The sequence below is a fragment of the Bacillus cereus group sp. MYBK216-1 genome, from assembly GCF_051916495.1.
GTDB classification, from domain to species: domain Bacteria; phylum Bacillota; class Bacilli; order Bacillales; family Bacillaceae_G; genus Bacillus_A; species Bacillus_A thuringiensis_K.
This window is the reverse complement of the sequence record NZ_JBQAGT010000002.1, coordinates 807,400-922,742: the sequence shown is the minus strand read 5'-3', so window position 1 is coordinate 922,742 and position 115,343 is coordinate 807,400. Positions and strand designations below refer to the sequence as shown.

Here is a 115,343-nt window from a genome sequence, read left to right as displayed (position 1 = left end):
ATGTACAAAGAAAATGGCGTAACAATTCGTAAAGAAGTTGCAGGTTTAATGTTATCTGCAATCATTTCAGATTCTTTACTATTCAAATCTCCAACTTGCACAGAACAAGATGTAGCAGCTGCTCGTGAATTAGCGGAAATCGCTGGTGTAGATGCAGATAACTACGGCTTAGAAATGTTAAAAGCTGGTGCTGACTTAAGCGGAAAAACAATGGAGCAATTAATCTCTCTTGATGCTAAAGAATTCCAAATGGGTAATGCGAAAGTTGAAATTGCACAAGTAAACGCTGTTGATACAAACGACGTTCTTGTACACCAAGCGGAACTTGAAAAAGTAATTTCTGCAGTAGTAGAAGAAAAAGGTTTAGACCTATTCTTATTCGTTGTAACTGATATCTTAACTAACGATTCTGTCGGTCTTGCGATCGGTAAAGCAGCAAACGTTGTTGAGAAAGCATACAACGTATCACTAGAAAACAATACAGCTACTTTAAAAGGTGTTGTATCTCGTAAAAAACAAATCGTACCAGTATTAACAGAAGCATTCCAAGCTTAATCGTATTGCGTACAGATGAACAGTAAGGACAAGTAGTCAGATTGGCTACTTGTCCTTTTTTATTTATAATAAGCAGAAATTTTTAACTTTTAAACAGTCGCATTGTGTATGCTTAATGATATGGAAGTATTGAAAAGTAAATTACAGGGGCTTTTTGAAAAAATATTGCATCTGTTTCAAAATTAGAGAGCTGGATTTCGGAGGAACTGCGTTTAAACGCTGAAATACAGATGTTGCGTTTAACTTTTTAGAAGAAAGGATATAAAGTTTTGATTAACGAATTAAAATAAGGATAGCGTTAGCTATCCTTATAATCGTTTATTCGTAAGATTTTTTCTTGTTTATATAAAATGTGATTATCGTAGTAATGAAGAAAATAGGTATCGCATACACTTGCCCAACAAATAACTTCCAGCCGACATAATTATAGCCTTCAGATGCTGGGATGATAACGGAAATAACGCAAACGATAAAATAGACTAATAGTGCAGGGATAATATTTTTCATTTTTATGAACCTCCCTTATTGTTTTATTAATACATACTTGTATTATAATTTAGCCTCATTATTTTGAAGAAAAAATGAAAAATTTTTTATGGTATTATAATATTTGCAATGAGAGTAATCTATAGTACGCATATGGTAAAATGTGTAATTTTAACTTTCAGAATTATTATATAGTATTTCGAGAAAAAAATGTACAAAATAACGAATTTTATTTACCAAAGTAAAGGGAGTAGAAATATATATGAAAAGGCTATGTATAATTCCATGCGGAAAAAAGAAAATTTGGGATAAACATTCAGACTACGGACCGATGGAAGCAAAAGATGTATATATTAGTCCGTTCGGAAAAGCATGTCAGGCGTACGCAACTATGTTTTTCGAAAACTGGGTTATATTATCAGCGAAACATGGATTTTTAAGACCAAGTGATATTGTATTAGAAAACTATGATCTTGCATTTGATTCAAAAAGCGATGAGGTAATAAGTATAGAGCAATTACAAAAACAGATGGTAGATAAAAGTTTACTACAGTTTGACGAAATCGTCTTACTAGCAGGGAAGAAGCATAAAAAAGTAGTGACAAAGTTATATCCAGAAGAAATGATTACATATCCGCTAGAGGGGTGTAAAGGAATTGGGTATATGTTGCAGAGGTTGAAAGAAGCTGTGAAGGAAGGGGAGGAAATATAGGTGTAGTTTCAGTGATTTTAAACTCTATTTATTTAGGGAGCTGAAAAGTAAAATAGAGTTTTTAGGCATCGTCGAAAGGGTGATGCTTTTTTGTTCGTGTCGTCATTCATGTAAAAGTAATTTAGAGAATAAATCATTCGATTTATGAAGCGATAGCTTTTCTATATCGAAAACAAATTGCGTCACTTTTAGAAAATATAGGACGTATGGGCACAGTTAAGATTGTAAGTGGGAATAGCAATAAGACAAGTTTTGAATAAGATATTAAGAAAGGAGATGTTGATGAATAATGGCTAGATATAGTTTGCACGGAGGACACAATAGTATTGTTCAAGGTGCTAATTTCGGGAATCGGAAAGAACACGTTCTAGATAGGCAAGTTAAAGATGCCGTGGCGGCTAAGTTAAGAGCCCTAGGACACACGGTTTATGACGATACGGACGAGGTAGGGGCAACTCAATCACAAAATTTAAATAATATCATTCGGAATAGCAATTCCCATGCTGTGGATTTAGTTATTTCTTTTCATCTTAATGCAAGTGATGGAAATGGACAGGGTGTTGAGGTTTTATATTATGATCAGAAAGATTTGGCGGCTAAAATCTCAGCTCAACTAGCAAAAGATATTGGATGGCGTGATCGAGGTGCGAAACAACGTACAGATTTAGCAGTATTAAATGGAACGAAGGCACCGGCTATTCTTATTGAATTAGGGTTTATTGATAATGAATCCGACATGGCAAAATGGAATGTTGATAAAATCGCTAATTCTATTGTATTTGCTCTTACAGGACAAACTGGAGGAGGTGCAGCGAATTTGCTCAAAGTAAAAACTGGTGGTGTAGCATTTAGTAATTTACAAGCTTTGGCTCAAGCTATGGTTGATGCGGGTATTGATGGACAAATTGTCGTTCAAAAAGATGGCATTGGTTATGCTATAACGAATGGCTATCCGTCCGGGAATATCGATAAATTTACAGCTTGGTTAGATGCACGTAAATGGTACTATGAGTACGTGAGATAAAACGAAAATTGGTTTGATTAAAAACTAAAAATTGTCTTATTTTTAGTTAACAAGTATATTAAGTAACTATAAAAATATGGACAATTTATATGTAAATTAGTACACAAAACCACCTGTCAGAAAGGTGGTTTTATTTATCAAGCTATTTGTGGGCGGTAAAATTCTCACCTCAAAATTCGGATGAAGCTAAGAAATTAGGTGGGAATTACACTGCTCGTAGCCTCCTACTAATTATCGTTTCACTTTATATAGTTTAGAGTTTTGTAAATCTTTACTTATTAAACCCGTAATAATATTTTGTTTTCTCAATACATAAGCCGAATTTTAAATTATTACCCAATAATATAATACCTCTCATACTATTTATTAGTTGATAATAACAAAAAAACAAGCTTTGAATATAATAATGAAAAAGGAGATGTTAAATAATGGGTTATATTGTAGATATTTCGAAATGGAATGGCGACATTAACTGGGATATCGCAGCACCACAATTAGATTTCGTAATTGTACGTGTGCAAGATGGTTCAAACTATGTAGATCCTTTATATAAAAATTATGTACAAGCAATGAAAGCAAGGAATATTCCGTTTGGTAATTATGCGTTCTGTCGTTTCGTTTCAGTAGAGGATGCACGGATAGAAGCAAGAGACTTTTGGAACCGTGGTGATAAAAATGCAACAGTTTGGGTAGCTGACGTAGAAGTAAGAACAATGAACGATATGAGAGCGGGTGCACAAGCTTTTATTGATGAATTACGCAGATTAGGAGCTAAGAAAGTCGGTTTATATATTGCTCATCATATGTATGCTCCATTTGGAATGGCAAATGTCAATTGTGATTTTGTATGGATTCCTCGTTATGGTGGTAACAAACCGGCGTATCCATGTGATATTTGGCAATACACAGAGACAGGCAATGTGGCTGGTATCGGCAAGTGTGATTTAAATAAGCTGATTGGAAATAAGCCGTTAGCTTGGTTTACAAATCAAATTGTTGAGCCGATAAAAAAACAAGAAGGGGTTGGAATTATAGTGAATAAATATAACAAAGTAGTTACTTATGAATTTGGTGTAAATTTAATTTCTGACATGATTCAAATGATGGATAAGCTTGGATATACTTCTAAAATAATATCTCGTGGAGATAACCAAGGGCTTGTGTATTTCGAAACAGATTATCGTCAAGGGAACGAACTGGACAAAGCAACTGCTTGGTTAGATATGAAAGGAATTAAATATTTTTATACAAAAGAGTAGTTTGCTAAATAAAAATAAGAGCCGTCATGTGACGGTTTTTATTTTTATTTAATCTTTTAACTCTACTTATAATATGGAGAAAATAGACTAATAAACAAACCTTTGTATACTTTCAAACATAGAATATGATGAATTCTATCAAGGAGGAAGCATATTTATGAGAAATACTTGTCATTGTGGACATTTTCAAGATTGTAATAAATTTTGGGATGATTTAATGTTTGGGAGATGTAGATGTAAGCGCAATGATTTTCACGAGTGTTGTTGCAAAGAGAAACCGAAGTGTGAGTGTGAAAAATGTCATTGTAAAACAAAAGCGAAATGCCATTGTAGGCATGAAGAGGAAGGGTATTAATAATAAAAAAGAGTACGATGCGTACTCTTTTTTGGGGTGATTATATTCCATCTTGAACAGATTTCTTTACAATTACCCATGTGTCTTTCTTTTTAACCGTTATAGCTACATTAGTTCCATTAGATTCCTTATAAAAGATATATCCATTGTTTGAGTTTACATATGTAACTGGTTCACCTATGCAATCTCGCGAACAGGATTTGTTGACTAGTTCAATTAAGGATAGTTCACTTGGATCGGTTTTACTGGCTTCTATAACAGCATCAAGGCTTGTTTTTCGATAACCTTGCAAGTTTATATGAAAAAGCTGCTCTATTTCTCCTGTAATGCTAGTGTTCATTACTTCTACTGAATTCTTTTTTTCTTGAAGAAAGCCGTTTTCATAAAGTAATTTTGTATAGCCAATCCATGCTATTAACACTAGCATGAAAAACATACCCGTCATTTTAAGTATTCGAAGTCGTTTGCTTATAATTGTTTCTGAGTATTTCATTCACTCTAATCCTCCAATGTTTTTAATTTAAAATATGCTTGGATACAGACTTTTAGAAGAGTAGGAAAGTTAATGAATTTTCAATAAAAAAGAAAACATCCAGAGTTAGATGCTTTCTTTTTTGTATTTTTGGCTATCTGTTAGTTACTTGTTTCATAAGTGGTCTTATTTCTTTAACTGGTGGTTTCTTATCATAGGCATCAACGTAAGAAAAGTAGTAGTTTAAGTTTCTTAGAAGACCTTTTCCTATTTTTGCACTTAAGAAAGGAAATACTTGTCCAGTATAATCATCGAGAGATTTACAGTAATATTTTTCATCTAAATATATACTGTATTTACATGTTAGTTCTACTAAAGGATTCCCTTCATTATCAAATACTTCTTTAGAATCAATAATATCTATTAGTGCAAATTTTTCATTTAAGTAAACTTTCTTTTTTTTCTCGTGTTTATTTGTAAGTATAAAAACTAGACCAATCGCGTTAATCAAACTATTTCCTCCTATAAAAAACGGATATTAATAAAATATATCGATATAAGCTAAATGTAAAGAGGAGAGGTGAAATATTATGGAGAGAAAACTAAATAAGCCGATTTATGTTGGGAAATCGACTTATTTTTATCAAGTATTACTTAGTAGTAATACCTACTCTGATTAAAGTTTCACTTTATTGAAATACTTGCGGGAATTGTTTTACGATTGCGTTTGTTATCATGTCGGCCATTTCTAATGCTTCTTTTTCAATTTTATCGTAAAGTTCTACTCCTGCTTCATAATCTTTATTTAGGAAGGCAAGTGCTTCTGCTTTCGTTAGTGCTAAATGTTCATAAAACATTCTTCTAAATTCTTCTTTATCTATATATGGGTTGATACTGTTAAGAAATTCAATAATTGCGTCACCATTAGCGTACCATTTTTTCTCTATAGCGGCCGCTGCATTTTGATTACCAGCTTTTGCGGCTTTAACAAGATCCGCTGCAATTACTAAGTGATCTTTAATTAATGCACTATATTTTTTCACTGCATCTTCACCGTAAAATGGTTCAAGTGATAGTCCCATATGTGTTGCGTTTTGTAGAAGTCGCCCAACAGTAACGTTAACATCTGGTAAATTAAATACTATACTTACAATAGCCAATCTCGTCCAAGCGACGTGTTGTTCCCATAAAGAACGCATATACCCTTTTAAAAAATTCTCATTTTTACTAATTCGGTAGTTCCGTACGGATAAATCATAGTTTACATAAGGGTTATGGTAGGGGGAGTAATACGATTGCCAATAAGAATACATAAATAGTAACACTCCTTTGAACATGTATAACTCAAAGTATGATAAACATTTATTTTTAGTTACGTGTCCTAGATTATTTTTAGGGAATTTGAAATGGAGAAATTAGGTGAATGATGTTGTGGTATATATGAATAAAGTGAATATAAAGTAAAATAGGGTCTGCAAGGGAAGTTGCAGACCCTCAAAAGGGTATTGCCGAGATGTCGGACTCGACTACGTAATGTTATCATAAAATTCTTTTGAAAAAACCTGGTAAATGTGTCCAAATGAAATTGGTACCTTAATACAGTCAAAGGGACCTGCTTCCCGCGGCAGGTCCCAATAACTAGATAATGTCGATGAGCAAAAACTCATCTGGAGTACTTTTATAGTAACAAGTAAAATGACTTTTGTGTATTGAGAAAGAAGAATTGCATAATTATATGTGAACAATTTAAATCCCAACAATTTATGATTATCATTAATTGTTGGAATTTAAATATGGTTATAAAATGGAGAAAAGAAGTGGAAGTGAGATTGAGGTGCACAGAAGTATGTAATCATGAAAAAGACCTGCTAATATAAGCAGGTCAACTTAAGGGGTTTATCCAACAGATTATTATATATGTTAACAATTCAATTGTAGTAAGTCTATACGTTTAATATTGAGAAAACTTCTGTGAATAATATATTTTTTGTGCATATATTAACGTCTAAAAAGTTGAGAAAGAAAATTAAAAAGCTTTTTATAAGAGAATAATGCCTGATACTTATAGTATGATTCATATTTCCACGCATCATTATTAGAGAATTGGGGCTTTTGTGTTTTCGTTTTTGCCTTGATGGAACTCATATTACGATGATTCATATAGTAACCTCCTGAATTTATATGTATACGATTAGTAGTATTCAAGAAAGGGAAATAAAATGAACATTTAAATTGAAAATCTTTCTTCTTGTGTACTGGATTTACGTTATAAATGCTGTAAAACATATAAAATAATGATGCTAATTCATATTAAATAAGTGAAGAAACATAGAATAATGAAAAAACAATAAGCATCTAATCATCCCTTTCAAGTCGCATAAGTGATTGATATAATAGAAGTAGATGAAAGATAAAGAAAAGCAGGTGACTCTTTTTTGTTTACTAAAGCACAAGAACTTTTAGCGTCCTACTTTGGTTATTCTTCGTTTCGAAGAGGACAAGATGAAACAATTAAAAATGTACTAGATGGGAAAGATACGGTTTGTATTATGCCAACCGGTGGCGGTAAGTCGATTTGTTATCAAATTCCGGCATTAGTATTTGAAGGAACGACGTTGGTTATATCGCCTCTAATATCACTTATGAAGGATCAAGTAGATACATTGGTACAGAATGGCATTTCAGCTACATATATTAATAGTTCTATATCTATTGCAGAAGCAAATCAGCGAATTCAATTAGCGAAACAAGGACATTACAAGTTACTTTATGTGGCGCCTGAGCGTCTTGATTCGATGGAGTTTGTTGACCAACTTATCGATATGAAAATCCCTATGATTGCGATTGATGAAGCACACTGTATTTCACAGTGGGGACATGATTTCCGTCCAAGTTATTTACATATACATCGCATATTAGATTATCTTCCAGAAAAGCCGCTCGTATTAGCATTAACAGCAACAGCAACACCGCAAGTACGTGATGATATTTGTAATACACTTGAAATTAATCAAGAAAATACAATTATGACAACGTTTGAGCGTGAAAACTTATCGTTTTCTGTTATTAAAGGGCAAGATCGAAATGCATATTTGGCGGATTATATTCGTCAAAATCAAAAGGAATCTGGGATTATATATGCAGCTACTAGAAAAGTAGTCGATCAGTTATATGAAGATTTAATGAAGGCAGGAGTTTCTGTATCAAAATATCACGCTGGTATGAGTGATATTGATCGAAATGAGCAACAAGAACTCTTTTTACGAGATGAAGTAAGTGTAATGGTAGCAACATCTGCATTCGGGATGGGTATTGATAAATCGAATATTCGTTACGTAATTCATTATCAGCTTCCAAAAAATATGGAAAGTTACTATCAAGAAGCAGGACGTGCTGGTCGTGACGGATTAGATAGTACATGTATATTGTTATATTCTTCTCAAGATGTACAAGTACAGCGTTTTTTAATTGATCAATCAACTGGAGAATCACGTTTTTCAAATGAACTTGAAAAATTGCAAAATATGACCGATTACTGTCATACAGAACAATGTTTACAATCATTCATTTTGCAATACTTTGGAGAAGAACCGAAAGAAGATTGTGGACGCTGTGGTAATTGTACAGACAATCGCGAGAGCATCGATGTGACAAGAGAATCACAAATGGTTTTATCATGCATGATTAGAACGAACCAACGCTTTGGAAAGCAAATGATAGCGCAAGTATTAACTGGGTCGAAGAATAAGAAAGTTATTGAATTTAATTTTCATACTTTACCAACGTATGGGCTTTTATCGAACCGTAGTGTAAAAGAGGTCAGTGAGTTTATTGAGTTTTTAATTTCAGACGAGTTAATTGCAGTTGAACATGGCACTTATCCGACGTTAAAAGTAACTGAAAAAGGGAAAGAAGTATTACTTGGTAAAGAGAATGTTTTACGAAAAGAACGAGTAGAGACAAGACAAATTGTTCAAGACCATCCTTTATTTGAAGTGCTTCGTGAAGTACGTAAAGAAATTGCACAAGGAGAAGGTGTACCGCCATTCGTTATTTTCTCTGACCAAACATTAAAAGATATGTGTGTGAAAATGCCGCAAAGTGATTCCGAATTGTTGACGGTAAAAGGTATCGGAGAACACAAACTTGTGAAATATGGCTCGCACTTCTTACAAGCAGTTCAGCATTTTATTAAGGAAAATCCAAATTATGCTGAAACGATTAAGACAGAAGTAGTTTCAGAGCGTAAAAAGTCAGGAAAAGCGTCCGCAAATTCTCATTTAGAAACGTATGAAATGTATAAACAAGGTATTGATTTGAATGAGATTGCAAAAGAACGTAACTTATCAAGACAAACAATCGAAAACCATTTAATTCGCTGCTATGAGGATGGAATGGAAGTAGATTGGCAAAGCTTTGTTCCAGCAGAGTATGAATCTCTTATTGAAACTGCCGTTCAAAATGCAGATGGTGGTCTGAAATCTATTAAAGAACAGCTTCCGAATGAAGTGAGTTACTTTATGATTCGTGCTTATTTACAAATAAGAAAGTAGAGGCATATAAAGGGGATAAGAATTTATGTATCATGTTTTCGTTTATGGAACGTTAAGAAGAGGACAAACGAATGCTCATTATATGCTAGGTGCAACATGCATCGCAGACAGAGCTTGGACATATGGAAAATTATTTGATACGAACGAAGGATATCCGGCCATGACTTATTCGATTGAAGAACAGGTGTATGGAGAAATTTATGTAGTAAATGATGAGATATTGTGTAAGTTAGATGAACTAGAAGAATATAAAGGCAATGCGGAGACTGATTTATATAATCGAATCACGCAAACAGTATATGTTGCTTATAGGGAAATTGAGGCATATGTGTATATCGCTCAGGATAAAAAGATGTTAAAGAAAGTGATAGAATCTGGAGACTGGCTTATGTATCAAAAAATATAATAAGGTAGTTTTAAAAATTGGAAAGCAGATAATGACGAATTCATTATCTGCTTTTTATTGTGTGAATAATTGTCGTTCTCTTTTTATTCTTATAGTTCTTAGTACGATTCCAATTCCGAGAAATAAAACAGTAGCAGCGACCCCGCTAGTAGGATTTAACCAAAAATCACTACTGTTTGTAAGAGTAATAATCCCTGTTATTGTAACTAAAACAGTAGGAACAGCATCCTCGATTGCATGCATGATAACACATGGCTAGACGGATTTTGTAAGTCTATATATTTCAACATACATAATTGACCAACAAACCATAAGGATACAGCCAGATAGAAGCATATTTAATCTTGAGATAGATTCAAAATATTCATTTGAAGAGCCTCCTTTACTTTTATTTATCCTACTATTTGTTGGCAGTAAAACGCCCATTGATTAAAGTCTTTAATTTTTACAATATTTGTTAATAGATAAATTAAATAGGAGACAAATAGAAAGTAGTATCTTTTGTATGCATCACTATACTATATGTGTATTTGTGTGATTTAGATGTTGCATATTCTTTTTAAATTAGAAAGATGAAAAATAAGTTTTTTCGGAAAATTTAAACGGAAACTATTGACTTTATGATTGGGTTTTTAATACAATGATACTTCGACTGAAAAATTAGAACGGACAGGAGGGAATCGTCGAAATGAGCAACATATTTGAAGGTGAGTTACAAAAAATGAAGGATACTTTACATACGATGGATGAGCAATTGGATAAGCTTGAAAAAACCCCGGTTTATTATGGAGAAGATTTTAAAGAGCAAATTCTTGAAAGTATGAGGGAGTCTAATAGACAAAACTTACGTATTGGTGTGCAAGAGCCGTACTTTGGAAGGTTAGATTTTCAGGAAGATGGAAAAGAAGAAGTTATGCCGATTTATATCGGAAAAGTAGGGGTTTCGGATATGGACACGATGAAGCCAATCATTATTGATTGGCGGGCGCCTGTCGCAAGTATGTTTTATTCATTTACCGGTGGAGAAGAATTAGCATTTTATCAATCACCAGATGGGTTAGTAGAAGGTGATGTGTATTTAAAACGAAACATTTCCATTCGAAAAAGAGAACTTGAACGTGTTGTTGATACATATGTAAAAGGAAATGAAGATGTATCGCATGCCGATGATTTTCTTCTATATCGATTAGGTGAGAATAAAGATAATAAGCTAAAGGATATTGTTTCAACGATTCAATCGGAACAAAATGATATTATTCGAGCGGAAAGAAATTTACCATTACTTATTCAAGGGGTTGCAGGAAGCGGAAAGACAACAATTGCTTTACATCGCCTTGCTTTTTTAATTTATGAATATCGTGAACAACTAGAAGCAGAAAGAATGATCGTATTTGCGCCGAATAGTCTGTTTTTAGACTACATTTCGAGTGTACTTCCTGAATTAGGTGTAGGGAATATTAGTCAAACAACGTTTCTGGATTGGGCATTACGTACGTTAGATGATTCAGTGAAACTAAAGCAGACAGAAGAAAAATTGAAAGAAGCATTTTCAATTAATCGTGATCAAAAGAAGGTAATGCTAGGTAAATTAAAGGGTACGTTGGAATTTAAGAAGTTTATTGAAGAGAGAATGATCCAATTTGAAAATGAGTTAGTTCCGACAAAAGATTTTGAGGCGTGGGATAGAGCGATTATTCCAGTAGAAGATATTAAAAAATGGATGCAAGTTGAATATAAACATTATCCTTTACAGAAAAGAAGAGAACGATTAGTAGGACGAATGAAGCGCTGGATTGAAATTGAACTTAAAAAATTCGGGGAAACAAACGAGAAAAAATTACTTAAAAAAGAAGCGACTAAGAGACTGAACGCATATATGAAGTTTTGGCCGAAAATGAGTGCTCTTTCACTGTATAGTTCAATAGTAAAAAGTAAAGAAATACTCGAGGTATTACCTGAAGAACTTGTTAAAGAAACAGAAAAGAGTTGTCGTAAAAAAGAAGTGTATGTAGAAGATTTACCAGCTTTAATATACATACATCATCGTATAACAGGGATTGAAATCGGGCAGAAGTTTCATCACGTTGTTATTGATGAAGCGCAAGATTTTTCGCCTTTCCAAGTTTATGTATTAAAAGAAATTACATTAGGTAATTCTTTCACTATATTAGGTGATTTATCGCAAGCGATTTATGATTACCAAGGAATTGAAGATTGGAATGCTTTTAAGGAAGTATTCCAAGAAACCGGTTATTATGAATTGACAAGAAGTTATCGTTCTACAAAAGAAATTATTGAATTTGCAAATGAAATAATTAAAAATGCAGAAATCCCAGTAGGACTCGCAACACCAGTCTTCCGCAGTGGAGAAGATGTGAAAGTAATTCATACAGAAAATCAATTTACTGAAATTGTGAAGACGGTAAAACATTTGCAAAATGCAGATGTGAAAACAATTGCGGTAATCGGAAGAACAGAAGATGAATGCCGTGATATATATGTGAAATTAACAAATGCAGGATTAACGGTAAACGTAATTGAAGCAAACCAAAGTAAATATGAAGGTGGTATATCAGTAGTACCTGTCTATTTAGCGAAAGGTTTAGAATTTGATGCGGTGCTTTTAATTGATGTGGATGAGGAACATTACAAAAACACAAAGCATGATGCAAAATTACTATATGTCGGATGTACGAGATCACTTCATGACTTATGGATTTTCTATAGTGGAGAAGCGTCACCTTTAATTAAAGGATTAAAATAAAGTGAAACTATAATCAGTGGGGATTTTTACTGCAAGCTAATGTGAGATAAATATAAAAAGAGGATTTCTATTACTGTCTACTTAACAGGGAGATGACTATGAAGATCCTCTTTTTATATTGAAATTAGTGTTCGATTTTAAACGAATAAAGCCATTAATATTAAATTTTGATAGCTATCATCCAATTTTACACCCTTTGCTTTTCTACCCTCTTCAAAGAAGCCTAGATTCTTATATAACTGGATTGCACCTAGATTATCTTCCATTACCTCAAGACAAACTTTTTCAATCTTACTGTTATTTTTAGCCCAATTGATTAACGTTTCTAGAAGAGCTCTTCCAATACCATAATTTCGATATTCAGGTAGTATGGTCATCGCAAAAGCCCCTTGATGACTAATTTTTTCTTTGTTTCCATTCTTAAAATCTATTGCACCGACTAACTTACCATCAACTTCAGCAATAAACTGTACATAATTTGGATTTTCAAGATAAGCTTTTAACGTTTTTTGAATAGCATCGATACGCACCTTTTTTACATCTTCAACCGTACTTAGCATGTATGGAGCGTTTATTAAAGCTTTTGAAGCAGAATCTAGTATTCTTTCTGCATCCTGTTCTTTAGCTTCTCTAATTATTACTGTTTTTCCATCCTTAGATTTATAAGTAAAAACATTAGTTGATAAGATACTACACACACCCTTTCGGAATATAATTAGTTGAATTTTTTAACTATCGTACGATTATTAAGTAAGAAAAAGTCGTATCACCTTTTGCTGCAATCGCTCTGCTTCAACTTAATGACGATTATTTCAAATGTTTTTAATTTTCACAAGGATTTATTCCGTTATATAGCCCGATTGTTGAATAACATGACTGGCGTTTTTTAAACAACTTTATTATCTCTGTACACGATGAATTAACGACTTGAGCTGTTGTGTAAATAATATACAATGACCTTTTCTAATTCCTTAGTTTGTTCTTTTTCCCGTACACGAACGGCATCTACTGGAGTTTGTGTATGTTTTAACCAATCTAGAATAAGGTGTAGTTGTTCTTGTATTTGCCCAATGTTTTGCTCCTTTATGTTCTTATTCTGAATTCTATTAATTAATTGCAGCATATAGGGAAGTTTTTCTATACATTCGCTTAAATCTCCGCAATAACCTGAAGGGAATTCATTTGTACCAAATTCTAAAGTATTGATGTAATTAGAAACTAGGTATATCATGGCTTTTTGTTCGGTATCACCACCTAATTCAATCGCTTTTCGAAGGAATTTTTCTAAATCGTCTTCTTTATTGCTAGAGTCCATATAAATTCCTATCCATCTAAAAGGTCTTGAATCAAATGGGTTGTTTTCTGTCCATCTATATAGAATGTCAATTAGAAAACTATTTAGTGAGAAAGTTAAGATCCCATCTTTTTCGTTTAATGCATCTAAAATAGTAAACAGCGAAATGGCAAACTCTTCTTGATCTTTTGATTCCCATTTCTTTGCATTTGAAATAAATGTCCCTAAATGTTTAAAAGCTAATTTTCGAAGCCCCGCTTCGCGATGCTGACAGTAACAAATAAAATCATGCCAATGCTCATTTTTATTCATATGTATAATAATAGTTTGTAATGCAGTGAGAGGTTTATCCATTATAAGTCCCCAATCTATTAAGCACGTGTTGAAAATTTAGTGTTATTATATCATTACATAAATTAAAATGGGAGAGTCACTATGATTACAAAAGTAATTACGAAAAGTAATTGGGAAATCGCAAAAACAACTGGAGAAATTAATGAAGAATCACTTATAGAAGAGGGATTTATCCATTGTTCATTATTAGATCAAGCTTTAAAAGTTGCAGAAAAATATTTCAAGCATGAAGAAGATGTTTTATTACTTACAATTGATCCAGCTCTATTAAAAGCAGAAGTAAAATATGAACTTGCTTCTAACGGTCAAGAATATCCGCATGTTTACGGAGTAATTAATGTTGAGGCGATTGTAGAGGTTGTTCAATTTTCTAAAGAAAAAGGGGAATTTATATTACTTAAATCAGTTCGACTTTAGTAATAGGTGATGGAGTTCGCTATAATCGCTATATATAGCTAATGAATCCTATTGATAAACGAGGTTTTTTTGTTTATCAGTAGGATTTTGAATTTTATTCGAATGGACTTAAAAAGAGCACATTTGAATTGTGCTCTTTAAGAGAAAAGTGAATTAGGGTTTTTTACTTCTAGATAATGTATGAGTGATTCATCATAATGTGACGATGAATCACAAAAGAGCAGTTAGAGTGGGAAGAATTTAAGATGGTCACGGGATCCAATCGATAGGTAATGCAGCGGTTCTAACAGGACTCATTATAGACTTTGAAGATGAAACGTAAAAAAGTTATTATTTTTATCTGAATATTGAAGGAATACAAGAGTTTTATTTATTTAATTTTTTAGAAAACATAGACTACAACATTGGTAAATGGTATAATTCCCTTGTTATTGGAATTAAAATCAAAATATTTGAAAATAAAGGATAGGGTTGGTTTTAATGGGGGATTCTGATCACAAAGAAACAAAGGCAATATTAAAGTTATGGTTTATTTATATACCACTTGCATTTGGAGAATTTGTCTTTTCGAATATCATAGGTTATTTAAAAAAATAAAGATTTTGTATTTGAAAAACAATTAACCTAATTTAATTGTTTTTTTATTTTTCTCTAATAAACCAAACAAAAATAAAGATTTTGAACAAGATGAAGTTTATGAAGGAAATAACGTTGATTAGGTGCTGAAAACAGTGTGAAATTAACAGTGCCTAAAGAATAAAACAGGAATCATTCAACTATGGTAATTTTCCGTTTTATTAGCTTCCTATAGTGAGGTGTTATGTTCACATCATATGTATACGATATTTGTAGCTTAATATAGTATTACTGGAACTGCAAAATTAGTAGTTAAGGTTGCTACCTTTTAGAGTGATATATATAACTTAGCTAAAAAAGCACAAATCATATAATTTGCGCTTTTCATTATCCGTTTTTTGGTAAAAAATTATAGTGTTTGTCACACTAATACTGTACGATACATAGTATAAAACACATACTGTATGACATATAGTAATGGAAATGAGGTGAGTGAATGGATACTTTATTAAACTCGTTAATTACTGAGTTAAGAAGAGGGACATTAACGTTAGCCGTTTTAAGTCAATTAACAACGCCGCAGTACGGATATTCACTTGTCCAGTTATTGGAGCAATCAGGAATTACAATTGATCAAAGTACTTTATATCCGCTACTTCGCCGATTAGAAAAGCAGGAATTAGTGACGAGTAGTTGGGATAAAACGGAGAGTAGACCTCGTAAGTATTATGTTTTAAGTGAATATGGATTAGAAATATTTTTGCAGTTGAAAAAAGAATGGATAAAGGATTCAAAAGAACTGTATAACTTATTAAAGGAGGAGGACGATAATGAGTCTAATTGATATCTACGTCCATGAAGTTGCAAAAAGATTACCTGAAAAAAATCGTGAAGATATTACACTTGAAATACGGTCAACAATAGAGGATATGTTACCTGATAATTATAATGAAGATGATGTAAAGAGCGTTCTTGAAAAATTGGGAAGTCCAGTTTCATTGGCTAATGGATACATGGATAGACCGATGCATTTAATTGGACCACGTTATTTTGATGTATATATGACATTATTAAAAATGATTATACCAATTGCAGTTGTTATTGCACTTATTTCAATGGCTGCAGAAAGTTTTATTAGTTATAGTGGTGAGCAGGCAGTAGTAAACGTTATTTTAAAATTGATGGGTGAAGGAATTGCAAAAACATTTGAAGTAGGTCTCCAAGTATTTTTTTGGATAACACTTGTTTTCGCTGTTTTAGAAAGAACAGATAAAGAAAAAGACCCACAACCATTGACAACAAGTTTAAAAAAATGGACACCAGATGATTTGAAAAACATCTCGTATATCCCAAAGAAAAAAGCAATCTCGAAGTTTGAAGTTTTTGGAGGTTTAATGTGGACAGCAGTTTGGGCTACACTTTACTTTTATGCGAATTATCTTGTTGGCGTATATAACGGTACGGCAAATGGACTGAAGTTTGTCTCGCCAACTTTTAATCAAGATGTTTTATTGCAGTACTGGCCAATCGTTGTAATTATGATCGTTTTTGAAATATGTATATCCCTTTATAAATTAGTGCAGGGACAATGGACGCAAAGATTGGCGATTGGGAATGCTATTCTTCAAATAGCTGGGACGATAGTATTCATTGTAATTGTAGTAAATCCACATGTATTTAACGCAGGGTTTATTACGTATTTGGCAAATGCATTTACTATTTCCTCAGAGGAGTTTAAAACGTGGCTCATTGGGGGAGGAATTTTCTTCTACATGTTATCTGCTGCAATAAATATATTTGATGGTTTCCGAAAAGCTAGTATTCGTATGTAGATAAAAATCGGAAATTTCGATAAAATAAAACTATTAAAAAGATAGTAAAATAAGGTGAACATGATGAAAGGAAGAAAATAATGATAAGGGAAGCAACGAAAAAAGATTTAGCATACATTTTAGATATTTATAACGATGCGATACTTTATACAACAGCTGTATATGCGTATAAACCTGTAACCCTTGAAAATAGAATAGATTGGTATGAACAAAAAAAGGCTGAAGGGTATCCAATTTTCGTATATGAATTAGATAATAAAGTAGTAGGATTTGCGACATTCGGTCCATTTAGAGCGTGGCCTGCTTATAAATATTCAGTTGAACATTCTGTGTATGTAGATAAGGCATATAGAAAAAGTGGCATTGGGTCTTCATTAATGAAAGAATTAATCAAAATTGCAAAGGAAAGAGAGTATATGACCTTAATTGCTGGAATTGATGCAGAAAATGAGAAAAGTATTGCCTTACATCAAAACTATGGATTTGTTCATGCAGGAACAATAAAAAAAGCTGGTTATAAGTTTAATAAATGGCTAGATTTAGCTTTTTATCAGCTGGAACTTAACGGTCCTGAAAATCCTATAGAAGAATAAATATTTTTTGGTAGCAAGAAAAAATTCATGCTACCTTTTTCTTATTTTAATAGCTCATATGAGCTGCTGAAAAGGTTTTTTATATTCGATATTGAATTTATTGGTATAATAGGAATGTTTAACGAATTTCCACTTCTTTATGTGATTGGGGGAAAAGATTTACCGAATCGCCGTGAAAATAAAGAGGTAGATGAAGCTTTTGCAGTAGTTTTAAAGTACATATACAAAGAATATAGTGAAAGCATGCTAGGAGTGAGCGATTGAAAAGAAACTTAAAGACTTTAACAATCATTATTTTAATTTTAACGATTATTGCTCTTGAAGTTGGAATCGCCCTATATGATCACAATTTGTCATTAGATACAATTTACTTTGCAGCGATCCTTATTTGTATTGTATTGCTTTTTGGCACACGTGTTTCTGAAGAGAAAGAAAGTACATCGAAACGAGGGCGAAGAAAAATAGCTGTTATATTTTGGCCATCTATTTTATTGTCTATCGCTTGTTTTGCAGTTATAAGTTACATAAGGGTAGGCTATGTCTCTGTACCAGGGATAATTGGCTTTTCATGCTTTGTTACATATGGTGGATTCGTTTTGATTAGTATTTTAAAGGGGAAAAATAAAATGTAGCTTACTAAGTTGAAAGGAAGCAATGTATATGAAACATATAGAGAACGGTACACGTATTGAAGGAGAATACATTAAAAATAAAGTCATTCAATATAATATGTCCATCTTAACAGATGAAGTAAAACAGCCGATGGAAGAAGTAAGTCTCGTAGTAAAAAATGAAGAAGGAAAAATATTTGGTGGTGTAACAGGTACGATGTATTTTTATCATCTTCATATCGACTTTTTATGGGTTGATAAATCAGCTCGTCATGACGGTTATGGTAGTCAACTGTTACATAAAATTGAAGAAATTGCGAAGGAAAAAGGGTGCAGATTAATATTGCTAGATTCATTTAGTTTTCAAGCGCCAGAATTTTATAAAAAGCACGGTTACAGGGAGTATGGTATCGTTGAAGATCATCCGAAAGGTCATAGTCAGCACTTTTTTGAAAAGAGATTATAATAATATTATGTATACTGATTGATGGGAGAAAGCATATGTACACGTATAAATTGCAACAAGAACAACCAATCTGTGCAGAAAAAATAAAGAAGCTTTATGATTCTGTCGGTTGGTGGCCAGAAAGAAAAGAAGTCGATATTGAAAAAATGTTTAAGAGGTGCCAATTAAAATGAATGCAACAAGAGCGTACTGTTTATCGAAAAGAAAAGCGACAGAAGATTCTCCAGGTGGCTGGAGTGCAACATGTATGAGGCTTAATAATAAAATATTTGCGATAGTAAATCATGAAGAAGGCGAAAAAGCTGCGATTACATTGAAGTGTGATCCAGAAGTCGCATTAAGAATAAGAGAAGATTATCCAGAAACAATTATTCCAGGGTATCATATGAATAAAAAACATTGGAATACTGTTTATATTCATAAGGATATAGAGCAGGAGCAAATTAATAAAATGATTGATTGGTCGTATGATTTAGTACTACAATCATTTTCAAAGAAAAAGCAGCAGGAGTTAATGGATTAATATGTATTAGGAGTGTGTGTAATGAAAGATTCGATTAAAGATACGTATGATAAATTAGCGAGTACATATAAAGAAAATCTAGATTTCGCAAATCCATATAACAGTTATTATGAAAGACCGGCGATGATGGAGCTTATTCCAAAGGAACTAGAAGGAAAAAAGATATTAGATGCTGGATGTGCAGCTGGATGGTATACTTCTCAATTCATAGGAAGAGGAGCAAATGTTACAGCAATTGATGTAAGTCCTGAAATGGTAAAAGCAGCAAAAGAAAATATAGGAGAAGAAGCGACGTTCCTTTGTCATGATCTGCAAGAAACATTGCCATTTGAAGATAATACGTATGATGTGATTGTAAGTTCATTAACTCTTCATTATATAGAAAATTGGAATCAAGTATTTCAAGAATTTCGTCGTGTATTGAAGCCAGGTGGAGAACTTATTTATTCTATTCATCATCCTTTTATGGATTTCACAAAGTTTCCATGTGAAAATTATTTTGAAAAACAGTTATTAATAGATACTTGGGTTAAACCGAATATTACTATTGAAGTCAAGTTTTTTAGAAGATCATTACAAGACATACTAAATGAAACTACAAATTATTTTGTATTAGAAGAGATAGTGGAACCGAAGGCAATTGAAAAAATGAAAGAAGTAAGCGAAAAATCATATTATTATTTAAATATGAATCCACATTTTCTTATCATAAAAGCAATCAATAAATAGCTAGTAAAATAACTTTGTTTTACTAGCTATTTACAGTTTTACATTACATATTAGGAGACTTTAAAATGAATACGAAACGAAATAGAGTAGTATATGCACTATTTACTATAGTTGTTATTATTTTAGGTCTTAGCTCAAGAAAGTTTGCTTTTGCACTACCACATCTATTAAATGATTATTTAGGTGATGCATTATGGGCATTAATGATTTTCACTGGCTTTGGATTTTTGTTTCCTAAAACAGAGACGAAGAAGTTGGCTTTTATTAGTTTAATGTTTTGCTACGGGATTGAAGCGAGCCAATTGTATCATGCGGAATGGATAGATAGCATTCGTGCAACGACTTTGGGCGGACTCGTGTTGGGATACGGTTTTTTGTGGAGTGATGTAGTGGCTTATACAATTGGTGTTGGAGTGGGAATACTGTGTGAGGTTATTTTTCGGAAGAAATAAGAATTGTAAAAGGGGTATTTGTAAATGGAACAAGCACTGGAAATTGCAAAGCTTTGGTTTCGAAATGAACATGTCACAGCTACTGTAATGCAACCAAAAGTAGCGAAGGTTTTATGCAAGAATAAAGAGTACATTTTAAAGAGAACGGGATCGATAAAGCAACTTCTAGTTGAATTCGATGTTTTGAAGCAACTGTATGAAAAGGGAATTAAAGTACAGAGAGTAGTAAAGACAGAAAATGATGAACAATATGTATTATATAAAGAAAAATGTTATTGCTTATATGAGTATGTTGCCGGAAGTGTTTTAGAAATTAAAGATACGGATAAGCTGGAAAGGCTAGCAAGTACAATTGGAGAAGAAATAGCTAATCTGCACAAAGCATTACATTCGGTGAATAGTGACCATGAGTTAATAAAAAGAGATTTATATAAGATGGTATTTGAATGGGCTATACCGATTTTAGAAAAGAATGAGTATGTTCATCGAGAGGTAATTCAAAAGATGGAGCGAATGCACGCAGCTTTCAAGGAAACGGTCCATTCATTACCGAGACAAATTATTCATCGTGATATGCATCTATCAAATGTCATCTTTAAAGATGATAAACTGGAAGGGTTTATAGATTTTGAGATTTTAGAAAATAATGTAAAAATATTTGATTTATGTTATTGCTGTACAAGTATATTAAGCGAGCTATTTAGTGATGAAAGATTAAGAGGGAAATGGTTACATATCGTTAGCAAAGTCTTTGAAGGTTATTATAAACAAAATGATTTAACGAAAGAAGAACGAAAAGCCATTTGGTATGTTATGCTTTCAATTCAAATTATCTTTATTGCTTATTTTGTCCAGTTACCAGATTTATTAAAGTTAAATGAAGAAATGTTCTTCTGGATTTTTGCTAATAAGGAAGCTATTGAAGAAGTTATAGAAGGTATCGTAAAGGTATGAAAAAAATAATATTAATTGGTTCTGGTGGTTCAGGAAAATCTACATTAGCAAGGCAGTTAGGAAATAAATTAAATATTAAGGTGCATCATCTTGATGCATTATTTTGGAAACCGAATTGGGAAGGTATTCCGAGAGAAGAACAAATAGCAGTTCAAAATAACTTAATTAAAGATGAGAAGTGGATTATTGATGGGAATTATGGCGGGACGATGGATATCAGACTGAATGCAGCTGATACAATTATCTTCCTTGATATTCATAGAACAATTTGTATTTATCGTGCGTTTAAAAGAATTGTAAAATACCGGAATAAAACAAGACCAGATATGGGCGCGGGATGTGAAGAAAGATTTGATTTGCAATTTTTTAAATGGATATAGAAATATCCTAATGCTAAACGACCTACAATTTTAAAAGGGTTAGAGCAATTGTCCGAAGAGAAAAAGGTTATTGTTTTAAAATCTCCAAATGAGGTTCGGAAATTTTTAGAGCACATATAATAATAGAATGTGACACAACAATTCTTTTTGGATCTTACCGATTAGTTTAATTAAACTAATCGTTTTTTATTATGAAAAATTTAACGCTTTTTGAAAATTGTATTTTGTAATGAGTATATGACTATAAATTCATATAAAATGAACGTTTGGAGGAATAGAAAATGACTAATGATTTAATTCAAACAATCGATTCATTAATGGTAAATATTCCAGCTGGAGAGGTAGTATTAAGAGATGATCGAATAAAAAAAGAATGGCTAGTGCAAATTCAACCATTTCTTCTTGCGAAGTATGCTGTAACAATCAAACTATATGATGCTATTACAAATAGTCCATTAAATAATTTTGATAAAAATCATAAACCAGTTGTCAATATTTCATGGAACGATGCCATTGCGTTTTGTAATGTACTTTCAAAAAAAGCGGGATTAAAAGAATATTATTCTATTTTTTACATTTGTAGGTCAGTAATAAATATAAAGTTATACATGAAAAAAGTGTCTATATTAAATGATATAGACACTTTTCTGTTGTAAGAAGAGAAGAATTGTTTAAATGGAAAAAATGAAAATACTAAATGTGAATTTTGAGAACTAAGTCTACAATTTCTGCTGCACACTTTTATTTTATCCCGTATTAACCGACCGTAAAACCCCAACTAATTAAAGTTTTACTTTATGATTTCAGGATGTGGTTTTATATGTTAGTAATAATTTCACTGTTTCTGCACAACTTCTGCACATGCTTAAGCGAGTTCTATGTCATGATATATTCATAAAGTGAAATATTTCACAAGGAAAAAATATATTTTCACTGCGGTGTATGCATAATTAATACATACATCGGTACAAGTTTGTCTCTTGTTATTCTTTTACATCAAAGCCCACATTCCACTACAAAGTATAACAAGAAGGAGACATGAACATGAATAATCGATTTTTAAAACAACTACAAAACATGAAAATGAACAAAAAAAGTTTAGGAGCTGTAGCATTAACAGCTGGAATTATTAGTACGACACTTATTCCTCAAAATGCTTATGCGCACGGTTTTGTTGAAAAGCCCGGTAGCCGATCCGCTTTATGTAGTCCAACTTATGGTGCGCTAAATGTAAACTGCGGAAGTGTTATGTATGAACCACAAAGTTTAGAAGCTCCAAAAGGGTTCCCACAAGGTGGTCCAGTAGATGGACAAATTGCTTCAGCAGGCGGAAAATTTGGTGGTATTTTAGATCAACAAACAGCAAATCGTTGGTTTAAAAATACAATCACTGGTGGGGAAAATACATTTACTTGGAAGTATACTGCGCCTCACTTAACGAGTAAGTGGCATTACTATATTACTAAAAAAGGATGGAATCCAAATAAAGCGCTAACAAGAGCAGATTTTGAACCAATTGGAACTGTGCAACACGATGGTTCTGCAGCTTCAAATAATTTAACTCATAAAATTAATGTACCTACTGATCGTAGTGGATATCATGTGATTTTAGCAGTATGGGATGTAGCTGATACAGCAAATGCATTCTATAATGTAATTGATGTTAATCTTATTAATGATGTGAAACCAGACATAGAAGCGCCAAGTATTCCAAATGGACTTCAGACGAAAAAAGTAACAGCGAATAGTGTAGAACTAACATGGAACTCTTCTACGGATAATGTAGGGGTAAAAGGATATCAAATCTTCCGTAACGGAGAGATGATCGATACAATACTAGGCACTCATTTTATTGATAAGAAGTTACAACCAAGCACAGAATACTCTTATACTGTAAAAGCAATTGACGCAGCTGGAAATGTATCGAAAGAAAGTACAGCGCTTACAGTAAAAACGACAGTTGCGACTCCTGATACAGAAGCACCAACACAACCAAAAGGATTACATAGTATGGGAACGACAGCATCAAGTGTGGATTTAATGTGGAGTCCATCTGACGATAACATTGGTGTAGACCATTATGATATTTATAGAGAAATAGAAGGATTAATGAAAAAGATTGCAACATCCAATACAACTTCTTATATGGATAAAAATCTGCTTGCTAATACTACTTATAAATATGTAGTGAAAGCTGTTGATGTAGCTGGAAATGAATCCGTACAGAGTGATATATTCACAATTACTACAAAAGCTGAAAGCGCTTCATATGAAGCGTGGGATGCAAAAAAAGCATATAAAAAGGGAGATAGAGTTCTACACGAAGGAAAAGTATATGAAGCAGTCCAGAGTTATCAAGGAAATGGTGATCCAAACTGGATTTATGCATTATCATTATGGAAAACAGTGTAAGTTTTACCTAGGTATGAACTAAAAGATGATGGGCTTTGATGCAAAAGGTAATCTTGAGAATTCACTTTTCTATTAATAAAAAAGGGTAGTGTATGAATACATAAGATTCATATACTACCCTTTTTATTATGATAACACTTTCGTCATAAGTATGTGCGGAATGCCATCTTCCATAAATATATCAGAAGAAGTTTGATAGTCTAATTTTTTATAAAATCCTTCAGCTTGTGTTTGACCGTGTAGCTTCACTTTTGTAGCTTGTTCGTTACGAGCAATTTCTTCTAACGTTTGAATGATGACTTTACCTAATCCGTATGTACGATAATCTTTTAAAATACAAATACGTTCTAATTTTCCGACACCATCAACAAATCGTATACGCCCTGTGCCTACAGGAAGATCATGATAATAAACTAAAATATGTTTACATTGCTCTCCGATTTCATCGAATGTATCGAATTCATCTGTAAGAGGAACACCTTGTTCTTTTACAAATACTTCTTTTCGAATATGAAAGGCAGTTTCTAAATCAGTAAGTTCTGTTATAAGTTTGGATTGCAAAATATTCAGTCCTTTCTAATGTAATCAGTTTGCGTTTTCCTAGTATATCATAATAAAGCACTATTAAGAGAAGAAGAACATACTAAAAAGCCAACTTTAAAAAGTTAGCTTTTATTACAATTTCTTTATCCCATTTTTAGTGCCAATAATTGCTGTACTCGTCATACTTATAAACAACCCTGTTTCAACTACACCAGTAATCATTTTTAATTGGGTGTGTAAATGGGCAGGATTAGAAATATGATTAGGGAATATACAATCGATAATCATGTTATTGTTATCGGTTATATAGGTTTCATTATTTTTTAAACGTAACGTTGTTTGACACCCTAAAGACTGAATTTTATTTTCGGTTTGTTTCCATGAAAAAGGGATGATTTCAACAGGTAATGGAAAATTACCTAAATGTGTTACAAGTTTCGATTCATCAGCAATGATAATTAGTTCTTTAGAGGAAGAGGCAACGATTTTTTCACGAAGTAATGCACCGCCACCGCCTTTTATAAGCTGTAAATTTGAATCAATTTCATCCGCTCCATCAATTGTAAGATCAAGACTTTGTACGTCGTTTAACGAAAGTAGGGGGATATTTAGTTGATGTGCTAATGCTTCAGTTTCCTTTGATGTTGGTACAGCTTCAAATGATAATCCTTCTTTTACACGCTCACCTAATTTTTGTATTGTCCAATATACAGTAGAACCTGTACCAAGCCCAATCTTCATGCCATCATTTACAAAGTTAGCGGCATATTCGCCAGCGAGCTGTTTTAAATTCATCTCTTTATTCCGCCGGACGCGGCCCGGCATCAAGACCTGAATTTTCAACTGTAAGTACCGGACGAACGACTATATCTTTATGTACGCGCATTTGACAAGATAATCGTAAATGATCTTCAATCCCTTTTTCCGTCATTGCATGTTTCTCATTCGCACTTGCTTCACAGAAATCACCTGCTAGTATTTCTACTCTACAAGTTGTGCAACGTGCATTCCCGCCGCAACGATGAAGAATGTTGACACCGCTATCTTCAATTGCTAATACTAACTTTGTTCCTTCTTTCACATCAAAAGTTCCCGCACCTTCAATTGTTAATTTTGGCAAATTTGTTCCTCCTCACGTAAAATTGTACATAACATATTTATGACCGCGAATTATTGAACATAAACATTATTTTTTTATATCCCCGTAACTTTTTTTAATGTTGAATCGTTTATTAAGTAAGCGCTGAAAAGGAGTGGTTATTTTGTGCACAAAAGTAACTCATGTTTTAAAGAATCATATCGATATGAATCATTCAAATATAAACTTTTTAATTGAACAATATGGAGAGTTAAAAAGATACTGTACTTTTTTAACGAAAAACAAATGGGATGGGGAAGATCTCGCCCAAGAAACAGTGTGTAAAGTGCTTCAAAAATATAGAAATAAAGATATTTGTATGACACTCGTCTATAAAATAGCAAGAAATCGTTGGTTAGATCAGATGAAGTCTAAGTCTGTTTATGAAAAAATAAGAGAACAAATCACATTTGAAGAACCACATGAGAACATTGCAGATTTGCATGAAATGGTAGGGAAAGTATTGTCTTCATTAAATGTACAGCAATCCGCAATTTTATTATTAAAAGATGTTTTTCAATATAGTATCGCTGATATTGCTAAAGTGTGTTCTGTATCAGAAGGTGCAGTGAAAGCTTCTTTATTTCGGAGTAGAAATAGGCTGAAAACTGTAAGTGAAGAAGGGATTGAGATAGTCGAATTCACAGAGGATATTGAAGTTGTTGTAACATCTATTCGTGAGGAAAGACCGGAATTATTAACGAAGCTTCTTCCGACAATAGATTTTACTAAGTTACCATCTAAACAGCCAGTCTTATTATTTAATGTGAAAAAACCTTCTTCCTACAGTTATATGCTTTACGCAGCATAATAATTATTGGAGGGATATAAAATGAATGCAATTCCATATGTAGTGGAACAAACGAAATTAGGAGAACGTTCTTATGATATATATTCAAGGTTATTGAAAGACCGCATTATTATTATCGGTTCAGAAATAAATGATCAAGTAGCGAGTAGTGTCGTAGCGCAATTATTATTTTTAGAAGCGGAAGATGCCGAGAAAGATATATTTTTATACATCAATAGCCCAGGCGGCTCAACGACAGCAGGTTTTGCCATATTAGATACGATGAATCTCATTAAACCAGATGTGCAAACGTTATGCATGGGATTTGCAGCATCATTTGGTGCATTGTTATTATTATCAGGTGCAAAAGGAAAACGGTTTGCACTCCCTAACAGTGAAATTATGATTCATCAACCGCTTGGTGGTGCACAAGGTCAGGCAACAGAAATTGAAATCACAGCAAAAAGAATATTAAAGTTAAAGCATGATATTAATAAAATGATTGCAGAAAAAACAGGCCAACCGATTGAAAGAGTAGCACATGATACAGAAAGAGATTATTTTATGACTGCAGAAGAAGCGAAGGCATATGGGATTGTAGATGACGTTGTTACGAAAAAATAAGTTAAAAACAGGCTAGAGGATATGCTAACCCTCTAGCCTATTTTTATTAATCTTTTACCCATTCATCAACTAGCGCTTGATTCTTCTTAATCCATTTTCGCGCCGCTTCTTCGGGATCTTTCGTTTTATTTAACTCGACCATTAACGTACCAAGCTGTTCATCGTTCATCTTCCATTTGTCAAAGCATTTTATGATATCCGGATGGTCTTTTTCGAAACCTTTACGAACAGAGTAATAAATGTCATCTTTTTCACCATATACTTTCTTAGGGTCTTTTAAATATTTCAAGTCAAATTCCGAAAAGCCCCAATGTGGATTCCAAAGCGTAACAGCGATTGGTTTCTTTTTCGTATATGCTTTCTTTAATTCACTCATCATCGCAGCCTCAGAAGATTGGACAAGTTTTAGTTTAATATCATATTCCTTCATTGCTTTGTTCGTTAAATTCATAAGACTACTACCGGGTTCGATTCCGACAATTTTGTTATCTAGCTCACCTTTATGTGCATTTAAATCTTCGATACTGTTAATGTTTTTCATATAAGAAGGGACGACTAGGCCAAGACCAGTACCTTCATACCATTTTGATTTTAAAACAATATCATCTTTATAACGATCGTTTAGCGGTTTATCCGTAACGGGTAGCCACACTTCTAAATTAGCATCAACATCACCGCGAGCGACACCAGTCCAAATTGCGGCTTTTTCTAAATACATAAGTTCAACTTTGTAGCCTTTTTCTTCTAATAAAACTTTCCACATGTTTGCGGTTGCAATATTTTCTTTCCAACTTGTTACACCAAGTTTAATTTTTCCTTTCGAATTTGCATTTGTTGCATTACATGAAGTGAAAATCATAGTAATAAATAATGCAAGGCATATAAACCAAATTTTCTTTCGCATCGAAAACCTCCTAAGTAACGTTTGCCTTATAAAATAAATGTATAAGTAAGCATTCTTATTATGAACGGAAACGAGAATTTTAAAGAAATCTTATGAATGTCATTTTTATGTAATATTTCTTTGCAAAATCGCAACACTATGTGAATAGATGGGTAGAAAAGGAGTAGTGACATGGATAATACAAAGGTGCGTGTTGAAAACGTAACAAAAGTATTTGGGAAACACCCGCAAAGAGCGCTTACCTTATTAAAAGAAGGAAAAAGCAAATCGGAAATTTTGAAAGAGACAGGAATGAACGTTGGGGTGAAAAAAGCAACGTTTGAAGTATACTCTGGAGAAATTTTCGTTATTATGGGTTTGTCTGGTAGCGGGAAATCTACGCTAGTTCGTATGTTAAATCAATTGATTAAACCAACTGCAGGTCATATATACATAGATGGTGAAGACATCGCAACGATGGGAAAAGAACAGTTACGGAGAGTAAGAAGAACGAAAATGAGTATGGTATTTCAGAAATTCGCTCTATTTCCGCATCGTACAGTTATACAAAATGTTGCATATGGTTTAGAAATACAAGGAGTTCCAATTGAAGAGCGAGAGAAAAAAGCGTTAGAATCGCTACAGTTAGTAGGACTCGATCATCATAAAGATAATTACCCAAGTCAACTTAGTGGTGGTATGCAGCAGCGTGTCGGCATTGCGAGAGCGCTTACGAATGATCCGGATGTTTTACTTATGGATGAGTCATTTAGTGCATTAGATCCACTGATTCGAAAAGAAATGCAAGATGAATTGTTAGAGTTACAAGATAAAATGGAAAAAACGATTATATTTATTACGCATGATTTAGATGAAGCGCTTCGAATTGGAGATCGTATCGCATTAATGAAAGATGGAGAAATTGTCCAAATTGGAACACCAGAAGAAATTATGATGAGCCCCGCTAATGAATTTGTAGAAAAGTTTGTTGCGGACGTGAATTTAGGAAAAGTAATTACGGCTGAGTCTATTTTAAAACGACCAGAAACTTTATTAATTGATCGTGGACCTCGTGTAGCCCTTCAAATTATGAGGAATGCAGGTGTCTCAACTGTATATGTTGTAAACAAAAAGTATGAGTTTTTAGGTATATTAACTGCGGATGATGCGAGTAAAGCAGTACAAAAACAGTGGCCGATTGCTGATTTATTACTTAATGATATTCCGCATGTGTATTTGGATACTTTACTGGAAGAGACATATGCAAAAATGGCAGAGATGAAATATCCGTTACCAGTAATCGATGAGAAGAAAAGGCTAAGAGGAATTATTAAACGTGAAAGTGTCATTCAAGCTCTTGCAGGAAACATTGAGGAAGAGGTGAAAGACGATGAATAGTATACCGCGGATTCCATTAGGGGAATGGGTCGACTCATTTGTTGCAAGTTTATATGAGCACCTTGAAGGCTTATTCCGAGGATTCTCTTATATTATCGGAGGATTCGTTGATTTACTCACTAATTTTTTAACAATAATACCGGCCATATTGATGATTATCATCCTTTGTTTCCTTATTTGGTACACAACGAGAAAGGTATCTTTAATTATTTTTACACTGATCGGTTTATTATTTATTTTAAATATTAACTACTGGGCACAGACGATGCAAACATTAGCACTCGTACTTACGTCTGTTATTATTTCAATTATTGTCGGAATTCCAATTGGTATATTAGCATCTCAAAATGAACGTTTCTCAAAATTTTTAAAACCAACATTAGATTTTATGCAAACAATGCCTGCATTCGTATACCTTATTCCAGCGATTACATTTTTCGGAGTAGGTGTAGTACCTGGAATTATTGCATCAGTAATCTTTGCAATGCCACCGACAATTCGTTTTACTGACTTAGGAATTAGACAAGTTCCAGAAGATTTAATTGAAGCAGCGAATGCGTTTGGATCCACGGCATCACAAAAACTATTTAAAGTACAATTACCACTTGCAACCGGAACGATTATGGCTGGTGTGAACCAAAGCATTATGCTTTCGTTATCGATGGTTGTAACAGCATCACTTGTAGGAGCTCCAGGACTTGGAGTTGATGTATATCGCTCTGTAACACAAGTTAATATCGGAATGGGATTTGAAGCTGGATTAGCTATCGTAGTAATCGCAATTATATTAGATCGAATTACACAAGGGTTCCATACGAAAAGAAAATAATGAATAAAAAACACACTTTTATAATACAAAGTGTGTTTTTTATTGCATCCAGATCACATACGAACGATAACAGAACCTCCAGCTGGTGCACAAACTTGGTTTTTTTGTTGTTCCATTGATTTAATTAATTGATTATTTTCCTCGATTAATGAGATTAATTTAGTTAATTGATTTTCAAGACTTGCAATACGCTGCATCATATATTGTGAATCATGATGCAATGTATTCCTTGCGGGATGAGGGGAATAAACATACTGTTGATTTATATTTGGATTCCAATGAGGATACATTTGAATCGTTCCTCCTTCAATAAATTACGAAGCTTTCTTATAGTAAATGCCTATGTATAATTAATAGTTACTTGAAAATTTTCCAATATAAAAGGAGTATGTACAGAAAATGGAAAATATTATATGTGAAGTTACAGTACATTTTTGGGAAATATTTAAGCGAGATAGTGCGTATATTAATACATTCAAGTAAATGTATGTTATTTAGGGAGAAATGATGGGAGGAGATGTAATTTTGGCTAAAAATAAAAAAAGAAATGATGCTTTGGCAATAGGTGTCGGTATAGGGGTTGTAATTGGTGTATTTCAAGGGCACTTTACAAATAATTTAGTAATCGGAATTGTGATTGGGATTATAATTGGGATTGCGTTTTTGAAGAAATAATGAGATGTAAATTCATTTCAAAAATTATTGTATAAAAAGAATGAAAATTCGGAATGCGAAACCTGTTTTTCCTTTTTTTGTGATATTATATATGAAAAGGAAGGTGATGGATATGTCAACAAATAATCAAGTAGAACAAAACTGCTTCATTTGCAAAAAACATAAAGGAAATATTATAGTTCCAGGTGGAGCTATTTACGAAGATGAACTCGTTTATGTTGGACATGTCCATTGGGATAATGAAGAAACATACCTTGGTTATGTCATGATAGATATAAAAAGACATGTACTTGGCCTTGCTGAATTAACGGATGAAGAAGCAAAAGCGTTCGGACTTATAACAAGTAGGGTAAGTAAAGCGTTAAAAGAAAGTGAGGGAGCAGAACATATTTATGCTTTTGTTTCAGGGAATGGTGTACCACATATGCATATGCACATCATACCGCGTTATCCAAATACACCCAAAGAGTTTTGGTCACCGACTGAAGTAGCGAAATGGAATGGTGCGCCATATGGTGACGCAGAGAAAATCCAAAAACTATGCGAAAGAATACGAAAGTATATGATGAGTGAATATGCATATAACAAATAATAGACAATATTCATGGGTTGGAAATACAGAAATGTGCTTAGGAGAAATTTCAGTTAAGCAATATGGTGATATTGTACTTGGTAAATACGGCGGGAATATAAGCGCCGGAGCAAAAAAGAACGAAGATGGCGCGTTAGTTTGGTCAAATGGTGATTGGGAATTTGCAGCTATATTAGATGGACATAATAGTGCGGAAAGTGTTGATTTAGTAGTAAATACAATCGAAAAAGAATATGAAAATATAAAAGTAATTTTGAATGAACCAATTAATACAGTGTTTCAATCTGTTGAAAATCATATACTGACAATTTTTCAGGCATCTTCATTTAAGGAAAAGTGCAAAAAAATTAAAGGTGAAACAGCTTGCTTACTATGTGTAAGGAAAGAAAATTATATATGGTGGCTTTCTATCGGTGATTGTTTAGTGTATGTATTTCATGAAGAGTTACATAAGTTAGGACAATATGCATTAAATCAACGTCATTTTTACGAATGGATTGGAAATGTAAACACATTTGATTTACCTGTTCCTTGCTATTCATCAGGTATTCGTGAATTACGTACTGGAAAGAACCGAATTGTAATGGTGACAGATGGAGTATTAGAATGCGGGGAACGCCGATATGAAATACCTGTAAATTTGTATAATACTATTAACAGAAATGATAAAACACTTAAAGAAAATATTCACAATGTTTTAGAACACGTGCATCATCAGTTGGGACGTGATAGTGCGACTATAATTAGTTGGGACGTTGAAAATAAAGAGAATGTTACGTATCCGAGTGATCAGCCGGAGAAAATGAAAGTAAGAAAATAAAAGGATAGGTTTTTTTGTCAATTAGAAAAATAACTCTATTAATTTTATGAGTACTATCTACATTCATTTTGAAAAAATAGCAAGAAAAAGGTTATACATCCCGAAGAAAAGGATGGGAAATAGATTGTTGTTGTACAATACATAAAACATGTCTTGATAAAACTACTACTAAAGAAGTAAGCATAAAGAAAATGAAGATATTATCGAAACATTAAAAAATTATATAGTCCACTTTGTTACGAAAACATAATTAATTTAATAGGAGGGAATGCAATGGGCAACTCTACTATTTGGATTATAGTTATTAGTATGATAATTGGAGGATATTTTTTAGAAAAGTTTTTAAGGAAAAAATTAAATATGACAAAGGGAAATGTTTGGATATATAAACATGTAAATGGTTTACATGTAAAATTAGAAATAGGTCTTTTTATCATATATCTTATAGTAAGTTTTATTTATCTGTTCAAAGTAGAAAATGCTAATATAGGAATTGCTGCACTTACTTATTTTGGAGCAATTTCCTTATTACGCGTATGGATGGAATGGAAGTATAACAGAGAAACAAAGGAATATATTCTTTCTATAATTGGATTCTTTGCATTTGTTTTTATGGTTTCAATGTTACTTTATTTTGATCCTCTTTCTACATATTAATATCGTTTTGTTTTTTTATGATGAATATTTAAAAAGAGTAGCTACCATTATTTATCTTGATAGTTACTCTTTTTATTTATAACTTCCTAAAGCTCCTCAAAACAAGATATTCCCACAATCTCCAAGGAAGAATCTTCTTCGCAAAGATCATAAATTTCACACCTTTACCGATTGGATATCGTAAATTTGTACGCTTAGATTCAACAATTTCTACAATTTTATTAGCAACATCTATCGGATTACCAAATGTATCACTACCGCTATTAATATGTTTTTGTATTTTATCCATATACTCTTTGTAAGGAGATGTTGTATCAGATTGGTTTTCAGCTAGTTGTTTCCCAACCTCCCATATGTTTGTGTTATAAGAACCTGGTTCAATTAAAGCAACATCTATTCCGAAAGGTTTTACTTCTAAGCGAAGCGATTCACTCCAGCCTTCTAATGCATATTTTGAAGATACATAAGGAGATAAACCAGGGAATCCAACTTGGCCGCTAATGCTGCTTATATTAATGATTTTTCCACTTCTTTGTTTTCTCATATACGGTAAGACAAGCTGGGTAATTGATATAGCTCCAAATAGGTTCGTTTCAAATTGTTTACGGTATTCCTCTACTGGAATTTCTTCTACAAAGCCGCCATTTGCATATCCTGCATTATTAACAAGTAGGTCTACTTTTTGTATTTCTTTTAAAAATAATTGGAAGTTATGTATAGAGTTTTGATCGGTTACATCTAATTGTTGAATTTTTATGTTTTGTTGTAAGTTGAGTTGAGTAGCTTGAGATAGTAAGTTCACTTGTTTTTCAAGGTTCCGCATTGTAGCGATAACTAAATAATCTTTTTTTGCGAGTTCGAGTGTAGTTAATAGTCCAAATCCACTTGAGGCTCCTGTAATTATTGCGATTTTTTTATTCATTTTCCGCCAGCTTTCTTTTTCTTTTATCATAACGAGTTATGATAAGAAAATCTATTATTCTTACATTCAGTATGAAATCAATTTGTATGTAAAAAAGGGGATTATAGGGAATGAGCGTATATAGAGTAGTGTATATTAATATGATAATGAAATGAGGGAAGAAAAATGGTCCATGTGAAGGATGTATTAGCAGATCAATTGTTGGCGAATGCAAACGATCCTAGTTGGTATATCCCATTTTCAGATGCAGTGAAAGATCTATCTGAGAGGGAAGCTTTCTGGAAACCGAATGAAGAGAGTAACAGTATAGCTGAAATTGTACAACATTTATTGTATTGGAATTCTACGTGGCAAACTAGATATAAAGAATCGAATGTGAATGCTGTGCCCGCTATTGGTGATAATAACAAAAGTTTTATGCTTTCAAATAATCAAACTTTCGATGAATTACGGGAAAAACTACTAGAAAAACTGTTACAATGGCAAAATCTTATAAATGAAGAAAAGGTTGAAAGTGATGTAGTAGGACTTCCTGTTTCTGCAAAGTGGTGGGAAGTGTTAGCGAATGTAACAACTCATAATGCATATCATATTGGGCAAATTATTTACATCCGAAAATTACAGCAGAGCTTTGATAATGAATAAGATAATAGTTCTCAAATTAGGTGAACAAAAGTGGACAAAACGAGACAAATGTCTCATTTTGTCCACTTTTTTATTATGAAAGAAAAGAGAAAACCTATTAAAGCAAGGATTAGAATTTGGCACGGTACTTGCAATATAAAAGACGAACAAGAAAATAGGAGGGCTGGACATGTTAAAAACAACTGAAAGTAAAGGGAATGAAATTACGAAAGAACAAGCTCGTTGGATGTACGAAAAAATGTTAGAGATTCGTAAGTTTGAAGATAAGGTGCATGAATTGTTCGCGCAAGGCGTTTTGCCAGGTTTCGTTCATTTATACGCAGGTGAAGAAGCGGTAGCAGTTGGTGTATGTGCCCACTTAACGGATAGTGACAGTATTACAAGTACACATAGAGGTCATGGACATTGTATCGCAAAAGGTTGTGATTTAAATGGTATGATGGCTGAACTTTTCGGGAAAGCGACAGGATTATGTAAAGGTAAAGGCGGTTCCATGCATATTGCGGATTTAGATAAAGGAATGCTTGGTGCTAACGGCATTGTAGGCGGGGGTTTCCCACTTGCTTGCGGTTCAGCATTGACAGCTAAATATAAAGGAACGAAAGATGTAAGTGTTTGCTTCTTCGGTGACGGAGCAAATAATGAAGGAACATTCCATGAAGGGGTTAATTTAGCGGCGATTTGGAAGTTACCAGTTATTTTTATTGCAGAAAATAACGGTTACGGTGAAGCAACTACCTTTGAATATGCTTCAAGTTGTGATTCTATTGCGGATCGTGCAAAAGCTTATAATATTCCAGGCGTTCAAGTAGATGGAAAAGATCTTCTAGCTGTATATAAAGCTGCTGCAGAAGCAGTGGAACGTGCGCGTAATGGTGATGGTCCAACAATTATTGAATGTATGACATATCGTAATTACGGTCATTTTGAAGGTGAAGCGCAAACATATAAAACATCAGAAGAAAAAGAAGAACATTTAAATGAAAAAGATGCGATTGTGAATTTCCGTAAGCATTTAATTCATGAGGGTTTATTAACGGAATCTGAACTTGTTGATATGGAAAAAGCAGTAGATGATGCAGTACAAAGATCCATTGAATTTAGTGAAAATAGTCCATACCCAGACGATGAAGAATTATTAAAAGATGTATACGTTTCTTACAAATAAGAGGAGGGTGAAAAAATATGACTAGAACAGTAAGTATGTCAACTGCAATTAATGAAGCAATGAAAATCTCAATGCGTCGTGATGAAAATGTAATTTTAATAGGTGAAGACGTTGCAGGCGGTGCACAAGTTGATCATCTGCAAGATGATGAAGCTTGGGGTGGTGTTCTTGGTGTTACAAAAGGGCTAGTACAAGAATTTGGCCGGAATCGTATTTTAGATACACCAATTTCTGAAGCAGGTTATATGGGAGCTGCGATGGCAGCTGCTGCAACTGGGTTACGTCCGATAGCTGAGTTAATGTTTAATGATTTTATCGGTAGTTGTCTTGACCAAGTATTAAACCAAGGTGCGAAATTCCGTTATATGTTTGGAGGTAAAGCAAAAGTACCCGTTACAGTACGTACGATGCATGGCGCTGGTTTTAGTGCAGCAGCTCAGCATTCACAAAGTTTGTACGCATTATTTACGAGCATACCAGGTATTAAAGTTGTTGTTCCTTCCACGCCGTATGATGCAAAAGGCTTATTATTAGCAGCAATTGAAGATGATGATCCAGTAATCTTCTTTGAGGATAAAACACTTTACAATATGAAAGGTGAAGTGCCAGAAGGATACTATACAATTCCATTAGGAAAAGCAGATATTAAACGGGAAGGTTCTGATGTAACAATTGTCGCAATCGGAAAGCAAGTTCATACAGCGCTTGCAGCTGCAAAGCAATTATCGAAAAAGGGGCTTGAAGTAGAAGTAATCGATCCACGATCTTTATCACCGCTTGATGAAGATACGATTTTATCATCTGTTGAAAAAACAAATCGTCTTATCGTTATTGACGAAGCGAATCCAAGATGTAGTATCGCAACAGATATTGCGGCAATTGTAGCGGATAAAGGTTTTGATTTGTTAGATGCACCCATTAAACGAATTACAGCACCACATACGCCGGTTCCGTTTTCACCACCACTTGAAAAATTGTATTTGCCAACGCCAGAAAAAGTAATTGAAACTGTATCAGAAATGATTGGAGACCAATCTTTATTACATGTGTAATAAAACGATGTGAAGGGAGAGAGAAACATGGCTGTAGAAGTTGTAATGCCGAAGTTAGGTATGGCGATGAAAGAAGGTATTATTACGAGCTGGAATATTAAAGCAGGCGATAATGTAGCAAAAGGAGAACTGATTGCTAGTATTAATTCAGAAAAAATTGAAACGGAAATTGAAGCGCCAGTTGATGGTACGGTACTTGATATAGCTGTAAGTGAAGATGAAGGAGTGCCGCCTGGTACTGTAATTTGCTACATCGGTAAACCGAATGAAAAAGTAGAAATGCAGGAAAGCACACATGTTGTAGAAGAAAAAACATCTAATATAGAAGTACAAAATGTACAAAATCAAGAACCAAATGGGAAAGAAGTATCGAAGCAAAGAATTAAAATTTCACCTGTAGCGAAGAAAATTGCAAAGTCTGAAAATCTGGATTTCAAGGCATTAGTTGGTACAGGCCCCGGCGGAAGAATTACAAAGGTAGATGTATTAAAGGCGCTTGAAGAAAGAGTAGCAATCCCAGAAGTACTTGAACAAGAAGAAAGTAAAGTAATTCCTGTTACTGGTATGCGGAAAGCAATCGCAAACCGTATGCAAGCAAGCTTACAAAATAGTGCGCAATTAACCTTAACGATGAAAGTAGATGTTACAGATTTAGTTGCTTTACATAAAGAAATAGCGGAAGTTGTACAAAAACGATACGATAACAAATTAACCATTACGGATTTCGTTTCTCGAGCTGTTATATTAGCGCTTGGGGATCATAAAGAAATGAACAGCGCTTATATAGATGATGCAATTCATCAATTTGAACATGTTCATTTAGGTATGGCAGTCGCATTAGAAAAAGGATTAGTCGTTCCAGCTATTCGCTTTGCAAATAATTTATCTTTAGTAGAGTTGTCTAAAGAGATTAAGGATATGGCACAAAAGGCGCGAGCAGGTAGCTTAAGTAGTGATGATATGCACGGAACGACATTTACAATTAGTAATTTAGGTAGCTTTGGTATTGAATATTTCACACCTGTATTAAATACACCTGAGACTGGTATTTTAGGTATTGGCGCAATTGAATATGTTCCTGTATATAAAGGGAAAAAATTAAAAAAAGGTAGTATGTTACCTTTAAGTTTAACATTCGATCATCGTGTACTAGACGGTGCACCAGCAGCTGCATTTTTACGCACAATTAAATATTATTTAGAAGAACCTATAACAATTCTTTTATAAAGAGAAGGTGAGAGAATGAGTAAATTAGTTGTAATTGGAGGCGGACCAGCTGGATATGTAGCGGCAATTACCGCGGCTCAAAATGGAAAAGAGGTCACTCTTATTGATGAAGCTGACCTTGGCGGAACGTGTTTGAATGTTGGGTGTATGCCGACGAAATCATTGTTAGAAAGTGCAGAAGTGCATGACATTGTGAGAAAAGCGAATGATTATGGGGTTACGCTTAATACAGGAAGTATATCAATTGATTGGGATCAAATACAGGCAAGGAAATCACAAATCGTAATGCAACTCGTCCAAGGAATACAATATTTAATGAAGAAAAATAAAATTAAAGTTGTAAAAGGAAAAGCGAAATTCGAAACGGATCATCGTGTGCGAGTTACATACGGTGATAAAGAAGATGTAGTAGATGGAGAACAGTTCATTATAGCGGCAGGTTCAGAACCGACTGAATTACCCTTTGCTCCATTTGATGGAAAGTGGGTTTTAAATAGTAGCCATGCAATGTCCATAGATCATATACCGAAATCATTATTAATCGTTGGCGGTGGTGTAATAGGGTGCGAGTTTGCAAGTATTTATAGTCGTCTTGGAACAAAAGTTACAATTATTGAAATGGCACCACAATTATTACCTGGTGAAGATGAAGATATCGCACATATTTTAAGAGGAAAACTAGAAACTGATGGCGTAAAAATATGTACAGGGGCAGCTTTAAAAGGATTAAATAGTTATAAGAAGCAGGCTTTATTTGAATATGAAGGAAGTATCCAAGAAGTTAATCCAGAATTTGTTCTCGTTTCAGTCGGCCGAAAACCACGTATACAACAATTAGATTTAGAAAAAGCAGGCATTCAATATTCAAATAAAGGAATTTCTGTAAATGAACATATGCAAACCAATGTATCACATATTTACGCAGCTGGTGATGTAATTGGTGGCATCCAGCTTGCTCACGTTGCCTTCCATGAAGGAACGACGGCAGCATTACACGCGAGCGGAGAAGATGTAAAAGTTAACTATCATGCTGTACCTCGTTGTATGTATACCGCTCCAGAAATTGCTAGCGTTGGTCTAACAGAAAAAGATGCAAAAGAGCAGTACGGTGACATACAAATTGGAGAATTTCCTTTTACAGCGAACGGAAAAGCGCTTATTATTGGAGAACAAACGGGGAAAATAAAAGTTATTGTGGAACCTAAATATCAAGAAATTGTTGGGATTTCTATTATCGGTCCACGTGCAACCGAACTAATTGGTCAAGGAACTGTAATGATTCATACGGAAGTTACTGCCGATATTATGAGAGATTATATTGCAGCGCATCCGACTTTATCTGAAGCGATTCATGAAGCGCTATCGCAAGCAGTAGGGCATGCTGTACATGCTTAAATGGAATTATAATAAACCACTATTCTCTAAATGAATAAGAGAATAGTGGTTTGAGTTTTTACGGAAGAAATTGAATATCCTATTATTTTTTTACGTCAATAGCTGAAGTTTTATCGTTCCATTCAGGAGCTAAATTAGCAGTTTTACCATACCAATCAGCGTGTTTAAATACAACACCTTTTCCATATCCTTGTGTAGAAGTATGCTCCCAAAGTGTCGTTGAATAACTTGCAGAAGGTGAAGCCGTACTTACAGAAGAAATTCTGTCGTTCCAGCTAGAAGGTAAGTTTTTAAAGCCACTGCTCCAGTAAATGTATTGTCCACCTTTATTTATATGTTCATAAAAATCAGTACTACCAGCGCCGCTACCTAAAGGATTAATTTTATTTTTAAGTGCTTTTTTATCCTTTTCAATATAAGCATCCAATGTTTCTCTACTAGTAAAACCGTAAGCTAACCAATCTCCATTTTCATTTTGCTCTGGTAATACCATAGTAATTTGGATGTCTTTTTTATCTTGATCACTTAATTTTGTAAGTGAATTAACGTTCTGTTCATCCACTTTTAAATAATCAAAAGACTTAATTGTGTTACTTTTTTCTTCAGCACTTGCTACTCCTAGTCCTCCAGTTAATGCAAATCCCGCTACTAATGTACCTGCTACTAATTTCTTCAACATATAACCATCCCTTTTTGTTTGGATTTTTGTACAGGTGAATCTTGTACAGCTAAAATGTATTATAATTTTATACTTTTGTAAATATTCTGAAGTTTTAGAAATAATAGGCGGAATATTTACAGTTTTACATTTTTTCTTTAGAAAAAATAGTTATTGGAATGATATAATAAGTGGATATATTGTTTTTACTGGATGTAAAGATGTTTTAGGAGAGGTGTCATTGAAATATTTTACAAGAGATTGGTATAAAAAAATAAATTTTTAGAATTTTTAAGTTTTATAGAGTCTATAAAAGAATGGTCGGAAATGGATATACAAAGTTTAAAGGAAGAAATAGAGGAAAGGAAAATAGATTTATTAAAATTCCTTCCTGAATCGATATACTCAATTATACAAAACATCACAATTAATTCAGAGTACCCATCAGGTGAATTGAAAAAACGTATGCGAGAGTGGTCAACAGATTATGAGAAAAGAGTGGAATAATTAGATCAATCATACGTAGAATATTTTAATTCCATTGAGAAAAAACTTCCGTCAAATGTTGTTCAGTTACACAAGACATCACTACAAGATAGTGTAATTAAAGTAGTAAAGAGAAAGTCAGAAGATATTTTGTCTATCATATTAGATTGCATTGGTACTTTTAGTGAATTTGATAAACTTGAAATAACTTTTATCCCGCATTAACGGGCAGTAAGACACCCACCTCAAAATGCAGCGAAAGCAAAGAAGTTAGGTGGGAATTAACTGCCCGTAAAAGCCCGATTGGTTAGAGCTAATAATCAGTGGGAAATGAACAAAACCCCCACTGATTAAAGTTTCACTTTATAGGAGTAACAAAGTGTTCTATGCCGGAAAACTTTGAAAATGCTTGGTGGTTATATCATGAAATAGCTCTTACTGAAGATGGTTTTGAACTAGGTGTTTGATTTGACTCTCCATTTAGAGAAGTGACGATTTGCGCGGCAGATGTATTACTTGTGAAGAAATAATGTTGTATGGAGTATTACAAACGTTTGACATAATAAAAAAATAAAGTTATTGTAGATACATGAAGTCTACAATAGGAGCTGTATTATGAAATATTCTAAAGCTACAAATTATGCTCTTCATACAATGCTTTTTCTGGCAAAGGCTACACCAAATAAGTTAGTTAGTGTTCACCAATTAGCAGAAATGCAACATGTGTCACCAACGTACTTGTCTAAAATACTAACTAAGTTGACGAAGGAAGGGATGATACATTCATCATCTGGTCCAAAGGGCGGTTACTCGCTTAGTAAGAATTGGGAAGATATTTCATTTTTAGATATTATACATGCAATTGAAGGTAAAACATCATTGTTTGAATGTTGTTTACATGACAAACCTGGATGTTTAATTAATGAAGTAATGCTTGCAGCAGAAGAGAAAATGGAAGAAGAGTTACGAAATCAAAAAATCGTAGATCTTGCGAAAAAAATAAAAGTGGATTTTTAATCTGCTTTTATTTTTAAATTAATTAAGGATAAAAAGACTCTTTGATATCTTTAATTGTAGTTAGAAAATGATATGAAGAAGGAGAGAAGATGATGACTAAATTTTGGAATGATCGATATAAATCAGATGAATATTTTTACGGGGAAGAACCTAATACATTTATTAAAGAACAAGCATTTCGTTTAGCAAATCACAATAAAGTAATAGCTTTCGCGGAGGGAGAAGGTAGAAATGCTGTATTTCTAGCAAGACAAGGGAACGAAGTAACAGCTATTGATTATTCGGAAGATGGATTAGAGAAGACAAAAAAATTGGCAGAGAAGCATAACGTAAACGTGCATACAAAAAAAGTAGATTTATTAGCTGATAGTTTGCCAGAAAATGAATATGATGCAGCAATTATGGTATTTGGACATTTTCATGATGATTATAAAAAAATGATATTAGGTAAAATGATACAAACGATAAAGCCTGGTGGTTTAATTATGTTTGAAGTTTACTCAAAAAAACAAATAAACTATAGTACTGGTGGACCAAAAGATGTTGATATGCTGTATGATCCAATTGATATCCTTACTTGGTGTGAAGAACATAAGGTAATTCATTTCTTTAATGGCGAACAAGAGCGAATTGAAGGGAAAGGGCACACTGGTTTAGCTGATGTTATTCAAGTTGTTATTAGAAAATTATTATAAGTGTTAATGAAAGTTAAATGTATGAATGTAAAAGACCAGTCATGTAAGACTGGTCTTTCTATTTAGATACTAAATTATCAAGCTTCCAATATGTATCTGTTAACGGCGCTGCTTTGCTATCTATGTATAAATACATATTATTTAAATCTTTTGGTGAAGTTTTCATATTAAATTCAATGTCAGTAGTTAAAGAAAATTCAGATGGAACTTTTTTAGCATTTTCATTTTGTATAACTTTACCTTCGTATTTTTCACCCGTTTTGTCATCTTTTATGAAATATTTTATTTCTGAAAGATCTATCGTTTGTCCGTCAACACGAGCGTTATTTATAGTAACGCGAGCTGTGAGACGCCACTCTTTGTCTATTTTTTCGAATTTAGCATTTTCAACAGTTGCTCTATAGTATTCGTTTTTAAATATTTCCCCATAGTGCATTGCATTCTTTTCGAGAGCGCTCTTTTCTTGTTTTGATGTAGTATTGCTATTACATCCTGTTAATATTCCAGTAAATAATAATGCTGTACATGTCGTTTTGATTAATGGTTTCATAGTAATCCCTTTCTGTATTAAAAAGTAAAACATAGGAATAATTTTACATCAATAGGAAGGTGAATGGAAGTGTTTTTGCGTAATATACAGATATATATTTATTTGGTTGTCAAGTTAACAGGATAGAAAGAGGGAGAAGACTGTATAAAACGGAATAAATAAGAATTGAAAATATTGTAAAATGGAAGAGGCATGCATATAATTAAAATAAAGTTTAAGTTTCTGAATCTTCAATAACGGTGGTGATGACATGTTTACTGAAGAGCGTCGAGAGAAAATTTTAGAGCTACTTAATACAGATGGAAGAGTAATCGCAAAGGATCTTGCGGAAAGATTTGATATGTCTATTGATTCTATAAGAAGAGATTTGTCTATTATGGAAAAGGATGGTTTATTAAAAAGAACGCACGGAGGTGCAATTGAACTTACGCGAGTGAGAAACTTAGCTGCGGAACCAGCTAAACGTTATAGTGATAGCTCAATGTATGAGGACACAATTGCAAGAGTTGCGGTATCTTATATACAAGAAGGTGATTCAATTTTTATTGGTGGGGCTTCCGTTCATAATGCGATGCTGAAATATTTACCAGAAGTATCATTTACGGTTATTACGAATTCTATAGAAATAGCTGGTTATCTACGAGAATATAAGAATATTGATACGTATTTAATTGGCGGAAAAGTAAAACCTTCAGGGAATATTACTGATACACTTGCCTCTGAATTGATAAGTAGATTTTCTATTGATCTTTATTTCTCTACAGGTGGAGGCATTTCATTACAAGGTATTAGTACTGCAACACCTGAAGTTGCTTATTTTAGTAAAAGAGTAAGTGAAATTGCTAGAAGAAATATTTGTTTAGTTCCACATAATAAACTTGGAATAGATTGTTTTATAAGAGGAGAGTCTCTAAAAGAAATTGACATTATTATAACTGACGAAGAGGCTAGTAAAGAAACTGTTCAGGACTTTGAGAAACAAGGTAAACAAGTTGTAATAGCGCCATTATATTCATTTGAAAGGAGTTTGACATGATTGTAAAAGAGCAAGAGTTTTATATAAATGGATTAACTTATACAATTCGTTCTGCAGCTGAGAAAGATGCTGAGCAGTTATCGAAAATTAGAGTTCAGATTGATGGAGAAACTGAAAATATGGATAGAGATGCTGGAGAGGGATTTATAGATAATCTAGGATTTCAAAAAATAATAAAAACAGATAGTGAAGAGACTAAGAATCTCTTTTTAGTTGCAGAAGTGCACAATCGAATCGTTGGATTTTCAAGATGTGAAGGATCAAATTTTAAGAGATTATCTCATAAAGTGGAGTTTGGCGTTTGCATTTTAAAAGAGTTTTGGGGATATAGAATGGGGAAGAGCCTATTACAACAATCTATTAAATGGGCTGACGAAAATGCAGTGAATAAAATATCTTTACAAGTATTAGAGACAAACGAGAAAGCTATTCATCTTTATAAAAAATTAGGTTTTGAAGTAGAAGGCATTTTGAAAAATGACAAAAGACTATCGGATGGAAAGTATTATAATACGGTAGTGATGGGAAGATTTACTAATACTTTTCATGAAAGAGGTGAAGAAGTATGTTTTACAGAAGGAAGTACTATGTAGTGAAAAATGAATTCATAGAAGTATTTAATGATCATTTCAATAATACGAACGTACCTAATCAATTAAAGCATGGTTCTAGGCTAATAGGACGCTGGATGAAAGATAATAAGAATGGTACGTCTGAAGTATTTGCCATATGGGAATATGATAGTTATGAACAGTATAATGAAATAGAATCGAAAATTAGAAGTGATGAGAGGCATATTAAAGGAATACATGAATGGTATGAAAACCATGGCGGGAAAGAATATGTTTTACAGAAGTACATAGTAGAGATGAAAAATGAAGAGTTAGTATGTACTGTAAAGTAACAGAGGGTGAGGGATAATAGAAATTAGAACAAAATTATATTTTAGTTTAGCATCCACTATTTTATTTGCAATAGCCGTGATTGTTTTCTTTATAAATGGTAATCCACAAAAGTGGTTTTGGTTATGTATTTTCTTTGCGTCCATTATACAAAATATAGTGCTACTAAAAAAGAATAAAGAAATGCATTAGGATATTCAAATTATTAACATATTTGTGTCGTCTTTCTAGTTTTATTGAAAACGCTTTTATTCAGTTTTATAATAAAAGTATGTTTTATAAATCTCCAAAACAATTAAAAGGGAGATGATACAATGTTAGCTTCACCGTTTTACTTACATACATGGAAAAAGTTTATTGATGAAGGAGTCCTTGATTCGAACCGTATAAACGAAAGAATTTCAGAATCATGGTACCGATGTAAACAAGCAAATGTGAATCCTCATATGAGTAAAGGTCAGAAAATTTTGTCTTCTGTTTTTTTTCAAGAACAAAAGAAAAAGAGTGAAATTTTCCTTGATATAGCATTACCTCAAATACAAAATATGAGAAAAACCATTGATGAACTACAAATGATGGCATTATTAATCGATCCAGATGGTTATGTTCTATCGTTAAGTGGAAATAAACAAACGTTAAAGCGAGCGAAACATATTAATTTTATTGAAGGTGTAAAATGGACGGAAGCAGCTGTGGGGACAAACGCAATAGGAACAGCGCTAGAAATTGAAGAAGCTATTATGATAAGTGGTACTGAACATTACTCCGTGGTATCTCATAGCTGGAGTTGTGCGGCTGCTCCCATTCATAACGATGACGGGAAATTAATTGGTATTCTAGATTTCTCCTGTCCAATTGAATTTTCACATCCATATATGCTCGGTATGGTAACTTCAATTGCACATGCGATTGAACGTGAATGTAGCATAAGAGTTCATCAAAATGAATTACACTTAATCCATCGTTTTTTAGATGTCATTGATAGTGATGAACAAGTAGTTATTTGTAATCATCGTGATGTTATCGTTTCTGCGAGTAAGAGCGTTCGGGAACGAGTAACTAATTGGTCAAGAATGAAACTTGAAGAGTTAGTGCACCATGGATTGGAAACTAAATTAGAGATACCGGTATATAGTAATGAAAGAATGATCGGGAAATGTATGTATTTAAAGGAAAACAAACAAATGAATACATATTCTACTCTCACATTTATAAAAGGAATTACTTTTCCAGGAGTTACCGGGACAAGTAAAGCATTTCAACACACACTAGAAGAAATTAAGCTTGTTTCACCGACTGATGCTAGTGTGTATGTATGTGGTGAGACAGGAGTAGGAAAGGAATATGTCGCGAGAGCGATTCATGAAAATAGTCCAAGAAAAGACGGGCCCTTTATAGCTGTAAACTGCGGTTCTTTGCCTAAAGAATTAATGGAAAGTGAATTGTTCGGTTATGCTGAAGGTGCATTTACAGGTGCGCGACGTCAAGGATATAAAGGGAAATTTGAACAAGCAAACGGAGGAACATTATTTTTAGATGAAATTGGTGAAGTACCACCAGAGATGCAAGTAGCATTATTGCGTGTTTTACAAGAACGTACAATAACTCCAATAGGAAGTTCAAAAGAGGTACCAGTAAATATTCGTATTATTACTGCCACACATAAAGATTTACTACGGTTAGTAGAAGAAGGGAAATTCCGTCAAGATTTATATTATCGTTTGCACGTTTATCCGTTATATGTTCCATCGTTAATAGAAAGAAAAGAGGATATCCCATATTTTATACAACACTTTTGCGAACGGAAGAATTGGAATGTTGTATTTCCAAAGAGTATATACAATCAATTTTTACAACATACATGGCCCGGAAATATTCGGGAACTAGTAAATGTATTAGAACGTATTTACATTTTGTCGCAAGGACGGGAAATATGCGAAAAGCAAGTCGCTTTTTTGCTGCAAACAATGATGGGAAATCAACAACAACTTGAGTTACAAGTTGAAACTAAAACAGAACAGACATTACATTTTCGCGAAAAAATACAGCGTGATAGCATGATTGAAGCATTACAAAAGACAAATGGAAATGTTTCGTTAGCTGCAAAGCTATTAAATGTACCCCGTAGTACATTTTATAAACGAATGCAAAAATATAAGTTATAAAATAGATTTTTGTAATCTACTTTTTCTTTGTGGGCTCATGTTCTGTCGGAATGTGCGCTTACCGGGGAAATAATAGAATTGTTAGAAATTAATTTCCGGAAGGGGGACTTATGTGAAGTATATTGAAATTGGCATCGGGAATAGGTGGTTTGTTCGAACAGAAACCGAAAATAAAGATGGAACTGAATTTGAAGAACGAGGTATTATAAAACCTATTTATTTTGAGTCTTTATACGTACGTATTTGGTTTCGGAAAACTTGTTTTATTTTTGATACGAAAGAGGGTTTTAAGAAAGATAAGAAGAGAAGGGTTGAATATAAATTTATTGTTGGAATTGTGAGTAGGATGGCTGAAGAAAAAGTGCGCTAATTAAAAACATGTAAAGTAAAAGTGGTACTCAATCTATTGAGTACCACTTTCAGTATTTGAAGATTTTTTAGTGGAAATCTTAATAGCTCTTTCATATATTTCTTTATCAATACAAAATTTTTTTGTTATCCAATAAGTAAGTTCAGAAGGGCTAAGGATATGTTCCATTTTCCCAGTCAATAATTTTAGTTAAAGTCTCCCACTTTATTCTTTCTTGATGAGCTTTAATAAGTTTATTTGAAAAATGTAAGCTAAGCGGTTGTTTTATAGTATTTAAAAATGATAGAAATTTGTTTGCAAGTTTTTCTTGCGACATGTTCTTATCCTTTCTATATAGAAGTTTGTATTAAGAATATTATGCAATAAATATCAGAAAATATAGTTATTAATAGATTAGGAGAGAATTATATGTCGATGTGGCTATATTATAAAAAAATCCGGGAGCAATTAGGACATGAACTAATATTCATGCCAAGTGTAGCTGCAGTTATTAAAAACGAGCAGGGAGAAATCTTATTTCAATATCCTGGCGGAGAATACTGGAGTTTGCCAGCTGGAGCAATTGAACTTGGGGAAACTCCAGAAGAAGCAGTAATTCGGGAAGTTTGGGAAGAAACAGGATTGGAAGTACAAGTAAAAAAACAAAAAGGAGTATTTGGAGGAGAAAAGTACCGCCATATATATCCGAATGGTGATGAAGTAGAATATATTGTTGTTGTGTTTGAGTGTGAAGTTACTAGTGGCGAGTTGAAATCGATAGATGGTGAATCGTTAAAACTAAAATATTTCTCTTTATCTGAAAAGCCCCTTTTAGCATTGCCTTACCCAGATAAAATATTTTTATAGTTGTAAAATAGCACACCGTATTTATTGCAGGTGTGCTATTTATATAACCCCGTCGTATACATCTCCGTCAACGAATACACAATCTCCTCTAAGTTAATCTTTTTGTCGTTTTGCATAATAGTCCAAAGAAACGATTCATTCATCGCGAACCAACCGCGTGCTACAATCTCTTTATTTAAATTAGGTTGTGCCAATCCACTTTCTTGAGAGTATGTAATATCCTGTTTAATGCTTTTTATAAAACGTTCCCGAATCTCATCCCATTTTTGCCGTATTTCTCTTGATAATCCTATCGCTTCCTCTACAACTTGCAAAATAGCGCGTTCTTCATTTGCTAATTGCAGGAATGCTCTAACTTGATTTTGGATCATTATACGTGCTTCTTCTTTTGTTTGTGGAGAAAAAGAGCGTTCAGCGATATTATAAAAACGATTCATAACATCTTCCATTAAACTAATTAGGAAATCATCTTTGTTTTTGAAGTATACATATGCTGTACCATATCCGGTTTCTGCATGTTTAATAATTTGTGTAATTGTCGTTTTTTGAAATCCGTTACGTATAAAAATAGTGTAACCAGAGTGTAATAGTTTCTTCTTCGTTTCTAAGGAGCGGTGTTTTCTTGATGAAAGGGTACTGTTTTTCAAAGAATCACCTCTTTATACTGAAATATCTGAAAATATAACTGTATTGTAAAAGAAATTCATATATAAAGTCAACTGACATAATATCATTGACGTCGTATCAATTGAGGTGATATATTTCAATTAGTTAGAATAAAAAGAAAATTAAGAGAAGGTGACACCATGTATAAAGAACTATTTCAACCGAATTATGAATATGCGCTTGAATGTGATAAACATGATGAACTGAAAGATTTTCAAACTGAATTCTATAAAAAAGAAGGAACGATATATTTAGATGGAAACTCATTAGGACTACTTTCAAAAAGAGCAGAGAAATCGTTACTTATTTTGCTAGATTCATGGAAAGAGTATGGCATTGACGGCTGGACAGAGGGTGAGCATCCGTGGTTTTTTCTCTCGGAGAAATTAGGTGAGTTGACTGCACCTCTTATTGGAGCTTTACCAGAAGAAACCATTGTAACCGGTTCCACGACGACGAATATACACCAAGTGATTGCCACATTTTATGAGCCGAAAGGAATACGTACAAAAATTCTTGCGGATGAATTAACATTCCCATCAGATATATATGCACTTCAAAGTCAAATTCGTTTAAAAGGATTAGATCCAGATGAGCATTTAGTAAGAGTGAAAAGCAGAGATGGTAGAACACTTTCTGAAGAAGATATTATCCATGCGATGGAAGATGATATCGCTTTAATTTTATTACCTTCTGTTTTATATAGAAGTGGTCAAATTCTTGATATGAAACGTTTAACAACGGAAGCTCATAAATGCGGCATTCACATTGGATTTGATTTATGCCATTCAATAGGATCTATTCCGCATCATTTCAAAGATTGGGATGTCGATTTTGCTGTTTGGTGCAATTATAAATATTTAAATGCAGGACCGGGTAGTGTTGCAGGCCTTTATGTAAATAGTAAACATTTTAATAGACTGCCAGGATTGTCTGGATGGTTTAGTTCTAGAAAAGATAAACAGTTTGATATGGAGCATACATTAACAGCTGCTGATCATGCAGGTGCTTATCAAATTGGTACACCGCACGTATTAAGTACAGCACCATTAATTGGTTCACTTGAAATTTTCAAAGATGCTGGTATTGAACGTTTACGTGAGAAATCTTTACATATTACGAGATACATGCTGAATTTAATTGGACATGAATTAAAAGATTTCGAATTTACAATTGGAAATCCATTAGAGGATGAAAAACGAGGCGGGCACATTTATTTAGAGCATGCAGAAGCAGCACGTATATGTAAAGCACTAAAAGCAAATGGAGTAATTCCAGATTTTAGAGCGCCAAATGGGGTGAGACTTGCGCCGGTCGCTTTATATAACACATACGAAGAAGTGTGGAAATCTGTACAAATATTAAAGAAAATTATGAAAAATGAAGAGTATAAGCAGTTTGAAAATAAGCGAGAGATTGTGGCATAAATATGAAAACATCAGAGTGGATTGATATTTCACAACCGCTAAATAATAATATTGCAACGTGGCCAGGAGACACACCGTTCTCGTATGAAGTTTCATGGTCAAAAGAAGAAAGTGGCTCAGTAAATGTCGGAAAGTTAACGATGAGTATTCATACAGGCACTCATATTGATGCACCATTTCATTTTGATAATGATGGAAAGAAAGTATTGGATTTAGATGTTCAAGTTTATGTTGGCCCAGCACGGATTATTGACGTTTCTAATCTTGAAAGCATCGGGAAAAAGGAATTAGAAAGCTTTCATTTAGAAGGTGTAGAACGATTATTATTACGTACATCTTCACATGGAAAAGCTGAAGAATTTCCAGAGGTGATCCCTCATTTACGTGCAGACATAGCGTCGTTTCTTTCAGAGAAAGGTATTCGTTTAATCGGAGTAGATGTACCATCAGTTGATCCGCTAGATGATAAAGAATTAGCAGCGCATCATCAATTATTTAAACATGGAATTCATATTTTAGAAAATGTCGTACTAGATCATGTAGCAGACGGTGATTATGAACTTATTGCATTACCACTTGCATTAACTGATGCAGATGGAAGTCCAGTTCGAGCCGTTATTAGACCAATATAAGTAGAATCATATAAAAGGGGCGTTTGGCTAATATGAAAGAAAATGAAAAAGTAATTATGGAAAAAGGGATTCATACGGATTTTAAAGAGAATATGAAGTATGGGGAGTATTTACAATTAGATAGTTTACTATCTTCTCAAAAAAGATTATCGGACCATCATGATGAAATGTTATTTATCGTTATTCACCAAGCAAGTGAGCTTTGGATGAAGCTCATTTTACATGAGCTAAATGCGGCGGTTGAATCTATTAAACAAGATAAATTACAACCAGCTTTTAAAATGTTAGCACGTGTATCAAAAATTCAGTCTCAAATTATTCAATCTTGGGATATTCTTGCGACATTAACACCATCAGAATATATTGAGTTTCGTGATTCACTCGGTCAAGCTTCAGGTTTTCAATCGTATCAATATCGTATGATTGAGTATGCACTTGGCTATAAAACGCCACACGCATTAAAAATTTATGAAAAGGATCCAGAATTACATGCACGACTTCATAAAGCGCTACATGCACCAAGTCTATATGATGTCGCGATTCAAGCATTAGTAAAAGAAGGATTCCCTATTCATAAAGATGTGTTAAACCGTGATATTACGCAGCCTTATGAAGAAGATGCAACAGTAGAAGCAGCATGGTTGGAAGTGTATGCGGATGTGAAAAAATATTGGAATTTATATCAGCTTGCTGAAAAATTGATTGATATTGAAGACTGGCTACAACAATGGCGTTTCCGTCATATGAAAACAGTAGAAAGAATTATTGGGCATAAAATGGGTACAGGTGGATCCTCCGGTGTTTCTTATTTAAAGCGAGTACTTGATCAACAATTCTTCCCAGAGCTTTGGAATGTTCGTACGAAATTATAAAAATAAACCTGTCAGTTCATTATGGCTGACAGGTTTATTTTTATTTGAGCACAATTATGTTTAAAATGAAGGAACAAGATATAATAAATGGAGTAACTATTTAAATGGAGGTAAAGTTTTTGGATTTCAAGCAACTAGAAAATAAATTCGAAAAGAAAAAAGTGAATACATTTCTTGTTTATCAAAAAGGGGAATTAACAACTGAGTATTATAAAACACCCGAATGTGCAAATAACTTATATAAAATAAATTCGATTACAAAAAGTATCGTATCTTTATTAATTGGTATTGCAATTGATAAGGGCTATATAAATGATATACATACATCAATTACAGAGTGGATTGAAAATGTACCTGGGGAAAAACATGATTTAACGCTATATCACTTATTAACAATGACTACTGGTGAGGACTGGAAAGAGTTTGGGAATGGAGTAGTATTCCCAAATGACTTTGTAGAATCAGAGAACTGGGTACAGTACATATTAGAAAAGCCAATAATTGAAGAACCTGCTACAAAAATGAATTATAATTCAGGTTCTTCTCATTTACTGAGCTATATTATTCAAGAAGCTACTGGAATGTCGACAGAGCGGTTTGCAAAGAAATATTTATTTAATTCATTAGAAATTAACGAATACGAGTGGCAACAAGATCCGCAGGGTATATATGTAGGTGGCTTCGGTATGAAAATGAAATCTACCGATTTATTAAAATTAGGAAAATTATGTTTACAAAATGGATATTGGAATGGGAAAGAAATTGTATCAGCGCAATGGTTAGAAGAGTCAAGCAGGGCGCAATTTGAAACATATGAACATGTCGGCGCATATGGCTATCACTGGTGGGTATTACATAACGAAAGATTTCACATACCGTATTGTATATATTTTGCTATGGGATATGGCGGACAATACATTGTTATCATTCCTCAGTTAGAAGTAGTAGCTATTATAAGTAGTCATATGCCAAAACGTGGGCTCGTTCCATTAAAACTATTTATTGAGCATGTACAGGGAAACTCCAATTATATATAAGAAAAGGAGGGAATGTATGAGGGATGAAAAAACTTTATCTTTATTTAGATTCTGTTTAAGTCTTCTAGTATGTAGCGCCATTATTACGCAATTCATAATTAGGGCACAAGTGAAGCCGTTTAATCCAGTTAACTTTTTTAGTTTCTTCACTATCGAAAGTAACATTTTAGTTGCATGTATTCTCCTTTTAAGTAGTATCGTAACAGCTACATTTGGTCGCTCAGAGCAGTTTGGTATACTTCGTGGTGCAGCAACGGTATACATACTTACGACTGGACTCATTTATTTTTTATTATTAAGAGGGTTAGAAGAATCACTTCAAACGGCAATACCATGGGTAAATACTGTGCTACATTATATCATGCCGATTACAATGCTTTTAGATTGGATTTTAAATCCACCTATTAAGAAAATCACTTGGAAACAATCTGCAAGTTGGCTCTTATTCCCGTTTTTTTATGTGGTATATAGCTTAGTACGTGGTCCAATCGTGAATTGGTATCCATATCCGTTTTTAGATCCAAGAATAGGTGGGTATGGTAAAGTACTTTTATACAGTATAGGGATAGCAGTTGTAATTGGCGCTATTTGTATATTGGTAAGATTTTTAGGGAATCGAAACTTTAGAAAAGAATTTTAGAAATGCAAGAACCCCCACTGTGTCTGTTTTTAACAGTGGGGGTTTCACTTTATCTACTCGTCTTCTGAAACGACATCTTTATAAATTTCTCCGTCTTTGTTTCAAATTCTACATCAACAAAAACACCATATTCTTTTCCATCTTCACGTAACCACAATTTAAATTTTTCAACAGTTATTTGAACTGTTTTGGGTTTTCTACCTATATGAAGATAGTCAATAATTTCTGCTTTTGGGTATTGTTCTTTCGTCTTTTCTACGGCTAGCTTACCCCATTTGGCATACGGCGGCTGCGCATGAACAATTGATGAGCCTGTATATATATTTGAACATGTTGTTAGGAACAGAATGACAAGTGCGACACGCTTTAACAATTTCTTCATGATGAACTCCTTTTATCTTTTTTGTATATTGTTTACATATTTTTTCAACGATATTAGTTTGGATTTTTTTGTCTTCTTTACATAAAAGCGAGGCTTTTACAAAACATAACCAAGAAATCATTTCCGTAATTAAGGAGGAAAAATTATGCGCCAAAAGGCTATTTTTAAAATAGCAGTTTTACTTGCGTTCATAGGGCTGTCTTTAATGGTCAGTAGTATACAACTAAAGAATGTAGAAGCTTTTTCTAATCAAGTCATTCAAAGAGGGGCATCTGGCGAAGATGTCATTGAACTGCAATCTCGTTTGAAATATAACGGATTTTATACGGGAAAAGTGGATGGTGTTTTCGGATGGGGTACATACTGGGCACTTCGGAATTTTCAAGAGAAATTCGGATTACCCGTTGATGGTTTAGCTGGAGCTAAAACGAAGCAAATGCTCGTGAAGGCAACGAAATATGACAAGTCAACTGCTAATAAAGGGACGACAACGAATAAAGGAAATAGTGGTGGCACTGCACAGGAGAATAAACCACCTCAAAATAAAGGGACAAATGTTCCGAACGGTTATTCTCAAAATGATATTCAGCTTATGGCAAACGCAGTATACGGGGAATCACGTGGTGAACCGTATTTAGGACAAGTTGCAGTAGCTGCTGTTATTTTAAATCGTGTTACAAGTGCGTCGTTCCCAAATACTGTTTCAGGTGTAATCTTTGAGCCTAGAGCATTTACAGCGGTAGCCGATGGACAAATATATTTAACGCCAAATGAAACAGCAAAAAAAGCAGTTTTAGATGCGATTAACGGATGGGATCCAACAGGAAATGCTTTATATTATTTCAATCCAGATACTGCGACTAGTAAATGGATTTGGACTCGTCCACAAATTAAAAAAATCGGTAAACATATTTTCTGTAAATAGAGCGGAGGTGGGACAATGTTAAGAGGTATTATCATTGTATTATTAACAGTCGGTGTAGTAGGAACAGGATACTGGGGCTATAAAGAGCACCAAGAGAAAAATGCGGTTTTAATTCGAGCGGAAAATAGTTATCAACGTGCATTCCATGATTTAGCATACGAAGTCGATTTATTGCACGATAAAATTGGTACAACACTTGCGATGAATTCACGATCATCTTTATCACCTGCACTAGCGGATGTATGGCGTTTAACATCTGAAGCTCGCTCAGATGTTGGGCAACTGCCTTTAACATTAATGCCGTTTAATAAAACGGAAGAATTTTTAGCGAATATCGGTGATTTTAGTTACCGTGCAGCCATTCGTGATTTAGAAAAAGAGCCGTTAAATGAGCAAGAATATAAAACGTTGCAAACTTTATATTCAAATGCAGGAAATATACAAGATGAACTAAGAAAAGTACAACATCTTGTTTTGAAAAATAATTTACGCTGGATGGATGTAGAAATGGCACTTGCATCAAATCGCGATCCAGCAGATAACACAATTATTGATGGATTGAAAACTGTAGAGAAAAACGTAACATCATATTCTTCTACAAACTTCGGACCGACCTTTACAAGTGCGCAAAAAAATAAAAAAGGTGGATTTGAAGCGGAAGGAAAGGCAATTTCTAAAGATGAAGCGGCGAAAATTGCCAAATCGTTTTTGAATTTAAAAGGAAATGAAAAAGTAGATGTTGAGAAAAGCGGAAAAGGTGCGAAAGAATCCTTCTATAGTGTGAAAATTAAAGATGAAGCAACGAACAATGAGTTCTATATGGATATTACCGGAAAAGGCGGATATCCAATTTGGGTTATGAATAACCGCGAAATTAAAGAACAGAAAGTTAGTTTAAACGATGCAGGTAGTAAAGGTTTGAAATTTTTAAAGGACCATAAGTTTAATAATATGGAGCTTTATGATAGCTCTCAATATGATAATGTTGGTGTATTTACGTATGTAGTAAATGAAAATGGAGTACGAATTTATCCAGAAGCAATCCAAATGAAAATTGCTTTAGATGATGGTTCTATCGTTGGGTTCTCCGCAAAAGAATACTTAGCGTCACATCAAAAGCGAACAGTTCCATCGGCAAAGCTAACTGCAGCAGAAGCAAGAAAGAAAATCAATCCGGATGTAAAAGTTATGGAAGAACGTAAAGCTTTAGTAGTCAATGATTTGCATAATGAAGTACTTTGCTATGAATTTATAGGTACTTTAGGAAAAGATACGTATCAAATATTCATTAATGCTAATAGCGGGGCCGAGGAAAAGGTAAAGAAAATGCAAGCTGTTGAAAAAATTTATGATTAAACCTTAATAGTGAAGTGGTGAAAATAATGAAAACTCTAATATATATATTGATGCTTTGCTTCGTTATAACTGGATGCAGTATTGGAAAAAAAGACAATCCAAACGAAAAGTCGGAACAAAAAAATGTTTCAATGAAAAATGTTAATTATACGAATAAATCAAATAAGCCAAATGAAAAAGCAGCAGATCATTTAGCATCTTTAGCAGCAAGTTTGCCAGGTGTGAATGATGCAACAGCGGTCGTTTTTGGAAAATATGCTATTGTAGGTATAGACGTAAAAGCAAAACTTGATCGAACTCGTGTTGAATCAATTAAATACTCTGTTGCAGAAAGTTTAAAAAATGACCCTGACGGTGCTAATGCAGTCGTTGTAGCAGATGTTGATACGTATGAACGCCTAAAACAAATTGGAAAGCAAATTAAAAAAGGAAAAACAGGTGAAGGTATACTAGATGAATTAGCGGCTATTGTGGGCCGAGTAATGCCACAAGTTCCAAATGATATGATTGAAAATAGAGAAACGAATCCAATTAAAGATAATGATAAACAATTACCAAAAGATGAAGAACAAGAGTTAAGAAAAGAACAGGATGATCAATCAAATAATCATTTGAATAAATGAAATTAACCTCGTACTTAATTGTACGAGGTTTTTGAATGTAATATTAAATATTCAGTTTATTTTCAAGGGAATATATGGTTTAATTATGATGGGAGGGACAACTGTTATGATGAAAAAAAGCGCATGTATATTGTTTAGTTTATGCTTAGGTTTCAGTATGACAGCGTGTGAACAGAGAAAAGAAGTGAAAAATCAAACAGCAACTTCTTCTACTGTGATGGAAAGGCAACAGAAAGATTCTATTAATATAAATCATTTCTCGAACATAAATGAAGGAATGACTTATACAGAAGTGAAAGATTTAATTGGTTTTGAAGGGGATTTACTTATAGAAGAAGGGGTAGAACATTCTACACAAATTAAACAAATTTTTGCTTGGAAAGGAAACGATCCAAATTCATTTGTTGAAATTACCTTTTTAGATGGAAGAGTGCATTCAAAAGCACAGCAAGGTATAAGTTAATAAGCTAAAAAATGGGAGAGTTTAGCATGAACATACACACAGGGGAAATTCAATTAGTTCCGTATAAGGAGAAATATAAAGAAGTTATACAAACATTTACTTTACCAAGTGAACAAGTCCAGTTTACATCAGATCCAAGCGCATTACTGGAGAAAGCAAAAAGTGATCGTACAAAAAACGTGATTGTTATTTTAGATTACAACGGGTTACCTGTTGGTCTTTTCGCATTGCAAACAGGAGATAGAGTAAAGAAGTTCACTGATAATGAGGATGCTTTACTTTTAACATCATTTTCTATTAATCACAATAGACAAAGAAAAGGATACGCTAAAAATTCATTGTTATTATTAGAAGAGTTTGTAAAACGTTATTTTCCAATAAAAAATGAAGTTGTACTTGCTGTGAATGAAAGAAATATTCCTGCACAAAATTTATATGCAAAAGTCGGCTTCCAAGATAAAGGTTTTAGGAGAATGGGGCCAATTGGCCAACAAATAATAATGCATTTACCTATAATGGAATAACGAGATAGAAAACTTACTCTTGAATATTCATGTAGTAGGTTTTTTTATTTTAACAATATATAATATATGTATATAAAATGAAACAGAAATGAAGGATATAAAAAATGAATCAAGATAGAAAATGGTATATTGTTGGGGGAAGAGTGATTAAAACTGGGATTGCAGTTTTTCTTACAGTGTTAGTTTGTGAATTTTTTAACATCCCAACTATTTTTGCTGTAATAACAGCAATTGTTACAATTGAACCAACTGCAACAGACTCAATAAAAAAAGGACTTATTCGCTTTCCGGCCTCAACAATTGGATCGGCATATGCCATGACTTTCACATTTTTCCTAGACCACCAAGCAATTTCTTATGCATTAGCTGCAATGTTTACGATCGTTACATGTCAAAAACTAAGGTTACACGCGGGAACTTTAGTCGCAACTTTAACTGCTGTAGCTATGATTCCAATTACGGCAGATCATTATTTTACTGCATTTTTAATTCGTTTAGCTACTACATCTACTGGTATTATAGTATCTACTTTAGTGAATTTTTTCATTTTTCCACCCCACTATACGAAAACGATTTTTGGATGCACAGAGGATCTATTTGCTAAAACAGCAAATATTATGGAAGAATGGATTGCTGCATTAGTTGCAGGAAAAGGTATGAAAAATGAGACTGCTCAGGATTTATCTAAATTGACTTTATTATTGCATAAGGCGATACAATTTGTTCAATATGAGCAGAAAGATTGGAAATATCATCAATATACAAAGAAGGAAATGCGAAGCTTTTTAACTATGCAGAAGCAACTTCATATATTACAACAAATCATTTACCATATAGATAATTTAGCTCGAGTGTCAATTGAGACTTGTGACTGGTCACAAAGTGAAAAGGAAATATTACAACGAACAATTCATTCTATAATTGCTATATTGAGAAACCGTTGTAATGAAATTAATGAGGAACATTTTAAACTTATTGCTGAATTAGACAAGCAATTTTGGAGTTATAAAAATGATTTAAAAGATTATAAACCAAATCATTATCATCACCATTTTTCAAGTGAATCTATTATTTTATTTGAGGTATTATCTATTCATGATATGTTAGAAGAATTAAAACAAATATCCGAGAAATATGAGTGGGAAAACCGATTCAATTGATAAGTTCATTTTACTGTGGGGGGGATAATATGACACTTTATATTGCATTACTAAGAGGAATCAATGTCGGTGGCCATAAAGTAATCAAAATGGCTGATTTAAAACGAGTGTTTGAATCAATAGGGTTAAAACAAGTGAAAACATATATACAAAGTGGTAATATTGTGTTCGAATCTGAGGAAGGTATAAACTTTCTAAAGGACCGAATACAATCTGAAATAAAAAAAGAATTTGATTTCGATGTTCCAGTCATGCTAAGAACACATGATGAATTTATAAATATTATTAAACAATGTCCATATGAAGTTCATTCATTGTTAGAAGGAGAAAGTGTTCATATTGCTTTTTTAGCTAATGTACTTTCTGAAGAAGAGAGTAGTCAATTGCTTACATTTAAAAGTGAACTTGAAGATTGCTATATAGATGAGAAGGTCGTTTATTTATTTTTCAAAAATAGCATTCGAAATTCTAAATTAATGAACCAGTTTCAGAAGTTACATACACCAGCTACAGTTAGGAATTGGCGGACTGTGAATAAATTAAAAGCAATTGTAGAGAGTATGTAAATATAAAAAGATGAGGTTTTCTACATGTAGAAAACCTCATCTTTTTACTTATATTGTTTTGCAACTATGAGTTCGACAATAGGATAAATAAAGAATGAAGAGCAAATTGCGATGAACAGAGGGAGGTTTTTTACTCCATCTAAATTAGCTCCCATAGAAAATCCTTCGGAGAAGATTAATAAAAGGAACATTACAACTACAAGCACAAAATATGCGATTTTAAAGCTTTTATATGTAATTTGTTGTCCCATCTCATCTTGACTTTCTTCTGACACACCGCGGGGATCTCCCCATGTAATATGATTAAGGAGGTAGCTAAGTATTAAAGCGCTTGAGAAAATGGTTCCACCTAAAATTACACCTTCATTGATGTATTTATAGGTACCATGTATAAGGACTGCGACTAATGATAAAACGATTGTTATTAAAATGAATTTATTACGATTCATATTAGAACAACACCTCCACTATTGTAAAAAACTATTTACAACTATAGTATAAAATTTGGGAAGTTTTGTGTCAAATGTTTTTTACACGCAATGCGTAATTATGTAATATCTTGTTTTTGTAATGAGTAAAAAATTACAATACATTTGAATGTAAAAGAATGGGCTCGCATATATTTGGAAGGGATGTCAGATTAATTTAGGGGGTAGTTATGTCTATACTTTTAAAGGCTGGTGCAGATGCAGGAAACAACGGTTTGAAGTTAATGGTGAAAGGGCAAGACCCTATTTTTATTCCGAGTATTTATTCTTTATATATAGGTGAGCCTACAGGACTCTTAGATGAGGTAGATGTCTCATTATCTGAATTAGAAAACCACATTGATGTGACTATAAGTTCGCCATCGTTAATGTTAAATAATGTACGATACATCGTTGGCGAAAAAGTCATCCAAGATCAATTAAAAGGTACTGAGGTTGAGAAGAAATCGAATAAGTCGACTGATGAGTTAATGGTTATTACAATTCTATCAGGTTTAGCTGTAAGCGCTATGCGTCAAAGTCCAACTTCTAGTCATATTAATATTCGTTATGATTTATCTGTCGCTCTTCCTATGCAGCTTATTACACAAGAAATAGCTGCTGAAAATGCAAAACGTTATATGGGAAATCATAAGGTTATTTTCCATTATCCGAACGGACGTGATGTGACAATTAATGTTTCAATTGAGTATTGTAAATGCCTGCCTGAGGGTGCTTCTGGGACGTGGGGCATTGTATACGATGAAGAAGGAAATGTTGTGAAACATAAAATAGAATGTGAACAAAATAAAGTGTCAGAAATTGATTTTGTTGATAAAACACTATTATCTTTTGATATTGGCGCAGGGACGACAGAAGAAGTAGTATCACTAGGCGTAAACTTTAGACCACAACTAAGTAAGGGTTTATCGTATGGTGTGAAAGAAACGTTACTACAAATTATTACGAGATGGAACCGGAAGTATCCAACAAAGACAATTGATAGTATTACAGAGTTCAATCAAATTTATTTAAATGATAAACACCCTAGAAATGCATTATTAGTTGAGGAATCACAACCAGCATTATTAGGTTTAGCAGCGCGCGTTGCAACGGATATTATAAACAAAATTGATGATATGAAAGACGATCCATACGTGTTTATTTATGGCGGGGGTGCAGTAATTATTAAAAACAGTTTAAAAATGATTTTAAAGCAAAAAGGACGACTCAAAAATGTAATCTTTGTAGATAATCCGTTATTTACAAATGCACGAGGATTATTAGTATATACTTGTTCACCAAAATATAGAGAGCATAAGCAAAAAGAGTTAGGATTTACAAACTTAACGATAAGTTAGTTGGTGGAAGTATGCGATCTAGGCGATATAAACGTGGTGATCGAGTAAAAATCAATATTCATAAATCGGTATCACCTGAAATGCTTGCGTGGCTGAATAAACAATCAAATCCAACTAATTTCTTCTTTTTTGCTGCACAGCAACTATTTAAACAAGTAGGAGATATTGACGTTTCAAAAGCTTTACCAAGCAGCCATGTTTTCTCATTATATGTGGAGCCTTCATCCTTATTAAAAGTCGAAGTAAACCCTTTTAAAAACATGACACTAGACACAAATACATCCACCGAAAATGCAAAAAAAAAATTATGGGAATCTGTTGATCAATTAGATTGTCCATTTTTTTAAACATAGAAAAGTATAAAAAGTCCCCATCACTATACATACGAATACAGTGATGGGTTTTTGTTTGTAACTAGAAGGAGGCACAATACAATTTGTGCCCCTTCCATTAGTTATTTATCTAAATTTTAGATGTATGTTTAGAAACAGCATTAATTATGCTTTCCCAGTCATCTGGATGGTTTTCATGGCCTGCTCCTTTAAGAGTTAATAGTACTGAGTTTGGAATTTCACCAATTAGTGCGAGGCCATGTTCAAATGGGAGTGCTGTATCGTCTGTTCCGTGAATAACTAATGTAGGTGCTTGTATGGATTGAAGTACACCTTCATATGCATCATCACCTTGAAGTAAAGCGTGATTAAACATACTTAATAAATTGTTTGCGCGTTCTATTTCTTGTTTTACTTGTTTATAAACTCTATTTTCATCAAATATTCGTTCTGATCCACATAATAGACGAGATCCTGAAACTAAATACTCTGCCACATCATTTTTATTTGCCCAATCTATACTTGTGCCATTTACATGATGTGTTAAAATTCTTTCATCCATTGGAGGTAAATCGCGAGTATTGTCATCAGATCCTATTACACTAGTCGCTAGTAAAGTTAGCGTCAAAATTCTTTCGGGATGTTTTACAGCGGCAATTTGAGCAATCATACCACCTAATGACATACCAAATAGGTGAGCTTTATCAATATGATAAGCATCTAGTACTCCAATTGCATCTTCAGCCATATCTGTTACTGTATAATTGGAAGTTCTAGGTTCATAGGCAACAGAGCGTCCAACATCACGGTTATCAAAGCGAATAACAAACTTCCCCGTACTAGCCAACAGCTCACAAAACTCTTCGTCCCAATAAACCATGGAACATGTAGCGCCCATAATTAATAAAATAGCAGGGTTCTTAGGGTTTCCAAAGCTTTCTGTACATATATCAATTCCATTTATTTTAAATATCTTTTCACTCATATAGTTAGCCCCATTTCTTTTGAATTTAATTAATAAAACAGTTTTGGATGATTCTAAGATGTGTGTAAGATTCGTATTGTAATTCATCCCGCTATTTGCCATTTGCCGGGCGGTAAGAGTCTCATCTCAAAATTCAGGGAAAGTAAAGAAGTTGGGAGGGGACCAACTTCCTGAAAAAGACCGATTGACGAGGGTTGATTAAAGTTTCACTTTATAATGCTTCTTACATAATTACCCCCAAAAATAATTATATGTTAATTCAAGACAAAAAATTTTGAGAAATAATTGTATGTTATTAAAATAAACAGCAAGGAGGAGAGGAAAGGAAATGAAAGCAATTGTTATTGATCAATATGGCAGTGTTGAAGAATTAAAAGAAAGACAAGTTTTAAAACCGATTGTTAAGAATAACGAAAAAGCTCAACAATAAATAATATCCCATACTATACATTTTCATTTTCGGGTATTATTTATTGTTGGCTAATGTGAGATTGCTTCTAACAAATACTTTTTCGTATTGTATCATGTAATTTCTCTAATCCAATTTCCATATCTTTCTCGTTTAACATTGAATAGCTAATTCTTAATTGGTTATCATTTGTTTCGTAATTTAATAGACAAGCTGTTCCTGGTAAAAAAGAGACATCTACTTCATTTGCTTTTTGTAATAAGGTAAAGGGATCTATCGAATCAGGCAGTGTCACCCATAAATTAAAACCTCCATTTGGTATTTCAAAGTTTAGTTCTTTTAATGGCGATAATATATTAATTGTTAAATCACGTCTCATTTGTAAAGCTGTACGTAATTTTTCTAAATGGTTTTTCATACGTTCCGCACGTAAAAACGGCAGAAGTGCCTTTTGTGTTAATAAGGGACTACCGATATCCATTGAACCTTTCACTGCATATAGCCATTCAAAAATAGGACCATCGGCAATAAGTGCTGCGATACGCAGTCCTGGTGCTAACGTTTTACTAAATCCTTTTATATATATTACGTGGCCATCTTTATCAAAACTTTTGATTGGAGGCGGGACTATAGCATCCTCAAAATATATTTCCCCGAAAGAATCATCTTCAATGATAAAAAATTGATATAACTCCGCTAGTTCAATAAGTTCCACTCTTCGTTCTTTACTCATTACTGTACCTGTCGGGTTTTGGAAGGTTGGATTCGTATACAATAAAACGGGATTTTTACTTTGACAAATATCATCAATTAAGTCGGCGCGAACTCCATGATTATCAAGAGAAACGGGAATGATTTGAACACTTTTATTGATGAAAACATCAAGCGCAGCACTGTAACACGGACTTTCTACTAATACAATATCTCCAGGTTTTAATAATGTTTGAGCAATTAAATCAATTCCTTGTTGTGCTCCGCTTGTAATTAATAATTGGGATGGGTCTGTCACTAATTTCTGGTGTTCATGTAAGTAATTTGCTATTTCAACTCGCAGTTCATAATCGCCTTGAACTGGCCCGTAAGTTGCTAACAACATTGGATTTTTATCCAGCAATTTATGCATTTCGTCTGCCAAAAATGGATTTGGTAATAGACGAGGATACAGAATTGCTTGTGAAAAATCATAATATTTACGGTGTTTATTCATTGCATATTGAGAACGCATAACATTAATCGTTTTCGTTTGTTGCCATTTATACGGAATTGGTTTGAAATCTTTCTTTACCCGTTTATATATGTAAGCACCTTTTCCTTGTTCGATGCGTATATACCCTTTGGTTTCTAATTGTTTATACGCTTTGCGAACTGTTAATACATTGATTTGTAAATCTGTGGCCATACAACGTAAAGAAGGAAGAGATTCACCATGTGAAAGCATACCACTTTGTATTCTGTCAACAATTTGCATATATATTTGCTTGTAATACGGTATGTTTGTTTCTTTACGCAATACAATTTTCATAGGTTCACCTATTTTTCTTTTTAACTTAATTAAAGCGAAAAATATATAGGGAATCAACTACAACTTGAAGTAACTGTTATATGTACCGATACACTGTTATACACCATACCCTCTATACTCATTTTAAGAGTAAAAAGGAGGAAGCAAAATGGTCATTTTTAATTACATTTTAGTATGTATTATTTTCGGGACAACATTTTTAACGATAAAAATTGGAATTGAAGCAGGGGCGCCACCGTTGTTTTCAGCAGGAATTCGCTTCTTTTTAGCAGGCATAATCCTTATGATTATTTTTAAATTCAAGCGAAAAGAAATTATGCCACATATATTTTCAAAACGCATTATGTATGCTGGATTTTGTTTAACATTCATGACATTCGCAAGTTTATATTGGTCAGAACAGTATATTTCTTCAGGATTAGCTGCTGTTCTTTCTGCTACGGGACCAATGATGATCTTGTTAATACAAGCAAAGAGGAATAGGGAGAAGCTACAAAAGGAACAACTCGTTGCTTTAGTTATTGCACTAATAGGTGTTATATTTGTTTCTTTACCAGGAATGCATCAACAAGTAAGTTTCATATGGAGTATTGCTTGTATTGTTTTAGTTATAGGGGAGTTATTTTACGGAATAGGCTCTATTCGTTCGAAAGAAATACTTTCAGATTTATCAAATGTATCACCATTTCTTATTAACGGTATTCAAATGTTTTATGGAGGGATTTTACTACTAATCGCATCTATTATTGTAGAACAACCCAATGTAACCGTATTAACTTCATGGAGTGTGCAATGGCCTATTTTATATCTCATATTTATCGGATCGATTGGTGGCCACGGATTATATTACTGGCTCTTATCAAAAACAAATCCAGTATTTCCATCGACGTGGTTATATGTATCACCATTGATTGCAATAATTGTGGGATATATCATTTTAGGAGAACCTTTAAATCCTACAATGGGAATGGGGGCTTGTCTTATATTGATTGGTGTATTTTTGGCCAATCGTTCAACACTACGGACTTATTTCAAAAAAGGGCGGTTATTAGAGAAGGAGATGTAGTTTAATAAAGCAACAGCCCTGTATATTAATTACAGAACTGATAAAATAAAAAACACAGTTGGAAAAATAACCAACTGTGTTTTTTATAATTAATTCACTTTTTTAATAAAGCCTTTATAATGACGTTTTACAAGCTGGCTTTCTAACGTCTTCATAGTTTCTAGTGCTACACCGACAATGATAAGTAAGCTTGTACCACCAATTTGAGCAGAAGGTGGTAACGTAGCAATTTTCGTAAATACGAGCGGTAATATAGAAATAGCACCTAAGAAAATTGCACCGATAAATGTTAAACGGTATAGAATTTTAGTTACATATTGTTCAGTTGCTTTACCAGGACGAATACCAGGAACATATCCATTTTGCTTTTTCAAATTCTCAGCCATTTGTTCAGGATTTACTTGAATAAATGCGTAGAAGTATGTGAAAGCAACAATAAGACCGACATAAAGTGTCATTCCAATTGGATGTGCGAAATCAAGATTTGCAACTAACCATTTTGATACGCTTGAATCAGGGAAGAGCTGCGCAATTGTACGCGGCGTCATTAAAAATGCAGAAGCAAAGATAACTGGTATAACACCAGCACTATTTACTTTAAGCGGTAAATGAGTGTTTTTTGCTCCTTGATATTGATTGTTTCCTGAAACAGCTTTTGCATATTGGATCGGTATTTTACGTACAGCTTGTTGAATGTAAATAACACCAACAACTATCGCTAAAATTACGAGTCCAATTAAAACAATTTTTATTATGTGCATAAATAGCTGATCGCCAGCATTTTGGAATTGTTGTAAATAAATTTGATTTGCAACATTTGGAATGGCGGCAACGAGACCTGCGAAGATAATCATCGAAATACCATTACCAACTCCGTTAGCGGTAATTTGTTCGCCTAACCAAAGTAAAAATGCAGTACCTGCAGTTAAAACTGTCGCAATAAATAAGTATGTAGTCCAGCTTTGATCTGTTATTAATTGTCCACCTGCTATATTATTAAAGCCATAAGACATTCCGATGGCCTGTATGAATGCGAGAATGATTGTAAAGTATCGAGTGAATTGAGCTGATTTCTTACGGCCCATTTCTCCTTGCTTTGCCCATTCCGAAAATTTAGGTATAACATCCATTTGTAGTAACTGTACTATGATGGAAGCTGTAATATATGGTGTAATACCTACAGCAAAGATTGAGAAGTGTTGCAATGCTCCTCCGCCAAATACGTTTAACATACCTAGAACGTTAGCTTGATCTTGTACTTTTAATACCTCTGCGTTAGTATGAGGAACTGGAATAAACGTGCCAATTCGAAAAACGATTAACATCGCTAGTGTAAAAAGGATTTTCCTTCTTATCTCAGCTACTCTCATGAAATTTGAAATCGTACGAAACATTATGTCGCCTCCTATATTTTTATCAGTAAAAAACTGATTATTATACCCTATGAAGTAACCACAAACCTCCTTCCGCACTAAATTCATTTGACAAATGGATTTTCATACACTTTGTAGTTTTCACGGATATAAAAATATAAGGTGTTATATAAGCGACCTATACACTTCACGTAATCATTCAATACCCATAATATATCGAATAAATTAACAAATGTACATACATACGCATTAAAAATGAATAAATAGGGTCATTTTTTACATTTATTTAATGATAAATTGATAGGACATTATTATTCAAGATTGTTATACATGTTATAAAAATAAAGGTGAGCCATTATGATTTATAACTAATATTCATTCAAATGTGTCAGCTAATAGTGTCTCCCAATCTTTCAAGGATAATTTATCATTTATATGTTTTAGTGAGTTAGGTACAAAAATATGACAAATAAGTTCTAAGCTATTACCATCTGGATCAATAAAATAAACAGATGCATTACCTTGATGTGGACGGACAAATGGTTCAATAGATTCATTACTCCCAAACGGAACAGCTTTAATTTGAAGTGAGTGTAACCAATGTAATGATTCTTTTAAATCCTCATAGGAAACTCTAAATGCAATATGACGTAAAGAAGGATGATATTTTGTTTCGTATTCAGAGCCCGCCCATAATCCTAGCCAACTTTTCCCATCCTCAATCCAAAAGAATGCTGTTGATTCATCGCTCCAGGCTAACTTCAACCCTAGTTTTTCATAAAATTCGATAGATTGTTGTAAATTACTCACTGGTAAATGCGCTTCGTATATTCCTTTAATCAATTAAAATCCTCCACCTTTTTATTTTCTTACAATTAATATATCGATTTAAAAAGAATGTAAAATCAAATAAAAGTATGAAAGTACATACTACTTTAGTAGTAATAGTAATCAATTATATTTCAATTCAAATTCATCTCCCGCTGATTAAAGTTTCACTTTATATGATTAGAGAATTCTTTTTATTTAAGAAGGAATAAATGTTAAAGAAAGCTAATTAAACAGTGTACATATTTATAGGGGAGAAGATATAAATGAAAGTTGTTATAAAAAAATTACCACCATTAGAAGTAGCGTATATAAGACGAACTGGTAGCTACTTTGAACCGCAAGATCACTGGGGAAAGTTACTGAATTGGTCAATTGAAAATAAACTGTATCCACCAGAGCAATCATTTATCGGAATATCATTGGATAATCCTGAACTTGTTGCAAGTCATAAGTGCCGGCATGATGCATGTGTTACGATTCCTGAAAACTTCGATAAAGAAAAGCATCATGATGTGCAATTTAAAAGATTAGATGGAGGTACATATGGTCTATACCAGTTCTATGATGAACCTCATAAATTAAGTGAAGCGTATCAATACATGTATGCAGAGTGGCTACCAAATAGTGAGTATGATGCAGATTATGATAGAGATAATTTAGAGTTTTGCTTAAATAATGTTGCTGAAGATCTAGACGGAAAGTTAAAGGTTAATTTATTTGTGCCAATTAAAAAGATATAAAAAACAAATAATTTCATTTGTAGCTTTAAAATGAAATTGGAATAGTAGTGAAAGAAAAACTTTTTTTGAAGATAATATTTCTAGCGTAGGAATTTAAGTATGTAGGTTGCAATGAAGGAGAATCCACATGGATACATTTGTAAATGACAAGTTTTATGAAACGAGAGATCAATTAGTTGAGGAAATTAATTTGTTAAGTGATGCTCAATTTAATAGGAAACCAGATAAGGATAAATGGAGTATTGCACAAGTTTGTCATCATTTAGTTTTATTAGATGAGAGAGTTATAACAGTTATTTCATCAGGATTAAAAAAGTTAGATAGTACCCAAAATGAGCGTAAAGAAATTCACACTATTTTATTAGATAGAACGAAAAAGTTTATAGCTCCAGAAATGATTGAACCAAGTATAGAACCATTTGAAGTGGAGCAAATGCTCAATATGCTAAACGAATCGAGAAAAGAATTGATGCGTTTCCTGAGTACAATAGAAGATGAGTCTATATTAGCAAAAAAAGCAGTGATGCATCCAGCTCTTGGAGAATTATCCCTTGATCAGTGGATAGAACTGATTTATTTACATGAACAGCGTCATATTTCACAAATAAAAGAGATAAAATTGCTTTGTGAAATTGAAAAGTAAAAATCATTCCCTATTTATTGATGCGTATTATAAACAGGGAAAACGGTTGATTCATATTGATTCAGAAGAAAACAAAAATAGAATGAAATTAGTTGAAAGTAACCAATAAGCTTAAGAAAATATGAAACTATCCGATTTTCTGTATAAGTGTAACCCTGTCTTAAATGAAGAGCGGGGTTATTTTTTTGGAAGTATTTTCATTGAGAAGGAAATACTTCGACAATGAAATTCAAAAAATAATCATCATAACATATTTTATATGCGAATTTTAGTAAATTGAAATAATGATTTTATGATGATGAATGATATGTCCTTATTTTGAAAGTACTCTTCACACGCTTAAGGAAGGGGTATTCTGTCAGGGGATGTATGCAATTTATTCTCTTTATTTTTGCAACAGAACCCCCTTCAAAATTATCTTTTGTAGTTGAAGTTTCCTGAATAATAAGTTACATTTTTAAAGTTCAAGCAACTTTATGAAAGTACAAAAAGGGGAGAAATATTATTATTATGCAAAAAATGAAATGGAAGAACTATGTATGTTACTTTGTAATTCTATTACTGCTTGGAACAGCAGTAATAGTCAAACCACCTATCTCTAAGGCTGAGGAATCTGAAGTTAATATTACATTGTTAGGTACTGCAGATATTCATGGTAGATTTATGCCTTGGGATTATGCGCTTGATGGAGCAAATATGAGTGGAAGTTTGACGCAGCTTTATACGGTTATAAAGAAGGTCCGTCAAGAAAATCCAAATACCATATTAGTAGATGCTGGGGATACAATTCAAGGAAACTCAGTAGAATTATTCAACGATAAACCACAATCGCCAATGATGGTAGCGATGAATACAATGGGATATGACGCCTGGGCATTTGGAAATCATGAATTCAATTTTGGATTAGATACATTGAAAAAAGTTAGTGAGCAATATAAGGGAAAAACGTTAGCGGGAAATATTTATAAGGAAAATGGAGAGCGCTTTCTTCCTGCATATACAATTGTAGAAAAAGGTGGAATTAAAGTTGGGATTATTGGTATGAATACACCAATGATTAGTGATTTTGAAAAAGGGACAGATCACTTAGATGGTTTAGTGGTGAAAAATCCGGTAGAAGAGACGAAAAAGGCAATTAAGGAATTAGAAGGTAAAGTAGATGTAATGGTAGGAGTTATGCATATGGGATTAGAAAATGAGAATGGTATCCCTGGTACTGGTGTTCAAGATATTGCAAATGCTTGTCCGGAATTAAGCGCTATTTTTGCAGCTCATATGCATAAACTTGTAAAAAAAGAAGTTGTAAATGGCGTAATTATTACGGAACCAGATAAATATGGAACACATATTTCACGTATTGACCTTACTTTTACAAAGCAAGATGGGAAATTGGTTTTAAAAGATAAAACCGCTACCGCTATACCTGTAAAAAATGCTGATGGAACAACGATATTATCTGATCCTACACTTGAAGAAACATTAACACCTTTTCACGAATATGCGAGAGGAGATGCAAATGTTGTAGTCGCTCAATTAAAGGGTAGAAATCTTGTTCCTGAAAATGAAATAAAGGGTATTCCAAGTGTTCAGATTCAAGAAACACCTTTATCAGATTTCTTTCATGAAGTCATGCTCTACTACAGTAAAGCAGATGTAGTAGCCCATCAAATTGATAATGATTATGCCCGTTTAGATACAGGTCCTATTAAGAAAAAGGATATTGCGTACAATTACCAATATGCCTTGGGAGAAATTACAGTATATAAGATTTCTGGAAAAGATTTAAAAGACTATATGGAATGGGCAGCAGGATATTTTAACTCATCTCGTGTCGGAGATGTAACCGTTAGTTTTGATAAAACCCGCCGTGCATCTAAATACAGTACGAACGATTTCTTTGGAGGAGTAAAATACGAAATTGACTTAACAAAACCATACGGAAGCAGAATTACAAATTTACGCTCTATTCGTACAAACAAACCAATCAAAATGAGCGATGTTATGACGCTGGGAATGAATGCATATAGAATGGAGGCTCTTCAGGCAAAAGGAGGAGCTTTAGAGGGGCGTAAGTTTGAACAAATTTGGTCATCTAAACAAGAGAATGCATTTGGAGAAACAGGTGGAACCATTCGTAACCTTGCTATTACATATTTAAAAGAGGTAAAGAATGGTGTATACACGCCAGAAGTTATGCGTAATTGGAAAATTACTGGTGTAGATTTACATTCTTCAGAGCATAAGGCTGTAGTTGATCTCGTGAATAAAGGGATTTTAGAAATTCCAAAAACAGAAGACGGAAAATACACAAATATAGCATCTATAAATACGAAAGACTCAATTTCAAAAGAAGAGATTGTAGCACTCTCACAAAAAGTAAATATTAGTCCAAATGAGTTTATTCATGCAAAGACAAAAGGTGAATTTTACAAAAAACTTAGTAGGATTACTAAAAAAATATAAATTAAAAGGTTTCTTATAGTAATTGTTATTTTAATAGCATGAAACCCACTCTTACAGTAGTAAAGAGTGGGTTTTTATGTTGTTATTTAGATTTAAGTATACTTTTATTAGAATGAATATAGATAATTAATAACTAACCAATTGGATGAGCGCCTATAAGGACTCTCTTTTATTCAAATTAATGTTCATATGTGTTCCATTCATTATTTATAATATTGACCACAATTTATGTAATTTTGCATAATGTTACATAAATTGTGTATTTTCTCTTTTTTCCGACAGAAATAGACAGTATACTTTGTACAAGCTTTCTATTTCAAAAATTATACGAGGTGAAATAATGAAAAACAAAAAGACATTAACTAAGGTAGCATTAACAACAGGATTGGCTTTAACAGCTGTGGCACCATATGGGGTAGGTCATGCAGAGGAAACAGATCAACTACAAGTTCAAATTCAGGAGGAATCGTTCCGTTCGGGTGAACTTACACAGCCGTCACAAAAGGCACCAGAAAATGTAGTAAAGGATGCACTTAAGGAGAAAACAGAACAAGCTCTGTCCCAAAAACAAGTCAATGGAGAAACTGGAGTAGATTATAAAGTCCTTCAAAAACGTGGTTCGTATGATGGAACTACACTTGTGCGTATGCAGCAAACATACGAAGGAAAAGAAGTATATGGCCATCAATTAACTGCGCACGTAGATAATAAGGGTGTTATTAAAAGTGTTTCAGGTGATAGCGCGCAAAATCTAAAACAAGAAGAATTGAAAAAACCTATTAATCTATCAAAAGATGAAGCAAAACAATTTATTTATACGAAGTACGGGAACGATATCAAGTTTATTTCTGAGCCAGAAGTTAAAGAGGTTATTTTTGTTGATGAAAATAATGGACAAGCTAAAAATGCATACCAAGTTACGTTTGAAGCTGCAACACCAAACTATATTTCTGGTACTTATTTAGTAAATGCACAAAATGGTGATATGTTAAAAAATATGGTACAAGAATCTAACTTAAAAGCCAGTGATAAACTAGTTGGCGCTTTAAAGAAAAGTAAACAAAGCAGTCTTACATCATTAACTGGAACAGGAAAAGATGATTTAGGTATTTCTCGTTCATTTGGTATCTCTAAACAAAGTAATGGCAAATATGCTCTTGCTGATTATACAAGAGGGCAAGGCATTGAAACATATGATGTGAATTACAGAGATATTACTAAAGAAGAAAGCTATTATCCTGGTACATTAGCGACTAGTACTTCGGCAACATTTAACGATCCAAAAGCAGTAAGTGCTCATTACTTAGCAACAAAAGTATTTGATTTTTATAAAGATAAATACAAGCGTAATAGCTTTGATAATAAAGGACAAAAAGTAGTTTCAGTTGTACACGCTTGGGATTCTGAAGAGACGAATGATCCGAAAAATTGGCAGAATGCATTAAGTGCTAATAATGGAAGTATGCTTGTATATGGCGATCCTATTGTTAAAGCATATGACGTAGCTGGACATGAATTTACACATGCTGTTACTTCTAGCGAATCTAATCTTGAATATTTCGGGGAATCTGGTGCGATTAATGAGGCGCTATCTGATATTATGGGAACATCTATTGAGAAATACGTAAATAATGGAAACTTTAACTGGACAATGGGAGAACAAACGGGATCTATTTTCCGTGATATGGAAAACCCAGCTTCTGTTCCATCTTCACTAGGAGTACCTTATCCAGATGATTACAGTGAATTTAACGATTTTAATGGATGGGATCAAGGCGGTGTTCATTTTAATTCAAGTATTATTAATAAAGTTGCGTATCTCATTGCAAAAGGCGGAACTCATAACGGAGTAACTGTTAAAGGAATTGGTGAAGATAAAATGTTTGATATTTTCTATTATGCAAATACAGATGAGTTAAACATGACTTCTAATTTCAAAGAATTGAGATCAGCATGTATTCGAGTGGCAACTAATAAATATGGTGCAAATACAGCTGAAGTTCAAGCAGTTCAAAAAGCATTTGATGCAGCAAAAATTAAGTAATTTAGAAATATAGTTCTTATTCGCATATTAAAACATTATGAAAAACAGCTAATATCATTTTAAGGATATTAGCTGTTTTTTACGTAGCAATGTATTGTTGAAAATAAACTGACTAAGCAATAATGAGGCGCTTTCCCTTTAAGAAGTAGCGACATATAAATAAGGTTTAAAGTGTATAAAAACAGAAAATTAATAATATATTGACCTCTTGATAGAAAGTCTATAAAATGAAAGCAATAACAAACGATTGCTTTAAAATGATTTCCCTGATCTTTTAGTATTTACAAATATATGAAGGTATAAACAAATCTATTTTTTTAACCATTAATGCAAACGCTTTCGTATTAAAAGGTCATTGAAATACATACGTGAAAATAGCCAATATGGAGGTGAAGTAAAAGAGATTTCTAGATTAATTTAAGCAGTGTTATGTAGTGTAAACATATTAAATCGAGAGTAATATTTGAAGAAAGGGTGTATGTGGTGCAAATTATAAAAAGATTAATTAATAAAACAGTTTTATTAATTACTTTAATCGTTATGTTATCATCTGTTTTCTCCTTTCAGAGTGTGAAGGCAATTTCAAATTCAAAAACAACTGAAATTATCATTCATTACAAAGAAAAGCTTGGAAATACAAAAGACTGGAATCTTTGGTTATGGGGAGAAAATGCGAATGGTACATCTTATGAATTTACTGGTGAAGATGAATTTGGAAAATACGCTAAGATAAAAATAGAAGGTGACTATAATCGTGTAGGATTTATAGTTCGAACAAATGAATGGGAAAAAGATGGTGGAGATCGTTGGATTGAAAATATAAAGGACGGTCGTGCTGAAGTATGGATTCTTTCGGGTGATGAAAAAGTATATAACTCTAAGCCTTCATCGGATCTCTCAATTCAAAAAGCAACTATTGATAGTTTCCATGAAATTACTGTAACGACTAATGTCCCGTTTAATATTAAGGAAAAGAAAATTGAAATTGAAGGCATTAAAATTAAGAATATTACTCCTTATGATATAAACAGTGGAGATGTTACTAATAAGGTTAAAATAATTACGGAACAGAAAATTGATTTAAAACAAACATACAAAGTTAAAATTGAAAACTTAGATGATACAAATACTGAAATCGGTAAAGTCATTCGTAGCGAGGAATTCGACAATTTATTTTATTATGGTGGTAATGATTTGGGAAATATATATACTCCGCAATATACAAAGTTCCGTGTATGGGCTCCTACTGCAAGTGAAGCGAAGTTGGTTACATATAAAAAATGGAGTGATAAAATAGGTACTGAAATAAACATGCAAAAAGGTGAAAAAGGAACTTGGACTGCAGAACTAAAGGGGAATCAAAAAGGGCTCTTTTATACGTATAAAGTCAAAATTGGTGATAAGTGGACTGAAGCAGTTGATCCATATGCACGTGCTGCTTCTGTAAATGGAGATAAAGGTGCAGTTGTTGATTTAGAAGAAACAAATCCGAAAAAATGGAAAGCAAACAAAAAGCCAAAATTTAAAAATCCGGAAGATGCTATTATTTATGAGTTACATGTACGCGATCTTTCCATTCAACCTGAAAGTGGTATTAAACAGAAAGGGAAGTATTTAGGTGTAACAGAAAAAGGAACAAAAGGGCCAGAAGGTGTAAAAACAGGACTTGATCATATAAAGGATCTTGGTGTTACTCACGTTCAGTTTTTACCGATATTTGATTATGCTTCTGTAAATGAAGAGACTTTAAATGAACCGCAATATAACTGGGGATATGATCCTAAAAATTTCAACGTTCCAGAAGGCTCCTATTCTACAAATCCTTATGAGCCAATTGTTCGAATAACTGAATTAAAGCAAATGGTTCAAACACTACATGATAATAATCTTCGAGTAGTGATGGATGTCGTATATAACCATATGTATAACGCTGCTGAATCTAATTTTCATAAGTTAGTTCCAGGTTATTATTATCGTTACAATGAAGATGGAACATTTGCAAATGGAACTGGAGTAGGAAATGATACTGCTTCAGAAAGAAAAATGATGAGGAAATTTATGATAGATTCCGTCACATATTGGGCAAAAGAATACAATTTAGATGGATTCCGTTTTGATTTAATGGGTATTCATGATTATGAAACGATGAATGAAATACGTAAAGCTGTTAATCAAATTGACCCTTCTATTATACTACATGGAGAAGGATGGGATTTAAATACACCTCTTGCTGCTGAGCTGAAAGCAAATCAAAAAAATGCAGGGAAAATGAAAGGGATTGCTCATTTTAATGATAATATACGTGATGGATTGAAGGGTAGTGTATTTGAGGAGAAGGAAAATGGTTTTATAAATGGGAAGGAAAACATGGAAGATCGTATTAAAAAAGGGATTACGGCAGGTATTGACTACGATAAAAATTCATCTACCTATCAAGATTCGGAACAGGTATTAACTTATGTGGAAGCACATGACAATCATACATTATGGGATAAACTTGAGTTAACTAATTCAGATGATAGCGATGAAGTGCGAAAACAAATGCACAAATTGTCTTCTTCGATTTTATTAACATCACAAGGAATTCCATTCTTACATGCAGGGCAAGAGTTTATGCGGACGAAATACGGTGATCATAATAGTTACAAATCTCCAGATTCAATTAACCAGATGGATTGGTTGCGCCGTGCAACGTTTAATAATGAAGTAGATTATATGAAGGGTTTAATAGAATTACGCAAAAAGTACTCAGCTTTTCGAATGACATCTGCAGATCAAATAAAAACACACGTATCATTTATTGATGCTCCGAAAAATACTGTAACTTATACAATAGAGGGGAATAAACATGAATACTTTACAGTGGCTCACAATGCAAATAGAGAAGCTGTTGAAATAACACTTCCATTTAAAGGTCCTTGGAAAGTACTAGTAGACGGGAAGCAGGCGGGAAGTAAACCACTTTATGTTGTACATGACAATAAAATTAAAATTCCTGCACTAAGTTCCATTGTTTTAAAATCAGAAAAACCGATTAAATAAAAGCGAAGAGTGTGGAAATAAATACTGAATTGAGCAAATTTAATAAGGATTGCAAACTTTAAAAGCGAAGTGAAGATTATTCTCACTTCGCTTTTAAAGTTAATGTAATATAATTTCACATACTGTAATTATATTACAATTTAATAAAAAATAAGCAATAGGTTATTGCTATTGTAACCGTAGGAGTAGAATATATCTTTGCGTTTATCGATAAAATTATCTGAAATCCATTCGTAATTTATATAATTTTTATTACATACTCGAACATATAACGAGCTAGATGTTCGAATTGTATTAATTCCTATAAACCGTTTAAAAATAACGAAGGCGCCAAAAGTATATGGAATCAAAATAGAGAAAAGACACCCTTCAAGGTGTCTTTTCTCTATTTTGAAGATGATATGTAAGTAACTTCTTTGTATGTAATAATATGTTGTATTTTTACACTAACTTTTTAAGAAAAATTTAAAGCTCTTTTCTTAATCTATTTGTAATAAAATGAATCATAAAATTTTATCGATATAATAAATAAAACTTTCTCAACATTATTTGATTTAATAACTATATTCAACTGCTCTCCAATCCATTACAATAATTTCACATTGAAAATAAATGAATATTCTCAATGTTATAAATGGTTTATACCTTATTGGATTACTATGGGAAAGGATGTGAAATGTCTAATAAAAAATCATTTTTTGTGATGAAATAAAAAAAATAATGAGAAAAATGTTATTTTATTATCCCAAAATTCTCTTGAATTACGTGTTATAACCTTCATGAGAGAAATGATGATTTTTTGTAGCTTGGAAAAGTGCATTGTAAAAATAAGTTAAACATTTATGGAGGGTTATATGAGCGAGAAAATTTATTACTGGTCTCCGATTAAGCATTGGGAGAAGTTGCATAATGAAGTTTTGATAGGGGAAATGAGATTTACAGGTATTCTGTCTGAGTGGTTTCCTGATTTTTATTTTATGGCTCAAAAAGGTGTGAAAATTAGTGAACTAGTAGAGCGCTTTTCGTTAGGAAATGTAGAAGAGACACAAAAAAACATAGAACTCATGATAAAAAATCGTGTGTTAGTAAGTAACATATTACACCCAAGAGAAGTATTTTCTTCACAAGAAAAGATTTTTCCAAATCCATATAGCAACCAGATTCGCTTTTCTAAAGAAGAGTTAGATAAGTATATGAGTGAACAATTAAATCGCACGCACGTTGCTGCACGGTCAACCGAAATTCAACTTGAAACAACAGATGAGCTACCCACTATAATCAAGGAACGTAGGTCTTGTCGTCAATTTGAAATGGAAAAACACATTGGTTTTTCGGAATTTTCCCAATTCTTATCAACTCTAAAACAGGTTAAGGAAGAAAAAATATACTATCATTACGCAAGTGCAGGCGGGCTCTATCCCATTGATATCTTTGTTTATATAAAACCAAAACGTATAGAGGGTATGAAAGCTGGATTTTATTATTATAACCCATCAAAAAATAGTCTTGTGATTGTAAACAACATTGATCAAGTGATCAAAATTGATCATGAGTTAATTAATCAAGATTTATTTACTCAATCTGCATTCTCAGTTTATTTGGCTTATAATGCGAACGCTTCCATTCCGAAATACGGTTCAGATGGATATTTATTTGCTTGTATTGAGTCAGGCATTATCACTGCTACCTTAAATATGGTTGCTGAGACATTAAATTTAGGGGTTTGTTCAGTTGGTCATATGAAATTTGAAGAGATTCAGCAATTTTTATGTTTGGATAACCATCAAGTGTTTCTCCATGGGCTTGAAGTTGGCTTGAAAATTAACGAGTAGAAGAAATGAATATTAGGGGGATAAAGATAAAAATGCACATTAAAGATCGAAGTTCGATTCATGAAAATAAAGAAGTAGAAGCGTTTTGGAAGGAGCAATTATCTTCCGAGATTCTCGATTTTTCTGTATTTAATAGCGATTACCAACTAAATAAAGAAACACCTTGTGAGTACGTTCAAGTCATAGTGAATGTAGAAATTAGTAAAAATATACAAAAAATAAGTAAGTCTCAAGATTTATTATTATTTAGCTGGTTTCAAGCCGCTTTAAGAGTTTGTTTGGCACATTATACAGATCAAGAAAGAATTACTATTGGTATTCCTATAATTGAAAAGAATCTTGAACAAAGTGAGAATCTTAATAAGTTGATTCCTTTAGGAAGTGAAATCCATCCGCATCACACCTTTAAACAGTTAGTAAATGAGATTGAACAAACGACTTTATTCGGGTATGAAAATCAGGAGTATCCGCTCTCTGAATTATTAGTTAAACACAATTTAACTCCTTTTCAAATTGTAATCGGGATGGAAGGATTACATAATGAAAATTCACTAGAAGAATACGCAGAGAATAATTTAGTCCTATGGATACGAAGAAAATGGAATGAAATACATAATGAATTTGAATTTCAAATTTCTTGCAAGTCCCGTTCATTCTCTTCTTTGCAACAGTTTGCCAATTCGTATTGTTATGTTTTAAAGCAAGTTTCACAAAATCCGAATTTGGCATTGAAAGATATTTGTATTATTGCAGAAGGAGAAAAAGAGTTGTTAGAAGGATTGAATACTTTTCAAACAGGCATAGACTTGTTTCAATCATTTCAAGATTTGTTTGAAGCGCAAGTATTAAAAACTCCAGATCAAATTGCTGTTGTTTGTAATGATCAATCTTTGACATATAGAGAATTGAATAAGAAAGCGAATCAATTGGCTTCTATTCTTCAAAGTAAAGGTGTTTCAAAAGAAAGTATTATTGGCGTTATGGTAGATCGGTCATTAGAAATGATTATTGGTATGATGGGGATTTTAAAAGCAGGAGCAGCGTATTTACCAATCGACCCTAACTACCCAACTGAACGAATTGAATATATGTTACAAGATAGTCAAGCAAAATATTTACTTAGTAAGCGAACAGAGGAAGTATTGCCACAATTTGCAGGTGAAGTACTGTATCTTGATAAAGAATATCTTTTTCAAGGTGAAGAAAGTAATTTAGTACGAGAACATAATCCTAATGATTTAGCTTATGTTATTTACACATCAGGATCGACAGGAAATCCAAAAGGGGTAATGATAGAACAAAAATCGCTAGTTCATTTTTTAAATGTAATGAGAGAAAAAGTAAAAGCTAATCAATCATTCTTGTTTCTTGCTAGTGTATCTTTTGATATTTCCTTGTTAGAAATATGTCTTCCTTTAACGCAAGGTTCAAAAGTAGTAATTGCTACAGAGGACCAGTTTGCAACAAAAGAATTGGCTCATTTGGTCAAAAAACATAAAGTGGATTTATGGGAATCAACGCCATCGCGAATGGAAGTGATTTTGAGTGATCCAGAAGGGGCAAATTTTCTAAAAGATTTAAAATCTATTTTATTAGCAGGAGAATCATTTTCCATTGATTTGGTTGAAAAAATTCGTTGTATCAGTGAAGCAACAATTTTAAATATCTATGGTCCCACAGAAACAACCATTTGCGCAACAGTAAAAGACTTGAGCACTTCCAAAGAAGTTACGATTGGCAAACCAAATCCGAATTATCATTCCTATATATTGAATAAGTATGGCCAATTAAAACCATTTGGAATTCCTGGTGAACTCTGCATTGCTGGCGTAGCGGTAGCACGAGGGTATCTTGGTAAAAATAAACTGACAGATGAAAAATTTGTACCGAGTCCTTTTGCGGCAGGGGAAATGATGTATCATACAGGTGATCTCGTTCGTTGGTTGCCTAATGGAGAACTTGAATATTTAGGTAGAATGGATCATCAAGTGAAAATTCGGGGGTATCGGATTGAATTAAGAGAAATCGAAACTCAATTAAGGGAATATCCAGAAATAAATCAGGCTATCGTTGTTGATCAAGTGTATGGAAATAGGAAATTATTAGCTGCCTACTATGTATCGGATAACAAGGTGTCTTTTGGTGAAATCAGAAAATATTTAAGTGATAAATTACCTGAGTTTATGATTCCTGAAAAAATGATTCAGGTAGAAGAGATTCCATTGAATCCAAATGGAAAAGTGGATAGAAAAAGATTGTTGGATATAACACAAACGGATTATGTATCAATTCCATACGTTGCTCCGCGCAATGAAATTGAACAAAAATTAGTGCGTGCATGGGAAAAAGTTATGGAGATCGAGCGAATCGGTATTCATGATAATTTTTTTGCATTAAAAGGAGAATCTATTAAAGCACTTCAGGTAATTAATTTATTAAGAAAAGACGGTTTAAAAATAAGTACAACAGATTTTTTTAAACACCCTACAATCGCTCAACTGAGTTGTTGTGTAAAGTTAGAGCATAAAGAGGAAAACTTTGAAAGTAGACCAACTCATGTTAAAGATTTATCTAATCCATTTTCCTTAACAGAAGTTCAGACAGCGTATATGTTAGGAAGGAATTCACAGTTTGAATTAAGTGGTATTTCACCTCAAACATATTTTGAATATGAAACAGCATTGGATATCAATCGTCTTTCAAAAAGTTTTCAAAAGGTAATTCATCGTCATCCAATGTTGCGAGCTGTAATTTTACCAGAGGGAAAACAGCAAATATTACAAAGCGTTCCTGATTACGAGATTGAAATAGTGAGTCTCATAGATTTAGATGATAGGAATCAAAATGCTCGCTTGCAAGAAGAGCGTTCTCGAATGACTAACCATGTATTCCCTTTGGGAAAATGGCCTTTGTTTGAATTGAAAGCTTTTCTTTTAAAAGAAGACACGTATTTATTATGTTTTCGATACGATGCTTTATTAATGGACGGAGCAAGCATGAACATTGTTGGACAGGATTTGTTGCATTATTATTATAAACCAAATCAAAAATTAGAATCTTTATCTTTTGATTTTCAAGATTATATGTTTATCTATGATGAAATGGAACAAAGCGAAGAATATAAAACAGCAAAAGATTATTGGACAAGTAAGCTGCCTGACTTTCCGTTTGCACCTTCTTTGCTGTTAAAAAAGGATCCAGCAGAGATTGCTACTCCTAAATTCCAATCACTTACAAAAATCCTGGACAATGAAAAATGGACAAAGCTACGAAAGTTAGCACAAGAGAAAGAGGTAACGCCTTCCGCTCTACTTTGTACAATATATGGTGATGTGTTGGCATATTGGAGTAATCAACGTCGATTAGCAATTAATTTGACTGTATTTAACCGTTATCCTGTTCATGATGAAGTAGAACAGATTGTAGGAGATTTCACATCGCTTATTTTGTTGGATGTTGATGTAAAACCAGAGCAAACTTTCTTTACTAGAGTAAAAGAAACGCAAGCTACTTTATTAGATGGCCTTGAACATCGTCATTACGATGGAGTTAACTTTATTCGAGATTTTACTCGATATCATCAAATGACGCCAAAAGCAGTTATGCCAATCGTTTTCACCTCGATGTTAGCAGGTGCAGGTGCTTTCTCTTGGGAACAACTTGGTTCTCTTCGCTATATTCATGCTCGGACTCCACAAGTGTATTTGGATAATGTAGTAATTGAAAAAAATGGAGAGTTATTAATTAGCTGGAATTATGTTGAAGAGTTGTTTGATATTGATGTGATAGAAGCAATGTTTTCCCAATTTGTTAACTTATTGGAACAATTGGTGAAACAAAGCGATATAACATCTTTGCAGATGAAAGAATCGGATCAAACTTTAATTGAACAATACAATGAAACAACAGAAAAAATACCTTCAACTACTCTGTATCAATTATTTACAGACCAAGTAAAACGTACACCGAATGAAGTAGCGGTGGTATTTGAGCAAAAATGGTTAACATACTCGGAACTTCATAAACGCTCCAATCAAATTGCCCACTTCTTAAAAGAGCAGGGCATTGGTCTTGGTGACAAAGTGGGTCTTTTAGCCAAAAGACGAGTTGACACAATTGTTAATATGCTAGGTATTTTAAAAGCAGGTGCTGCTTATGTTCCGATTGATCCCGATCATCCTTTAGATCGCCAAACATATATTTTAAAAAATAGCTCATGCAAGCTTTTATTAGAACCTAGTCTTTATGAAGAAAATGATTTGTCATTTTATACAACAGAAGATATGCCCTCTATTGCTGGTCCAGAAGATATTGCCTATATTATATACACTTCAGGAAGTACAGGAAAACCAAAAGGAGTAATTATTACTCACCAAGCGGTTACAAATACTATTCAAGACATAAATCAAAAATATGAGGTAAATGAAGATGATCGTATTATTGGTATCTCTTCCATGTGTTTTGACCTATCTGTATACGATATTTTCGGAGCTTTAAGCACAGGTGCAATGTTAGTAATGATTCGTGATCCGAGAGACATGCAAGAATTAATCCGCACTGTCGAACGTAGAGGGATTACAATTTGGAATACAGTGCCTGCAATCATGGATTTGGCATTGGATCAAGTAGGTTCTCATTTTGAACATTCTTCTTTACGTTTAGTTTTACATAGTGGAGATTGGATTCCGCTTTCTTTACCAGAAAAAATAAAACGACATTTTCCGATTGCAGAAGTAGTTTCACTAGGAGGGGCAACAGAAGCATCGATTTGGTCAATTTATTATCCGGTCAAACAGGTGGAATCACATTGGAATAGTATTCCATACGGGATGCCCTTGGCAAACCAAACGTATTTTGTGTTGAACTATGAAAAGAAAATGTGCCCTGTTGGTGTAATTGGAGATTTATATATCGGGGGAGTGGGCCTTGCTAAAGGATATTTAAATGATGAAAAGAAAACAAATGAAGCGTTTGTGTCACATCCTGATTTTGGTCTTATATACAAAACAGGAGATTGTGGAAAAATGCATTCTGAGGGATATATTGAATTTTTAGGCCGCCAAGATTACCAAGTAAAAATTCAAGGGTATCGAGTAGAGTTAGAAGAAATCGCTCATTGTCTTCTAACTTATAAACAAGTCGAACATGCTGTCGTAATTGATCAAACAGATGAGAACGGAATAAAATTTTTAGTTGCATATGTGGTAACTGAGCAAAATATTAGTACAACAGAACTACGAAAGCATTTGCGAGATCACTTGCCAGATTACATGATTCCTTCTTATTTTGTTTATTTGGACCAATTACCCTTGACTCCAAACGGTAAATTAGATAGGAAAGCGCTCCCTGCTCCCGAGAAACAAACAAATGAAGTATTTATTGCTCCAAAAACTGAAATGGAAAAAATATTAACTAGTATTTGGCAAGAAGTACTCAAAATAGATCAAGTTGGAGTAAATGATCATTTCTTCGCCTTAGGTGGAGATTCGATAAAAGCGATTCAAGTGTCCGTCAGACTGTATCGACAAGGATTTGAGCTTGAACCAAAAAATCTATTTTCATTTCCTATATTAAGGGACATGGTTCAATTTGTTAAAAAGCTAGACCATTTTTCAAGTTCACAAACAAATGATGTAAACATAATGAACGATAATAAAGCTACATTACTAAATATTAAAGATAAACAACTTAATCAACAAACACTTACCAAAATACAAGAAAAAATGCCGGATATAAAAATAGAACGTATTTACCCGTTAGCACCTTTCCAAGAAGTTATTTATGAACATGCTACGAATGAACCTGATACAAATGCATATTTTGAACAAACAATTTGGGCACTTGAGGGGGAGTTGGATATTAAACTCTTTATTCAGTGTTTCAAACAATTAGTTGATCGTCATGATTCTTTAAGAACAATAATTGTGCAAGATGAACAAGCAAAACCTTGGCAAGCTGTTCTATATGATGTTCAAATAAATTCAGAAATAAAAAACTTGATTGAGATGACGAAACAAGAACAGCAAGAATTCCTAAAACAGTGGATGAATGAAAATTTAAGTCGAGGATTCAAAAATGATGAACCTATGACACGTCTCTGTATATTCCAACTAGGTAATAATGAGCATAAGGTAATTTGGAGTTCCCATCATCTATTATGTGATGGGTGGAGCGTCAGCATTTTGATAGACGAATTATTCCAGCTCTACGAAACTACAAATGCGGGAACTATGGCGGAGTTACCTATGGTAAAACCTTTTGAAACATTCATAGACTGGACTTTGGCACAAGATCATGAGAAAGCACGTCATTTTTGGCAAGATTATTTATCAGGATACAATCAGAAAATTAGTATTCCTAAAAAGAAAGTCCCATCTAAAAGTGAAGGGTTAAACTTCACTTTTATGGATTTAACATTAGACAAGGATTTGACTGATCAGTTACAGACATTTGTAACTAAAAATAATATAACTATGAATACGGCATTACTAGCTGTATGGGGAATATTGCTTGGCAAATTCAACGGAACGAGAGAAGTAGTATTGCCTAATCTAGTATCAGTCAGACCTCCCGAAGTAGAAGGAATTGAAAATATGTTCGGTCTGTTCACAAATGTTTTGCCTATCCGATTAGCATGGACAGAAACGCAATCTTTTGTGGACTTCCTGCAAAAGGTACAACTAGAGACATTGAAATGTAATGAGTATGCATACTATTCATTTGTTGATATACAAAAGCAAAGTGAATTAAAAACTGAGTTGACTGACCATCTTTGGGTTTTTGAAAACTATCCAACTAATCCAGCAATCTTTTCTTCAAATGAAAACAGAAATTTTGCTATCACGGATTACGAAGTTGTTGATGAGCCACATGTAAAGTATGGAATTATGTGCTTCCCTGAAGAAAAGCTTACAATAAAGTTTGGATTTGATCAAACCGTATATGAAGCAGAGAAAATACAGGGAATATTAAATCACATCCATGGATTAATCAACATGATTCTTCAAAATCCAATACAAGCAATTGGTGATTACAAATTATAAAAAATGAAAAGGCGAGCAAGAACTCGCCTTTTTAAATAGAATAGGAGTAAACCAAATGACAAAAAACTTGCAGTTATCAGCCGAAGAGATGCGTCAGTTAGGATATCAAGCGGTTGACTTGATTGTTGATCATATGAATCATTTAAAAAGTAAACCAGTTTCAGAAACGATTGATAGTAATATTTTTAGAGACAAGCTAATTGAAACGATTCCGGAAAACGGATCTAATCCAAAAGAATTACTTCATTTTCTTAATAACAATGTGTTTAATCAAATTACTCATGTGGATCATCCTCATTTTATGGCTTTTGTGCCAGGTCCTAATAATTATGTTGGTGTATTAGCAGATTTTTTAGCAAGTGGGTTTAATGTATTTCCTACAGCTTGGATAGTAGGTGCAGGTGCCGAACAAATTGAATTAACGACAATTAACTGGTTAAAATCAATGCTAGGATTCCCTGATTCAGCTGAAGGACTATTTGTCAGTGGCGGTTCCATGGCTAATTTGACTGCACTTACTGTAGCGAGACAGGTCAAGCTGAATAATGACATAGAAAATGCGATTGTTTATTTTTCTAACCAAACTCATTTTTCTGTAGATCGAGCACTTAAAGTATTAGGTTTTAAACAGCACCAAATTTGCCGAATTGAGACAGATGAAGATTTAAAAATTTCAGTTAGTACTTTAAGAAAACAAATAAAAGAAGATCGATTAAAAGGGAAAAAACCATTCTGTGTTATTGCTAATGCAGGGACAACGAATTGCGGAGCGGTGGACTCCCTCGATGAATTGGCTGATCTATGTGGTGATGAAGATATATGGCTACACGTGGATGGGGCTTATGGGGCTGCAGCAATTCTCAGTGAAAAAGGAAGGGAGTTATTAAGTGGAATTCATCGTGCTGATTCTTTAACGTTAGACCCGCACAAATGGCTTTTTCAGCCTTATGATGTTGGTTGTGTACTCATTCGAAATAGTCAATATTTAAGCGAAACGTTTCGTATGATCCCAGAGTATATTAGGGATACGGAAACTAATATAGAAGAAAAAGTGAATTTTGGAGAGCGTGGAATTGAACTTTCCCGTAGATTTAGAGCATTAAAGGTATGGCTTTCTTTTAAAGCATTCGGAGTTACAGCTTTTCGTGAGGCAATTGATCATGGCATTATGCTAGCTGAACAAGTTGAAGAGTTTTTAAGGAAAGAAAAAGATTGGGAAGTAGTAACACCTGCCCAATTAGGAATTGTTACTTTTCGTTATATTCCATGTGAGCTAACATCTACAGATACAATTCATGAAATAAACAAAAAATTGGTGGAAGAAATTAATCAAAGAGGATTTGCTATGCTAAGTACGACTAAATTAAAAGAAAAAGTAGTAATTCGACTTTGCTCTATCAACCCAAGGACAACAAAAGAAGAAATACTTCAAATCATGATGAACATAAAAGCATTAGCAGAGGAAATAAACACATCGCCTAAACATCTTATATCTGTTTCTCAACCTTGATATATTAGGCGGATTTTAAATATAATAGCCGATTCTTATTTAGAATCGGCTATTATATTTAAATGATAAATACATATATACTATTTATAAGTGTTTCTCTTGTAATGGGATTAAGCCTCAACCTTGGATACTCGTTTGAAACCAGTTTTTATTGCTTGTACTATTTCGTTCACAGCATAAATAGATACATCGGCATTTGGATTTAACCCTTCAAACCAGTGATAGGCATTTGGATATAAATGAAACTCCACATCAACACCAGCTTGTGCTAGTTTGCTTACATAGGTTAATGTTTCGCTGCGGAATGGATCTAATTGACCAACAAATGTGTAAGTATACGGTAAGTCACTATAATCCTCAGCTCGAGAAGGTGCTGCATAGGCAGGGATTTGATCCGTTCCATACATTTCTCCTAAATACATTTTCCAGCCAGCTTCATTTGCCTTTTGGTTCCAAACAAATCCCTCTTTAATTTCATTCGCTGAAGGTGTATCATTTCTGTCATCAATCATTGGATATAGTGGCATTTGTAAACAAATTGAAGGATATTTTCGATCTCGGGCTAATAATGATAATGCTGCTGTTAGTCCACCGCCAGCGCTTACTCCTGCAACCCCAATTCGATTCGAATCAATGTTTAATGACTTTGCATTATCAGCAATCCATTTTAAAGCTGAATAACAATCCTCAATTGGTGCTGGGTAAGGGTATTCAGGCGCTAAGCGGTAGTCTACAGACACGACCACACAGCTAGCTTCTTTTGCAAACCTCATACAAGTATCATCGTTATCATCTATAGACCCTAAGATATAACCTCCACCATGTATCCATAATAAGACAGGTAAAGATTCATGATTTGATTTTGGACGATAAATTCGTAATGGTAACGGATTATCATCAGGCCCAACAATGACTTTATCTGTTAAAGAAAGAGAGTCATCAACAACGGTAGGTGGTCTCATTTGAGCTATTCCTTCTCTGATTGATTGCAAATTTTCTGGGCGTAAATCGAGATCCGGAAACATCTCTAACCCTTGTAATAATTCTGGATTTACTCTAGTTTTCATTTTAGCACCTCTATTTGTAATTGTTTTCAAATAAATGAAGTGTATTCTAAGTAGTTTAATTGTGAAAGAACACCACAATTAAATTGTAAATTGGATATGTTATAACAGTCAACAGAACATTCAGAAATTAAAACCTTTCTCAAGAAGGAGTTTCATGCAATCAGTAATACAAGTAGTGGATTTAAGAGCAAAGTGTTTTAATGTCGTTGTAATTATGTACATTAGAAAAATTTTATAGATAGTTATCTTAAAAATAAACAAAGAGAGAAGAACTAACCAATGTTTCTTCTCTCTTTTCATATGTAATTAGGGTATCCATAACTGTAAACACGGAGGGTATAGATTAATGGATGAATAATTTATTTTTAAATTAATAACGTAACAAATAAAGATTTTTGTATGTAATATTGCATATACAGCGATCACTGGTGAAAATGCTGAGCATTGTTTTTCTATATGGTAAATTAGTTCCTTAGTTATTTATTTTATTTCATTTTCAATCGTGTAAGGCTAGGGGACGAAGATTTACAAAGGTGACTAGTAAAAAATATAACAATATAAGTATAAGATTTTGTACTTAGTAATCTCGCGATTTAAGGCATGACATTGGATAAGGGCGGGGAGTTCAATCGATTTTGAATAAAATCAATAGTATCAGTTGCAATTTTTTTACGTTTAAGAACGATCCCGGCATGCCCACATTTATAAATATATCGTGGAGGTCTTTCCCAAGATTCCCACAAGTAGTCTGTATCCTCAGAATGCACATATAGATCATGCTTACCTGAAATTAATAAAATATTTTCTTTTTTTACTTTTGGCAATGCTTGACTCGGTTCAGTGATTTTCCAATAATCTATTAAATCATCATACGTAACACCATGATGTTCCAAGTCTTCTCTAATAAATTTACCTGGAGTTGTATTCCAAATAGAATAAGAAAGTCGATTTGCATAGAAAATGGATGCTAACATATCAATTTCTTCTTCAACAAGAGAGGTTAAGTTAGTAATAAATCCGCCTAAACTAATTCCTATTAGAATCAGGGGCCCCTTTTTATTTGCTTTAATCCATTTAATCAAAGCTCGTAAATCAGCTACCGCTTGTCTAGTTGCTTGTACTGTTCGTTCAATATTTGCACTTACCATATACTCTCCACTGAATAAGGATTGATCGGGTTTTCTTTCAAAATGATAGGGTAGAGTGAAATAATACATATTCCACTTCAGGCTGGTCATATGATCGTGGAATATGTTTTTCACACGTTCGTTAGAATCCATTCTCCAACCGTGAACAAAGATAACATGAGGTGCATTTTCATTTTTATGTAAGAATAATTCCCCAGTTACAGAGTCGTTGCGTGAATCACCGGATTGAACCGAACTTTTATAGTTGAATTGCCCAACCATGTATTCATTTTCCTGCTTTGAATGCTTAATGTCAAAATGAAAATGTGATGGTTTTACTTTATAAAAAGATTCTATGTTCTTTATATTTAATGAAGTGTTAGAAAGGGAAGTAAACTGAAATGCTACACTTCTTTTTTTGTGTAAATCATATAAGGCGTACCGATCAATGAGTTTTGAAAAAATCAAATTAACCTCCTCCAAAATACATATTGTTTAAAACATAAACAAAATTTATGTTTTAAATTAAGTAGGAAATATTTTCTTTTCCTACTAGTAGGTGCTTGAATTATAAAAATAGGTGATGAATTTGTATATTATATTATAAAGCTTACAATAGATAGTTTATACTAAAATGTAAGAAGCAAGTTAATATTCTTATCCATATAAAAGAATGTTTACTTGCTTCTTTTCTTATTAAAAGATGTAATTTCTATGAGGAACCTTACAATTCCCATATAGATATTCACAATCAGCTTCTATATATTTATTGTATAGAAATTATATAATAAATATATCTTTCATGTTACATACATTAAATCAAGCCTTAGCCTCTTTTTCTATAATTCTCTTAAATTGACTACTTCTTACCAATGTTCAACAACGACTGCGTTTTTGAATTTGTGTTCTAGTTTTTCTTGAACAGGTAAATGAATAACTACACATAAACTCCTTATATCTCTCGTTAAACTACCGATTAGCTCCATATAAACTCTAGATAACCTATGTAGAATACAAGATATCAAGGAGGTAAGAAAAAATGAATTTTATGAAACGAGCAATTCTCAGTATGAAAAAAAGGATAGGAACATCATTAATTTTGATGGCAGTTTTTCTAATTGTTACAAATTTGGTTCTTTCAGGTTTCACAATTCAAAATGCATCAAAAAAAGCAGCGGATGCTGCAAGAAAAAAACTTGGTGTAGATGTTACTTTAGGTCTTGATTTCGACAAATTAGGTCAAAAAGCTAAGGAAACTGGAGAAATGCCAAATCCGCCGCAGCTCGATGCAAAAGAAACAGATCAATTAGCGAAGTCCAAGTATGTAAAAGATTATAATTACATAGCTAACACTTTCGGTATTTCTGATGGGCTTAAACTAGTAGGAGCTTCAGAAGGAGAAGAAGAAGGAAAAGGTAAAGTGGGAATGGCGGCTGCGCGAGGCGGTTCAAGCTCTGGTACAGAAATAGATATGAATGCTTCTTTTATGATTGAGGGAGTTCGCAAGACTGCATTACAAGAAAGCTTTAAAAACGGAAAAAGTAAAATCATTGATGGAAAACCAATTACAGAGCAAATGAAGGATCAGAATGTAGCTTTAATGGAAAAACGATTAGCGGAATTAAACAATTTGAAAGCAGGAGACAAAGTTAAAGTGCAATCAGGGGATAAGAAGGAAACCCTTGAGGTTGAAATTATCGGTATTTACGAAACAAATGAGCAAGCAATGGGGCAACAGGCTCCTCCTATTATGGATCCAGCTAATAAACTATATATGCCGCATTCAACTATGAAAAAATTAGAAGTAGACCCAGGTATAAGTAGTGTTCAAGTCGTGTATTTCTTGAATGATCCACAATATATTGATGCATTTAAAAAAGAAGCAAAAAAATCTAATATTGATTTTAATTATTATAAATTAGATGCGCATGATTCATTGTACAAGCAAATGATTGGTCCTATCGAAAATATCTCTTCGACTTCTCAAATGATTATTTATATTGTATCGATTGCAGGTGCAATTATTTTAGGATTAATCATTATGCTATCAATTAAAGGACGTCGTAAAGAAATGGGAATTCTATTGTCTATTGGAGAGAAAAAGTGGAAACTAATGGCGCAATTCGTAGTAGAAGTAGTGTGTGTCGCTATTTTAGCATTTGGATTATCCATAACAACAGGAGCTAAAGTTTCTCAATATATCGGGGATAATTTACTGTCGAATGAAATTGCTACTGCAGGCGAAGAAACAAATACCTCGCAAAATGGTACTGTAATGATGGCTGGACCTGGTGGTACTCTACAAAATCAAAAAGAAGATCCAATTGATAAAATTGATGTAAGTGTAACAGGAGAAGATGTAGGGAAAATGGGTGGAATTGGACTAGCTATTGCTATAATAGCAACACTTCTTCCAGCATTATCTATTCTACGTTTAAACCCAAAACAAATTCTTTTAAAAGATGAATGAGGAGGCTCGATATGGAGACGATTTTACAGTTTAAAAATTTGGATTATTATTATGAAAGTAATGGAAAAAATGTAGCGATACTAGATAATGTTAACTTTTCTTTTCAAAAAGGTCATTTCTACACGATTTTAGGACCATCCGGATCTGGCAAAACCACAACCCTGAGCTTAGGTTGTGGACTGGATGTCCCTAAAAATGGTTATGTACTGTATAATGGCAAAGATATTAGAAAAATTGGTTTGGATCGATACCGTAATCAAAATGTATCTGTAATTTTCCAATCTTATAATTTGATAACCTATATGACAGCTCTTCAAAATGTCTTAACAGCAATGGAAATTACAGGTGTTAAAGTGCAAAATAAAACAGCAAGAGCATTACAATTATTAGAGAGGGTAGGACTCACAGAAGTTGAAGCGAAACGAAACGTCCTGCAACTAAGTGGTGGTCAACAACAGCGTGTAGCAATTGCTCGAGCACTATCTTGTAATGTTGATTTACTGATTGCAGATGAGCCGACAGGAAACCTCGACGAGGAAACCGCAATGGATATAATAGAACTATTTCAAGAACTTGCACATAAAGAGAATAAATGCATTATTGTTGTGACGCACTCACAGGAGGTTGCTAAAAAATCAGATCGTGCAGTGTATTTAAGGAAGAAGAAGTTGGTCGTAAATGAAATCTAATATAAACATCGTAGCTTTTTAATTGACATAATTTTCAAGATTCAGACCTTTCAAAAGCTTATATTTGATTTATAATAAAATCAAGCCATAATCAAAATGGTCTCCCTGTACTGAATGTTAAAATAGTTTGTTGTTCCCGTTTTAATAATATTGCCATGGTTCTAAGCGCTAATCCGTTATAAATACTGAAAAAGAGCCCTACATAAATAGGACTCTTTTTCTTGAAATATATTAAGTTGCTGGATATAAATTAGAACCAAGGTAACGTTCTTTTATAATTTGAAGATGATGAAGCTCATGACCAGCAATGATGTATGCTAATGCACGAACTGTAACTTCAGAATTATTCGCATTTCCTCTTTGTGACCAAGCTTCTTTATCTAAGCTTCTAAGTAAATGCAGGGTAGATTGGCGAACAACTATTAAATTCTCAAGAAGATCTTGCATAGATTGCTTATCAAAAGCAGCTCTAAGAACATACATATCATCATTATAGCCTGGAAGTTCTGCTGTCTCGCCTCGAGCGATTGATAGTAATCGATACGCCATAATCCGTTCTGTATCTGCTATATGACCCATTACTTCTTTTATACTCCATTTAGTAGGAGCATACCGGAAAAGTCCCTCACTATCAGAAATTCCCTTTAATAAAAGATTCGTTTCCTTCATTTGTTGTTCTAGAATATGTATGATATTTCCGTCTGATACCAAGTTGGTATACGTTGCATAATAGGAGTTATATTCACTTACTTGTGGTCTTATTTGCATACGAATCATCCTTTATGTTTTATATTTAATCTTTACATATAGCTTACCATAAAAGAATTCCAAATTAATCTGAAAAATGGAGGCAAATATACATTTTTCATCTTCCTTTTCAGTTTCATAGATGAAATGCATCTCAAATAAGAGAATCTAATTTGCTGCTAAGCGGAATGTCGTTTTTTTGCTGCTATAGTAGAAGATAAATATGTAAATTGAATACGGTTTGTCACTACTTATGATAATCGCCATTTAAGAAGCAGCATTTGTCCATTACATGAAAAACCTGTTAATAAATTTATACTTACTACAAAAACAAACAAACTCGTCCTATTTAAAGGAGAGTTTGTTTGTTTTTATGTTTAGATAATGGAATACTCATGCAAAATTGTACACTATGTTCCATATTTTTTATTGAATACTTTATATCTAGCGTTTCAAGAATTTGTTTAACAATATATAGCCCTAAACCATTTCCTCCAGTATTTCGATTCCTTGATTTTTCAATTCGATAAAATGGTTTGAAAATTTGTTGTATCTCTTCATCTTTAATATTGACACCTGTATTTATAATTTTCATTTCGATTTGACCTTGTTTAGAATCCTCAATTAACTTTATATAGACTTTTTCATTATGTGGTGAATACATAACCGCATTGTGAATAATATTTTTACATGCTTTTTCTAAAAGAGCACAATCGGTATAAATAGAAAGGTCAGAATCAATTTCTTTTATTATTTCGATGCTTTTTTGAGAAGCAAAAAATTCGAGATCTTTTGTGATTGTACCTATTAACTTTGAAGGATTAACTTCCTCTACTTTTAGTTTGAAGGTGTGTTGTTCTAATTTCGATACGCTTAAAATTTCACGAACTAATTGTTCCATACTTTCAATAATTTGATGATTTTTCTTTAAATATTGATTGCGATTTTGATAAGGGCCAATATTGTATATCATTCCTTCTAAGTATCCTTTCATTACAGTAAGAGGAGACTTTAATTCATGTGCTACAATCGCAAAAAACTCTCTTCGTTTTGTTTCTATTTCTCTTTCTTTTTCAATATCATTTTTTAATTGTTCATTTGCTTTTTTTAAATCAAACATAGCTTGTTGCAAGTTAATAGACATGTCATTCAAACTATTAGATAATTCTCCTAACTCATCTGTAGAGCGAACCTCAATTTTTTCGGAGAAATCTAAATTTGCCATCTTTTGTGCACCTTCATTAATATAAATAAGTGGCTTTGTAATAAACCTGGAATAAAAATAAGCACTTCCTATACCAATAACGAGCACAATGATACTAATATAGGGGAGAAAGCGTACTAAAACTTGTGAAGCTTCATCAATCGGTTGAAATGTAGCAAAGACTATAAGCGTTAAACTACCATCTTGGAATTGAATTGGTTTCGTAACGTTATATGAATTGCTAAGGGTACTTGTATTCTCGAATCGTGTTGCTTTAGTAACTACTGTTTTTTGCGTACCACTTTGAATAAAAGAAAATGAAGGAGAGTAAATAATTACTCCTTCTTTATTTTGAAGATAAAGCATCGCATTATTTTTTTTGGCGTATTCATCAAAAAGTGGTATCGCATCTTGAAACGTAAGATTTTTAGACTTATCAATGATTTCGTTTATCCCTGTTTGAAGTTGATCTGTTTTATATTGCTCATAAAATGTAGGGAGAAAGAAGTATAAAGTTAAATAAATCAATACTGCAAAGGATAATAAAATGAGAGATGTAGTCATAAAGAGTTTATAAGTAATTTGCTTCATTTTCATGAGTTTCACAATACTATTCATCAATTTTATATCCAATACCCTTTATTGTTTTAATATAAGGGATAGCTAATTTTTTGCGTAGGTTTTTAATATGTGTATCAATTATTCGTGTTTCTCCAAAATAATCGTAACCCCAAACCTTTTCAACGATATTTTCTCTTGTGAGTACTTTTCTCTCATTTTGAAATAGTAGTTGTAGAATTTCAAACTCTTTTGTCGTTAATATAATTTCAACGTCATTTACATATACTCTATATGCATCCACATCAATACGCACTTCTTTAAATATCAAATGATTATTTACATTTTTATCATAACTTCTTCTAAGTACCGCTTCGACTCGTCTAATCAAAACATGAAATGAAAAGGGCTTTGTTATATAATCATCGATTCCAAGGTCGAATCCTTTCATTTGATCTTCCTCTTCTTCCAACGCAGTTAGCATAATAATTGGTACATTTGACTGACTTCGAATCATTTTAGAAACTTCAAACCCATTAAGATTGGGCATCATGACATCTAGAAGAATTAAATCAAACGATTGCTTATTAAATTGTGTCATACCCTCTAGTCCATCTGAAGCGACTACCACTGTATAATGCTGTGTCATTAAAAATTGTTTAATTAATTCCTGAATTTCTTGATCGTCCTCTACCACGAGAATATGATAGTTTTTCATAATATCACCTCTGGTAGTCATTATAGCCGCACTATCTGGAGTTTATGTGGAGATACAATAGGAACTTCATAGGACGTTTAACGTATTAGCTTCATTTTCAAGAATGTGTATTCTCCAAAAAAATATTATTAGCCATATTCCTTTTTATGAAAAAATAATTGTATGCTTGAAAAAACTTATCGTATGAAAAGCTGAACGATTTATATTTCTAAAAAACTAATGTATAATATTGGGAACTGTATGTGATTTCTTAAACTGTGTGAACATATACTTTCGCTACTTACTAGAAGGGGAAACGGAAATGAATTTCAATATAAAAAAAGTTAGCGAAATTATAGAGTGTACGTCACAAACTTTAGAGTTTTTTTGCTAATTTAGTAAACGCTTAAGGTGTGAACTAAGGATTATTTAAATCATGCGAGAAAGGTTGTGAAATTATTTGATGGGTTATAAAGCGATGCTGTTTGATTTAGATGATACATTACTTGATAGGGATAAAGCAGTAGAGGCATTATTTTTAATTGTTTTAGAAAAGTGTTATGAAAATGTAGATGGTGCGGCTAAAAGCAACATGTTACAGAATTTCAAAGAATACGATAAAAGGGAATACGGCATGTGTGATAAAACAATAGTTTTAGAATCGTTGTTTGATGAATTCCCGCCGAAGTATAGATTGCCACGCAATTACATCCAAGATTTTTGGAATAATAATTTCCCTAGATGTTTTTCAATAGACCAAAATACTGTTCATTTCTTAAATCAAATAAAGAAGCACTTTAAAGTTGGAATTATAACAAATGGCTCAACTCAGAGGCAAAAAGCTAAAATATTTAACACGAATTTAAATAGGTATTTTGAAACAATCATTATTTCTGAAGAAGTGGGATTTAGTAAACCTGATAAACGTATATTCGAACTAGCATTAAATAAGCTAAATTTACAACCGGAAAATACTTTATTTGTTGGAGATGACTTAGAAAAGGATATTGCTGGTCCTCAAAATGCAAATATAAAAGGTGTGTGGTTTAACCCTCAGAAAATCAAGAATACTACCAAAATACAACCATATGCCGAGATTAACACTTTGGATAGTTTGTTAAGTTATGTTACTCCACAATATTTTTATAACAAGTAAAAGTAATTCCATATATATATTCAAAAATATAAAAAAAGAGGAACTATCATTAATTTCATTGACCGTATTAGTAATAAAAAAATATATATTTACAACAAAAAATAGAGGCCATTTTAATAGCTGAGGCTAATTTAATCTATGATTAATACGAAGTTTTGTAAAACAATTTTACTCATACTGTGTAAATTATAAAGGGGTGAGACTATGGAAATAAAGAAAGTAGTAATCGATGGAATCAATATTGCGGCTATTGGTATTAATATCGAATGTTCAGTCTGCATTAGATACTATGGCAACAGTTCAATATGAGGTAGATGCGAAACATATTATTATCCATAAATCTTTAATAAGTGAAGATTTCTTTGATCTAAAAACACGGCTTGCGGGCGATATCCTTCAACAGTTTATAAACTACAAGGTAAAGATTGCTATTGTTGGAGATTTCTCTATATATACTAGTAAAAGCTTAAAGGATTTTATTTATGAATGTAATAAAGGGAATGACATTTTTTACTTAGCAACTGAACAACAAGCAATTGAAAAACTAAGTACATTAAAGTAATAATTATATCCTGCTAAATTCCCCCATTTCACTTAGTTAATGATTATATACGATATAGAAGAACTGATGTTTGTGGTAAACTAAGAGATGAATAAAGGGGGAGTTTTTTTGAACAATTTTAATGATACGATCCGAAATTTAAACAATATAGTTTACAAACCTAACAATTTAATGATTACGAATCTAAAAGAAGAAAAGCAAAACGCAGAATATGCAGGATGTTTATTCCACTTAAATAACAAAACCATTCGTTTTAGAAAATCAAAATTGACTCCTAATAAAATTGGGCAATTTGTTTCTTTTTGGGAGAAAGATGAAAATATGCGAAATAGAGCTTTCTCTTATGAAGCTGCTCCTGATTTATTAGTAATCACTTGTATTGCTGATAATAAACTAGGACAATTTATTTTTCCTAAAGAGATTCTTCTTAAAGAAAAAATATTGAGAACACAAAATCAAACAGGGAAAATGGCAATGAGAATTTATCCTGTTTGGGATACCACCGTTAGCAATCAAGCTAAAAAGAGCCAAACGTGGCAACGTCAATATTTTGTTGATTTAAGTGATAGTAATAATTTGCCTATAGATAAACTATTAAATTTATATTCGTAGCTTTTGGTTTGCCCCGAAAAGAAGTAATTACAGAAAAGATATTTGTAATGACGCCTTCTATTAATTTAACTCGTGAATCGTAATTTTTGTACCGGTACAGTTAAATGAAATGTACATTGTTACAGTGCCCCTTAAAATTTACAATCAGCATATATTATTTAAACTTATAAATTTTTAAGGGGTGCTAATTATGACAAGTTTACAAGATCAGCTTTTCACAAGATTAAATCTAAAAAAACGTAATGAAGTAAAGTTTGAAGAATTACCTACTATACTCTTTTCGTTTGCGCACACTATACCATTTGAGAATTTAGATGTTATAGCACGAAATACGAATCAAATCTCTCTGGAAAACTTACGGGAGAAAATTTTAACTAGTTCCCGTGGTGGACTTTGCTACGAATTAAATACTCTTTTTTACTATTTCTTAAAAGACTGTGGCTATGATGTACAACTGGCATTGGGTACGGTTTATAAAAATGATATAAGTGCATGGGCACTTGAGGATGGCCATATAACAATTATTTTAACTTATGAAAATGTACAGTATTTAATTGATGTAGGTATAGCTTCGTTAGTACCTCTAGTTCCTGTACCTTTTACTGGCGAGTCTGTTTCTTCAAAAAATGGTTCGTACCGGGTGAGACGGAAAGATACGAGTAAAGGAAATTATGTTTTAGAAAGAATAGATACTGATGGAGAATGGAAAGTTTGTCATGCTTTTTATAAACATATTATTGATGAGATAGTAGTAAACGATGTTCAAAGAAGAGTGATAGAAGATGAGAAGTCTATTTTTAATAAAGGACCAATTGCAGTTAAGTTGACGAACTCCGGCCATATTTCATTAACGAATACAAGTTTAACTGAAATGATTCATGGGGAAAAAACTAAGCGTGAAATTACAGAAGATCAATATAGAGAGTTTTTATATACTTTATTTGCTATTAAGTTATGAATAATAAAGATAGCCGGTACTTATTCAGAAGTGGCTATCTTTATTATTTTTGGTGTAAATGGTTTTCGTCTAATATGTTTCGGAAACTGCGGTATAGTTAATGTTTTTAATATTTCCGTAGCTTCTTCATATGTATGAAAAACCGGCTTTTTTGCAGCAGGATAATATGATTTAAAGTTTGATTTTCTTAATACATATAATACACTAGAACAGTACGAAAAAGTATGTACAATGAATTTTGAATGTAAAGGAAGATTAATATGTCAGTTATTGATAAATTGAAACTTAATAAGTATACAAATATGGTCGTTATTAACGAACCAAGTAATTATGACATTTTTACAGGTAAAGAAACTGCATTCTCAAAAAAACACGATGCTATCTTTATATTTGTAGAAACGCTTGATGAAATGGTGAAACAAACGAATTTTATTATTAGTAATGAAGAATTACTAATTGAAAAAGGTTACGTGTTCTTCGCATATCCGAAAAAAGGTAATGCTCGTTATAGTACGTTTATTCACCGTGATGAGATGTTTCCGGCATTAAACGTTGGAGAAGATGGTTATGTGGGAGAAAGCGATATTAAATTTGCACGAATGGTAAGTATGGATGAAGTCTTTACTGTTGTAGGTTTAAAACGCGAGAAGAAAAAAACAACGAAAACATCTGCTATGAGTCAATGTGTTGCCGATTATGCAGATCGAATTAAAGATGTTGAAGCATTATTAGCTAATCATCCGAATGAACTTAAGTTTTATCAAAGTTTAACGCCTGGATACCAAAAAGATTGGGCACGTAATCTTTTTTCTGTGAAACAAGAAAAAACACGTGAAAAACGTCTAGAGAAAATGATAGAAATCCTTTCACAAGGCTATAAAACAATTGAATTATTCCGTAAAAAGAAAAAATAATGACTAAGAAAGTCACAATGCTGCAACAATTAATTGTGATGAGTACATTGAAAAAAGTATTCCTTCCATTATACTAAGGAATGTTCTTATATTTATATAATTAGCAAAAAGAGAAAAGGTGTTTGAAATGAAATCGTATATTGTAGTTGGATCTGGAATTTTAGGAGCGTCTACTGCTTATCATCTTGCTAAGGCAGGTGCGAATGTTACTATCGTGGATCGCCAACAATTAGGGCAAGCAACTGATGCAGGAGCAGGTATTGTATGTCCATGGCTATCACAGCGTCGTAATAAAGCATGGTATAAAATTGTTAAAGGCGGTGCACGTTACTATTCTTCGTTAATTCAGCAATTAGAAGAAGACGGTGAAACTGACACAGGATATAATCGTGTAGGTGCAATTAGTTTACATACTGACGAGAAAAAGTTAGATCAAATGGAAGTGCGAGCTTATAAACGACGTGAAGATGCCCCAGAGATTGGTGAAATCACTCGCTTATCAGCTGAAGAAACAAAAAAATTATTCCCAGCATTATCAGACGAATATAGTTCTGTTCATATTAGTGGTGCTGCACGAGTAAATGGAAGATTATTACGCAATGCATTAATAAGTGCTGCGAAAAAACATGGTGCAACTTTCATAAAAGGCGATGCTATATTAGTCCGTGAAGGAAATCATATTACGGGAGTTACAGTAAACGATGAAACAATTTTAGCGGAAAAGGTTATTGTAACTGCAGGCGCATGGGCGAACGAAATCTTGAATCCATTAGGAATTAATTTCTTAGTTACATTCCAAAAAGGACAAATTGTTCATCTGCAAATCGAGAATACAGCAACAGAAAATATGCCAGTTGTTATGCCACCGAACGATCAATATATTTTAACGTTTGACAATGGGCATGTCGTAATTGGTGCAACACATGAGAATAATACTGGTTTCGATCATCGTGTAACAGCAGGTGGTTTACATGAAGTATTCCATAAGGCATTAGCAGTTGCACCTGGATTAGAAAATGCTACAGTGCTTGAAACGAGAGTTGGATTCAGACCATTCACACCAGGATTCTTACCTGTTATCGGACCAATACCTAACTTTGAAGGAATTCTCGTTGCGAATGGATTAGGAGCTTCGGGTTTAACAGCTGGTCCATACTTAGGAGCGGAACTTGCTAAATTAGCGCTGGGACAACCGATTGAGTTAGATTTAAATGATTATGATGTTGCTGGCGCAATTGAATAATATAGGGTACTGCTAACATTTAGGAAAAACCATGCTAAACACATTCGACAGGGAATAAGCAGTTTTTCCTCTGTTAAGAGTAAACCTGTTTATGAAAAATAAAATTCTTTAAAAATAGAAGGCCGACATTATAAACCTGCATTAATAATGTAGAATTGTGATGTCGGCTCTTTGTTTATATTTATTTAAAACTTATTTTCGAGAGGAGCTTAAGCAATGAGAGCGCCAGATCAAGTATTGATATTTCCTTATATAAAAACTGCTAATTCCATTCAATATGCTATTTTCAAACGAAGTGATTATAGTTATTGGCAAGGAATAGCTGGTGGCGGAGAAGACGGTGAGATTCCTATTGAATCAGCAAAACGGGAAGCGTTTGAAGAGGCTGGTATTACAAGAGAATGTCCATATATACAATTAGATTCTGTGTCTTCACTACCAGTAGAGGATGTAGTTAGAGGATTCCTTTGGGGAGAAGAGGTTTATGTAATAAAAGAATTTTCTTTTGGAGTTAAAGTTCCTACAAAAAACATATCATTATCTAAAGAACACTTTAATTATAAATGGTTATGCTTTGAGGAAGCAGTAACGTTTTTGAAATGGGATAGCAACAAAACAGCATTGTGGGAATTAAACAAAAGATTATTAAAACAATAAAAGTGTTAGCTAACAAAAATAGTAGTGAAAGAAGAATTGAACCATTAACAAACCCTTGCTACATTTCTAAACAATGTTTTAGATTATAAAATAGAGTAATATAGATTTGGCATGTTATGCTAAAATTCGCTTAGTGTATATTTTCGTTAAAATGTGGGTGGGCCCCCTTTTAGCAAAACCGGAGTGGGAATGATGAGTATAAATAGTTTTGTGGGATTGATAAATGACGAATTATTAAAAGAGGTAAGTATAAGAAGTGATGATGAATTCGAGCCTGTAGTAGTTAAAGATATTCCTAGACTTTGGAAGTGTTTAGGAACAGGTAATTATGCCGCAGTATTCATGCACAGAGAATACAAAGATTGGGTAGTGAAAGTTTACGTGCGAGAAGGAGAAGGAATTGAAAAAGAGTCAGAAGTATACCGAAGAATTGGAGATCATCCTTCTTATTCAAAGCTTATATATATAGGGGAAAATTTCATAGTATTGAAACGTTTAAAAGAAATTACCTTATACGATGCCCTTCATAAGGGGATTAAAATTCCTAAGCAGGTGATCCTTGATATAAATAAAGCTTTAGAGTATGCGAGGGAACAAGGATTAACTCCTTGTGATGTTCACGGGAAAAATGTGATGATGGAAAAAGGAAGGGGATATGTAGTCGATGTATCTGATTTCTTAAAAACAAAAGAAGATAGTAAGTGGAGGGATCTAGAAAAGGCATATTTCACCTTTTATTTTCCTTTCATTTATAAATTGCCTTTCTCTGTTAAAATACCGTATTTTATGTTAAACATTGTTAGACGTTCGTATAGAAAATATAAGAAGCTTAAAAAGAACTTCAAATTATAAAAGGACCACATATGTTCCTGAAAACGAGTTGAATTCACATAAATTACTGTAGAAAAATTTAAATTTTTGTTTAGGGGTTATTTCAAGACCTTAGCTTGCTGGGTATGTGGTGCTATCCCATTACTATCAACTTAAGAATTGATAGTAATGGGGTATTTAATTTCTTATCTTGATGAGTATGGGATACTGCCAGCATTTCTTCTATCTTCTATATTCTTGTTGTAGGGTGTTATAAAATTCTTAAGTTAATAGGCCTTGAGTGCCATACATAGCAGAATTAACGAGTAAATGTAATAATCTCATCAACAGCTTTGATATAACCACCTGCCTCACGGAATGATTGACTAATTTTTTTGGCATTCTCTTTGTAAATCGAATGCTGCAACACTTCATTAACGGCATGTTTTAAATCCTCGGCCGATAATTGCTGGATATTTAACATAAATCCTGCGCCAAGTTCGTATACTCGCTCAGCAATCGTATGCTGATCATTTATAAATGGGAGCATAACTAGAGGTACTTCAAAATAAAGTGATTCACTTGTGCTATTCATTCCACAATGACTAATAAATACATCCGCTTGACGCAGTATATCTAATTGTGGAAGATAGTTACCAACAATAAAATTATCAGGTATATCTCCTAGCTGCTCCACTGTTAATTGTTTACCTATACTAAGTACTACTTTCGCATTAAGATCTTTTAAACCGACGAAACATTTTTGATAGAATTCAGGCTGATTATTAATTATGGTTCCCATAGAAATATAAATCACACGTTCTCCTTTTAATTCATCAACCGAAAAATCATTTAGAGTTTCATTTTCAGCAATGGAAGGACCGATAAAAATATAGCCATCCTTAAAATCCTTGCTGTTTCTTTGGAAATAGCGAGAAGTAAAGACAATATTCAAATCGCCTGAACCCGGACAAAGCAAAAAATTATCAGATAGGGATACTTCATATTTTCCTTCTAAATATTGTTTCCTTTTTGCTATTTCTTCTAATTGCAAAAATACTTGTAGCATGGCTAAACGTTCCTGTCAGGTTCATATTTTCTTTTAGTTCTTGTGAAAAAGCAAACGTGGTCCAAGTTGCAATAGATGCTAAACCTCTATGGTGAGCAACCCATTTTCCAGGTAAAGACTGTGCATCATAGAGGATGTAATCGTATGTTTCTTTGGAGATTTCTTCAAAAATGGAATCAGTAATTCTTTCCATAGCATGAAGGAAGTGTAATAAGTACTCTTGAGGATGGGAAGTCATAAGATTCATAGTTTCCGAAAGCTCTCTTTGTGCCTCTTGATTGATGGGACGGAATTGCGCACCTGCTTTTTTGATTTTTTCTTCAAAATCATTTGATGAATAATAGACAATGTTGTCTCCACGTTGTACTAAATCTTGTACTAATCCTAATGTTGGATTTAAGTGTCCTTCTCCACCTATATTGATGTAAAGTGCTTTTTTCATCTTTATCCCCTCCAGTAAATTTGATATCGTTAAATGTAAAATGTAAACGATTTTTTATTTTGTTTGAATTATAACAAACGAAGTGAATAAATGTCTATTTTTAATTTTGAATATTCTTAATTTTTAGAGGGTATTTTATTTAGATAACTTGATGGATGTGGCGAGACCCCACATCCATCAAGTTAAGAAAAAGAAACACCCCAAAAACAAAAAAATGAGATGACTTCTCAAAGTAACTAACTGTAGAGAAAGAAAAATTTCATTTAGTGGGTACTTCAAAACCTTAGCTTAATGGCGATGGGTTCACCATATCAAAACAAGAAAATTGTGCGTATAGACATATTTTTCAACCGCTTCCTGTACGTTAAGGGAATCGTTATTTTTTTACAGTTTTTTTATTATGAAATTCAAAATAACTAATTATAATAGGTGAAAAAACAATCAATAGTTGGGTTACGGAAAGGATTCGAATTTACATTCTTTCTCAATACATATTATGGATAAATAAAGTAAAATATGGGTTAGGGTTATGTCTCATGTTGTGTTAATACTAACAATAACTAAGGGTACATAATATGCTTTCATACCTTTGAATAATTTTGTTATAGGAGGGATGGAGATTTAAATGGCTCAAATTGTTGGTATTGATAGATACCTTTGTACTGGGGCTTTAATCTATATGCGTGAGGGTCTTTCCCTAGGTCTTGTCAGGAAGAAGTAAGGAACAGTAAGCAAACACTTATACAATATGAATAGAGGAGAAGAATGCCATATGAAAATACGTAGTCAAATTACATGTGCAAGTCTGGCCCTTTTAATAGCTGGAAGTTCCCTGTTATATACAACACCAACCTCAATTGTAAAAGCAGAGCCCACTCAAAATGTATCTAGTTCGTTACAAACAAATACGCAACGAGATCGTACTTCCGTCAAGCAAGCAATGCGGGATACATTGCAACTTGGATACCCGGGGATACTTGCTAAAACTTCTGAGGGTGGAAAAACGTGGGGGTATGCCGCTGGAATAGCGGATCTGAGAACCAAGAAACCAATGAAAACAGATTTTCGCTTTCGCATTGGGAGTGTGACGAAGACGTTCACCGCAACAGTTGTACTTCAATTAGTTGGAGAGAATCGCCTGAAGCTAGACGACTACATCGAAGACTGGTTGCCTGGTGTCATTCAAGGAAATGGATATGATGGTAACAAGATTACTATCCGGGAGATATTGAACCATACAAGTGGTATCGCTGAATACTCAAGGTCAAAAGACGTTGATTTTACGGATACAAAAAAATCGTATACGGCTGAAGAGTTAGTGAAGATTGGGATCTCTCTTCCCCCAGACTTTGCTCCAGGAAAGGGCTGGTCTTATTCAAACACAGGATACGTATTACTGGGTATCCTTATTGAAAAAGTAACTGGAAACAGCTATGCGGAAGAGGTTGAAAATCGAATTATTGAACCACTTGAATTGTCGAATACATTCCTACCAGGCAACTCAAGTGTTATTCCAGGCACTAACCATGCCCGTGGGTATGTCCAACCAGACGGAGCAAGTGAGCTAAAAGACGTTACTTATTATAACCCAAGTGCAGCTAGCTCTGCTGGAGATATGATTTCTACGGCTGAAGACTTAAACAAATTCTTCTCTTACTTGCTCGGCGGCAAATTACTGAAAGAACAGCAACTAAAACAAATGCTTACTACAGTTCCTACAGGAAAAGAAGGAATCGATGGATATGGTCTTGGAATCTATGAAACTAAGCTTCCAAGCGGTGTCTCGATATGGGGACACACAGGTGGCATTCTAGGGTTTACTACTCTTGTTGGAGGTAAACTTGGAGGCAAGCATACGTTGGTCGTCAATTGGAATAGTTTGGGTAGAATTGGCAGTCCTAATCCTTTTAAAAAAATTTTACTTGCTGAATTTAGCAAGTAGGAAAAAGGAGAAATTTATCGTAGTTTTCATAGTTAAAAATATACTTTTCTGGTTCAAAAGCCCCAACTTATTTTCAAGAAAAATTTGGGGCTTTTTTTGTTTTGGTGGTGTTTATTCTTAAGTTGATGGATGTGTGGTGCTACCTCAAAATATAAAAAGATTAGGAGTAAATCCTAATCTTTTTATTTATACATATTTTGTTAGTTATATATATCACTATCAATTCCAAAACGGGATATTTTGAATAAATGAAACCGTCAAAATAAGTGTTGATGCGGAACCAGCAGTTACTAAATTTGCTATTTTTCGTACATTCTGTTCTTTTGAAGGTTTTATAAGTTCTGTAATTAACACAATCCATATTATGATAGAAACTATTGAAATAATATTTATAGACATATGTAACACATCCCTTCTTGTTTTCACATAAATATTGCTTCTTTTATAAAATAAAAGCAATTTAACAAGAAAATATGTAACGCATTAAAAATCAATATTTTCCTGTTAAACCACCTTTTTTAAATAGAAATACGACTGATAAAACGATAACAACAGCCTTCAAACTGCCCCAATATGGATAAATAGCATGATCAGTTAGACTAGCATGCTGAAAAATATTCTCTAAACTGAAAATTCCTATCATGACTGCTAAAAGGAATGAAGCTGATCCATACGTCCTTTTACGATAGAGGGTAAATAAATAGACTGCGAAAATTAGTGGTAAGATGATTTGTAGTACGATTATCATAGTTCGTCCCCCAGATTATTTATAATTATATTATATACAAAATTGTAATAAAAAGGAATAAAACTTATTTGATACTAACAGAACTACTCTAATCATATTCTTCTATAAAAAAGAAGAAAAAGGGGTGTACAGTTAATTGACAAAAGTTAAAGTTAGTTTACGACCCATTGTTCATAACGTAAATTTACCAACTGTATTGAAAACAACGATACTTCCAGGTGAATCGACCGAAAGACTATTTATCGCAACTCAATTAGGAGAGATTTTTTACATAGGGGACGGAGTTATAAAGACATTTTTAGATATTCGTCACCTAATTATTAAATTAGGTACATTTGAAGAAGGTGTTTCTAGTAGCGGTTATGATGAACGCGGATTGCTAGGACTTGCGTTCCATCCACAATTTTATCAAAATGGGTTATTTTATCTTCATTATTCAGTAGCCGGAACTCAAGGACCAGGTGCACTTTCTGAACAATTTAAACCGAATCCTTGTGACCCTAAAACGTTAAATTTAAAGTGGGTTAATAGAAATACGCAATATGATCACATTGATACAGTGGAAGAATGGACTTTACAATCTAATGGTCAAGCTCAAAAGCGACGAACATTACTGAATGTAAGAAGACCATTTTTTAATCATAACGGAGTCAATAGTTTAAACTTTTCACCTGAGACTGGAAAACTTGTTTTTACAAATGGAGATGGTGGATCAGGTTATGATCCATTTAATTTAAGCCAAGATGATTTAGAAATAGCAGGAAAAATAATTGAAATCGATGTAAGTAAAAATACATTTATAAATAACCCTCCTGTAGTTACACGCTTTAATGAACTTCCTTTATCTATACAAGAAACACTTACAGTAATTGCAAAAGGAGTACGTAATATAACCGGCATTTCATTTCAAAGGTTTTATAATCAATATATCAAATACGCCGGAAATGTCGGACAAGATATTGTAGAGTCTATTTTTTCATTTGTTCAATATAAACCTATACCGGTAACAGAACTTGTTCAAATGCATTTTATGAGGTTAACTCCCAATCAAGATGGGTTTATCAATTTTGGGTGGCGAGGATGGGAAGGGGATTTACCTACTTCTTTTATACGACATTGTTCTGAGAATCAGACTTTGGATGAGAGAACGACGGTTTATTATGATGAAACAATACAAACCTCAGTGAAGCGTATTCTGCCTCTACTTAGTTATTTTCATAAAGATTCTAGAACAGATAAGTTTGGAGGAACTTCACTTACAGGAGTTCAGCCATATATGGGAAATGCAATTCCAAATTTAACAGGTAGCGTTGTTTTTACTGACCTTGCGAAGAAAGGAGAATCCCAGTCTCCAATTAAGGGTGTTTTAGCCTATACTAGAGCAGGTACAGACGGTAAACATGCTGACTTTTATGCTATTGAAACCAATTATGATTTTGGTACGCAAGCAGCTTATTATATGAGTTTAGGAACAAATTCGAATCAAACTAAATTATATTTAGGAGTTTACAGTTCTATGAAAGTAACTGATTTTAACAAAGGTACCATTTTTGAAATTATTCCTTGATACGATATAAATTCTCAGTTTAAAAACATAAAGAGTTTATTCTGCTTCCAAAACGCACAACTTGACTTGTCCCCCTAAAAATCTTCAATCTATAAGTATCTATTTTATATAGTGATTTATAACTAGTAGAAAGCAACTCATAAACCATAAGTGTATGAATAATATAGAAAGTAATGAATGTGGTATCTTTAGGGGGGATTTTAATGAATTGGTTTGTACGTTATTGGTATCAACTGATGATAGAACATGATACGAGCTTTGTTCATAAAAGAAAATTGTCCCTTGCGAATAAGTTAGTACTTACAGCTTTGATGAGTGCATTAGCCACCATGTTTCAAGCAGCTGGGAACTTAGTTCCTGGTATAGGTTTGCTCATTAGTCCGTTTTCGACATTACCGATTTTTTTTGCTATTTTCTATTCTATTCGTGAGGGAATACTTTCTTATATTCTTACTATTTTTCTATTATTTATTATTGAGCCCAGTGAACTAATTGTCTTTCCTTTTACTACAGGCTTATTAGGTCTAGCCTTAGGAGTATCCTTTTTAAAATTAAAGAGGAGAATATGGATTGTTTCTTTTTCAGCAACTTGTCTACTTATAGGTATTATGATCGTTCTCGATGTTTTCCACTTTCCGGTACTTGGTCCTGCTGTTCATACAACTATGGATATAAAAATTATTTTATCAATATTTATAATGAGCTTTCTATACTGTTGGATTTATGCAGGTTTTTGCAGAATAATGATGAATAGATTATATAAAGTGTTGTATTAACAATGGCATAATGAGGATTGGAGATTGAATTCATGACTAACGTTGCAGTTAGACGACCGAATTTGAATGATGTAGATGAACTATATTTATTTTTCCGTATAGTTATTACGAATACATACAAAAATGAAGGATTGTCACAATTATTGGATGACATAGAAAATGAAATTAACTCAAAAAAGCAGTATTTGAAAAGTGATTTTGATAGTAACGGAGAAAGTCGTTACTTTTTATTAGCAATTGATACAAGTAACAATAAAATCATTGGAACAATCGAAATCGGTCCAGCAAGTACATTGATTAATAGTTGTACAGGTGGTGTACTTAAAAATTTGTATGAAATAGGAACTGTATTCATACTTCCGGAGTATCAAAGAAAGGGAATAGGGAGTTTATTACTACATACAATGTTTCTTACATTACTTAGCAGAGGGATAACAGAATATTGTTTAGATAGTGGATATAAAAATGCGCAAAGTATATGGACGAAAAAGTTTGGAAAACCTAACTATGTATTGAAAGATTACTGGGGAGAATCCAGTGATCATATGATTTGGAAGAAAAGTTTACATGATACACCTATAATATTTGAATTATAAAATGAAATATGCCTCTGAACATAGCTTTTCTTACTTATGTATGCTATTATTTATCTTTATAATAAAAGAGGACGTGAATGAACTTGATTAAAATTAATATTCCTGAAGCTGATGTTTCAATTACTGAACGTAAACAAGTTATTAAAGGAGACGAGCCAATCGTTACTCCAATTAATGGATTTATCGATTTCCACTTGTTCCCTAGAGATAAAGGCGGCATTTTTATGTTTTACAATATTAATGACGAACTTCTTTTCGTAGGTAAAGCTCGTAAAATTAGACAACGTATTAAGAAGCATTTTGAAGATAATGTTTCACCAATTAAAAATCACCGTGATGAAGTATACCGCATTGATGCATGTATCGTAGAAGATCCAACAGAAAGAGAAATTTACGAAACATATATCATTAATGAATACAAAGCGAAATATAACGTTGATAAAGTATTCTACAAATAATCAACATTAATAAAAAACAATCCTAGCTAATATGCAAGGATTGTTTTTTATTTAGATTTATTCTTCATATCTTTCTCCTTTTTTCAAATGATTAGCAGCAACAAAACAGATTACACCTATAAATATAAGTACAATACCAACCGTTTTATGTTTTCCCTCAAAGAAAGGAATATTTGAAATAACATTTGTCATACATAGTCCTAAAAATACAAAGATAGGGCCCACCCAAAGTAATACATTACCGAATTTTGTGTGCTTCCACATAATAACCCTCCTTAACCCTCTTTACATATATATCCATAAATAAAAAGTAAATTCATAGAGAAATATAGTTTTTTTCATATCGAAAATTTAACCCTCATATATTGGTACAAGCAAAAGAGAAAGGAGACCATCATGAATTGGTTAGAAGCTTTCATACTAGGTATAATTCAAGGTTTAACAGAATTTTTACCAATCAGTAGTACCGGACATCTTTATTTAGGAAGGCATTTGTTCCGATTAGATGAGGCTGGCTTATTTTTAGATACGATGCTGCATATTGGGACTTTACTTGCGGTTTTTATTTATTACAAAAAAGAATTTATATATTTAATTAAAAACCCATTTTCAAAGCTCATGTTATTACTTATCGTTGGGACAATACCCGCAGTTGTAATTGGTTTATTGTTTAAAGACTTCTTTGAAGATATTTCAAAAACAGGAATCACGATCGGTTGGGAGTTTTTAGTGACCGGATTCTTTCTCTACATGGCAGATAAACAAAAGAATGGTCGTAAAAAAATGGATGACATAACATATAAAGACGCATTAATTATCGGTTCATTTCAAGCTGCTGCTATTTTTCCAGCCATTTCCCGTTCTGGAATGACAATTGTCGCTGCATTATGGAGAAAATTAGACCGTGAAACTGCTGCTTACTTTTCTTTTTTACTATCGACACCAGCCATCGTTGGAGCTATCATTTTGCAATTTGTAGACGTTTTTCAAGGGAAAGCAGAATCTATTTCTAGTACATCTTTAATTGTCGGAACGTTATCAGCAGCGTTTTTTGGATACATAGCCGTTTCATGGATGATTCAATATTTAAAACGTCACTCCTTAAAAGTATTCGCGTATTACGTATGGGGATTAGGTATTTTAATTTTAATGTTGCAATTTACTGATGTATTTTAAGTATAATGATAAAGAAGTTAATTAGTTTAAGATCCTGTTTCATTCATACAAGGCAGGATCTCTTTTTATTAAGGGGGAAAATATGTTTAATAAGGCTATCGTTATTGGTGGAAGTATGGCAGGAAAGTTTGCAGCAAAAGCATTATCAACTTCTTTTAAAGAAGTAATCATTATAGAAGCTGATGAAAGGTGGGATGGAAAGTCTTCGAGAAAAAGAGTTCCACAAAGTAATCATCCTCACGTGTTATTAAAAGGTGGAGAAAACGCAATTGAAGAATTGTTTCCTAATATTACGAATGAATTAATAGAAGGGGGTAGTATTATAAACAACTTTACGCGTGATTTGAAATGGCATCAATTCGGTCTATGGAAACAACCGTTCATAGGGGAAGTACATATGATTCAACAAAGTCGTCCTTTGCTAGAATGGCATATTCAAAAACGAATACATCAAATTTCAAATATTACTATTAAATATGAAACATTGGTTAAAGGGTTATTGGTAGATGCAAAGCTTAACAAAGTGTGTGGAGTAAAAGTTAAATATTTAGAGACAAACACACAAGAAGAAGTTCATGCGGATCTTGTAGTTGATGCGAGTGGATTTGGCTCAAAAAGTATAGAGTGGCTACGAGAATACGAAATTAAAGTACAAGAAGAGAAAGTTCGTATTGATTTATTTTACGCAACGAAAATGTTCAAACTTAAAGAAAATGAGGAGTTAGACTGTTGTAATATGCTAATGTCTCCTAGTTTCCCTGATAACCCTTATGGCGTTCTTATTCAAACGATAGAAGATAATCGTTATTTTGTTACTTTTAGTGGATACGCAAATGAGAAAGCACCACAAACAGATGATGAGTTTTATGATTTTGCTGAAAATCTATCAATTTCTAATGTTACAGACTTCTTAAATAAGGCTGAGGGAATTACTGATATAAAGACATACAAAATTCCTTATCAAGTACGCCGGCGATTTGATTTAGTGAATAATGTACCAGAAGGATTATTAGTTATTGGAGATGCGCAATGTCGTTTTGATCCCGTTTTCGGCCAAGGTATTTCAGTTGCTGCTATGGAGGCTCACCAATTGCAATTACTTTTGCAAGATAGAAAACAACTTGATAAAACATTTACACAACAATTTTATAAAAAGGCAGCTACTATAATAGAAACCGCTTGGGATATGACAACAACAGAAATTTCACGTCACCCGCAACTAAAGAGAGAATTAACTACAAAACAAAAATTTCAGCTATGGTATACGAAACAAATATATCGACTATCTGCAAGTAATTCTGATGTTTATATTCGGTTAGTACGAGTGATGAATTTAATTCGTAGTCCATTTCATCTTTTTCATCCGAAAGTGCTACTAGCTGTATTACTTAATCGAAAGAAATAGCAGGAATATAATTGATTAAAAAAGAATGTATAACATTTAGTAAATCAAGAAGGAGAATACGGGATGGAAATATACATAGAGCAACTAAAGAAACAAGATGCTAAGGATTTATATACGTTTGAACTTACGAATAAATCTTTTTTTGAAACAATGGTACCAAATCGTGGCTCAAAATATTTTGAATTTGAATATTTCCAAAAACTACTAGACGATTTATTAATAGAACAGGTGGATGGAAATTCTTATTTTTATTTAATTCGTAATGAAGAAAAAGAAATTGTAGGACGAATCAATTTAGTAGATATAGATACAGAAACTCGAATTAGTTCGCTAGGGTATCGGGTCGGAGAAAAATTTACTAAAAAAGGAGTTGCAACAGCAGCCGTAAAATTAATTTTAGATGTAGCGAAAAATAATGAAATTACTGAAGTTCATGCTAAAACAACGACTAATAATCTCGCATCACAAATTGTACTAGAAAAAAGCGGATTTTCTTCTTATCAAAACGAATCAGATGTAACATCTGTAGAATTACATGGAGAACATGTGAAGTTTGTACACTATATTTGGAGAAATACTTCGCGCTTATAATAAGGAGGACTTATTCATGAATGATTTACGTTATCCAATTGGCCAATTTACATACAAACGTCCTATAACTGCAGAAATGATTGATACATGGATTCAAGAAATTGAAGATTTACCTAATGAACTAACAAAGGCACTTAAAGATTTAGATCAGAAGCAGTTAGATACACCATATCGCGTTGGAGGTTGGACTGTACGTCAAGTAGTTCATCACGTCGTTGATAGCCATATGAATAGCTACATACGCTTTAAATTAGCACTGACAGAAAAGAATCCAACTATTAAGCCGTATAAAGAAGAGAAGTGGGCAGAGTTACCCGATTCGAAATTACCGGTAGATGTTTCACTAGTAATGCTAGATTCATTACATAAAAGATGGGTTAACCTGTTATATTCTCTAAAAATTGAAGATTTAGAAAAGACATTTAACCATCCTGAAACTGGTGAAACAAAACTTGCTGTTGCAATAGGACTATACGCATGGCATGGTCGTCACCATACCGCTCATATTACTTCTTTAAGAAAGCGTCTAAATTGGTAACATGGAGATTATATTAGAGAAGGCGACAGAAACTGATGCAGAAGTTATATTTCAAATGCAAATAGACTCATTTAGCTCTTTATTACATAAATATAAAGACTATGAAACAAATCCAGCAAATGAAACTATCGAAAAAACTATTTGTAGAATAAATCATGTAGACGGTGGCTTCTATAAAATAATAGTGGCTATGAATCTTGTTGGAGCGATATGCATTTCACAAAAAGAAACACCCTCTAAATTTTGGATCAGTCCAATGTTTATTCACCCGAGTTATCAAGGAAAAGGAATTGCCCAAAAGGTACTTACATTAATTGAGGAAATGTTTCCTGAAGCAACGAGCTGGAAACTTGCTACTATTTTAGAAGAAGTGAAAAATTGTTTTTTGTATGAAAAGATGGAGTATAAAAGAACAGAAGCTAAAAAGAAATTAAATGATAAAACTACACTTGTTTATTACAAAAAAGAAAGGTAAAGCATACAAAATACGCTTTACCTTTCTACATTATTTAAGATTAAATATACAAAAATAATGTATATTCTTCCAAAATACTCGGGTTAGTATTTTTTGAAATGAATAAAAATACAAAAACCACTACTTTGTCGTAAAGGTTACTAACGCTTTTTGAATGCTTAAAATACTATCGTCACCTTTAAATTCTTTCGTAATTGGATCCTCCATACTAGACACCCAAATTTTAAGTTCTGCATCTAAATCAAAATGCCCAGCCGTTTCGATGCTATATTGTGTAATACTTTTATAAGGAATAGAATGGTATTCTGTTTTTTTGCCAGTTACTCCTTGTTTATCTACTAAAATAAGACGACGATTTGTAAATACGATTAGATCACGAATTAATTTATAAGCATGCTCTACTTTTTCATCGTCTAGCATAATCTTCTCTAAATCACGTTCTACACTTTCAGAACTCGTATTTGATGCATTTCCTAAAATACCGCTAAATAACCCCATATTAAATTCCTCCTTTAATATATGTGGAATGAATTACTTATATTGTAACATGTTACTCTCAAAGATATTATGACTTTACTTTAGTAGTTTCTGGTTATTGTTGTAATTAGTTTATATAACCTCATCTTAAAATCTTATGCTAATATGGAATTAAGAAAAAAGAAGCAGAGGGATATAGCATGAAGAATACCGGTTTAGTATTAGAGGGCGGAGGAATGAAAGGTTTATATACTGCAGGTGTACTCGAATATTTCATGGAAAAGAACTTATTCTTTCCGTATGTAGTCGGCGTATCAGCTGGCGCCTGTATGGGAGCAACCTATTTGGCGCGTCAAAAAGGGAGAAATAAGAAAGTAAATACAGAGCTAGTATCAGATTACAGGTATATATCTT

Annotated in this window: 118 protein-coding genes, 7 pseudogenes and 1 riboswitch (2 of these 126 only partly in view); of the genes and pseudogenes, 90 read left to right on the top strand and 35 right to left on the bottom strand. The window is 33.2% G+C overall.

Translation table 11 applies throughout. The annotated features are described in order from the left end of the window. A protein-coding gene (gene ppaC, locus ACTFRH_RS10225; protein ID WP_000416865.1) for a manganese-dependent inorganic pyrophosphatase crosses the window boundary here: on the top strand, window positions 1-555 show its 3' portion. 375 nt of this gene lie to the left of the window's left edge; the window shows 555 of its 930 coding nt (coding positions 376-930); its start codon lies beyond the left edge, outside the window; its stop codon occupies window positions 553-555. Between the two features lie 318 nt (window positions 556-873). On the opposite strand, the gene ACTFRH_RS10220 is transcribed toward ppaC, so the two are convergent. Continuing rightward, on the bottom strand, window positions 874-1,062 hold the full coding sequence (locus tag ACTFRH_RS10220; protein WP_000789486.1) for a DUF4017 family protein: 189 nt from the start codon (window positions 1,060-1,062) through the stop codon (window positions 874-876). A gap of 241 nt (window positions 1,063-1,303) precedes the next feature. On the opposite strand from ACTFRH_RS10220, the gene ACTFRH_RS10215 reads away from it, so the two are divergent. The 4 genes from ACTFRH_RS10215 to ACTFRH_RS10200 all read left to right on the top strand — a co-directional run bounded on the left by ACTFRH_RS10215 (window position 1,304) and on the right by ACTFRH_RS10200 (window position 4,431). Next, window positions 1,304-1,753 carry a DUF6884 domain-containing protein gene (locus tag ACTFRH_RS10215; protein ID WP_000824872.1) on the top strand — a complete coding sequence of 150 codons (450 nt, stop codon included), beginning with the start codon at window positions 1,304-1,306 and terminating at the stop codon, window positions 1,751-1,753. A gap of 289 nt (window positions 1,754-2,042) precedes the next feature. Then, window positions 2,043-2,777 (top strand): N-acetylmuramoyl-L-alanine amidase, encoded by a 735-nt coding sequence (locus ACTFRH_RS10210; protein ID WP_000135279.1) that lies wholly within the window; start codon window positions 2,043-2,045, stop codon window positions 2,775-2,777. A gap of 428 nt (window positions 2,778-3,205) precedes the next feature. Further along, window positions 3,206-4,036, top strand: coding sequence for a GH25 family lysozyme (locus ACTFRH_RS10205; protein WP_000540620.1), 831 nt, complete (start codon window positions 3,206-3,208; stop codon window positions 4,034-4,036). 221 nt (window positions 4,037-4,257) lie between these two features. Next, the gene (locus ACTFRH_RS10200; RefSeq protein WP_000503012.1) at window positions 4,258-4,431 is read left to right on the top strand and encodes a hypothetical protein; all 174 of its coding nucleotides are present in this window, start codon (window positions 4,258-4,260) and stop codon (window positions 4,429-4,431) included. On the opposite strand, the gene ACTFRH_RS10195 is transcribed toward ACTFRH_RS10200, so the two are convergent. From ACTFRH_RS10195 to ACTFRH_RS10180, 4 genes are all read right to left on the bottom strand, one after another. Then, window positions 4,432-4,884 (bottom strand): hypothetical protein, encoded by a 453-nt coding sequence (locus ACTFRH_RS10195; protein ID WP_000877572.1) that lies wholly within the window; start codon window positions 4,882-4,884, stop codon window positions 4,432-4,434. Window positions 4,885-5,017: 133 nt separating this feature from the next. Continuing rightward, a complete protein-coding gene (locus ACTFRH_RS10190; RefSeq protein WP_000606234.1) occupies window positions 5,018-5,374 on the bottom strand; it encodes a hypothetical protein in 357 nt (118 codons plus the stop codon). Window positions 5,375-5,552: 178 nt separating this feature from the next. Beyond that, window positions 5,553-6,176, bottom strand: coding sequence for a hypothetical protein (locus ACTFRH_RS10185; RefSeq protein WP_000287737.1), 624 nt, complete (start codon window positions 6,174-6,176; stop codon window positions 5,553-5,555). 685 nt (window positions 6,177-6,861) lie between these two features. Further along, window positions 6,862-7,023 carry a hypothetical protein gene (locus ACTFRH_RS10180; protein WP_001016536.1) on the bottom strand — a complete coding sequence of 54 codons (162 nt, stop codon included), beginning with the start codon at window positions 7,021-7,023 and terminating at the stop codon, window positions 6,862-6,864. Between the two features lie 275 nt (window positions 7,024-7,298). Here ACTFRH_RS10180 and recQ point away from each other — a divergent pair, with 275 nt between their 5' ends. Next, the gene (gene recQ / locus ACTFRH_RS10175; protein WP_000494267.1) at window positions 7,299-9,416 is read left to right on the top strand and encodes a DNA helicase RecQ; all 2,118 of its coding nucleotides are present in this window, start codon (window positions 7,299-7,301) and stop codon (window positions 9,414-9,416) included. A gap of 25 nt (window positions 9,417-9,441) precedes the next feature. Further along, the gene (locus ACTFRH_RS10170) at window positions 9,442-9,822 is read left to right on the top strand and encodes a gamma-glutamylcyclotransferase family protein (RefSeq protein ID WP_000274903.1); all 381 of its coding nucleotides are present in this window, start codon (window positions 9,442-9,444) and stop codon (window positions 9,820-9,822) included. 54 nt (window positions 9,823-9,876) lie between these two features. Here the strand turns inward: ACTFRH_RS10170 and ACTFRH_RS10165 are convergent. After that, a pseudogene (locus ACTFRH_RS10165) lies at window positions 9,877-10,191 on the bottom strand (CPBP family intramembrane glutamate endopeptidase); the annotation flags it as partial. Between the two features lie 319 nt (window positions 10,192-10,510). Here ACTFRH_RS10165 and ACTFRH_RS10160 point away from each other — a divergent pair. Further along, the gene (locus tag ACTFRH_RS10160) at window positions 10,511-12,586 is read left to right on the top strand and encodes a HelD family protein (protein WP_000065194.1); all 2,076 of its coding nucleotides are present in this window, start codon (window positions 10,511-10,513) and stop codon (window positions 12,584-12,586) included. Between the two features lie 137 nt (window positions 12,587-12,723). Here the strand turns inward: ACTFRH_RS10160 and ACTFRH_RS10155 are convergent, their stop codons facing one another. After that, a complete protein-coding gene (locus ACTFRH_RS10155; RefSeq protein ID WP_000337119.1) occupies window positions 12,724-13,284 on the bottom strand; it encodes a GNAT family N-acetyltransferase in 561 nt (186 codons plus the stop codon). A 221-nt stretch (window positions 13,285-13,505) separates the two neighbouring features. Beyond that, window positions 13,506-14,234: a hypothetical protein gene (locus ACTFRH_RS10150; protein ID WP_000360490.1), complete on the bottom strand. Its 729-nt coding sequence runs from the start codon at window positions 14,232-14,234 to the stop codon at window positions 13,506-13,508. A gap of 81 nt (window positions 14,235-14,315) precedes the next feature. On the opposite strand from ACTFRH_RS10150, the gene ACTFRH_RS10145 reads away from it, so the two are divergent. The 15 genes and pseudogenes from ACTFRH_RS10145 to ACTFRH_RS10075 all read left to right on the top strand — a co-directional run bounded on the left by ACTFRH_RS10145 (window position 14,316) and on the right by ACTFRH_RS10075 (window position 24,179). Next, complete coding sequence (locus ACTFRH_RS10145; protein WP_000629083.1) at window positions 14,316-14,651, top strand: DUF952 domain-containing protein; 336 nt, start codon at window positions 14,316-14,318, stop codon at window positions 14,649-14,651. After that, window positions 14,648-14,709: riboswitch (Fluoride riboswitch) on the top strand. (Overlaps the previous gene by 4 nt.) 1,014 nt (window positions 14,710-15,723) lie before the next feature. After that, the gene (locus tag ACTFRH_RS10140) at window positions 15,724-16,071 is read left to right on the top strand and encodes a PadR family transcriptional regulator (protein ID WP_000380305.1); all 348 of its coding nucleotides are present in this window, start codon (window positions 15,724-15,726) and stop codon (window positions 16,069-16,071) included. Next, window positions 16,058-17,059, top strand: a complete 1,002-nt coding sequence (locus ACTFRH_RS10135) for an HAAS signaling domain-containing protein (protein ID WP_000052333.1) — start codon at window positions 16,058-16,060, stop codon at window positions 17,057-17,059. The genes ACTFRH_RS10140 and ACTFRH_RS10135 overlap by 14 nt, the downstream gene beginning before the upstream one ends. Window positions 17,060-17,139: 80 nt before the next feature. Further along, complete coding sequence (locus tag ACTFRH_RS10130; protein WP_000617512.1) at window positions 17,140-17,652, top strand: GNAT family N-acetyltransferase; 513 nt, start codon at window positions 17,140-17,142, stop codon at window positions 17,650-17,652. 114 nt (window positions 17,653-17,766) lie between these two features. After that, window positions 17,767-17,916: a hypothetical protein gene (locus ACTFRH_RS10125; protein ID WP_000481400.1), complete on the top strand. Its 150-nt coding sequence runs from the start codon at window positions 17,767-17,769 to the stop codon at window positions 17,914-17,916. Continuing rightward, window positions 17,913-18,284 carry a hypothetical protein gene (locus ACTFRH_RS10120; RefSeq protein WP_000827982.1) on the top strand — a complete coding sequence of 124 codons (372 nt, stop codon included), beginning with the start codon at window positions 17,913-17,915 and terminating at the stop codon, window positions 18,282-18,284. Before ACTFRH_RS10125 ends, ACTFRH_RS10120 begins: the two co-directional genes overlap by 4 nt. Before the next feature lie 28 nt (window positions 18,285-18,312). After that, the gene (locus ACTFRH_RS10115; RefSeq protein WP_000680412.1) at window positions 18,313-18,729 is read left to right on the top strand and encodes a GNAT family N-acetyltransferase; all 417 of its coding nucleotides are present in this window, start codon (window positions 18,313-18,315) and stop codon (window positions 18,727-18,729) included. A gap of 35 nt (window positions 18,730-18,764) precedes the next feature. After that, a pseudogene (locus tag ACTFRH_RS10110) lies at window positions 18,765-18,884 on the top strand (acetyltransferase); the annotation flags it as partial. Between the two features lie 14 nt (window positions 18,885-18,898). Continuing rightward, window positions 18,899-19,252 (top strand): MmcQ/YjbR family DNA-binding protein, encoded by a 354-nt coding sequence (locus tag ACTFRH_RS10105; protein ID WP_000994630.1) that lies wholly within the window; start codon window positions 18,899-18,901, stop codon window positions 19,250-19,252. Window positions 19,253-19,273: 21 nt separating this feature from the next. Further along, window positions 19,274-19,981, top strand: a complete 708-nt coding sequence (locus ACTFRH_RS10100; protein ID WP_000655257.1) for a class I SAM-dependent methyltransferase — start codon at window positions 19,274-19,276, stop codon at window positions 19,979-19,981. Between the two features lie 65 nt (window positions 19,982-20,046). Continuing rightward, entirely contained in the window at window positions 20,047-20,433 is a 387-nt protein-coding gene (locus tag ACTFRH_RS10095) for a DUF2809 domain-containing protein (RefSeq protein WP_001093461.1), read from the top strand. Window positions 20,434-20,457: 24 nt separating this feature from the next. Continuing rightward, the gene (locus tag ACTFRH_RS10090) at window positions 20,458-21,387 is read left to right on the top strand and encodes a phosphotransferase enzyme family protein (protein ID WP_000434095.1); all 930 of its coding nucleotides are present in this window, start codon (window positions 20,458-20,460) and stop codon (window positions 21,385-21,387) included. Beyond that, window positions 21,384-21,887, top strand: a pseudogene (locus ACTFRH_RS10085) (DNA topology modulation protein). The gene ACTFRH_RS10090 and the pseudogene ACTFRH_RS10085 overlap by 4 nt, the downstream one beginning before the upstream one ends. 161 nt (window positions 21,888-22,048) lie before the next feature. Further along, window positions 22,049-22,336, top strand: a pseudogene (locus tag ACTFRH_RS10080) (formylglycine-generating enzyme family protein); the annotation flags it as partial. A gap of 475 nt (window positions 22,337-22,811) precedes the next feature. Beyond that, the gene (locus tag ACTFRH_RS10075; RefSeq protein ID WP_001065141.1) at window positions 22,812-24,179 is read left to right on the top strand and encodes a lytic polysaccharide monooxygenase; all 1,368 of its coding nucleotides are present in this window, start codon (window positions 22,812-22,814) and stop codon (window positions 24,177-24,179) included. A 126-nt stretch (window positions 24,180-24,305) separates the two neighbouring features. Here the strand turns inward: ACTFRH_RS10075 and ACTFRH_RS10070 are convergent, their stop codons facing one another. The 3 genes from ACTFRH_RS10070 to ACTFRH_RS10060 form a co-directional block, all read right to left on the bottom strand. Continuing rightward, window positions 24,306-24,740 (bottom strand): GNAT family N-acetyltransferase, encoded by a 435-nt coding sequence (locus tag ACTFRH_RS10070; protein WP_001190880.1) that lies wholly within the window; start codon window positions 24,738-24,740, stop codon window positions 24,306-24,308. Window positions 24,741-24,854: 114 nt separating this feature from the next. Then, complete coding sequence (gene rpiA, locus ACTFRH_RS10065) at window positions 24,855-25,517, bottom strand: ribose 5-phosphate isomerase A (RefSeq protein ID WP_001049981.1); 663 nt, start codon at window positions 25,515-25,517, stop codon at window positions 24,855-24,857. Between the two features lie 4 nt (window positions 25,518-25,521). Then, window positions 25,522-25,842 (bottom strand): 2Fe-2S iron-sulfur cluster-binding protein, encoded by a 321-nt coding sequence (locus tag ACTFRH_RS10060; RefSeq protein WP_001125388.1) that lies wholly within the window; start codon window positions 25,840-25,842, stop codon window positions 25,522-25,524. A gap of 142 nt (window positions 25,843-25,984) precedes the next feature. Between ACTFRH_RS10060 and ACTFRH_RS10055 the strand changes: the two genes are divergently transcribed. Both ACTFRH_RS10055 and clpP read left to right on the top strand, forming a co-directional pair. Further along, entirely contained in the window at window positions 25,985-26,671 is a 687-nt protein-coding gene (locus ACTFRH_RS10055) for an RNA polymerase subunit sigma-70 (protein WP_000337518.1), read from the top strand. Window positions 26,672-26,692: 21 nt separating this feature from the next. Further along, window positions 26,693-27,274, top strand: a complete 582-nt coding sequence (gene clpP, locus ACTFRH_RS10050) for an ATP-dependent Clp endopeptidase proteolytic subunit ClpP (RefSeq protein WP_000991610.1) — start codon at window positions 26,693-26,695, stop codon at window positions 27,272-27,274. A gap of 46 nt (window positions 27,275-27,320) precedes the next feature. Here the strand turns inward: clpP and ACTFRH_RS10045 are convergent, their stop codons facing one another. Further along, window positions 27,321-28,178 (bottom strand): glycine betaine ABC transporter substrate-binding protein, encoded by an 858-nt coding sequence (locus ACTFRH_RS10045; protein ID WP_001227624.1) that lies wholly within the window; start codon window positions 28,176-28,178, stop codon window positions 27,321-27,323. 171 nt (window positions 28,179-28,349) lie between these two features. Between ACTFRH_RS10045 and ACTFRH_RS10040 the strand changes: the two genes are divergently transcribed. After that, a complete protein-coding gene (locus ACTFRH_RS10040) occupies window positions 28,350-29,555 on the top strand; it encodes a quaternary amine ABC transporter ATP-binding protein (RefSeq protein WP_000370620.1) in 1,206 nt (401 codons plus the stop codon). Further along, entirely contained in the window at window positions 29,548-30,384 is an 837-nt protein-coding gene (locus tag ACTFRH_RS10035) for an ABC transporter permease (RefSeq protein WP_001084769.1), read from the top strand. The genes ACTFRH_RS10040 and ACTFRH_RS10035 overlap by 8 nt, the downstream gene beginning before the upstream one ends. A 53-nt stretch (window positions 30,385-30,437) precedes the next feature. Here the strand turns inward: ACTFRH_RS10035 and ACTFRH_RS10030 are convergent, their stop codons facing one another. Then, entirely contained in the window at window positions 30,438-30,674 is a 237-nt protein-coding gene (locus ACTFRH_RS10030; RefSeq protein ID WP_000283222.1) for a hypothetical protein, read from the bottom strand. Between the two features lie 217 nt (window positions 30,675-30,891). Here ACTFRH_RS10030 and ACTFRH_RS10025 point away from each other — a divergent pair, with 217 nt between their 5' ends. The 4 genes from ACTFRH_RS10025 to ACTFRH_RS10010 all read left to right on the top strand — a co-directional run bounded on the left by ACTFRH_RS10025 (window position 30,892) and on the right by ACTFRH_RS10010 (window position 33,128). Continuing rightward, window positions 30,892-31,059, top strand: a complete 168-nt coding sequence (locus ACTFRH_RS10025) for a hypothetical protein (protein WP_000508470.1) — start codon at window positions 30,892-30,894, stop codon at window positions 31,057-31,059. Window positions 31,060-31,150: 91 nt separating this feature from the next. Then, window positions 31,151-31,651 (top strand): HIT family protein, encoded by a 501-nt coding sequence (locus ACTFRH_RS10020; protein WP_157464237.1) that lies wholly within the window; start codon window positions 31,151-31,153, stop codon window positions 31,649-31,651. Next, window positions 31,635-32,471 (top strand): PP2C family serine/threonine-protein phosphatase, encoded by an 837-nt coding sequence (locus ACTFRH_RS10015; protein WP_000548333.1) that lies wholly within the window; start codon window positions 31,635-31,637, stop codon window positions 32,469-32,471. Before ACTFRH_RS10020 ends, ACTFRH_RS10015 begins: the two co-directional genes overlap by 17 nt. Before the next feature lie 273 nt (window positions 32,472-32,744). Then, window positions 32,745-33,128 carry a DUF4181 domain-containing protein gene (locus ACTFRH_RS10010; RefSeq protein WP_000528451.1) on the top strand — a complete coding sequence of 128 codons (384 nt, stop codon included), beginning with the start codon at window positions 32,745-32,747 and terminating at the stop codon, window positions 33,126-33,128. A 76-nt stretch (window positions 33,129-33,204) separates the two neighbouring features. On the opposite strand, the gene ACTFRH_RS10005 is transcribed toward ACTFRH_RS10010, so the two are convergent. After that, window positions 33,205-34,050 (bottom strand): oxidoreductase, encoded by an 846-nt coding sequence (locus ACTFRH_RS10005; RefSeq protein ID WP_001034806.1) that lies wholly within the window; start codon window positions 34,048-34,050, stop codon window positions 33,205-33,207. A 165-nt stretch (window positions 34,051-34,215) separates the two neighbouring features. On the opposite strand from ACTFRH_RS10005, the gene ACTFRH_RS10000 reads away from it, so the two are divergent. From ACTFRH_RS10000 to lpdA, 5 genes are all read left to right on the top strand, one after another. Continuing rightward, entirely contained in the window at window positions 34,216-34,695 is a 480-nt protein-coding gene (locus ACTFRH_RS10000; protein WP_000233784.1) for a DinB family protein, read from the top strand. A 169-nt stretch (window positions 34,696-34,864) separates the two neighbouring features. Beyond that, the gene (gene acoA / locus ACTFRH_RS09995) at window positions 34,865-35,863 is read left to right on the top strand and encodes an acetoin:2,6-dichlorophenolindophenol oxidoreductase subunit alpha (protein WP_000921275.1); all 999 of its coding nucleotides are present in this window, start codon (window positions 34,865-34,867) and stop codon (window positions 35,861-35,863) included. A 17-nt stretch (window positions 35,864-35,880) separates the two neighbouring features. Next, window positions 35,881-36,915 (top strand): acetoin:2,6-dichlorophenolindophenol oxidoreductase subunit beta, encoded by a 1,035-nt coding sequence (acoB, locus tag ACTFRH_RS09990; protein WP_000198898.1) that lies wholly within the window; start codon window positions 35,881-35,883, stop codon window positions 36,913-36,915. 27 nt (window positions 36,916-36,942) lie between these two features. Continuing rightward, window positions 36,943-38,142, top strand: coding sequence for a dihydrolipoamide acetyltransferase family protein (locus ACTFRH_RS09985; protein ID WP_000257793.1), 1,200 nt, complete (start codon window positions 36,943-36,945; stop codon window positions 38,140-38,142). A 15-nt stretch (window positions 38,143-38,157) separates the two neighbouring features. Then, window positions 38,158-39,537, top strand: coding sequence for a dihydrolipoyl dehydrogenase (gene lpdA, locus ACTFRH_RS09980; protein WP_000041209.1), 1,380 nt, complete (start codon window positions 38,158-38,160; stop codon window positions 39,535-39,537). An 82-nt stretch (window positions 39,538-39,619) separates the two neighbouring features. Here lpdA and ACTFRH_RS09975 read toward each other — a convergent pair whose 3' ends face one another. Next, window positions 39,620-40,216, bottom strand: a complete 597-nt coding sequence (locus tag ACTFRH_RS09975) for a hypothetical protein (protein WP_000914454.1) — start codon at window positions 40,214-40,216, stop codon at window positions 39,620-39,622. A gap of 220 nt (window positions 40,217-40,436) precedes the next feature. Here ACTFRH_RS09975 and ACTFRH_RS09970 point away from each other — a divergent pair. The 4 genes and pseudogenes from ACTFRH_RS09970 to ACTFRH_RS09955 form a co-directional block, all read left to right on the top strand. Beyond that, a pseudogene (locus ACTFRH_RS09970) lies at window positions 40,437-40,891 on the top strand (DUF4085 family protein); the annotation flags it as partial. Between the two features lie 152 nt (window positions 40,892-41,043). Then, window positions 41,044-41,211, top strand: a pseudogene (locus ACTFRH_RS09965) (DUF4085 family protein); the annotation flags it as partial. 85 nt (window positions 41,212-41,296) lie between these two features. Beyond that, window positions 41,297-41,698, top strand: coding sequence for an Rrf2 family transcriptional regulator (locus ACTFRH_RS09960; protein ID WP_000877645.1), 402 nt, complete (start codon window positions 41,297-41,299; stop codon window positions 41,696-41,698). Between the two features lie 89 nt (window positions 41,699-41,787). Beyond that, window positions 41,788-42,393, top strand: coding sequence for a class I SAM-dependent methyltransferase (locus ACTFRH_RS09955; RefSeq protein WP_003301475.1), 606 nt, complete (start codon window positions 41,788-41,790; stop codon window positions 42,391-42,393). Window positions 42,394-42,451: 58 nt separating this feature from the next. Here the strand turns inward: ACTFRH_RS09955 and ACTFRH_RS09950 are convergent, their stop codons facing one another. Then, window positions 42,452-42,943, bottom strand: coding sequence for a hypothetical protein (locus tag ACTFRH_RS09950; protein ID WP_000803254.1), 492 nt, complete (start codon window positions 42,941-42,943; stop codon window positions 42,452-42,454). 250 nt (window positions 42,944-43,193) lie between these two features. Here ACTFRH_RS09950 and ACTFRH_RS09945 point away from each other — a divergent pair, with 250 nt between their 5' ends. The 5 genes from ACTFRH_RS09945 (at window position 43,194) to ACTFRH_RS09925 (ending at window position 47,416) form a co-directional block, all read left to right on the top strand. Next, entirely contained in the window at window positions 43,194-43,979 is a 786-nt protein-coding gene (locus tag ACTFRH_RS09945; protein WP_000493641.1) for a DeoR/GlpR family DNA-binding transcription regulator, read from the top strand. Next, the gene (locus ACTFRH_RS09940; RefSeq protein ID WP_000635684.1) at window positions 43,976-44,572 is read left to right on the top strand and encodes a GNAT family N-acetyltransferase; all 597 of its coding nucleotides are present in this window, start codon (window positions 43,976-43,978) and stop codon (window positions 44,570-44,572) included. The genes ACTFRH_RS09945 and ACTFRH_RS09940 overlap by 4 nt, the downstream gene beginning before the upstream one ends. Next, the gene (locus tag ACTFRH_RS09935) at window positions 44,545-44,883 is read left to right on the top strand and encodes an NIPSNAP family protein (protein WP_000499996.1); all 339 of its coding nucleotides are present in this window, start codon (window positions 44,545-44,547) and stop codon (window positions 44,881-44,883) included. The genes ACTFRH_RS09940 and ACTFRH_RS09935 overlap by 28 nt, the downstream gene beginning before the upstream one ends. A 312-nt stretch (window positions 44,884-45,195) precedes the next feature. Continuing rightward, window positions 45,196-47,046: a sigma-54-dependent Fis family transcriptional regulator gene (locus tag ACTFRH_RS09930; RefSeq protein ID WP_000881382.1), complete on the top strand. Its 1,851-nt coding sequence runs from the start codon at window positions 45,196-45,198 to the stop codon at window positions 47,044-47,046. Window positions 47,047-47,158: 112 nt separating this feature from the next. Further along, window positions 47,159-47,416, top strand: a complete 258-nt coding sequence (locus ACTFRH_RS09925) for a DUF3977 family protein (RefSeq protein ID WP_000873843.1) — start codon at window positions 47,159-47,161, stop codon at window positions 47,414-47,416. 151 nt (window positions 47,417-47,567) lie between these two features. Here ACTFRH_RS09925 and ACTFRH_RS09920 read toward each other — a convergent pair whose 3' ends face one another. Next, window positions 47,568-47,732 (bottom strand): hypothetical protein, encoded by a 165-nt coding sequence (locus ACTFRH_RS09920; protein ID WP_003301482.1) that lies wholly within the window; start codon window positions 47,730-47,732, stop codon window positions 47,568-47,570. A gap of 92 nt (window positions 47,733-47,824) precedes the next feature. On the opposite strand from ACTFRH_RS09920, the gene ACTFRH_RS09915 reads away from it, so the two are divergent. Then, a complete protein-coding gene (locus ACTFRH_RS09915) occupies window positions 47,825-48,262 on the top strand; it encodes an NUDIX hydrolase (protein WP_000063189.1) in 438 nt (145 codons plus the stop codon). A 35-nt stretch (window positions 48,263-48,297) separates the two neighbouring features. On the opposite strand, the gene ACTFRH_RS09910 is transcribed toward ACTFRH_RS09915, so the two are convergent. Continuing rightward, the gene (locus ACTFRH_RS09910; RefSeq protein WP_000798546.1) at window positions 48,298-48,909 is read right to left on the bottom strand and encodes a TetR/AcrR family transcriptional regulator; all 612 of its coding nucleotides are present in this window, start codon (window positions 48,907-48,909) and stop codon (window positions 48,298-48,300) included. Window positions 48,910-49,068: 159 nt separating this feature from the next. Here ACTFRH_RS09910 and kynU point away from each other — a divergent pair, with 159 nt between their 5' ends. From kynU to ACTFRH_RS09885, 5 genes are all read left to right on the top strand, one after another. Then, complete coding sequence (gene kynU, locus ACTFRH_RS09905) at window positions 49,069-50,355, top strand: kynureninase (protein WP_000276252.1); 1,287 nt, start codon at window positions 49,069-49,071, stop codon at window positions 50,353-50,355. A 2-nt stretch (window positions 50,356-50,357) separates the two neighbouring features. Beyond that, a complete protein-coding gene (gene kynB / locus ACTFRH_RS09900) occupies window positions 50,358-50,987 on the top strand; it encodes an arylformamidase (protein WP_000858074.1) in 630 nt (209 codons plus the stop codon). 32 nt (window positions 50,988-51,019) lie between these two features. Continuing rightward, the gene (kynA, locus tag ACTFRH_RS09895; protein ID WP_000661941.1) at window positions 51,020-51,859 is read left to right on the top strand and encodes a tryptophan 2,3-dioxygenase; all 840 of its coding nucleotides are present in this window, start codon (window positions 51,020-51,022) and stop codon (window positions 51,857-51,859) included. A 119-nt stretch (window positions 51,860-51,978) separates the two neighbouring features. Further along, window positions 51,979-52,896 carry a serine hydrolase domain-containing protein gene (locus ACTFRH_RS09890; RefSeq protein ID WP_000346252.1) on the top strand — a complete coding sequence of 306 codons (918 nt, stop codon included), beginning with the start codon at window positions 51,979-51,981 and terminating at the stop codon, window positions 52,894-52,896. A 16-nt stretch (window positions 52,897-52,912) separates the two neighbouring features. Beyond that, window positions 52,913-53,536 (top strand): Pr6Pr family membrane protein, encoded by a 624-nt coding sequence (locus tag ACTFRH_RS09885; protein WP_001204114.1) that lies wholly within the window; start codon window positions 52,913-52,915, stop codon window positions 53,534-53,536. 49 nt (window positions 53,537-53,585) lie between these two features. Here the strand turns inward: ACTFRH_RS09885 and ACTFRH_RS09880 are convergent, their stop codons facing one another. Next, complete coding sequence (locus ACTFRH_RS09880) at window positions 53,586-53,918, bottom strand: DUF3889 domain-containing protein (RefSeq protein WP_000734902.1); 333 nt, start codon at window positions 53,916-53,918, stop codon at window positions 53,586-53,588. A 145-nt stretch (window positions 53,919-54,063) separates the two neighbouring features. Between ACTFRH_RS09880 and sleB the strand changes: the two genes are divergently transcribed. From sleB to ACTFRH_RS09845, 7 genes are all read left to right on the top strand, one after another. After that, complete coding sequence (sleB, locus tag ACTFRH_RS09875) at window positions 54,064-54,843, top strand: spore cortex-lytic enzyme (protein WP_001249053.1); 780 nt, start codon at window positions 54,064-54,066, stop codon at window positions 54,841-54,843. Window positions 54,844-54,858: 15 nt separating this feature from the next. After that, window positions 54,859-56,199, top strand: a complete 1,341-nt coding sequence (gene ypeB, locus ACTFRH_RS09870) for a germination protein YpeB (RefSeq protein WP_000943726.1) — start codon at window positions 54,859-54,861, stop codon at window positions 56,197-56,199. A 26-nt stretch (window positions 56,200-56,225) separates the two neighbouring features. Beyond that, window positions 56,226-56,822 (top strand): YhcN/YlaJ family sporulation lipoprotein, encoded by a 597-nt coding sequence (locus ACTFRH_RS09865; protein ID WP_000854058.1) that lies wholly within the window; start codon window positions 56,226-56,228, stop codon window positions 56,820-56,822. 106 nt (window positions 56,823-56,928) lie between these two features. Beyond that, the gene (locus ACTFRH_RS09860) at window positions 56,929-57,285 is read left to right on the top strand and encodes a hypothetical protein (RefSeq protein WP_000976443.1); all 357 of its coding nucleotides are present in this window, start codon (window positions 56,929-56,931) and stop codon (window positions 57,283-57,285) included. An 11-nt stretch (window positions 57,286-57,296) separates the two neighbouring features. Then, entirely contained in the window at window positions 57,297-57,809 is a 513-nt protein-coding gene (locus ACTFRH_RS09855) for a GNAT family N-acetyltransferase (RefSeq protein WP_003301495.1), read from the top strand. Window positions 57,810-57,913: 104 nt separating this feature from the next. Beyond that, window positions 57,914-58,969: an aromatic acid exporter family protein gene (locus tag ACTFRH_RS09850; RefSeq protein ID WP_001070833.1), complete on the top strand. Its 1,056-nt coding sequence runs from the start codon at window positions 57,914-57,916 to the stop codon at window positions 58,967-58,969. A 29-nt stretch (window positions 58,970-58,998) separates the two neighbouring features. Beyond that, the gene (locus tag ACTFRH_RS09845; protein WP_000177389.1) at window positions 58,999-59,535 is read left to right on the top strand and encodes a DUF1697 domain-containing protein; all 537 of its coding nucleotides are present in this window, start codon (window positions 58,999-59,001) and stop codon (window positions 59,533-59,535) included. Window positions 59,536-59,579: 44 nt separating this feature from the next. Here ACTFRH_RS09845 and ACTFRH_RS09840 read toward each other — a convergent pair whose 3' ends face one another. After that, the gene (locus ACTFRH_RS09840) at window positions 59,580-59,984 is read right to left on the bottom strand and encodes a hypothetical protein (protein ID WP_001081360.1); all 405 of its coding nucleotides are present in this window, start codon (window positions 59,982-59,984) and stop codon (window positions 59,580-59,582) included. Between the two features lie 209 nt (window positions 59,985-60,193). On the opposite strand from ACTFRH_RS09840, the gene ACTFRH_RS09835 reads away from it, so the two are divergent. Together ACTFRH_RS09835 and ACTFRH_RS09830 are read left to right on the top strand one after the other, a co-directional pair. Next, window positions 60,194-61,363, top strand: a complete 1,170-nt coding sequence (locus ACTFRH_RS09835) for a ParM/StbA family protein (protein WP_000025621.1) — start codon at window positions 60,194-60,196, stop codon at window positions 61,361-61,363. 11 nt (window positions 61,364-61,374) lie between these two features. Further along, window positions 61,375-61,710 carry a hypothetical protein gene (locus ACTFRH_RS09830; protein WP_001257760.1) on the top strand — a complete coding sequence of 112 codons (336 nt, stop codon included), beginning with the start codon at window positions 61,375-61,377 and terminating at the stop codon, window positions 61,708-61,710. A 115-nt stretch (window positions 61,711-61,825) separates the two neighbouring features. Here ACTFRH_RS09830 and ACTFRH_RS09825 read toward each other — a convergent pair whose 3' ends face one another. Further along, window positions 61,826-62,680 carry an alpha/beta fold hydrolase gene (locus ACTFRH_RS09825; RefSeq protein WP_001290771.1) on the bottom strand — a complete coding sequence of 285 codons (855 nt, stop codon included), beginning with the start codon at window positions 62,678-62,680 and terminating at the stop codon, window positions 61,826-61,828. Window positions 62,681-63,177: 497 nt separating this feature from the next. Continuing rightward, the gene (gene pdxR, locus ACTFRH_RS09820) at window positions 63,178-64,611 is read right to left on the bottom strand and encodes a MocR-like pyridoxine biosynthesis transcription factor PdxR (protein ID WP_000706795.1); all 1,434 of its coding nucleotides are present in this window, start codon (window positions 64,609-64,611) and stop codon (window positions 63,178-63,180) included. A 148-nt stretch (window positions 64,612-64,759) separates the two neighbouring features. On the opposite strand from pdxR, the gene ACTFRH_RS09815 reads away from it, so the two are divergent. Then, on the top strand, window positions 64,760-65,677 hold the full coding sequence (locus ACTFRH_RS09815; RefSeq protein WP_000234327.1) for a DMT family transporter: 918 nt from the start codon (window positions 64,760-64,762) through the stop codon (window positions 65,675-65,677). A gap of 89 nt (window positions 65,678-65,766) precedes the next feature. Here ACTFRH_RS09815 and secY read toward each other — a convergent pair whose 3' ends face one another. Together secY and ACTFRH_RS09805 are read right to left on the bottom strand one after the other, a co-directional pair. After that, complete coding sequence (gene secY, locus ACTFRH_RS09810; protein WP_000490135.1) at window positions 65,767-67,071, bottom strand: preprotein translocase subunit SecY; 1,305 nt, start codon at window positions 67,069-67,071, stop codon at window positions 65,767-65,769. Window positions 67,072-67,425: 354 nt separating this feature from the next. Further along, complete coding sequence (locus tag ACTFRH_RS09805; protein WP_000589637.1) at window positions 67,426-67,893, bottom strand: VOC family protein; 468 nt, start codon at window positions 67,891-67,893, stop codon at window positions 67,426-67,428. Window positions 67,894-68,144: 251 nt separating this feature from the next. On the opposite strand from ACTFRH_RS09805, the gene ACTFRH_RS09800 reads away from it, so the two are divergent. The 8 genes from ACTFRH_RS09800 (at window position 68,145) to ACTFRH_RS09765 (ending at window position 87,198) form a co-directional block, all read left to right on the top strand. Beyond that, window positions 68,145-68,621: an AraC family transcriptional regulator gene (locus ACTFRH_RS09800; protein ID WP_000869610.1), complete on the top strand. Its 477-nt coding sequence runs from the start codon at window positions 68,145-68,147 to the stop codon at window positions 68,619-68,621. A gap of 127 nt (window positions 68,622-68,748) precedes the next feature. Then, complete coding sequence (locus ACTFRH_RS09795) at window positions 68,749-69,264, top strand: DinB family protein (RefSeq protein ID WP_000379370.1); 516 nt, start codon at window positions 68,749-68,751, stop codon at window positions 69,262-69,264. Between the two features lie 510 nt (window positions 69,265-69,774). Beyond that, complete coding sequence (locus ACTFRH_RS09790) at window positions 69,775-71,727, top strand: bifunctional metallophosphatase/5'-nucleotidase (protein ID WP_001171080.1); 1,953 nt, start codon at window positions 69,775-69,777, stop codon at window positions 71,725-71,727. A gap of 340 nt (window positions 71,728-72,067) precedes the next feature. Next, window positions 72,068-73,771, top strand: a complete 1,704-nt coding sequence (locus tag ACTFRH_RS09785) for a M4 family metallopeptidase (RefSeq protein ID WP_000791456.1) — start codon at window positions 72,068-72,070, stop codon at window positions 73,769-73,771. Between the two features lie 483 nt (window positions 73,772-74,254). Beyond that, window positions 74,255-76,813 carry a type I pullulanase gene (gene pulA / locus ACTFRH_RS09780; RefSeq protein ID WP_440048824.1) on the top strand — a complete coding sequence of 853 codons (2,559 nt, stop codon included), beginning with the start codon at window positions 74,255-74,257 and terminating at the stop codon, window positions 76,811-76,813. 854 nt (window positions 76,814-77,667) lie between these two features. Beyond that, window positions 77,668-78,645 carry a SagB/ThcOx family dehydrogenase gene (locus ACTFRH_RS09775; RefSeq protein WP_001290956.1) on the top strand — a complete coding sequence of 326 codons (978 nt, stop codon included), beginning with the start codon at window positions 77,668-77,670 and terminating at the stop codon, window positions 78,643-78,645. A 32-nt stretch (window positions 78,646-78,677) separates the two neighbouring features. Beyond that, window positions 78,678-85,688: a non-ribosomal peptide synthetase gene (locus ACTFRH_RS09770; RefSeq protein WP_000547605.1), complete on the top strand. Its 7,011-nt coding sequence runs from the start codon at window positions 78,678-78,680 to the stop codon at window positions 85,686-85,688. Between the two features lie 55 nt (window positions 85,689-85,743). Continuing rightward, window positions 85,744-87,198: a pyridoxal phosphate-dependent decarboxylase family protein gene (locus tag ACTFRH_RS09765; protein ID WP_000164808.1), complete on the top strand. Its 1,455-nt coding sequence runs from the start codon at window positions 85,744-85,746 to the stop codon at window positions 87,196-87,198. Window positions 87,199-87,308: 110 nt separating this feature from the next. Here ACTFRH_RS09765 and ACTFRH_RS09760 read toward each other — a convergent pair whose 3' ends face one another. Then, window positions 87,309-88,265, bottom strand: coding sequence for an alpha/beta hydrolase (locus tag ACTFRH_RS09760; protein WP_000857945.1), 957 nt, complete (start codon window positions 88,263-88,265; stop codon window positions 87,309-87,311). A 593-nt stretch (window positions 88,266-88,858) separates the two neighbouring features. Continuing rightward, window positions 88,859-89,860, bottom strand: a complete 1,002-nt coding sequence (locus ACTFRH_RS09755) for an alpha/beta hydrolase (RefSeq protein ID WP_000577709.1) — start codon at window positions 89,858-89,860, stop codon at window positions 88,859-88,861. A 571-nt stretch (window positions 89,861-90,431) separates the two neighbouring features. Here ACTFRH_RS09755 and ACTFRH_RS09750 point away from each other — a divergent pair. Both ACTFRH_RS09750 and ACTFRH_RS09745 read left to right on the top strand, forming a co-directional pair. Next, window positions 90,432-91,862, top strand: a complete 1,431-nt coding sequence (locus tag ACTFRH_RS09750; RefSeq protein WP_001010229.1) for an ABC transporter permease — start codon at window positions 90,432-90,434, stop codon at window positions 91,860-91,862. A gap of 11 nt (window positions 91,863-91,873) precedes the next feature. Beyond that, entirely contained in the window at window positions 91,874-92,551 is a 678-nt protein-coding gene (locus tag ACTFRH_RS09745; RefSeq protein ID WP_000447857.1) for an ABC transporter ATP-binding protein, read from the top strand. A 231-nt stretch (window positions 92,552-92,782) separates the two neighbouring features. Here ACTFRH_RS09745 and ACTFRH_RS09740 read toward each other — a convergent pair whose 3' ends face one another. The 3 genes from ACTFRH_RS09740 to ACTFRH_RS09730 all read right to left on the bottom strand — a co-directional run bounded on the left by ACTFRH_RS09740 (window position 92,783) and on the right by ACTFRH_RS09730 (window position 95,778). Then, window positions 92,783-93,319 (bottom strand): DinB family protein, encoded by a 537-nt coding sequence (locus tag ACTFRH_RS09740; protein ID WP_001167136.1) that lies wholly within the window; start codon window positions 93,317-93,319, stop codon window positions 92,783-92,785. Window positions 93,320-93,647: 328 nt separating this feature from the next. Further along, complete coding sequence (locus ACTFRH_RS09735; protein ID WP_003301517.1) at window positions 93,648-95,099, bottom strand: sensor histidine kinase; 1,452 nt, start codon at window positions 95,097-95,099, stop codon at window positions 93,648-93,650. 13 nt (window positions 95,100-95,112) lie between these two features. Next, complete coding sequence (locus tag ACTFRH_RS09730; RefSeq protein ID WP_000800727.1) at window positions 95,113-95,778, bottom strand: response regulator transcription factor; 666 nt, start codon at window positions 95,776-95,778, stop codon at window positions 95,113-95,115. Window positions 95,779-96,220: 442 nt separating this feature from the next. Here ACTFRH_RS09730 and ACTFRH_RS09725 point away from each other — a divergent pair, with 442 nt between their 5' ends. The 8 genes and pseudogenes from ACTFRH_RS09725 (at window position 96,221) to ACTFRH_RS09690 (ending at window position 102,711) form a co-directional block, all read left to right on the top strand. Then, window positions 96,221-96,913, top strand: coding sequence for an HAD family hydrolase (locus ACTFRH_RS09725; protein WP_000540720.1), 693 nt, complete (start codon window positions 96,221-96,223; stop codon window positions 96,911-96,913). Between the two features lie 204 nt (window positions 96,914-97,117). After that, a pseudogene (locus ACTFRH_RS09720) lies at window positions 97,118-97,475 on the top strand (DUF4180 domain-containing protein). A 108-nt stretch (window positions 97,476-97,583) separates the two neighbouring features. Next, entirely contained in the window at window positions 97,584-98,087 is a 504-nt protein-coding gene (locus ACTFRH_RS09715; RefSeq protein ID WP_001058782.1) for a MepB family protein, read from the top strand. 190 nt (window positions 98,088-98,277) lie between these two features. Next, on the top strand, window positions 98,278-99,045 hold the full coding sequence (locus ACTFRH_RS09710; RefSeq protein ID WP_000202753.1) for an arylamine N-acetyltransferase family protein: 768 nt from the start codon (window positions 98,278-98,280) through the stop codon (window positions 99,043-99,045). Between the two features lie 260 nt (window positions 99,046-99,305). Further along, on the top strand, window positions 99,306-99,959 hold the full coding sequence (locus ACTFRH_RS09705) for a YdeI/OmpD-associated family protein (protein WP_000110857.1): 654 nt from the start codon (window positions 99,306-99,308) through the stop codon (window positions 99,957-99,959). Window positions 99,960-100,086: 127 nt separating this feature from the next. Then, window positions 100,087-101,202, top strand: a complete 1,116-nt coding sequence (locus ACTFRH_RS09700; protein ID WP_440048825.1) for an NAD(P)/FAD-dependent oxidoreductase — start codon at window positions 100,087-100,089, stop codon at window positions 101,200-101,202. A gap of 216 nt (window positions 101,203-101,418) precedes the next feature. Continuing rightward, window positions 101,419-101,859: an NUDIX hydrolase gene (locus ACTFRH_RS09695; protein WP_001202551.1), complete on the top strand. Its 441-nt coding sequence runs from the start codon at window positions 101,419-101,421 to the stop codon at window positions 101,857-101,859. Between the two features lie 192 nt (window positions 101,860-102,051). Continuing rightward, window positions 102,052-102,711 (top strand): serine/threonine protein kinase, encoded by a 660-nt coding sequence (locus ACTFRH_RS09690; RefSeq protein WP_000026529.1) that lies wholly within the window; start codon window positions 102,052-102,054, stop codon window positions 102,709-102,711. Window positions 102,712-102,988: 277 nt separating this feature from the next. Here ACTFRH_RS09690 and ACTFRH_RS09685 read toward each other — a convergent pair whose 3' ends face one another. After that, a complete protein-coding gene (locus ACTFRH_RS09685; RefSeq protein WP_440049321.1) occupies window positions 102,989-103,738 on the bottom strand; it encodes a nucleotide disphospho-sugar-binding domain-containing protein in 750 nt (249 codons plus the stop codon). Then, window positions 103,671-104,180, bottom strand: coding sequence for a glycosyl transferase (locus ACTFRH_RS09680; protein WP_440049320.1), 510 nt, complete (start codon window positions 104,178-104,180; stop codon window positions 103,671-103,673). Before ACTFRH_RS09680 ends, ACTFRH_RS09685 begins: the two co-directional genes overlap by 68 nt. Before the next feature lie 772 nt (window positions 104,181-104,952). Here ACTFRH_RS09680 and ACTFRH_RS09675 point away from each other — a divergent pair. Beyond that, on the top strand, window positions 104,953-106,122 hold the full coding sequence (locus ACTFRH_RS09675; RefSeq protein WP_000702510.1) for a serine hydrolase domain-containing protein: 1,170 nt from the start codon (window positions 104,953-104,955) through the stop codon (window positions 106,120-106,122). 219 nt (window positions 106,123-106,341) lie between these two features. On the opposite strand, the gene ACTFRH_RS09670 is transcribed toward ACTFRH_RS09675, so the two are convergent. Both ACTFRH_RS09670 and ACTFRH_RS09665 read right to left on the bottom strand, forming a co-directional pair. Further along, window positions 106,342-106,521 carry a hypothetical protein gene (locus ACTFRH_RS09670; RefSeq protein WP_000026327.1) on the bottom strand — a complete coding sequence of 60 codons (180 nt, stop codon included), beginning with the start codon at window positions 106,519-106,521 and terminating at the stop codon, window positions 106,342-106,344. Window positions 106,522-106,612: 91 nt separating this feature from the next. Continuing rightward, window positions 106,613-106,870: a hypothetical protein gene (locus ACTFRH_RS09665; RefSeq protein ID WP_000587706.1), complete on the bottom strand. Its 258-nt coding sequence runs from the start codon at window positions 106,868-106,870 to the stop codon at window positions 106,613-106,615. A 136-nt stretch (window positions 106,871-107,006) separates the two neighbouring features. Between ACTFRH_RS09665 and ACTFRH_RS09660 the strand changes: the two genes are divergently transcribed. The 4 genes from ACTFRH_RS09660 (at window position 107,007) to ACTFRH_RS09645 (ending at window position 110,267) form a co-directional block, all read left to right on the top strand. Then, window positions 107,007-108,437: a PQQ-dependent sugar dehydrogenase gene (locus tag ACTFRH_RS09660; protein ID WP_000170008.1), complete on the top strand. Its 1,431-nt coding sequence runs from the start codon at window positions 107,007-107,009 to the stop codon at window positions 108,435-108,437. 203 nt (window positions 108,438-108,640) lie between these two features. Then, window positions 108,641-109,213: a hypothetical protein gene (locus ACTFRH_RS09655; protein WP_001103993.1), complete on the top strand. Its 573-nt coding sequence runs from the start codon at window positions 108,641-108,643 to the stop codon at window positions 109,211-109,213. Window positions 109,214-109,245: 32 nt separating this feature from the next. Continuing rightward, window positions 109,246-109,809 carry a GNAT family N-acetyltransferase gene (locus tag ACTFRH_RS09650; RefSeq protein WP_000185963.1) on the top strand — a complete coding sequence of 188 codons (564 nt, stop codon included), beginning with the start codon at window positions 109,246-109,248 and terminating at the stop codon, window positions 109,807-109,809. Window positions 109,810-109,886: 77 nt separating this feature from the next. Further along, window positions 109,887-110,267 carry a nucleotide excision repair endonuclease gene (locus tag ACTFRH_RS09645; protein ID WP_001048944.1) on the top strand — a complete coding sequence of 127 codons (381 nt, stop codon included), beginning with the start codon at window positions 109,887-109,889 and terminating at the stop codon, window positions 110,265-110,267. A gap of 57 nt (window positions 110,268-110,324) precedes the next feature. Here ACTFRH_RS09645 and ACTFRH_RS09640 read toward each other — a convergent pair whose 3' ends face one another. Further along, window positions 110,325-110,531, bottom strand: a complete 207-nt coding sequence (locus tag ACTFRH_RS09640) for a hypothetical protein (RefSeq protein WP_000265472.1) — start codon at window positions 110,529-110,531, stop codon at window positions 110,325-110,327. A gap of 132 nt (window positions 110,532-110,663) precedes the next feature. Between ACTFRH_RS09640 and ACTFRH_RS09635 the strand changes: the two genes are divergently transcribed. The 5 genes from ACTFRH_RS09635 to ACTFRH_RS09615 all read left to right on the top strand — a co-directional run bounded on the left by ACTFRH_RS09635 (window position 110,664) and on the right by ACTFRH_RS09615 (window position 114,452). Continuing rightward, window positions 110,664-111,443 carry an undecaprenyl-diphosphate phosphatase gene (locus ACTFRH_RS09635; protein ID WP_001104298.1) on the top strand — a complete coding sequence of 260 codons (780 nt, stop codon included), beginning with the start codon at window positions 110,664-110,666 and terminating at the stop codon, window positions 111,441-111,443. An 82-nt stretch (window positions 111,444-111,525) separates the two neighbouring features. Next, entirely contained in the window at window positions 111,526-112,848 is a 1,323-nt protein-coding gene (locus ACTFRH_RS09630) for an FAD-dependent oxidoreductase (RefSeq protein WP_000482045.1), read from the top strand. A gap of 63 nt (window positions 112,849-112,911) precedes the next feature. Continuing rightward, a complete protein-coding gene (locus tag ACTFRH_RS09625) occupies window positions 112,912-113,439 on the top strand; it encodes a GNAT family N-acetyltransferase (RefSeq protein WP_000409248.1) in 528 nt (175 codons plus the stop codon). Window positions 113,440-113,455: 16 nt separating this feature from the next. Further along, window positions 113,456-113,977 (top strand): YfiT family bacillithiol transferase, encoded by a 522-nt coding sequence (locus tag ACTFRH_RS09620; protein WP_000999058.1) that lies wholly within the window; start codon window positions 113,456-113,458, stop codon window positions 113,975-113,977. 1 nt (window position 113,978) lies between these two features. After that, window positions 113,979-114,452 (top strand): GNAT family N-acetyltransferase, encoded by a 474-nt coding sequence (locus ACTFRH_RS09615; protein ID WP_000402630.1) that lies wholly within the window; start codon window positions 113,979-113,981, stop codon window positions 114,450-114,452. 120 nt (window positions 114,453-114,572) lie between these two features. On the opposite strand, the gene ACTFRH_RS09610 is transcribed toward ACTFRH_RS09615, so the two are convergent. Next, window positions 114,573-114,950: a PH domain-containing protein gene (locus ACTFRH_RS09610; protein ID WP_000522472.1), complete on the bottom strand. Its 378-nt coding sequence runs from the start codon at window positions 114,948-114,950 to the stop codon at window positions 114,573-114,575. 179 nt (window positions 114,951-115,129) lie between these two features. On the opposite strand from ACTFRH_RS09610, the gene ACTFRH_RS09605 reads away from it, so the two are divergent. Then, window positions 115,130-115,343 carry the 5' portion of a patatin-like phospholipase family protein gene (locus ACTFRH_RS09605; RefSeq protein ID WP_000799070.1) on the top strand. It continues 638 nt past the right edge of the window, so the window shows 214 of its 852 coding nt (coding positions 1-214); its start codon is at window positions 115,130-115,132; its stop codon lies beyond the right edge, outside the window.

Bases quoted from the DNA above. Each gene is read 5' to 3' on its own strand.
- ACTFRH_RS10220 (WP_000789486.1), bottom strand. From the start codon at position 1,062: ATGAAAAATATTATCCCTGCACTATTAGTCTATTTTATCGTTTGCGTT.
- ACTFRH_RS10215 (WP_000824872.1), top strand. From the start codon at position 1,304: ATGAAAAGGCTATGTATAATTCCATGCGGAAAAAAGAAAATTTGGGAT.
- ACTFRH_RS10210 (WP_000135279.1), top strand. From the start codon at position 2,043: ATGGCTAGATATAGTTTGCACGGAGGACACAATAGTATTGTTCAAGGT.
- ACTFRH_RS10205 (WP_000540620.1), top strand. From the start codon at position 3,206: ATGGGTTATATTGTAGATATTTCGAAATGGAATGGCGACATTAACTGG.
- ACTFRH_RS10195 (WP_000877572.1), bottom strand. From the start codon at position 4,884: ATGAAATACTCAGAAACAATTATAAGCAAACGACTTCGAATACTTAAA.
- ACTFRH_RS10185 (WP_000287737.1), bottom strand. From the start codon at position 6,176: ATGTATTCTTATTGGCAATCGTATTACTCCCCCTACCATAACCCTTAT.
- ACTFRH_RS10180 (WP_001016536.1), bottom strand. From the start codon at position 7,023: ATGAATCATCGTAATATGAGTTCCATCAAGGCAAAAACGAAAACACAA.
- ACTFRH_RS10170 (WP_000274903.1), top strand. From the start codon at position 9,442: ATGTATCATGTTTTCGTTTATGGAACGTTAAGAAGAGGACAAACGAAT.
- ACTFRH_RS10160 (WP_000065194.1), top strand. From the start codon at position 10,511: ATGAGCAACATATTTGAAGGTGAGTTACAAAAAATGAAGGATACTTTA.
- ACTFRH_RS10150 (WP_000360490.1), bottom strand. From the start codon at position 14,234: ATGGATAAACCTCTCACTGCATTACAAACTATTATTATACATATGAAT.
- ACTFRH_RS10145 (WP_000629083.1), top strand. From the start codon at position 14,316: ATGATTACAAAAGTAATTACGAAAAGTAATTGGGAAATCGCAAAAACA.
- ACTFRH_RS10140 (WP_000380305.1), top strand. From the start codon at position 15,724: ATGGATACTTTATTAAACTCGTTAATTACTGAGTTAAGAAGAGGGACA.
- ACTFRH_RS10135 (WP_000052333.1), top strand. From the start codon at position 16,058: ATGAGTCTAATTGATATCTACGTCCATGAAGTTGCAAAAAGATTACCT.
- ACTFRH_RS10130 (WP_000617512.1), top strand. From the start codon at position 17,140: ATGATAAGGGAAGCAACGAAAAAAGATTTAGCATACATTTTAGATATT.
- ACTFRH_RS10125 (WP_000481400.1), top strand. From the start codon at position 17,767: ATGTTTAACGAATTTCCACTTCTTTATGTGATTGGGGGAAAAGATTTA.
- ACTFRH_RS10115 (WP_000680412.1), top strand. From the start codon at position 18,313: ATGAAACATATAGAGAACGGTACACGTATTGAAGGAGAATACATTAAA.
- ACTFRH_RS10105 (WP_000994630.1), top strand. From the start codon at position 18,899: ATGAATGCAACAAGAGCGTACTGTTTATCGAAAAGAAAAGCGACAGAA.
- ACTFRH_RS10100 (WP_000655257.1), top strand. From the start codon at position 19,274: ATGAAAGATTCGATTAAAGATACGTATGATAAATTAGCGAGTACATAT.
- ACTFRH_RS10095 (WP_001093461.1), top strand. From the start codon at position 20,047: ATGAATACGAAACGAAATAGAGTAGTATATGCACTATTTACTATAGTT.
- ACTFRH_RS10090 (WP_000434095.1), top strand. From the start codon at position 20,458: ATGGAACAAGCACTGGAAATTGCAAAGCTTTGGTTTCGAAATGAACAT.
- ACTFRH_RS10075 (WP_001065141.1), top strand. From the start codon at position 22,812: ATGAATAATCGATTTTTAAAACAACTACAAAACATGAAAATGAACAAA.
- rpiA (WP_001049981.1), bottom strand. From the start codon at position 25,517: ATGAATTTAAAACAGCTCGCTGGCGAATATGCCGCTAACTTTGTAAAT.
- clpP (WP_000991610.1), top strand. From the start codon at position 26,693: ATGAATGCAATTCCATATGTAGTGGAACAAACGAAATTAGGAGAACGT.
- ACTFRH_RS10045 (WP_001227624.1), bottom strand. From the start codon at position 28,178: ATGCGAAAGAAAATTTGGTTTATATGCCTTGCATTATTTATTACTATG.
- ACTFRH_RS10040 (WP_000370620.1), top strand. From the start codon at position 28,350: ATGGATAATACAAAGGTGCGTGTTGAAAACGTAACAAAAGTATTTGGG.
- ACTFRH_RS10035 (WP_001084769.1), top strand. From the start codon at position 29,548: ATGAATAGTATACCGCGGATTCCATTAGGGGAATGGGTCGACTCATTT.
- ACTFRH_RS10030 (WP_000283222.1), bottom strand. From the start codon at position 30,674: ATGTATCCTCATTGGAATCCAAATATAAATCAACAGTATGTTTATTCC.
- ACTFRH_RS10025 (WP_000508470.1), top strand. From the start codon at position 30,892: ATGGGAGGAGATGTAATTTTGGCTAAAAATAAAAAAAGAAATGATGCT.
- ACTFRH_RS10020 (WP_157464237.1), top strand. From the start codon at position 31,151: ATGAAAAGGAAGGTGATGGATATGTCAACAAATAATCAAGTAGAACAA.
- ACTFRH_RS10015 (WP_000548333.1), top strand. From the start codon at position 31,635: ATGCATATAACAAATAATAGACAATATTCATGGGTTGGAAATACAGAA.
- ACTFRH_RS10010 (WP_000528451.1), top strand. From the start codon at position 32,745: ATGGGCAACTCTACTATTTGGATTATAGTTATTAGTATGATAATTGGA.
- ACTFRH_RS10005 (WP_001034806.1), bottom strand. From the start codon at position 34,050: ATGAATAAAAAAATCGCAATAATTACAGGAGCCTCAAGTGGATTTGGA.
- ACTFRH_RS10000 (WP_000233784.1), top strand. From the start codon at position 34,216: ATGGTCCATGTGAAGGATGTATTAGCAGATCAATTGTTGGCGAATGCA.
- acoA (WP_000921275.1), top strand. From the start codon at position 34,865: ATGTTAAAAACAACTGAAAGTAAAGGGAATGAAATTACGAAAGAACAA.
- acoB (WP_000198898.1), top strand. From the start codon at position 35,881: ATGACTAGAACAGTAAGTATGTCAACTGCAATTAATGAAGCAATGAAA.
- ACTFRH_RS09985 (WP_000257793.1), top strand. From the start codon at position 36,943: ATGGCTGTAGAAGTTGTAATGCCGAAGTTAGGTATGGCGATGAAAGAA.
- lpdA (WP_000041209.1), top strand. From the start codon at position 38,158: ATGAGTAAATTAGTTGTAATTGGAGGCGGACCAGCTGGATATGTAGCG.
- ACTFRH_RS09975 (WP_000914454.1), bottom strand. From the start codon at position 40,216: ATGTTGAAGAAATTAGTAGCAGGTACATTAGTAGCGGGATTTGCATTA.
- ACTFRH_RS09960 (WP_000877645.1), top strand. From the start codon at position 41,297: ATGAAATATTCTAAAGCTACAAATTATGCTCTTCATACAATGCTTTTT.
- ACTFRH_RS09955 (WP_003301475.1), top strand. From the start codon at position 41,788: ATGATGACTAAATTTTGGAATGATCGATATAAATCAGATGAATATTTT.
- ACTFRH_RS09950 (WP_000803254.1), bottom strand. From the start codon at position 42,943: ATGAAACCATTAATCAAAACGACATGTACAGCATTATTATTTACTGGA.
- ACTFRH_RS09945 (WP_000493641.1), top strand. From the start codon at position 43,194: ATGTTTACTGAAGAGCGTCGAGAGAAAATTTTAGAGCTACTTAATACA.
- ACTFRH_RS09940 (WP_000635684.1), top strand. From the start codon at position 43,976: ATGATTGTAAAAGAGCAAGAGTTTTATATAAATGGATTAACTTATACA.
- ACTFRH_RS09935 (WP_000499996.1), top strand. From the start codon at position 44,545: ATGTTTTACAGAAGGAAGTACTATGTAGTGAAAAATGAATTCATAGAA.
- ACTFRH_RS09930 (WP_000881382.1), top strand. From the start codon at position 45,196: ATGTTAGCTTCACCGTTTTACTTACATACATGGAAAAAGTTTATTGAT.
- ACTFRH_RS09920 (WP_003301482.1), bottom strand. From the start codon at position 47,732: ATGTCGCAAGAAAAACTTGCAAACAAATTTCTATCATTTTTAAATACT.
- ACTFRH_RS09915 (WP_000063189.1), top strand. From the start codon at position 47,825: ATGTCGATGTGGCTATATTATAAAAAAATCCGGGAGCAATTAGGACAT.
- kynU (WP_000276252.1), top strand. From the start codon at position 49,069: ATGTATAAAGAACTATTTCAACCGAATTATGAATATGCGCTTGAATGT.
- kynB (WP_000858074.1), top strand. From the start codon at position 50,358: ATGAAAACATCAGAGTGGATTGATATTTCACAACCGCTAAATAATAAT.
- kynA (WP_000661941.1), top strand. From the start codon at position 51,020: ATGAAAGAAAATGAAAAAGTAATTATGGAAAAAGGGATTCATACGGAT.
- ACTFRH_RS09885 (WP_001204114.1), top strand. From the start codon at position 52,913: ATGAGGGATGAAAAAACTTTATCTTTATTTAGATTCTGTTTAAGTCTT.
- ACTFRH_RS09880 (WP_000734902.1), bottom strand. From the start codon at position 53,918: ATGAAGAAATTGTTAAAGCGTGTCGCACTTGTCATTCTGTTCCTAACA.
- sleB (WP_001249053.1), top strand. From the start codon at position 54,064: ATGCGCCAAAAGGCTATTTTTAAAATAGCAGTTTTACTTGCGTTCATA.
- ypeB (WP_000943726.1), top strand. From the start codon at position 54,859: ATGTTAAGAGGTATTATCATTGTATTATTAACAGTCGGTGTAGTAGGA.
- ACTFRH_RS09865 (WP_000854058.1), top strand. From the start codon at position 56,226: ATGAAAACTCTAATATATATATTGATGCTTTGCTTCGTTATAACTGGA.
- ACTFRH_RS09860 (WP_000976443.1), top strand. From the start codon at position 56,929: ATGATGAAAAAAAGCGCATGTATATTGTTTAGTTTATGCTTAGGTTTC.
- ACTFRH_RS09855 (WP_003301495.1), top strand. From the start codon at position 57,297: ATGGGAGAGTTTAGCATGAACATACACACAGGGGAAATTCAATTAGTT.
- ACTFRH_RS09850 (WP_001070833.1), top strand. From the start codon at position 57,914: ATGAATCAAGATAGAAAATGGTATATTGTTGGGGGAAGAGTGATTAAA.
- ACTFRH_RS09845 (WP_000177389.1), top strand. From the start codon at position 58,999: ATGACACTTTATATTGCATTACTAAGAGGAATCAATGTCGGTGGCCAT.
- ACTFRH_RS09840 (WP_001081360.1), bottom strand. From the start codon at position 59,984: ATGAATCGTAATAAATTCATTTTAATAACAATCGTTTTATCATTAGTC.
- ACTFRH_RS09835 (WP_000025621.1), top strand. From the start codon at position 60,194: ATGTCTATACTTTTAAAGGCTGGTGCAGATGCAGGAAACAACGGTTTG.
- ACTFRH_RS09830 (WP_001257760.1), top strand. From the start codon at position 61,375: ATGCGATCTAGGCGATATAAACGTGGTGATCGAGTAAAAATCAATATT.
- ACTFRH_RS09825 (WP_001290771.1), bottom strand. From the start codon at position 62,680: ATGAGTGAAAAGATATTTAAAATAAATGGAATTGATATATGTACAGAA.
- pdxR (WP_000706795.1), bottom strand. From the start codon at position 64,611: ATGAAAATTGTATTGCGTAAAGAAACAAACATACCGTATTACAAGCAA.
- ACTFRH_RS09815 (WP_000234327.1), top strand. From the start codon at position 64,760: ATGGTCATTTTTAATTACATTTTAGTATGTATTATTTTCGGGACAACA.
- secY (WP_000490135.1), bottom strand. From the start codon at position 67,071: ATGTTTCGTACGATTTCAAATTTCATGAGAGTAGCTGAGATAAGAAGG.
- ACTFRH_RS09800 (WP_000869610.1), top strand. From the start codon at position 68,145: ATGAAAGTTGTTATAAAAAAATTACCACCATTAGAAGTAGCGTATATA.
- ACTFRH_RS09795 (WP_000379370.1), top strand. From the start codon at position 68,749: ATGGATACATTTGTAAATGACAAGTTTTATGAAACGAGAGATCAATTA.
- ACTFRH_RS09790 (WP_001171080.1), top strand. From the start codon at position 69,775: ATGCAAAAAATGAAATGGAAGAACTATGTATGTTACTTTGTAATTCTA.
- ACTFRH_RS09785 (WP_000791456.1), top strand. From the start codon at position 72,068: ATGAAAAACAAAAAGACATTAACTAAGGTAGCATTAACAACAGGATTG.
- ACTFRH_RS09775 (WP_001290956.1), top strand. From the start codon at position 77,668: ATGAGCGAGAAAATTTATTACTGGTCTCCGATTAAGCATTGGGAGAAG.
- ACTFRH_RS09770 (WP_000547605.1), top strand. From the start codon at position 78,678: ATGCACATTAAAGATCGAAGTTCGATTCATGAAAATAAAGAAGTAGAA.
- ACTFRH_RS09765 (WP_000164808.1), top strand. From the start codon at position 85,744: ATGACAAAAAACTTGCAGTTATCAGCCGAAGAGATGCGTCAGTTAGGA.
- ACTFRH_RS09760 (WP_000857945.1), bottom strand. From the start codon at position 88,265: ATGAAAACTAGAGTAAATCCAGAATTATTACAAGGGTTAGAGATGTTT.
- ACTFRH_RS09750 (WP_001010229.1), top strand. From the start codon at position 90,432: ATGAATTTTATGAAACGAGCAATTCTCAGTATGAAAAAAAGGATAGGA.
- ACTFRH_RS09745 (WP_000447857.1), top strand. From the start codon at position 91,874: ATGGAGACGATTTTACAGTTTAAAAATTTGGATTATTATTATGAAAGT.
- ACTFRH_RS09740 (WP_001167136.1), bottom strand. From the start codon at position 93,319: ATGCAAATAAGACCACAAGTAAGTGAATATAACTCCTATTATGCAACG.
- ACTFRH_RS09735 (WP_003301517.1), bottom strand. From the start codon at position 95,099: ATGAAAATGAAGCAAATTACTTATAAACTCTTTATGACTACATCTCTC.
- ACTFRH_RS09730 (WP_000800727.1), bottom strand. From the start codon at position 95,778: ATGAAAAACTATCATATTCTCGTGGTAGAGGACGATCAAGAAATTCAG.
- ACTFRH_RS09725 (WP_000540720.1), top strand. From the start codon at position 96,221: ATGGGTTATAAAGCGATGCTGTTTGATTTAGATGATACATTACTTGAT.
- ACTFRH_RS09710 (WP_000202753.1), top strand. From the start codon at position 98,278: ATGACAAGTTTACAAGATCAGCTTTTCACAAGATTAAATCTAAAAAAA.
- ACTFRH_RS09705 (WP_000110857.1), top strand. From the start codon at position 99,306: ATGTCAGTTATTGATAAATTGAAACTTAATAAGTATACAAATATGGTC.
- ACTFRH_RS09700 (WP_440048825.1), top strand. From the start codon at position 100,087: ATGAAATCGTATATTGTAGTTGGATCTGGAATTTTAGGAGCGTCTACT.
- ACTFRH_RS09695 (WP_001202551.1), top strand. From the start codon at position 101,419: ATGAGAGCGCCAGATCAAGTATTGATATTTCCTTATATAAAAACTGCT.
- ACTFRH_RS09690 (WP_000026529.1), top strand. From the start codon at position 102,052: ATGAGTATAAATAGTTTTGTGGGATTGATAAATGACGAATTATTAAAA.
- ACTFRH_RS09685 (WP_440049321.1), bottom strand. From the start codon at position 103,738: ATGCTACAAGTATTTTTGCAATTAGAAGAAATAGCAAAAAGGAAACAA.
- ACTFRH_RS09680 (WP_440049320.1), bottom strand. From the start codon at position 104,180: ATGAAAAAAGCACTTTACATCAATATAGGTGGAGAAGGACACTTAAAT.
- ACTFRH_RS09675 (WP_000702510.1), top strand. From the start codon at position 104,953: ATGAAAATACGTAGTCAAATTACATGTGCAAGTCTGGCCCTTTTAATA.
- ACTFRH_RS09670 (WP_000026327.1), bottom strand. From the start codon at position 106,521: ATGTCTATAAATATTATTTCAATAGTTTCTATCATAATATGGATTGTG.
- ACTFRH_RS09665 (WP_000587706.1), bottom strand. From the start codon at position 106,870: ATGATAATCGTACTACAAATCATCTTACCACTAATTTTCGCAGTCTAT.
- ACTFRH_RS09655 (WP_001103993.1), top strand. From the start codon at position 108,641: ATGAATTGGTTTGTACGTTATTGGTATCAACTGATGATAGAACATGAT.
- ACTFRH_RS09650 (WP_000185963.1), top strand. From the start codon at position 109,246: ATGACTAACGTTGCAGTTAGACGACCGAATTTGAATGATGTAGATGAA.
- ACTFRH_RS09645 (WP_001048944.1), top strand. From the start codon at position 109,887: ATGAACTTGATTAAAATTAATATTCCTGAAGCTGATGTTTCAATTACT.
- ACTFRH_RS09640 (WP_000265472.1), bottom strand. From the start codon at position 110,531: ATGTGGAAGCACACAAAATTCGGTAATGTATTACTTTGGGTGGGCCCT.
- ACTFRH_RS09635 (WP_001104298.1), top strand. From the start codon at position 110,664: ATGAATTGGTTAGAAGCTTTCATACTAGGTATAATTCAAGGTTTAACA.
- ACTFRH_RS09630 (WP_000482045.1), top strand. From the start codon at position 111,526: ATGTTTAATAAGGCTATCGTTATTGGTGGAAGTATGGCAGGAAAGTTT.
- ACTFRH_RS09625 (WP_000409248.1), top strand. From the start codon at position 112,912: ATGGAAATATACATAGAGCAACTAAAGAAACAAGATGCTAAGGATTTA.
- ACTFRH_RS09620 (WP_000999058.1), top strand. From the start codon at position 113,456: ATGAATGATTTACGTTATCCAATTGGCCAATTTACATACAAACGTCCT.
- ACTFRH_RS09615 (WP_000402630.1), top strand. From the start codon at position 113,979: ATGGAGATTATATTAGAGAAGGCGACAGAAACTGATGCAGAAGTTATA.
- ACTFRH_RS09610 (WP_000522472.1), bottom strand. From the start codon at position 114,950: ATGGGGTTATTTAGCGGTATTTTAGGAAATGCATCAAATACGAGTTCT.